Annotated in this window: 99 protein-coding genes, 1 tRNA gene, 1 rRNA gene and 2 pseudogenes (1 of these 103 cut by a window edge); 33 read left to right on the top strand and 70 right to left on the bottom strand. The window is 71.3% G+C overall.

Translation table 11 applies throughout. The annotated features are described in order from the left end of the window. Positions 1 to 1164: the 3' portion of an exo-beta-N-acetylmuramidase NamZ family protein gene (locus ACWD4J_RS06170; RefSeq protein ID WP_451394118.1), read on the top strand. The gene continues 138 nt to the left of window position 1, outside the view; the window shows 1164 of its 1302 coding nt (coding positions 139-1302); its start codon lies off the left edge, out of view; the stop codon is at positions 1162 to 1164. Between the two features lie 132 nt (positions 1165 to 1296). On the opposite strand, the gene ACWD4J_RS06165 is transcribed toward ACWD4J_RS06170, so the two are convergent. Further along, positions 1297 to 4185 carry a penicillin acylase family protein gene (locus ACWD4J_RS06165; RefSeq protein ID WP_451394117.1) on the bottom strand — a complete coding sequence of 963 codons (2889 nt, stop codon included), beginning with the start codon at positions 4183 to 4185 and terminating at the stop codon, positions 1297 to 1299. Between the two features lie 315 nt (positions 4186 to 4500). On the opposite strand from ACWD4J_RS06165, the gene ACWD4J_RS06160 reads away from it, so the two are divergent. Then, positions 4501 to 5103 carry a hypothetical protein gene (locus ACWD4J_RS06160; protein WP_451394116.1) on the top strand — a complete coding sequence of 201 codons (603 nt, stop codon included), beginning with the start codon at positions 4501 to 4503 and terminating at the stop codon, positions 5101 to 5103. Between the two features lie 84 nt (positions 5104 to 5187). Here ACWD4J_RS06160 and ACWD4J_RS06155 read toward each other — a convergent pair whose 3' ends face one another. Next, positions 5188 to 5730: a hypothetical protein gene (locus ACWD4J_RS06155; protein ID WP_451394115.1), complete on the bottom strand. Its 543-nt coding sequence runs from the start codon at positions 5728 to 5730 to the stop codon at positions 5188 to 5190. A gap of 87 nt (positions 5731 to 5817) precedes the next feature. Here ACWD4J_RS06155 and ACWD4J_RS06150 point away from each other — a divergent pair, with 87 nt between their 5' ends. Next, positions 5818 to 6534, top strand: a complete 717-nt coding sequence (locus ACWD4J_RS06150; protein WP_451394360.1) for a 3-keto-5-aminohexanoate cleavage protein — start codon at positions 5818 to 5820, stop codon at positions 6532 to 6534. A 312-nt stretch (positions 6535 to 6846) separates the two neighbouring features. Here ACWD4J_RS06150 and soxR read toward each other — a convergent pair whose 3' ends face one another. Then, positions 6847 to 7377, bottom strand: coding sequence for a redox-sensitive transcriptional activator SoxR (gene soxR, locus ACWD4J_RS06145; RefSeq protein ID WP_451394114.1), 531 nt, complete (start codon positions 7375 to 7377; stop codon positions 6847 to 6849). A gap of 108 nt (positions 7378 to 7485) precedes the next feature. Between soxR and ACWD4J_RS06140 the strand changes: the two genes are divergently transcribed. Then, complete coding sequence (locus ACWD4J_RS06140) at positions 7486 to 7947, top strand: MaoC family dehydratase (protein WP_451394113.1); 462 nt, start codon at positions 7486 to 7488, stop codon at positions 7945 to 7947. Between the two features lie 108 nt (positions 7948 to 8055). Here the strand turns inward: ACWD4J_RS06140 and ACWD4J_RS06135 are convergent, their stop codons facing one another. The 4 genes and pseudogenes from ACWD4J_RS06135 to ACWD4J_RS06120 all read right to left on the bottom strand — a co-directional run. Then, positions 8056 to 8682, bottom strand: coding sequence for a TetR/AcrR family transcriptional regulator (locus tag ACWD4J_RS06135; RefSeq protein WP_451394112.1), 627 nt, complete (start codon positions 8680 to 8682; stop codon positions 8056 to 8058). 109 nt (positions 8683 to 8791) lie between these two features. After that, complete coding sequence (locus tag ACWD4J_RS06130; RefSeq protein WP_451394111.1) at positions 8792 to 9079, bottom strand: YiaA/YiaB family inner membrane protein; 288 nt, start codon at positions 9077 to 9079, stop codon at positions 8792 to 8794. Between the two features lie 87 nt (positions 9080 to 9166). Continuing rightward, positions 9167 to 9448, bottom strand: a complete 282-nt coding sequence (locus tag ACWD4J_RS06125; protein WP_451394359.1) for an acyl-CoA dehydrogenase family protein — start codon at positions 9446 to 9448, stop codon at positions 9167 to 9169. Next, a pseudogene (locus ACWD4J_RS06120) lies at positions 9428 to 9580 on the bottom strand (acyl-CoA dehydrogenase family protein); the annotation flags it as partial. The gene ACWD4J_RS06125 and the pseudogene ACWD4J_RS06120, both read right to left, overlap by 21 nt. Positions 9581 to 9633: 53 nt before the next feature. Here ACWD4J_RS06120 and ACWD4J_RS06115 point away from each other — a divergent pair. From ACWD4J_RS06115 to ACWD4J_RS06105, 3 genes are all read left to right on the top strand, one after another. Then, positions 9634 to 10284, top strand: a complete 651-nt coding sequence (locus tag ACWD4J_RS06115) for a TetR/AcrR family transcriptional regulator (RefSeq protein WP_451394110.1) — start codon at positions 9634 to 9636, stop codon at positions 10282 to 10284. Between the two features lie 81 nt (positions 10285 to 10365). Then, positions 10366 to 11085 carry an ArsR/SmtB family transcription factor gene (locus tag ACWD4J_RS06110; RefSeq protein ID WP_451394109.1) on the top strand — a complete coding sequence of 240 codons (720 nt, stop codon included), beginning with the start codon at positions 10366 to 10368 and terminating at the stop codon, positions 11083 to 11085. 190 nt (positions 11086 to 11275) lie between these two features. After that, on the top strand, positions 11276 to 12256 hold the full coding sequence (locus ACWD4J_RS06105) for a DMT family transporter (protein WP_451394108.1): 981 nt from the start codon (positions 11276 to 11278) through the stop codon (positions 12254 to 12256). Here the strand turns inward: ACWD4J_RS06105 and ACWD4J_RS06100 are convergent. The 7 genes from ACWD4J_RS06100 to ACWD4J_RS06070 form a co-directional block, all read right to left on the bottom strand. After that, positions 12253 to 13335, bottom strand: a complete 1083-nt coding sequence (locus ACWD4J_RS06100) for a Zn-dependent alcohol dehydrogenase (RefSeq protein WP_451394107.1) — start codon at positions 13333 to 13335, stop codon at positions 12253 to 12255. The genes ACWD4J_RS06105 and ACWD4J_RS06100 overlap by 4 nt on opposite strands. A 23-nt stretch (positions 13336 to 13358) precedes the next feature. After that, positions 13359 to 14747 carry an aldehyde dehydrogenase family protein gene (locus ACWD4J_RS06095; protein WP_451394106.1) on the bottom strand — a complete coding sequence of 463 codons (1389 nt, stop codon included), beginning with the start codon at positions 14745 to 14747 and terminating at the stop codon, positions 13359 to 13361. A 288-nt stretch (positions 14748 to 15035) separates the two neighbouring features. Then, on the bottom strand, positions 15036 to 16409 hold the full coding sequence (locus tag ACWD4J_RS06090) for an ABC transporter ATP-binding protein (protein ID WP_451394105.1): 1374 nt from the start codon (positions 16407 to 16409) through the stop codon (positions 15036 to 15038). A 245-nt stretch (positions 16410 to 16654) separates the two neighbouring features. Then, positions 16655 to 17953 (bottom strand): MFS transporter, encoded by a 1299-nt coding sequence (locus ACWD4J_RS06085; protein ID WP_451394104.1) that lies wholly within the window; start codon positions 17951 to 17953, stop codon positions 16655 to 16657. A gap of 3 nt (positions 17954 to 17956) precedes the next feature. Beyond that, positions 17957 to 19375, bottom strand: coding sequence for a CitMHS family transporter (locus ACWD4J_RS06080; RefSeq protein WP_451394103.1), 1419 nt, complete (start codon positions 19373 to 19375; stop codon positions 17957 to 17959). Positions 19376 to 19499: 124 nt separating this feature from the next. Continuing rightward, positions 19500 to 21755 carry a molybdopterin oxidoreductase family protein gene (locus tag ACWD4J_RS06075; RefSeq protein WP_451394102.1) on the bottom strand — a complete coding sequence of 752 codons (2256 nt, stop codon included), beginning with the start codon at positions 21753 to 21755 and terminating at the stop codon, positions 19500 to 19502. 192 nt (positions 21756 to 21947) lie between these two features. After that, positions 21948 to 22571, bottom strand: coding sequence for a TetR family transcriptional regulator (locus ACWD4J_RS06070; protein WP_451394101.1), 624 nt, complete (start codon positions 22569 to 22571; stop codon positions 21948 to 21950). A 197-nt stretch (positions 22572 to 22768) separates the two neighbouring features. On the opposite strand from ACWD4J_RS06070, the gene hmgA reads away from it, so the two are divergent. The 3 genes from hmgA to ACWD4J_RS06055 all read left to right on the top strand — a co-directional run bounded on the left by hmgA (position 22769) and on the right by ACWD4J_RS06055 (position 26171). Next, the gene (hmgA, locus tag ACWD4J_RS06065; RefSeq protein ID WP_451394100.1) at positions 22769 to 24109 is read left to right on the top strand and encodes a homogentisate 1,2-dioxygenase; all 1341 of its coding nucleotides are present in this window, start codon (positions 22769 to 22771) and stop codon (positions 24107 to 24109) included. Between the two features lie 70 nt (positions 24110 to 24179). Beyond that, positions 24180 to 24929 carry a GntR family transcriptional regulator gene (locus ACWD4J_RS06060; protein WP_451394099.1) on the top strand — a complete coding sequence of 250 codons (750 nt, stop codon included), beginning with the start codon at positions 24180 to 24182 and terminating at the stop codon, positions 24927 to 24929. A gap of 12 nt (positions 24930 to 24941) precedes the next feature. Then, a complete protein-coding gene (locus ACWD4J_RS06055; protein WP_451394098.1) occupies positions 24942 to 26171 on the top strand; it encodes a type ISP restriction/modification enzyme in 1230 nt (409 codons plus the stop codon). 109 nt (positions 26172 to 26280) lie between these two features. On the opposite strand, the gene ACWD4J_RS06050 is transcribed toward ACWD4J_RS06055, so the two are convergent. The 3 genes from ACWD4J_RS06050 to ACWD4J_RS06040 all read right to left on the bottom strand — a co-directional run bounded on the left by ACWD4J_RS06050 (position 26281) and on the right by ACWD4J_RS06040 (position 29142). Then, positions 26281 to 28011 carry an amidohydrolase gene (locus ACWD4J_RS06050; protein WP_451394097.1) on the bottom strand — a complete coding sequence of 577 codons (1731 nt, stop codon included), beginning with the start codon at positions 28009 to 28011 and terminating at the stop codon, positions 26281 to 26283. 307 nt (positions 28012 to 28318) lie between these two features. Continuing rightward, the gene (locus ACWD4J_RS06045; protein WP_451394096.1) at positions 28319 to 28591 is read right to left on the bottom strand and encodes a hypothetical protein; all 273 of its coding nucleotides are present in this window, start codon (positions 28589 to 28591) and stop codon (positions 28319 to 28321) included. Between the two features lie 128 nt (positions 28592 to 28719). After that, positions 28720 to 29142, bottom strand: coding sequence for an anti-sigma factor (locus ACWD4J_RS06040; protein WP_451394095.1), 423 nt, complete (start codon positions 29140 to 29142; stop codon positions 28720 to 28722). A gap of 135 nt (positions 29143 to 29277) precedes the next feature. Between ACWD4J_RS06040 and ACWD4J_RS06035 the strand changes: the two genes are divergently transcribed. Then, positions 29278 to 31008 (top strand): serine/threonine-protein kinase, encoded by a 1731-nt coding sequence (locus ACWD4J_RS06035; RefSeq protein ID WP_451394094.1) that lies wholly within the window; start codon positions 29278 to 29280, stop codon positions 31006 to 31008. Here the strand turns inward: ACWD4J_RS06035 and ACWD4J_RS06030 are convergent. Beyond that, positions 30992 to 31801: an SGNH/GDSL hydrolase family protein gene (locus ACWD4J_RS06030; RefSeq protein WP_451394093.1), complete on the bottom strand. Its 810-nt coding sequence runs from the start codon at positions 31799 to 31801 to the stop codon at positions 30992 to 30994. The two genes, ACWD4J_RS06035 and ACWD4J_RS06030, sit on opposite strands and share 17 nt — an antisense overlap. Before the next feature lie 302 nt (positions 31802 to 32103). On the opposite strand from ACWD4J_RS06030, the gene ACWD4J_RS06025 reads away from it, so the two are divergent. The 6 genes from ACWD4J_RS06025 to ACWD4J_RS06000 all read left to right on the top strand — a co-directional run bounded on the left by ACWD4J_RS06025 (position 32104) and on the right by ACWD4J_RS06000 (position 41328). Continuing rightward, positions 32104 to 33315 (top strand): S8 family peptidase, encoded by a 1212-nt coding sequence (locus ACWD4J_RS06025; RefSeq protein ID WP_451394092.1) that lies wholly within the window; start codon positions 32104 to 32106, stop codon positions 33313 to 33315. A 268-nt stretch (positions 33316 to 33583) separates the two neighbouring features. After that, entirely contained in the window at positions 33584 to 33937 is a 354-nt protein-coding gene (locus tag ACWD4J_RS06020; protein ID WP_451394091.1) for a hypothetical protein, read from the top strand. A 502-nt stretch (positions 33938 to 34439) separates the two neighbouring features. Continuing rightward, positions 34440 to 35354: a glycosyltransferase family 2 protein gene (locus ACWD4J_RS06015; protein ID WP_451394090.1), complete on the top strand. Its 915-nt coding sequence runs from the start codon at positions 34440 to 34442 to the stop codon at positions 35352 to 35354. Further along, complete coding sequence (locus tag ACWD4J_RS06010; protein ID WP_451394089.1) at positions 35351 to 36418, top strand: glycosyltransferase; 1068 nt, start codon at positions 35351 to 35353, stop codon at positions 36416 to 36418. Before ACWD4J_RS06015 ends, ACWD4J_RS06010 begins: the two co-directional genes overlap by 4 nt. A gap of 151 nt (positions 36419 to 36569) precedes the next feature. Then, positions 36570 to 37367: a polysaccharide deacetylase family protein gene (locus tag ACWD4J_RS06005; RefSeq protein ID WP_451394088.1), complete on the top strand. Its 798-nt coding sequence runs from the start codon at positions 36570 to 36572 to the stop codon at positions 37365 to 37367. Next, positions 37360 to 41328, top strand: a complete 3969-nt coding sequence (locus tag ACWD4J_RS06000) for a lipopolysaccharide biosynthesis protein (RefSeq protein ID WP_451394087.1) — start codon at positions 37360 to 37362, stop codon at positions 41326 to 41328. The genes ACWD4J_RS06005 and ACWD4J_RS06000 overlap by 8 nt, the downstream gene beginning before the upstream one ends. Before the next feature lie 93 nt (positions 41329 to 41421). Here ACWD4J_RS06000 and ACWD4J_RS05995 read toward each other — a convergent pair whose 3' ends face one another. Further along, positions 41422 to 42846, bottom strand: a complete 1425-nt coding sequence (locus ACWD4J_RS05995) for a GH39 family glycosyl hydrolase (RefSeq protein ID WP_451394086.1) — start codon at positions 42844 to 42846, stop codon at positions 41422 to 41424. 178 nt (positions 42847 to 43024) lie between these two features. Here ACWD4J_RS05995 and ACWD4J_RS05990 point away from each other — a divergent pair, with 178 nt between their 5' ends. After that, entirely contained in the window at positions 43025 to 44134 is a 1110-nt protein-coding gene (locus tag ACWD4J_RS05990; RefSeq protein WP_451394085.1) for a DUF5925 domain-containing protein, read from the top strand. A gap of 121 nt (positions 44135 to 44255) precedes the next feature. Here ACWD4J_RS05990 and ACWD4J_RS05985 read toward each other — a convergent pair whose 3' ends face one another. After that, positions 44256 to 44636, bottom strand: a complete 381-nt coding sequence (locus ACWD4J_RS05985) for a GntR family transcriptional regulator (RefSeq protein ID WP_451394084.1) — start codon at positions 44634 to 44636, stop codon at positions 44256 to 44258. A 70-nt stretch (positions 44637 to 44706) separates the two neighbouring features. On the opposite strand from ACWD4J_RS05985, the gene ACWD4J_RS05980 reads away from it, so the two are divergent. Beyond that, positions 44707 to 45627 (top strand): GNAT family N-acetyltransferase, encoded by a 921-nt coding sequence (locus tag ACWD4J_RS05980; RefSeq protein ID WP_451394083.1) that lies wholly within the window; start codon positions 44707 to 44709, stop codon positions 45625 to 45627. After that, complete coding sequence (locus ACWD4J_RS05975; RefSeq protein WP_451394082.1) at positions 45608 to 46123, top strand: DUF402 domain-containing protein; 516 nt, start codon at positions 45608 to 45610, stop codon at positions 46121 to 46123. The genes ACWD4J_RS05980 and ACWD4J_RS05975 overlap by 20 nt, the downstream gene beginning before the upstream one ends. On the opposite strand, the gene ACWD4J_RS05970 is transcribed toward ACWD4J_RS05975, so the two are convergent. Further along, positions 46110 to 47240, bottom strand: coding sequence for a methyltransferase domain-containing protein (locus tag ACWD4J_RS05970; RefSeq protein ID WP_451394081.1), 1131 nt, complete (start codon positions 47238 to 47240; stop codon positions 46110 to 46112). The two genes, ACWD4J_RS05975 and ACWD4J_RS05970, sit on opposite strands and share 14 nt — an antisense overlap. 117 nt (positions 47241 to 47357) lie before the next feature. Between ACWD4J_RS05970 and ACWD4J_RS05965 the strand changes: the two genes are divergently transcribed. Further along, entirely contained in the window at positions 47358 to 47498 is a 141-nt protein-coding gene (locus ACWD4J_RS05965; RefSeq protein ID WP_451394080.1) for a hypothetical protein, read from the top strand. A 37-nt stretch (positions 47499 to 47535) separates the two neighbouring features. On the opposite strand, the gene ACWD4J_RS05960 is transcribed toward ACWD4J_RS05965, so the two are convergent. The 4 genes and pseudogenes from ACWD4J_RS05960 to ACWD4J_RS05945 all read right to left on the bottom strand — a co-directional run. Beyond that, the gene (locus ACWD4J_RS05960; RefSeq protein WP_451394079.1) at positions 47536 to 48456 is read right to left on the bottom strand and encodes an RNA polymerase sigma factor; all 921 of its coding nucleotides are present in this window, start codon (positions 48454 to 48456) and stop codon (positions 47536 to 47538) included. Between the two features lie 49 nt (positions 48457 to 48505). Beyond that, entirely contained in the window at positions 48506 to 49375 is an 870-nt protein-coding gene (locus ACWD4J_RS05955; RefSeq protein WP_451394078.1) for a haloalkane dehalogenase, read from the bottom strand. A gap of 131 nt (positions 49376 to 49506) precedes the next feature. Further along, positions 49507 to 49983 carry a GNAT family N-acetyltransferase gene (locus ACWD4J_RS05950; protein WP_451394077.1) on the bottom strand — a complete coding sequence of 159 codons (477 nt, stop codon included), beginning with the start codon at positions 49981 to 49983 and terminating at the stop codon, positions 49507 to 49509. A gap of 20 nt (positions 49984 to 50003) precedes the next feature. After that, a pseudogene (locus ACWD4J_RS05945) lies at positions 50004 to 50453 on the bottom strand (tripartite tricarboxylate transporter substrate binding protein); the annotation flags it as partial. Positions 50454 to 50606: 153 nt separating this feature from the next. Here ACWD4J_RS05945 and ACWD4J_RS05940 point away from each other — a divergent pair. Beyond that, positions 50607 to 51293 (top strand): response regulator, encoded by a 687-nt coding sequence (locus ACWD4J_RS05940; protein WP_451394076.1) that lies wholly within the window; start codon positions 50607 to 50609, stop codon positions 51291 to 51293. A gap of 57 nt (positions 51294 to 51350) precedes the next feature. Here the strand turns inward: ACWD4J_RS05940 and ACWD4J_RS05935 are convergent, their stop codons facing one another. Both ACWD4J_RS05935 and ACWD4J_RS05930 read right to left on the bottom strand, forming a co-directional pair. Continuing rightward, the gene (locus tag ACWD4J_RS05935; protein ID WP_451394075.1) at positions 51351 to 52226 is read right to left on the bottom strand and encodes an esterase/lipase family protein; all 876 of its coding nucleotides are present in this window, start codon (positions 52224 to 52226) and stop codon (positions 51351 to 51353) included. 225 nt (positions 52227 to 52451) lie between these two features. After that, the gene (locus tag ACWD4J_RS05930; RefSeq protein WP_451394074.1) at positions 52452 to 52898 is read right to left on the bottom strand and encodes a MarR family winged helix-turn-helix transcriptional regulator; all 447 of its coding nucleotides are present in this window, start codon (positions 52896 to 52898) and stop codon (positions 52452 to 52454) included. Between the two features lie 117 nt (positions 52899 to 53015). Here ACWD4J_RS05930 and ACWD4J_RS05925 point away from each other — a divergent pair, with 117 nt between their 5' ends. Then, positions 53016 to 53390, top strand: a complete 375-nt coding sequence (locus ACWD4J_RS05925) for a cupin domain-containing protein (RefSeq protein WP_451394073.1) — start codon at positions 53016 to 53018, stop codon at positions 53388 to 53390. Between the two features lie 12 nt (positions 53391 to 53402). Here the strand turns inward: ACWD4J_RS05925 and ACWD4J_RS05920 are convergent, their stop codons facing one another. The 8 genes from ACWD4J_RS05920 to ACWD4J_RS05885 form a co-directional block, all read right to left on the bottom strand. Next, a complete protein-coding gene (locus tag ACWD4J_RS05920; RefSeq protein ID WP_451394072.1) occupies positions 53403 to 54377 on the bottom strand; it encodes a DNA polymerase Y family protein in 975 nt (324 codons plus the stop codon). Further along, complete coding sequence (locus tag ACWD4J_RS05915; RefSeq protein ID WP_451394071.1) at positions 54374 to 57928, bottom strand: DNA polymerase III subunit alpha; 3555 nt, start codon at positions 57926 to 57928, stop codon at positions 54374 to 54376. The genes ACWD4J_RS05920 and ACWD4J_RS05915 overlap by 4 nt, the downstream gene beginning before the upstream one ends. Before the next feature lie 285 nt (positions 57929 to 58213). Further along, positions 58214 to 59116: a trypsin-like serine protease gene (locus ACWD4J_RS05910; RefSeq protein WP_451394070.1), complete on the bottom strand. Its 903-nt coding sequence runs from the start codon at positions 59114 to 59116 to the stop codon at positions 58214 to 58216. Between the two features lie 436 nt (positions 59117 to 59552). Further along, positions 59553 to 60155: a GTP-binding protein gene (locus ACWD4J_RS05905; RefSeq protein WP_451394069.1), complete on the bottom strand. Its 603-nt coding sequence runs from the start codon at positions 60153 to 60155 to the stop codon at positions 59553 to 59555. Beyond that, positions 60139 to 60522 (bottom strand): DUF742 domain-containing protein, encoded by a 384-nt coding sequence (locus ACWD4J_RS05900; protein ID WP_451394068.1) that lies wholly within the window; start codon positions 60520 to 60522, stop codon positions 60139 to 60141. Before ACWD4J_RS05900 ends, ACWD4J_RS05905 begins: the two co-directional genes overlap by 17 nt. Then, positions 60519 to 60947 carry a roadblock/LC7 domain-containing protein gene (locus tag ACWD4J_RS05895; protein WP_067270475.1) on the bottom strand — a complete coding sequence of 143 codons (429 nt, stop codon included), beginning with the start codon at positions 60945 to 60947 and terminating at the stop codon, positions 60519 to 60521. The genes ACWD4J_RS05900 and ACWD4J_RS05895 overlap by 4 nt, the downstream gene beginning before the upstream one ends. Further along, positions 60944 to 63487, bottom strand: coding sequence for a nitrate- and nitrite sensing domain-containing protein (locus tag ACWD4J_RS05890; RefSeq protein WP_451394067.1), 2544 nt, complete (start codon positions 63485 to 63487; stop codon positions 60944 to 60946). Before ACWD4J_RS05890 ends, ACWD4J_RS05895 begins: the two co-directional genes overlap by 4 nt. Positions 63488 to 63675: 188 nt before the next feature. After that, positions 63676 to 64836 (bottom strand): DUF5685 family protein, encoded by a 1161-nt coding sequence (locus ACWD4J_RS05885; protein WP_451394066.1) that lies wholly within the window; start codon positions 64834 to 64836, stop codon positions 63676 to 63678. 289 nt (positions 64837 to 65125) lie between these two features. On the opposite strand from ACWD4J_RS05885, the gene ACWD4J_RS05880 reads away from it, so the two are divergent. After that, a complete protein-coding gene (locus ACWD4J_RS05880) occupies positions 65126 to 65569 on the top strand; it encodes a cell division protein SepF (protein WP_451394065.1) in 444 nt (147 codons plus the stop codon). 162 nt (positions 65570 to 65731) lie between these two features. On the opposite strand, the gene ACWD4J_RS05875 is transcribed toward ACWD4J_RS05880, so the two are convergent. Beyond that, positions 65732 to 67531 carry an MFS transporter gene (locus ACWD4J_RS05875; RefSeq protein ID WP_451394064.1) on the bottom strand — a complete coding sequence of 600 codons (1800 nt, stop codon included), beginning with the start codon at positions 67529 to 67531 and terminating at the stop codon, positions 65732 to 65734. 572 nt (positions 67532 to 68103) lie between these two features. Between ACWD4J_RS05875 and ACWD4J_RS05870 the strand changes: the two genes are divergently transcribed. Then, complete coding sequence (locus ACWD4J_RS05870; protein ID WP_451394063.1) at positions 68104 to 69129, top strand: phosphatase PAP2 family protein; 1026 nt, start codon at positions 68104 to 68106, stop codon at positions 69127 to 69129. A gap of 112 nt (positions 69130 to 69241) precedes the next feature. Here the strand turns inward: ACWD4J_RS05870 and ACWD4J_RS05865 are convergent, their stop codons facing one another. The 5 genes from ACWD4J_RS05865 to ACWD4J_RS05845 form a co-directional block, all read right to left on the bottom strand. Then, positions 69242 to 69457: an I78 family peptidase inhibitor gene (locus tag ACWD4J_RS05865; RefSeq protein WP_451394062.1), complete on the bottom strand. Its 216-nt coding sequence runs from the start codon at positions 69455 to 69457 to the stop codon at positions 69242 to 69244. Positions 69458 to 69892: 435 nt separating this feature from the next. Further along, positions 69893 to 70897: a helix-turn-helix transcriptional regulator gene (locus ACWD4J_RS05860; protein WP_451394061.1), complete on the bottom strand. Its 1005-nt coding sequence runs from the start codon at positions 70895 to 70897 to the stop codon at positions 69893 to 69895. A 48-nt stretch (positions 70898 to 70945) separates the two neighbouring features. Beyond that, positions 70946 to 71812, bottom strand: coding sequence for a hypothetical protein (locus ACWD4J_RS05855; protein WP_451394060.1), 867 nt, complete (start codon positions 71810 to 71812; stop codon positions 70946 to 70948). Positions 71813 to 71861: 49 nt separating this feature from the next. Further along, positions 71862 to 73130 carry a glycosyltransferase family 4 protein gene (locus tag ACWD4J_RS05850; RefSeq protein WP_451394059.1) on the bottom strand — a complete coding sequence of 423 codons (1269 nt, stop codon included), beginning with the start codon at positions 73128 to 73130 and terminating at the stop codon, positions 71862 to 71864. 314 nt (positions 73131 to 73444) lie between these two features. Then, the gene (locus ACWD4J_RS05845) at positions 73445 to 74026 is read right to left on the bottom strand and encodes a transglycosylase family protein (RefSeq protein ID WP_451394058.1); all 582 of its coding nucleotides are present in this window, start codon (positions 74024 to 74026) and stop codon (positions 73445 to 73447) included. Between the two features lie 332 nt (positions 74027 to 74358). On the opposite strand from ACWD4J_RS05845, the gene ACWD4J_RS05840 reads away from it, so the two are divergent. The 3 genes from ACWD4J_RS05840 to ACWD4J_RS05830 all read left to right on the top strand — a co-directional run bounded on the left by ACWD4J_RS05840 (position 74359) and on the right by ACWD4J_RS05830 (position 75932). Next, a tRNA-OTHER gene (locus ACWD4J_RS05840) sits at positions 74359 to 74479 on the top strand. Positions 74480 to 74589: 110 nt separating this feature from the next. Further along, complete coding sequence (locus tag ACWD4J_RS05835; RefSeq protein ID WP_451394057.1) at positions 74590 to 75369, top strand: hypothetical protein; 780 nt, start codon at positions 74590 to 74592, stop codon at positions 75367 to 75369. Between the two features lie 212 nt (positions 75370 to 75581). Further along, positions 75582 to 75932: a hypothetical protein gene (locus tag ACWD4J_RS05830; protein ID WP_451394056.1), complete on the top strand. Its 351-nt coding sequence runs from the start codon at positions 75582 to 75584 to the stop codon at positions 75930 to 75932. A gap of 63 nt (positions 75933 to 75995) precedes the next feature. On the opposite strand, the gene der is transcribed toward ACWD4J_RS05830, so the two are convergent. The 5 genes from der to aroH form a co-directional block, all read right to left on the bottom strand. Further along, a complete protein-coding gene (der, locus tag ACWD4J_RS05825) occupies positions 75996 to 77468 on the bottom strand; it encodes a ribosome biogenesis GTPase Der (RefSeq protein ID WP_451394055.1) in 1473 nt (490 codons plus the stop codon). Positions 77469 to 77528: 60 nt separating this feature from the next. After that, on the bottom strand, positions 77529 to 78239 hold the full coding sequence (locus ACWD4J_RS05820) for a lysophospholipid acyltransferase family protein (protein WP_451394054.1): 711 nt from the start codon (positions 78237 to 78239) through the stop codon (positions 77529 to 77531). Then, the gene (gene cmk / locus ACWD4J_RS05815; RefSeq protein ID WP_451394053.1) at positions 78197 to 78898 is read right to left on the bottom strand and encodes a (d)CMP kinase; all 702 of its coding nucleotides are present in this window, start codon (positions 78896 to 78898) and stop codon (positions 78197 to 78199) included. Before cmk ends, ACWD4J_RS05820 begins: the two co-directional genes overlap by 43 nt. Before the next feature lie 155 nt (positions 78899 to 79053). Next, entirely contained in the window at positions 79054 to 80139 is a 1086-nt protein-coding gene (locus ACWD4J_RS05810; protein WP_451394052.1) for a prephenate dehydrogenase, read from the bottom strand. Then, on the bottom strand, positions 80136 to 80498 hold the full coding sequence (aroH, locus tag ACWD4J_RS05805; protein ID WP_451394051.1) for a chorismate mutase: 363 nt from the start codon (positions 80496 to 80498) through the stop codon (positions 80136 to 80138). The genes ACWD4J_RS05810 and aroH overlap by 4 nt, the downstream gene beginning before the upstream one ends. Before the next feature lie 189 nt (positions 80499 to 80687). Here aroH and ACWD4J_RS05800 point away from each other — a divergent pair, with 189 nt between their 5' ends. Further along, positions 80688 to 81434 (top strand): nucleotidyltransferase domain-containing protein, encoded by a 747-nt coding sequence (locus ACWD4J_RS05800; RefSeq protein ID WP_451394050.1) that lies wholly within the window; start codon positions 80688 to 80690, stop codon positions 81432 to 81434. A gap of 7 nt (positions 81435 to 81441) precedes the next feature. On the opposite strand, the gene ACWD4J_RS05795 is transcribed toward ACWD4J_RS05800, so the two are convergent. The 11 genes from ACWD4J_RS05795 to ACWD4J_RS05745 all read right to left on the bottom strand — a co-directional run bounded on the left by ACWD4J_RS05795 (position 81442) and on the right by ACWD4J_RS05745 (position 94802). Continuing rightward, the gene (locus tag ACWD4J_RS05795) at positions 81442 to 82479 is read right to left on the bottom strand and encodes an ADP-ribosylglycohydrolase family protein (RefSeq protein ID WP_451394049.1); all 1038 of its coding nucleotides are present in this window, start codon (positions 82477 to 82479) and stop codon (positions 81442 to 81444) included. Next, on the bottom strand, positions 82476 to 83189 hold the full coding sequence (locus ACWD4J_RS05790; RefSeq protein WP_451394358.1) for an NUDIX hydrolase: 714 nt from the start codon (positions 83187 to 83189) through the stop codon (positions 82476 to 82478). The genes ACWD4J_RS05795 and ACWD4J_RS05790 overlap by 4 nt, the downstream gene beginning before the upstream one ends. 129 nt (positions 83190 to 83318) lie before the next feature. Next, entirely contained in the window at positions 83319 to 84371 is a 1053-nt protein-coding gene (locus tag ACWD4J_RS05785; RefSeq protein WP_451394048.1) for a pseudouridine synthase, read from the bottom strand. Then, positions 84371 to 85033: an SMC-Scp complex subunit ScpB gene (gene scpB / locus ACWD4J_RS05780; RefSeq protein WP_451394047.1), complete on the bottom strand. Its 663-nt coding sequence runs from the start codon at positions 85031 to 85033 to the stop codon at positions 84371 to 84373. Before scpB ends, ACWD4J_RS05785 begins: the two co-directional genes overlap by 1 nt. Beyond that, positions 85030 to 86154: a segregation and condensation protein A gene (locus tag ACWD4J_RS05775; RefSeq protein ID WP_451394046.1), complete on the bottom strand. Its 1125-nt coding sequence runs from the start codon at positions 86152 to 86154 to the stop codon at positions 85030 to 85032. Before ACWD4J_RS05775 ends, scpB begins: the two co-directional genes overlap by 4 nt. 85 nt (positions 86155 to 86239) lie before the next feature. Next, positions 86240 to 86881, bottom strand: a complete 642-nt coding sequence (locus ACWD4J_RS05770; protein ID WP_451394045.1) for a hypothetical protein — start codon at positions 86879 to 86881, stop codon at positions 86240 to 86242. Beyond that, entirely contained in the window at positions 86866 to 87993 is a 1128-nt protein-coding gene (locus ACWD4J_RS05765; protein ID WP_451394044.1) for a ParA family protein, read from the bottom strand. The genes ACWD4J_RS05770 and ACWD4J_RS05765 overlap by 16 nt, the downstream gene beginning before the upstream one ends. A 365-nt stretch (positions 87994 to 88358) precedes the next feature. Continuing rightward, the gene (gene ald / locus ACWD4J_RS05760; protein WP_451394043.1) at positions 88359 to 89474 is read right to left on the bottom strand and encodes an alanine dehydrogenase; all 1116 of its coding nucleotides are present in this window, start codon (positions 89472 to 89474) and stop codon (positions 88359 to 88361) included. Between the two features lie 221 nt (positions 89475 to 89695). Continuing rightward, positions 89696 to 91933 (bottom strand): tetratricopeptide repeat protein, encoded by a 2238-nt coding sequence (locus tag ACWD4J_RS05755; RefSeq protein WP_451394042.1) that lies wholly within the window; start codon positions 91931 to 91933, stop codon positions 89696 to 89698. 430 nt (positions 91934 to 92363) lie between these two features. Beyond that, complete coding sequence (locus ACWD4J_RS05750) at positions 92364 to 92990, bottom strand: NUDIX domain-containing protein (protein ID WP_451394041.1); 627 nt, start codon at positions 92988 to 92990, stop codon at positions 92364 to 92366. 129 nt (positions 92991 to 93119) lie between these two features. Then, entirely contained in the window at positions 93120 to 94802 is a 1683-nt protein-coding gene (locus ACWD4J_RS05745; protein ID WP_451394040.1) for a CTP synthase, read from the bottom strand. A 487-nt stretch (positions 94803 to 95289) separates the two neighbouring features. On the opposite strand from ACWD4J_RS05745, the gene ACWD4J_RS05740 reads away from it, so the two are divergent. After that, complete coding sequence (locus ACWD4J_RS05740; protein ID WP_451394039.1) at positions 95290 to 97053, top strand: glycoside hydrolase family 15 protein; 1764 nt, start codon at positions 95290 to 95292, stop codon at positions 97051 to 97053. A 108-nt stretch (positions 97054 to 97161) separates the two neighbouring features. Continuing rightward, positions 97162 to 98901 carry a PucR family transcriptional regulator gene (locus ACWD4J_RS05735; protein ID WP_451394038.1) on the top strand — a complete coding sequence of 580 codons (1740 nt, stop codon included), beginning with the start codon at positions 97162 to 97164 and terminating at the stop codon, positions 98899 to 98901. Positions 98902 to 98938: 37 nt separating this feature from the next. Here ACWD4J_RS05735 and ACWD4J_RS05730 read toward each other — a convergent pair whose 3' ends face one another. The 6 genes from ACWD4J_RS05730 to ACWD4J_RS05705 form a co-directional block, all read right to left on the bottom strand. Then, positions 98939 to 100075 carry a glycosyltransferase family 4 protein gene (locus ACWD4J_RS05730; protein ID WP_451394037.1) on the bottom strand — a complete coding sequence of 379 codons (1137 nt, stop codon included), beginning with the start codon at positions 100073 to 100075 and terminating at the stop codon, positions 98939 to 98941. Positions 100076 to 100290: 215 nt separating this feature from the next. Then, the gene (locus ACWD4J_RS05725; protein WP_451394036.1) at positions 100291 to 101100 is read right to left on the bottom strand and encodes a hypothetical protein; all 810 of its coding nucleotides are present in this window, start codon (positions 101098 to 101100) and stop codon (positions 100291 to 100293) included. A 47-nt stretch (positions 101101 to 101147) separates the two neighbouring features. Further along, entirely contained in the window at positions 101148 to 102875 is a 1728-nt protein-coding gene (gene recN / locus ACWD4J_RS05720) for a DNA repair protein RecN (RefSeq protein WP_451394357.1), read from the bottom strand. 248 nt (positions 102876 to 103123) lie between these two features. Further along, entirely contained in the window at positions 103124 to 104026 is a 903-nt protein-coding gene (locus tag ACWD4J_RS05715) for an NAD kinase (RefSeq protein ID WP_451394035.1), read from the bottom strand. Continuing rightward, the gene (locus tag ACWD4J_RS05710; protein WP_451394034.1) at positions 104023 to 104838 is read right to left on the bottom strand and encodes a TlyA family RNA methyltransferase; all 816 of its coding nucleotides are present in this window, start codon (positions 104836 to 104838) and stop codon (positions 104023 to 104025) included. The genes ACWD4J_RS05715 and ACWD4J_RS05710 overlap by 4 nt, the downstream gene beginning before the upstream one ends. Positions 104839 to 104845: 7 nt before the next feature. Further along, complete coding sequence (locus ACWD4J_RS05705; RefSeq protein WP_451394033.1) at positions 104846 to 105265, bottom strand: hypothetical protein; 420 nt, start codon at positions 105263 to 105265, stop codon at positions 104846 to 104848. A gap of 42 nt (positions 105266 to 105307) precedes the next feature. Between ACWD4J_RS05705 and ACWD4J_RS05700 the strand changes: the two genes are divergently transcribed. Beyond that, positions 105308 to 105655, top strand: a complete 348-nt coding sequence (locus ACWD4J_RS05700) for a sterol-binding protein (protein WP_451394032.1) — start codon at positions 105308 to 105310, stop codon at positions 105653 to 105655. On the opposite strand, the gene ACWD4J_RS05695 is transcribed toward ACWD4J_RS05700, so the two are convergent. From ACWD4J_RS05695 to ACWD4J_RS05680, 4 genes are all read right to left on the bottom strand, one after another. Beyond that, a complete protein-coding gene (locus tag ACWD4J_RS05695) occupies positions 105639 to 106538 on the bottom strand; it encodes an ABC transporter ATP-binding protein (protein WP_451394031.1) in 900 nt (299 codons plus the stop codon). The two genes, ACWD4J_RS05700 and ACWD4J_RS05695, sit on opposite strands and share 17 nt — an antisense overlap. Next, positions 106535 to 107569: a FecCD family ABC transporter permease gene (locus ACWD4J_RS05690; RefSeq protein WP_451394356.1), complete on the bottom strand. Its 1035-nt coding sequence runs from the start codon at positions 107567 to 107569 to the stop codon at positions 106535 to 106537. The genes ACWD4J_RS05695 and ACWD4J_RS05690 overlap by 4 nt, the downstream gene beginning before the upstream one ends. Before the next feature lie 59 nt (positions 107570 to 107628). After that, complete coding sequence (locus ACWD4J_RS05685) at positions 107629 to 108672, bottom strand: FecCD family ABC transporter permease (RefSeq protein WP_451394030.1); 1044 nt, start codon at positions 108670 to 108672, stop codon at positions 107629 to 107631. Between the two features lie 95 nt (positions 108673 to 108767). After that, complete coding sequence (locus tag ACWD4J_RS05680; protein WP_451394029.1) at positions 108768 to 109805, bottom strand: HAD hydrolase-like protein; 1038 nt, start codon at positions 109803 to 109805, stop codon at positions 108768 to 108770. A 72-nt stretch (positions 109806 to 109877) separates the two neighbouring features. Between ACWD4J_RS05680 and ACWD4J_RS05675 the strand changes: the two genes are divergently transcribed. Further along, entirely contained in the window at positions 109878 to 111245 is a 1368-nt protein-coding gene (locus ACWD4J_RS05675; RefSeq protein ID WP_451394028.1) for a DUF1015 family protein, read from the top strand. Between the two features lie 82 nt (positions 111246 to 111327). On the opposite strand, the gene ACWD4J_RS05670 is transcribed toward ACWD4J_RS05675, so the two are convergent. The 3 genes from ACWD4J_RS05670 to rrf form a co-directional block, all read right to left on the bottom strand. Beyond that, positions 111328 to 112194, bottom strand: a complete 867-nt coding sequence (locus ACWD4J_RS05670) for a hypothetical protein (protein ID WP_451394355.1) — start codon at positions 112192 to 112194, stop codon at positions 111328 to 111330. After that, positions 112086 to 113471 (bottom strand): hypothetical protein, encoded by a 1386-nt coding sequence (locus ACWD4J_RS05665; RefSeq protein WP_451394354.1) that lies wholly within the window; start codon positions 113469 to 113471, stop codon positions 112086 to 112088. The genes ACWD4J_RS05670 and ACWD4J_RS05665 overlap by 109 nt, the downstream gene beginning before the upstream one ends. A gap of 5 nt (positions 113472 to 113476) precedes the next feature. Then, positions 113477 to 113593: ribosomal RNA gene (gene rrf, locus ACWD4J_RS05660) — 5S ribosomal RNA — on the bottom strand. Positions 113594 to 113803 lie beyond the last annotated feature (210 nt).

Here is a 113803-nt window from a genome sequence, read left to right as displayed (position 1 = left end):
CGGCTGCGCACCGGCTTCGAACGGCTGGCCGCGGACGGTTACGCACTGCTCGACGGACAGCGCGTCGGCATCGTGACCAACCCGACCGGGGTCACCCGGGGCGGCGCCGGGAGCGGCGGCGTACGCCACATCGTCGATGTGATGCACGAGGACGAACGCGTCGGCCTGGCAGCCGTCTTCGGGCCCGAACACGGATTCCGCGGCACTGCGCAGGCAGGCGGCTCGGAGGGCCGGTACGACGACCCGGCGACCGGGCTCCCGGTGTACGACACGTATCTGAAGAGCGGTCAGCCGCTGGCCGACGTCTTCACCGCGTCCGGTGTGGACACGGTCGTCTTCGACATCCAGGACGTGGGCGCGCGCTTCTACACCTACATCTGGACCCTCTACGACTGCATGGAGGCCGCGCAGCTCGCGGGCAAGCGGTTCGTGGTCCTGGACCGTCCGAACCCGGTGACGGGCCGCAGCGCCGAAGGGCCGGTTCTGCACAGGGAGTTCGCGACGTTCGTCGGGCGGCAGCCGATCTCGCAGGCGCACGGGATGACCGTCACGGAGCTCGCGCGCCTGTTCAACGGCGAGTTCCTGGCGAGTCCGGTACCGCTGGAGACCGTACTGATGACCGGCTGGAAGCGCACGGAGTTCTACGACACCTCGGGGCTGCCCTGGGTCCCGCCGAGCCCCAACATGCCGACGCCCGACACCGCGCTCGTCTACTCGGGGACCTGCCTCTTCGAGGGCACGAACCTCTCCGAAGGACGGGGCACCACCCGCCCCTTCGAACTGCTCGGCGCCGAGGGCGTCGACCGCCGCTGGGCCGAGGCCGCGAACGCCCTCGAACTGCCGGGCGTCGACTTCCGCGAGGCGTACTTCGCACCCACCTTCTCCAAGTTCCAGGGCAAGACGGTCGGCGGCGTGCAGATCCATGTGCGGGACCGCGCGGCGTACGACCCGGTGCGTACCGGCATCGCGCTGCTGATCACCGCGAAGCAGGTGTGGAGCGGCTTCGCCTGGCGCTCCGACAACTGGATCGACAAGCTGACGGGCAGTACGCAGGTCCGGTCGATGATCGACGCGGGGGCGAGCGCGGACGAGGTGGTCGCGGCCTGGCAGGGCGAGCTGGAGGCGTTCCGCCGGGTGCGTGAGGAGTATCTGCTCTACCGCTGACCTGCGTCGACGCCCCGCTGAGCATGAGCATGAGCATGAGCGTCTCAAAGCCCGAGACCGGTGAGCCCATCGGTGCAGGAGAACGGGCGGCGGGTCGCCGATCGGGGACCCGCCGCCCTGCCGTCGTGCGCATCACCTGTGCGAGGGGAACTCCACGACCTGCTGGTACGTCGGCCGGTTCTGCCACTGGATCGCCCGGTGCTTGATGCCGCCGAGAGGCCGGTGGATGATCGCGTCCGAGCACCACTGGTCGCCCGCGTCGCAGGTGTCGTCGCCGGGATAGACCTCGGTGGCGGGCTCGGCGGCGGCCTGCGCGAGCGTGTCGGCCAGGACGTCCCGGCACGCGTCGAGTGAGCCGTCGCCGCAGTACGCGCGGCCGAGCGCCCCCTCCACGGGCTCCCCGAGGACCTTCCGCAGGTCCTTGTCGACGTTGCCCCACCAGCCGTACTGGAAGGAGGAGCCCGCGTGCCCGCCCGTGGGACCGTGGCCGGCCGACGGCGACTCGTCGACGGTGAGCTGCGCGGTCAGCGCGTCCCACAGGTCGTCGCCCAGCCCCGGCTTGAACTCGGCCTCCACCAGCAGCGGCCACCAGGCGTCCATGATCCTGACCGCGTCGGTGTGGGCGTACGTGTGCGAGCCCGCCGAGGTCTCCTTGCGCTGCGCTCCCGCGGCCTGCCAGGACTCCAGTTGCTGCACCGCCTTGGCCAGCGCGGGATCGCTGACCGGCTGGGAACGCAGCACCTTCAGCAGCTCGGGCAGCACCTGTTCGCCCCGCAGATCGGTGACCGCCGCGTCGGCCATCGCCCGGGTGAGCGAGGCCCGGGTGACGCCGCCCTTCTCGACGAGCTTCTGCACACGTCCGTCGAGGAGATCGCCGCGCTGTACGGCGCCCAGGCTGAAGTTGGCGGAGCTGTAGTCCTTGGCCTGCTTGTTGTTCCAGGAGATGTAGTAGTCCTGGTCGATGGAGCCCGGGTGCTGGTCGGGCGGCGTGTACGCGGCGGTGTTGTCCACCGGGTCGAAGTCCCGCCATTCGTACGCCTTCTCGGCCTTCACCGGGAACGACGGATCGACGTTCGCCGCGCGCACCGGGTTCGCGCCGCTGTTGTAGTACGCGATGTCACGCGAGTCGGCGTAGAACCAGTTGAAGGCGTAGCTGATGTGCTGCACCGCCTGCTGGAAGGTCTTGGCGTCCGTCACGAAGGACGGGTCGTTCAGCATCTGGAAGCCGATGATGGAGTCGGCTTCGTGGCGGTAGGTGGAGCGCAGCGAGGTGTAGGCGACGGGCTTGCCGTCCACCGTGGCGCGGTGCGTGACGATGCCGTAGTTCGTACGGAAGACCTGCATCCGGTACGAGCCGGCCGCCGTGGAGTCGGCCACGGTCGGCTTCCAGGAGTTGCGCTTCTCCAGCTTCTCCATGGGGGTGCAGGTGCCGCGGTAGAGGTAGTACGCGGACTGCTTGGTGGGGGTGGAGCCGTCCGGTTCGCAGAGCTCGACGGCGTAGGTGTCGGTGATGTCCTGCAACGCCGAGGTGGCCGACCATGCGTAGTCCTGGCCGCGGCCCAGCTGGACGTACATGCCGACGCCCGCGAACGAGACGCCGTGCGCACTGATGCCGGGTCCCTGGAGCTCTTGCATCATCAGCAGCTGCGGCGCGAAGTAGCCGGTCTGCGGGCCGAAGACGGCCACGGGGTGGCCGCTGGCTGTGTGCTCGCCGGAGACGAGGAGGGCGTTGGACATGCCGTTCCTGCTCGCTCCCCCGGAGAAGAGGCCGGCGGGCAGCACACCGTTGTCGAAGACGCCCTGGAGGGACTTGAGGCGGCCGCTCACCTTCACGGGGGCCTTCACAGGGGCCGTGACGCTCTGGGCGCTCTCGGTGCTCCGGACACCTGTGGCGCTCGTCGCCGCCGAGCCCTCGCGGTCGTACACCAGCTGCTCGGGCTCGACCGATCCGGGGTCGGGCAGGGCCGTGCCGCGCGGGTTGTCGGGCTTGGTGGCGTACGGGAAGCTGCTGCCGTCGTGGATGGTCAGCACCGTCTCCGGGTCGTTGCGCTGCCGGAAGGACTCCCAGACCTTGGTGCCCTCCTCGACGCCGTACTTCTGCTGTGCCGTGAGCAGGGAGAGCGCGGCCTCGACCTCGCCCCCGCCGCCGCCTCCGAAGAGGCCGCCGACGACCGAGGCGAGCGCGATCATGTCGGTGATCTTGAAGGGCTCGATCTCGCCGACGTTGGTGATCGCGTCGATCTTTCCGGTCAGGACGTACTCGCCGGGGAAGTACCGGCCGTTCTTCGCCTGTTCGCGATAGGCGTTGAGACCGTCGATGTAGGCCTGCGCGTCGGCCATGGCCTGTTCGCCGCGCGCCCCTGAGGCGTCACGCAGGTAGTCGACCTGCTTCTGCAGGTCCTCCTCGGTGTACGGCGCCTGCGGCCAGAACTCCTGCTCGAGGCCCTGGTTGGCGAGTGCGCCGCCCGCGAACGAGCTGAGCTCGCCGCGCCCGATGTGCCGGAACAGGTCGATGAGCCACAGCCGGTCCTGCCCGGCGGCATAGCCGGCGCCGAACTCGGTTCCGTAGCGGGTGGTTCCCTTGATGTGCGGGACACCGTACTTCTTGTCGCGGGTGATCGTCACGTCGTCGCGGGGACGGGTGACGGAGGCGACCTGATCGTCGGGGACGCCGAACGAGGCGTCGTTGAAGTACTGGTTGAGGGTGTCGTCGGTGAGAGTGGGGTACCCGGAGGAGAGCGCGTCGTAGGGGCCCAACTGGTCGTCGGCGTGCGCCGGCTGCGTGCCCAGCAGCTGGTTGGCGAGGATCTCGGCGAGCGTGGCACTGCCGTTCGCACCGGGCGGCAGGATGTCGGAGCACTGGCCCTCGCAGTAGTCGGCAGCGACCGCCTCCGCCGCGGACGCTGCCGAAACGGGGGCCAACAGGCCGCCGGTGAAGACGAATACGGCTGTGACGGCCAGTGAGCCCGCGGATCTGCGCAGGCATCTGACGCGGTTGCGATGGGGGATACGCCGTGGCATTCCTGCTCCTCCCGACGATGGTGAGCCGGAGGTTACCGCCGGTACAGCGACGATTGAAGATGAACATGCGTCAAGTTTTCCGAATCGCCACAGGGCCGGATCGCCGACGGCCCGGAGTGCGTACGGCCGGCCTGATGCGACCGGGGGGACCCCTCGTTGACGGTCTCTTGACGGCCTGTCCGGGACCCTCGAAGGCAACTGGTGAATGTCATCCGGATTCGGATGGAGCCGAATCGCGTGTCGATACGTCTATTCGGCGACGTCCGTACGACGACGCCGAATCAGCCGGAGTACATGTGACGGAGGTGCAGAGCGATGGCCGGATTCCGGAGTCTCGCGAGACAGGTGCGTGACCCTCGCAACGACCTGGCACTACGGCGGTACTCCCTGCGCAAGTGCCTTGAGCGGTTCGCCCCTTACGGCCACCGGGCCACCTGGGACCATCTCTGCTCCCGGGCGGGCTTCGGACAGGAGGACCGCTCACCCGATCCGGCGCGGCTGGTGGCCGCGCTCGACGAACTCGAGGAGGCACGGGCCGTCTGGCTCGCCTACGAGGCCCAGTTCGCCGATCGGCGCAGGAGGGAGAAGCACGACGGACTGCGCAGGCCGGGCAGCGTGGACGACTGGCACCGGCTCACCTGGGGCGGCTTCGGCGTCGCGTGGTGCGACGATCCCCGCGTCCATCCCGCCGGGCCGCTGGCCGACACGCTGCGCCGGCTGATAGCGGCCCTGGAGCGTGAGCCGGGAGACGCGTGCCCGGTGTGCTCGGACTCGCGTCTCGCCTGGAAACACGATCTGGCCCATGAGCCGTCGTCGGGTCCGGTCTGCACGGGCTGCGGGATAGTGGTGCCGCGGCCCGTTCTGACGTCCGCGGCCCTGGCGGAGGCGAGACGAGCGCGGATGCTGGTGTCGGTCTGAGCACGACGGGGGTGCGACATCCAGGCCGCACCCCCGTGCGCCACACGGCGGACCGTTTCTCCGAAGTGGCGGACCGTTTCTGCGCTACGGAGTGATCACATCCGTGTGGATGGCGAGCTTGAACTCGGCCAGGAGCAGCGGCGTGGCCACCTTCCTGTCCCCCGCGCCGCGCGCCGAGACCTTCAGCCCCAGCGGCGTGCCCTTGTGGACGAATATCTGCCACATGTAGGTGCGGTACTGGCCGCCCCGGGTGGCGGCACCGTCGTTCGTGGCGGTCGAGTCGTAGCCCGTCGACGCGCCGAGCGGATCGCGCACGAACCGCGCCCGGTACTCGGTGGGCCCGGCGGCCGCGTCCCAGAAGACCATCGCGGACAGCACGCCCCAGCCATCGTGGCTGGGCCATATCAGTCCGGAGCTGGGGTCGGGGAACGCGGACTTCTTGTCGCCCTTCTTGTCGCCCTTCTTGTCGCCGTCGTTGCTCGGGTCGTGCATCTTCCACGGGTCGTACGACTCGGCGTCCGTCGCGTAGGGGAAGCGCACCAGGTGGTAGCCGTCGCTGTCGTACGAGATCTTCTGCTGGCCACTGCGTTCTGCTTCCCACTTGAGTGAGCAGATGGCGAGGCTCATGGGTGACTCCTCCTCGGTGCCCGGTCCTCGGTGTCGGTGGGGACCGGGTTGTCAGTGGCGGCTGGCACCATCGGTGGCATGGACTTCGTGCTCCAGGTGTGTCTCAACGGCCCGCGCGGTGCGGGCGATGGTGCGGCCGTGCCGGTTTCTCCGGGGGCGATGGCCGAGTCCGCGGCGGAGGCCGTCGCGGTCGGCGCCCAGGATGTACACGTACATCCCAAGTCCCCCTGTGGTCAGGACACTCTGTCGCCGCGCGCGGTTGCGGCGACGCTGGAAGCGATACGTTCCGCCGTCCGCGTCCCGGTCGGCGTGACGACGGGCGCGTGGGCCGAGCCGGACCCTCGGGCACGGGCCGCGCGCATCCGCGAGTGGACGGTGCTGCCCGACCACGCCTCGGTCAACTGGCATGAGCCGGACGCCGAGGAGGTCGCGGCGGCCCTTCTGGAGCGGGGTGTGGGTGTGGAGGCCGGGCTGTGGTCGGGCACGGACGGCCCGGCGCGGTTCGTCGCGTCGCCCCTCGCGCCGCGGGTCCTGCGAGTCCTGGCCGAGGTCGTGGATCCGGATGCGGAGACCGCCGAGGACACCGCCCGGAAACTGCTCGACGCGATCGGCACGGCCCACGGCCGCCCGGTGCTGCTGCACGGTGAAGAGGGCGGCGCCTGGCCGGTGTTGCGGCTGGCCCGGCGGCTGGGGCTGGCCACCCGGATCGGCCTGGAGGACACGCTGGTCCTGCCGGACGGGCAGCGGGCCGGGTCCAACGCCGCGTTGGTCGCCGCGGCGCTGGGGGTGGAGGCGGGGCCGTGACAGCGAGTGGGTTCGGCCGGCGGCCCTCATCGACGGTCCCGGACGTGCCAGACGTAAATCGCTGGCTGTACGGATGCGCCGCCGGGACAGTAGGGGCTGCGAAACACGGCTGAGATCCCGGGGCTTGGCAACCGGGGCCATGGGAGGCGAGCCAGGAGTTCGCCAAGTGCTCCGCCCTGCCGCACAGGGGACGGCAGGGCGGGTTCTCGGGGGACGGGGGGTGGCGCGCGGAGGGGGCGCGCCACCCCCCCGACGCCGTCCTTGCCGCCCGCGGACGCACTCACCCCCGGCCTGGCCTTCGTGCCCTTCGTGTCATCGGCAGGTGGCTTCAGCGTCTTCGGACTCCGGCTCACCAGAACCCGGAGTCCCGCCCTGCTTCCCGGTACGGCCGCGTTCGGGAAGCAGGCGTGAGCCGGTCAGCCGCTCGCCGAAGACGTCGTCCGGGTTGGAGAGCACACACGTCTCCAGGGACAGGCAGCCGCAGCCGATGCAGTCGGTCAGGTGGTCGCGCAGGCGGCCGAGCTGCCTGATGCGCTCGTCGAGTACGGACCGCCAGGCCTCGGACAGGCGGGCCCAGTCCTCGCGGTTGGGCGTGCGCTCCTCGGGAAGTTCGGCGAGCGCCTCGCGGATCGTCGCGAGCGGGATGCCGACCCGCTGGGCGGCGCGGACGAACGCGACGCGGCGCAGCGCGTCGCGCTGGTAGCGGCGCTGGTTGCCCGCAGTGCGGCGACTGCTGATCAGGCCCTTGGACTCGTAGAAGTGCAGCGCCGAGACAGCGGCGCCGCTACGGGCCGACAGCTGGCCGACCGTGAGCTCGTGGATCTTCTCCGGAATCTGCGGCACCTTTCGAACCCTACCGGGCCCCGCTCCCCCCTCCTCGTTGACATATGCACCTATCCCAACCATGCTGAGCAAGCGCTTAGAAATCGATGCCCGGGAGGGTCAGGGACAATGGCAGAGCCGAGGATCTTCACGTCCGCCGACGAGCTGACGGCAGCTGTGGGCGAGCAGCTTGGCCACAGCGACTGGCTGGAGGTCGACCAGAAGCGGATCGACCTGTTCGCGGAGGCCACGGGCGACCACCAGTGGATCCATGTCGATCCCGAGAAGGCCGCCGCCGGCCCCTTCGGCACGACCATCGCCCACGGCTACCTCACCCTGTCGCTGCTGCCTGCGCTGGTCCCGCAGGTCATCCAGGTCGAGGGGATGAAGATGGGCATCAACTACGGCACGAACAAGGTGCGCTTCCCCGCCCCCGTGCCGGTCGGCTCGCGACTGCGCGCCACGGCCGTTCTCACGGAGGTCACCGAGGCGGGCGGCGGCGTGCAGGTGACCACGGCCGTCACCGTCGAGCGCGAGGGCGGCGACAAGCCGGTGTGCGTGGCGGAGTCGGTGTCTCGCTACTACTTCTGAAGCGCTATTCCTGAAGCGCTACTTCTGCACCACTTCTGAAGCGCTGCTTCTGAGCCGCGTCACACACACCGGGGAGCCGGGGGCACCGGCCACCGCCCCCGGCGGGGCTCACCGCTTCGCCCCCACCATCCGCAGTACGAGATCGGCGTAAAGCGCGCCGACCTCGTCGGGCGTCTGCCGCCCCGCCGCGTTGAACCAGCGTGCGACATCGATGCAGAGCGACAGCACCGCAACGGTGGTGCCCCGCACATCGGGCACGTCGAACTCCCCCGCCTGCACACCGTCGTTGATGATCGCGCGCACCACCTCGTCCGTCCTGCGGCGCAGGGCGACGATCTCCGCGCGCGCGTCGGGGCCGAGCGCGTCCAGTTCGTACTGGACCACACGCGCGGTGGTGTGCTGCGAGGCGTGCCAGCGGACGAAGGACCGCACGGCGTCGGAGAGCCGCTCCGCGGCGGTGGCCTCGTTGGCGGACGCCGTCTGCAGGATTTCCAGTGCCTTCTCGTGGCCGATCCTGCTGATGCGGTGCAGCAGCTCTTCCTTGGTCTTGTAGTGGATGTAGAGCGCGGCCGGGCTCATGCCGGCGCGGCCTGCGATGTCGCGGGTCGTCGTCGCGTGGTAGCCGCGCTCGGCGAACGCCTCGACGGCGGCGACGAGCAGCCGCCGGGCCGCATCCGGGGTGACCTCACCCCACGGCTCGTTCTCGGCCTCGTCCGTCTGCGCCGCCGCACCCATCGCTCGCCCCTTCCACCTGTCGCCTGCCACCATCCTCGACGAAAAGGGCCCTGCGGACCGCGTCCGAAGTGGCAGGACGCCCCACGATACCGGAATGCTGAGCGGGCGCTTAGAGCTTCTCGAAGGGGTCGTGCTCGGCGAGGAGCTTCTCGAGCCGGGCCTGGTCGACCCGGCTCACCAGCTGTCCGGCCTCCTGCCGGTCCCGGATCACCTTGGCCAGCGTGAACGCCGACGTGACCAGATAGAGGACGGCGATACCCAGGAAGCCGCGCACCCAAGCGTCGGCGTGCAGATTGAAGATCCCCACGGCCGTCGCCGCCAGGGCGACGGCGAAGGAGGCGACTGCCTGACCGTAGAACGCCGCGGTGCTCTGCTGCTTGACGGGTGTCTCACTCATGCGGTCAGGGTCGCGTCCCCCGGCCGGGGCCACATCCGCGCGGATACTCAGCCGCGTACTCACATGACAGGCGTACGCACCTGACGGTCAGAAAGCCGACACACCCGTCAGCGCGCGGCCGATCACCAGCTTCTGTATCCGGCTCGTGCCCTCGTAGAGCGTCATGACGCGCGCGTCGCGCAGCAGCTTCCCGACCGGGTACTCGTCGATGTAGCCATAGCCGCCGAAGACCTGGAGGGCGTTGTTGGCGGCGCGTACCGCGGCCTCCGAGGCGAACAGCTTGGCCTTGGAGGACTCGGTGGCGAAGGGCTGCCCGCGGTCGATCCCCACGGTGGTCTTCGCGACCAGGCCGAGCGAGACGGAGACGATGCCGCGCACCGAGGAGTCGCCGCGGCCGAGCTCCTCCGTCACCAGGCAGTACGCGAGGTGGTCGCCGCCGGAGCCGCCGTACTCCTCGTCGACGGTCAGGCCCAGGAAGCCGACCTCGCCGAGCGGTCGGATCCCACTTTAACTATCACTGCTAGTTTCTGTTCGGCAGCCCTACTATGTGCCGCATGGCCCGACCGCGCAAGCCCCTGCTGAGCACCGACCGCATCGTCGAGACGGCGCGTGCCCTGGTGGACGCCGAGGGCCTCGCGGCCGTGTCGACACGGCGCCTCGCCGCCGAGCTCGGGGTGAGCGGACCGTCGCTCTACAACCACTTCCGCACGAAGGACGAGATCCTCGAGGCGGTCGCCGACTCGGTCGGCGCACAGGTCGACCTGTCGATGTTCGACGACGGCCGGGACTGGCGTACGGCGCTGCACGACTGGGCCGTGTCCTACCGTGCGGCCATCACCGACCACCCGAACATCGTGCCGGTCCTCGCCCGGGGACCCGGCCGCCGCCCGGCGGGGCTGCGCCTCGCGGACGCGGTGTTCGGCGCGATGGTCGCCGCCGGCTGGCCACCGGCGCAGGCGACGTCGATCGGTGCCCTGATGCGGTACTTCGTCATGGGTTCCGCGCTGGGCTCCTTCGCCGGAGGCTTCGTCGGCGACGAGTCGGCGTACGACCCGTCCGACTATCCGCACCTCGGCCAGGCGCATCTGCTCGCCGATCGCCAGCAGAAGATCGACGAGCGCGCCTTCGAGACGGGGCTGCGGGCGCTGCTGGACGGCCTGGCGATCCAGTACGAGCAGCTGGCGTCCGCGACGCCGGCGTCGTGAGCCGCCGGCCGTCACCCACTGCGTCCGAGGGCCGCAGATGCTTCGGTCCGCGCCGAACATTCCCTGCCGCATGCTGGACCCATGACCCCCACAAGACCGTCGAGGGATTCCGCCGCACCGCAGCTCGCGGCGCTCGCCGGGCTGTTCGCCGACGAGACGCGCGCCGCCTGCCTGCTCGCCCTGCTCGACGGGCGGGCGTGGACCGCCGGTGAACTGGCACGCTGCGCGGGCGTGGCGGCGTCCACCGCGAGCGAGCACATCGGGAAGCTGGTCGCCGGCGGGCTGCTCGCCGAGGAGCGGCAGGGCCGGCACCGCTATGTGCGGCTGGCCGACGACCGGGTGGCGCAGCTGGTGGAGGACCTGGCGGCGCATGCCGCACCACGCGTCGAGCGGCCGCGGACACTGCGGCAGTCGAGCGCCGGCTCCGCGATGGCGCGCGGGCGCACCTGCTACGACCATCTCGCGGGGCGCCTCGGCATCGCGATCACGGACGCACTGACCGGGCGCGGCCTGCTGCGCCAGGACGCCGGGTTCGCCCTGACCGACGCGGGGCTGCGCTGGTTCGACGGCCTCGGGGTCCGCCTCGAACGCACGGGCCGCCGCCCGCTGGCCCGCGGCTGCCTGGACTGGACGGAACGCAGGCCGCACCTCGCGGGCGTCGCGGGCGCGGCGCTGTGCCGCCACGCGCTGGACACCGGCTGGTGCGTACGGATCGGCTCGGAGCGGGCGGTGAAGGTCACCGACAGCGGCGCACGAGCACTGACCGATCTGCTGGGCATCGACTCCGCTGCGTTGCAGTGACCGGCACCCGGAATATTGCGGTGACCGCCGAACTGTGCGGCCCCTAGCCTCGAGGCATGACGGACTCCGGCCCGACCGGACGCTCGCCGGAACGCGGCGGCAGCCAGGTGACAGGGGAGCGGAGACCACATCAGCACGGCGTCCGGAAACCGCGAGCCATCGCGCCCTGCCCGTCCCTAGCCTCAGGAGCATGATGTTTTCTCCCCCGACCGCACGGCGCCCTGAACTCCTCGCCGCAGGCGCGGCGACGGTGACCGTGGTGCTGTGGGCCTCCGCCTTCGTGTCGATCCGCAGCGCCGGGGCCGCGTACTCTCCGGGGGCGCTGGCCCTCGGGCGGCTGCTGGCCGGGGCGCTGACGCTGGGCGTCATCTGTCTCGTACGGAGAGAGGGGTGGCCGCCGCGGGCGGCCTGGCCGGGGATCGGCGCCTCGGGACTGCTGTGGTTCGGCCTGTACATGGTGGTACTCAACTGGGGCGAGCAGCTGGTCGACGCGGGTACGGCGGCCCTGCTGGTGAACATCGGCCCGATCCTCGTCGCGGTGCTCGGATGGCGGTTGCTGGGCGACCCGCTGCCGCCGCGCCTGCTCGCGGGGATGGCGGTGTCGTTCGCGGGTGCCGTCGCCGTCGGGCTCTCCATGTCGGGCGACGGCGATTCGTCCGTCCTCGGGGTCGCGCTGTGCGTGCTCGCGGCGATCGGCTATGCGAGCGGCGTCGTGGGCCAGAAGCCCGCTCTGGGAAGCGCCACCGCACTGCAGGTCACGACGTTCGGATGTCTGGTCGGTGCCGTCGTGTGTCTGCCGTTCGCGGGGCAACTGGTGCATGACGCGGCCCGGGCGCCCGCGTCGGCGACTCTCAACATGCTCTATCTGGGTGTGTTCCCGACCGCGCTGGCCTTCACGACTTGGGCGTACGCCCTGGCCCGTACAACCGCGAGCCGGATGGGCGCGACCACGTACGCCGTGCCCGCGCTGGTCGTCCTGATGTCCTGGATCGCGCTCGACGAGGTGCCGGGGCTGCTGACGCTGGGCGGCGGGGTGCTGTGCCTCGCGGGGGTCGCCGTGTCGCGCTCGCGCCCGCGGGTACGGCAGGCCACGGCTCACCCGGCTCCGGGCAAGGCCGCAGCAGCGGCCGAGCCGGCACCGGAACCGGAACCGGAACCGAAGCGGTCCTAGAAGACGACCAGCGCCCGGCCGCCCTTGCCCGCGAGCATGTTGTCGAACGCCGCCGGGATGCCGTCGAGGGCGATGTGCTCGGTCACAAGCGCACCGAGGTCGAGACGCCCGGACCGGACGTGCTCCGCGAGCACAGGCAGGTCGTCGGCCGGGTTGGAGTTGCCGTAGACGCAGCCGGACAGAGTGCGGCCCCAGTGGAAGATCTCCAGGGCGTTGAACGAGACCTGCTGGTCCTTGCCGCCGATGCCGACGACCGTGGTGCGGCCGCCGCGCCGCGTGGACTCCCATGCGGTACGGATCGTCACGGCCCGGCCGACGCACTCCACCGCGACGTCCACGCCCTGCTTGCCGGTGAGCGAGCGGATCTCGCGGGCGGTGTTCTCGGAGGCGACGACGAAGTCCGTGGCGCCCGCCCGGCGAGCCAGCTCCTCCTTCTCCGGCGACACATCCACGGCCACGATCTTCGAGGCACCCGCGATCCGGGCGGCCTGGAGCGTGGCCAGGCCCACCCCGCCGACGCCGAAGACCGCCACGGACTCGCCCTCGCGGACCCGCGCCGAGTGGTGGACGGCCCCGTACCCGGTGAGGACGGCGCAGCCGAGCAGGGCCGCGTCGGTGAGCGGCACTCCGTCCGGCGCGGGCAGCACGCAGCCGGCCGCGACGACGGTCTCCTCGGCGAACGCGGCGACGTTCAGGCCCGGGTAGAGGTCGGCGCCGTCGTGGGCCCTCTTCGCGTGCACGTCTCCCGCGCCGGTCAGCGCGTTGGCGCAGAGCCACACCTCGCCGAGCGAACATGCATGGCAACTGCCGCAGGACGGCGCCCAGTTGAGGACGACGCCGTCGCCGGGAGCGACGTGCGTGACGCCCTCGCCGACGGCGACGACCGTGCCCGCGCCCTCATGGCCGAGCACGGCGGGTACGGGCACCCGCAGGCGGCCGTTGGACAGCGACAGGTCGGAGTGGCAGACCCCGGCGGCGGCGAGGCGCACCCGCACCCGGCCGGGTCCGGGGTCGGGCAGCTCGATCTCGGTGATCTCCAAGGGAGAGCCGATGGCAGGCAGGACGGCGGCGCGGACCATGGTGAGCGGACGCTCCTTGGAACTCAGAACTGAAGGGACTTGGTCTGGAGGTACTCGGCCAGGCCGTGCGTACCGAACTCACGCCCGACGCCCGACTGCTTGTATCCCCCGAAGGGTGCAAGCGGGTTGAAGCGGCCGCCGTTGATGTCGACCTGCCCGGTGTCCATACGCCGGGCGAAGGCCACCGCCTCCGCGTCGTCGCCCGCCCAGACGGCGCCCGCGAGGCCGTACACGGTGCCGTTGGCGATACGCAGCGCGTCGTCCGCGTCCTCGTACTTCAGGATCGACAGGACCGGGCCGAAGATCTCCTCCTGCGCGATGGTCATGTCAGGGGTGACGTCGGCGAACACGGTCGGACGGACGAAGTAGCCCTGCTCGCGGGGGGCTTCGGAGCCGCCCGCGACGAGCCGCGCGCCCTCCGCGACGCCCTTGTCGATATAGCCGCGCACGCGGTCGTGCTGCTTGGCGTTGACCAAGGGGCCGATGCGGTCGCCGTACTTGGCGGCGGCCTCCGCGGCGAGCTGCACCGCCTCGTCGTACTGGTCGCGGTGGACGAGCATGCGGGTCCAGGCGCTGCAGGTCTGGCCGGAGTTGGACATGACGTTGGCGACGCCGACGCCGACCGCCTTGGCGAGGTCGGCGCTGGGCAGGATGACGTTGGCCGACTTGCCGCCGAGCTCCAGCGCGACACGTTTGACGGCCGCCCCGGCCACCGCGCCGATCTGCCTGCCGACGGCGGTGGACCCCGTGAAGGACACCAGGTCGACGCCCTCGTGCTCGGCGAGCGCCTGGCCCGCGACCGGACCGATCCCCGTGACCAGGTTGAACACGCCCGCGGGCACACCCGCTTCATCCACCGCCTCGGCGAAGAGCTGCGCGGTCAGCGGGGTGTCCTCGGCGGGCTTGAGAACGACGGTGCAGCCTGCCGCGAGGGCGGGTGCCACCTTGGCGACGATCTGGTGCAGCGGGTAGTTCCAGGGGGTGATCGCGCCGACGACTCCCACCGGTTCCAGGTAGACGGTGGAGTTGCCGGCCTTCTCCTCGAAGTCGTACGACGCGGCCAGCTCGGCGTACGACCCGGCGACCGTGATCGGCAGGGCCGTGTGGACCTTCTGCGAGAACGGCAGCGGCGAGCCGAGCTCGGCGGTGACGGTCTCGGCGATCTCGTCCTTGCGGGCCACGAGGGCGGCGCGCAGTGCGGCGATACGGGCGGCGCGTTCGGCGGGCGGGGTCGCGGCCCAGGCGGGGAGCGCGGCGCGAGCGGCGCGCACCGCGGCGTCCACGTCCTCGGCCGTGCCGGCCGGGACGTGGGCGATGACCTGCTCGTCGACGGGGTTCACGACCGGGATCGTGCCGGGGCCTGCGGCGGGCCGCCATGCTCCGTCGATGTACAGGGCGTCGTGGGCCTTCATCTGCGTTCCTCCCGGGCCGCCGTTCGTCGTCCGGCGCCTAAACTAGCGCCGTTAGTTTTTCGGCGCCAGGGGGCTCAGGCCGTACGCGATGACACTGTACGTCGTGGGTTGTGCCCACCCTCCCCCATTGCCTTGAGGGCATGGGAGGTACCCCCATCGCCTGGGGGCACCTCCCAGCGGTAGCTGGGGGAGGAACGCCTGCCCACAACGGTGGGGGCGGCGGACCCGCCACCGGCCGGAGGCGCCCCCGTCGCCCCCCCAGACAAAGCCGCGCAGCGCGCACCCCGTTCAGACATCCAGCCCCGGCAACACAGAAGGCGCCGGACAGATCCGCCGCCCCTCCACGTCGAAGACGTACAGATGCGCGAGATCGACGAGCAACGGCACCTGCGCCCCCCGGCGCAGCTGGACATCCGGACTCGTGCGCACGACCAGGTCACCCGTACCGGCGGGAGGTCCGCCGGCGGCCCCCTGCGGCTCGCGGGCAAAGGGCTCCGGCTCGTCCACGGCCACCACCGGCCCCATCACGCGGTCCGACGCAGAGCCGGTCGCCCGGGAAATCGCCGGCTCCATCCACCGGCTCAGCACCCCGACCCCGGGCGCCCTGCGCCGCCGCCGCGGGGCGGACGCGGGCCGGGGCGCCTCGAGGTCGGCCACCACGGCGGGCCGGGAACCGGTGTTGAAGTGGACCAGCGCCTCATGACCCTGGTACTCCATGTGCTCGACGAGCCCGCTGATGGGCACCTCACCGGGCCGCGCCTCGGCAGGGGTCGCGATCCGCACCGCCTCGGAGCGCAGACCGACGACGATCCGCCGCCCCTGCTGGATCCGCAGCAACTGGTGGTCGGCGCTGAGCGGTTCGGGCAGCGGCAGCCGCTGCCGCCGCAGGTCGATCGACATACGGCCGTCGAGCGGTGCGTGAACCGTGGCCTCGAGCAGATTGATGCGCGGAGTGCCGATGAACGCCGCCACGAAGATGTTCTCGGGGACGGCGTAGACGTCGCGCGGCGTGCTCACCTGCTGCAGGACACCGCCTCGCATGATCGCGACGCGGTCGCCGAGCGACATGGCTTCGGCCTGGTCGTGCGTCACATAGACCGTGGTGACGCCCAACTCCCTGGTGAGCCGGGCGATTTCGGCCCGCAGATGGTTGCGGAGCTTGGCGTCGAGGTTGGACAGGGGCTCGTCCATCAGGAAGCACGAGGGCCGCCGGCTGACGGCCCGGCCCATCGCGACCCGCTGCCGTTCGCCGCCGGAGAGCTGGCTGGGGTAGCGGTCGAGAATGTCTTCGATGCCCAGCATGCGCGCGGTCGCCTCGACGCGCGGACGGGGATCCGCGCTCGAGTTCTCCATGCGCAGCGGGAAGCCGATGTTGTCACGGTTCGTCATGCCCGGATACAGGGCGAAGTTCTGGAAGACCATGGCCATGTCACGTTCGCCGGGCGCCACGTCGTCGACGGGTTCGCCGTCCAGCAGCAGTTCGCCCTCGGTGATCTCCTCGAGGCCGGCGATCATGCGCAGTACGGTCGACTTTCCGCAGCCCGAGGGTCCGAGTAGGACCAGGAACTCCCCCGGCGAGATGTCGAGCGTGAAACGGTCGACGGCCCGTACGTTGCGGCCGTACGTCTTTGTAACGTTGCGAAGTGATATGGCGCGAGTCATCGGGTCCCGCCCAGGTATTCGAGATGCGGCTGCGACTTAAGTGCTTGGGTACCCCACGAGTGAACGTGTGGTGCCGGAACGTTAGCCGGTTACTCACCGAGAGGGAACGACTGCGGCACGAACAGGCCCATGAGCAGGCCGCAGTTGGGGACAGAACACCCAACACGAGCAACGCCGACCGCGAGCAAGGGCCGGGGGTCGCCCCTGGCGCCCCCTCGCCCGCGCGCCACTCACCACATGCGCACTCACCGAGTCCGGCTCGTGGCCCCCTCGGCCGGCTCACCGTGCGGCGCCGACCGGACGTCCGCAGGGGCCGGGCCTCCTTTCCGCAGCCCCAGCCCGGACGCCACCACCAGCAGCGCACCGAGCATCACGAACGGCGCCGCCGTCCCGGCGACTCCCGCGACAAGGCCGGCGGCCGCGGGCGCGGCGACCTGGCCGAGCCGGTTGCCGGTGAGCCGCAGGGCGAGGGCGGTCGAGCGGGCGTCATCGGGGGCGGCCTGGACAACCGTCGTCATGGACAGCGGCTGCCCGACGCCGAGGCAGAAGCCGAGCACGGCGAGCATGACGGCGAGCGCCCAGACCTGCACGGGCAACGCCATGCCCGCGCACATCAGGCCACCGACCAGACATGTCACGGCGAGCAGCATGGCCCGGCCGAGCAGCCGCAGCATGGGGGGCAGTACCAGACGGCACGCGATCGTCGCCGCGGCACGCAGGCTGAGCAGCAGGCCGATCACGGACGGCGCGATGCCCCGGTGTTCGCCGACGACGGGCAGATACGCGGTGAGGATGTCGGTCGCCGAGAGCACGGCGAGGCTGATGAAGATGCCTGCGGGCACACCGCGCGTGCGCAGGATGCGGTGCACGGGAACGCGCCGGCCCTCAGCCTTGCGCGAGCCCGGCGGCGTACGCCGCTCGATACGCCACAACGAGGTGAGCGACACCGCGGCCACCACGGCCGCGACGACCAGCGCGAGGGCGCTGGTGTGCGCCATCGCGCCCCCATGCCCGGAGGCCACGCCGCCGTGTCCGGAGGCCGCACCGTCCTGGCCGGACACCACATATCCGGCGGCGATGGGCCCGACGAGCTGGCCGAGCGAGGCGCCGATGGTGAAGTGCCCGAAATTGCGGTCCTGTTCGGCTGGGGCGGACTGCCTCGCGACGATCGACTGGGCGCCGATGACGAAGCAGAGATGGCCGAGACCCATCACGCCGCTCCAGGCCGCCATGGCGAGCAGCGAGCCCGCCGCACCGCTGAGCGCGCAGCCGCCGGCGATCAGGACGACACCGACGGGCAGCAGGGGCGCGCACCGGCCGTGGTCGGTCCTGCGCCCGAGCGGTACGGCGGCGAACAGCGGAAGGAGCGCGTACACACCGGCGATGACACCGATCGCGCGTTCGTCCGCGCCCAGCGCAAGGGCCCGGTAGGAGACGGCGGGCCGCGCCATCGACACCGCCCCCTGCGCGAAGGCGAAGGCGATGACGAGGCGGAGCAGCCAGCCGCGGTTCCCACCGGACCTGCGTATATCAGTGACGGGCATGGATCAGATGATGCCGAACAGGATTCCGGCGCCGAGCACCACCAGCGAGGTGAGAGCGGCCCACTTCACCACGAAGCGGGTGTGGTCGCCGAATTCGACCTTGGCCATGCCGACGAGGACGTACACGGCGGGCACCAGCGGGCTCGACATGTGCAGCGGCTGGCCGACGAGCGAGGCCCGCGCGATCTCCAGCGAGGTGACGCCGTGGGCGGCGCCGGCCTCCGCGAGGACGGGCAGCACACCGAAGTAGAAGCCGTCGTTGGACATGAAGTACGTGAGCGGCAGGCTCAGAATGCCGGTGACGAGCGCCATGTGCGGGCCCATCGCGTCCGGGATGACGCCGACGAGCCACTTGGCCATGTGGTCGACCATGCCGGTGCCCTGGAGGACGCCGGTGAAGACGGCGGCGGCGAATACCATGCCGGCGACGTTGAGGACGTTGTCGGCGTGGGCGGCGATCCGGGCCTTCTGGTCCTTCATGTGCGGGAAGTTGACGGTGAGGGCGAGGGCGGCGCCGAGCATGAACAGCACCGGGATCGGCAGCCACTCCATGATCATGGCGGTGAGCAGCACCACGGTCAGCGCCGCGTTGAACCAGTACAGCTTCGGGCGCAGCGTCGCACGGTCCGGGTCGAGGCCCTGGAACCCGTCGTCGTCGGCGTCTGCCGTAGCGTCCGCGTCGGTGCCCGAGCCCGCACCGCCGGTGGTCTTGCCGGCAGTCGCCTTCCCGTCGCCCGAGCCGCCCGCACCGGCGGCGACGAGCACCGTCTCCGACTGCTCCTCCTCCAGCACCTCGTCGAGCGTGAGAACGCCGAGCCGCTTGCGCTCGCGCAGACCGAGGACGTACGCGAGGACGAGCACGAAGAGCAGGCCGACCGCGAGCGCCGGGATCATCGGGACGAAGATGTCGCCCGCGTCGAGCTTGAGCGCGGTGGCGGCGCGGGCCGTCGGGCCACCCCACGGCAGGGTGTTCATGACGCCGTTGGCGGTGGCGGCGACACCGGTCATCACGACCAGGCTCATCTTCAGGCGCTTGTACAGCGGGTACATGGCCGAGACGGTGATCATGAAGGTGGTCGAGCCGTCGCCGTCGAGCGAGACGATCGCCGCGAGCACGGCCGTACCGATGACGATGCGCAGGGGGTCCGCCTTGCAGAAGCGGAGGATGCCCCGGACGATCGGGTCGAAGAGGCCGACGTCGATCATCACGCCGAAGTAGACGATGGCGAACATCAGCATCGCGGCGGTGGGCGCGAGGTTGCCCACCCCTTCGATGACGTAGTCGCCGAGCTTCGCTCCCTTTCCGACGAACACACAGAACAGTGCGGGGATCAGAACCAGCGCCGCTATCGGCGACGTCTTCTTCATCATGATCAGGACCAGGAAGGTCGCGATCATGGCGAAGCCGAGAATGGTCAGCATGAGTGGGACACCTAACGTTCGCCCTTGAACACCCCGCGGGGGGCCGGGGGTGGCACGACGTTAGGTCGGGCAACTTCGCATTAACAAGACTTTGACATGCGAGCAATAAGCGCAAAATTCCAGGTCAGGCGGTTGGTGTGACACCGACGGGGATTCCGTTGAGCACGGCGTTGCCGGACAGCGGGTCCAGTCGGGTGCCGTCGAGGAGCTGGTTGACGTTGACGCCGGGGTCGGTCGCGGCGGCCCGCAGCCGGGTGCCGGGGCGGTCGTGGCCCCAGCCGTGCGGAAGGCTGACGACGCCGGGGCGCACCGCGTCGGTGATCTCCACGGGAGCGGTCACCTCTCCCCCGGCGCCCTTGACGCGCGCGTGCGCACCATCGGCGAGGCCGAGCCGCGCCGCGTCGTCGGGGTGGACGTGCAGGGTGCAGCGGTTGGAACCGCCGGTGAGGGCAGGGACGTTGTGCAGCCAGCTGTTGTTGGAGCGCAGATGGCGCCGGCCGACGAGGACGAGCTCCGCGGGGCGCTCGGCGAGGCTCTTCCTCAGCCGGAGCAGGTCGTCGGCGATCGGCGCAGGCAGCAGTTCGATACGGCCGCTGCGGGTCTTGAGCGGCCCCGGGAGGCGCGGCTGGAGCGGCCCGAGGTCGATGCCGTGCGGATGGGCGAGCAGCCGGTCCAGCGTGAGTCCGCCGGGGTCGGCGCCGAACCCTTCGCCGTACGGGCCGAGGCGCAGCATCATGTCCAGCCGCCGCTCGGGGCCGTTCTCGCCGGTGAGCTGTGCGGCGAGTTCCTTCGGGTCGCGGCCGTGGACCGGCGAGTGCGGCTCGGTGACGGCCGTGCCGAGGGTCCGGTCGATGACCATGGTGTCGACGGCGCCCGGTTCCGCACCGTGCATGCCCCCGGCCGCGAGCACCAGCCGGGCGTGAATCTCCGTCTCGGCCATCCGGCCGGGTGCGAGCGGTACGGCGGGCCGGGTGTAGCGGACCTGGTTGTGCACGGCGAACGCGTTGAACGCGAAGTCGTGGTGCGCGCTCTGCGCGGGCGGCGGCGGGGGCAGTACGACGTGCGCGTGCCGGGAGGTCTCGTTCAGATACGGGTCGACGCTGACCATGAAGTCGAGGGATGCGAGGGCCTTGTCGAGGCGGTCGCCGTCGGGCGCGGAGAGGACGGGATTGGCGGCGATGGCGACGACGGCGCGGACCGGGCCGCCGTCCGCCTCTCCGGAACCGCCCGGCGTGTCGATCTCCTCCGCCAGTGCCGCGAGCGGCAGCTCTCCCTTGGCCTCGGGGTACCCGCTCACCCGGCTGCGCCAGCGGCCGAGCGCGAACCCCCTGCCGGGGCCGGCGGGGCGCGGTGCCCGGTCGGTGGCGGCGAGCGGGAAGAGGGCACCGCCGGGCCGGTCCAGGTTGCCGGTGAGGATGTTCAGGACGTCGACCAGCCAGCTGCCGAGGGTCCCGAAGGCGACGGTGCAGGTGCCGATGCGGCCGTAGACGGCGGCGGCCCTGGCGGCGGCGAGTTCGCGGGCCATGGCACGGATGTCCTCGGCGGGCACGTCGCAGGCGGCGGCGACGGCGTCGGGGGTGAACTCCCGTACGACATCGGCGACTTCCTCGACGCCCTGCACGTGGTCCGCAAGCGCGCCGAGATCGGCCAGGCGCTCCTCGAAGAGGACGTGCACCATGGCCGCCAGCAGCAGGGCGTCCGTGCCGGGCCGGATGGGGACGTGCCGGTCGGCGAGCCTCGCGGTGCGCGTGCGCCGCGGGTCGATCACCGTGAGCGTGCCGCCTCGCGCGCGCAGCGCCTTGAGCCTGCCCGGGAAGTCTGGTGCGGTGCACAGGCTGCCGTTGGACTCGAAGGGGTTGGCGCCGATGAGCAGCAGATGGTCGGTGCGATCCAGATCGGGCACGGGTATCGCGAGCGCGTCGCCGTACAGCAGTCCGCTGGAGACGTGCTTGGGCATCTGGTCGACGGTGCTGGCCGTGAAGATGTTGCGGGTGCCGATCGCGCCGATCAGCACCTGCGGGTAGAGGCCGCCGGCCATGGTGTGCACGTTGGGATTGCCGAGGACGACGGCCACGCTGTTCGGCCCGTGTGTCTCGATGAGCGGCCGCAGCCCGGCGGCGACGGCGTCGAACGCCTCCTCCCAGCTCGCCTCCTGAAGCCTGCCGTCCTTGCGTACGAGCGGCGTGCGCAGCCGGTCGGGGTCGCCGTCGACCGCCCCGAAGGAGGCGCCCTTGGGACAGACGAACCCCCGGCTGAAGACGTCGTCCCGGTCGCCGCGGGCCCCGGTCACCCGCTCGCCGTCGGGGGTCTCCTCGACGGTGAGGACGAGACCGCAGGTCGCTTCGCAGAGCGGGCAGATGCGCAGGGCGGTACGGGACACGAGTCCTCCCCGGGGCGGCGGCGGTGGCGCGCGGGATCGGTGGCACACGAGCGGCGATCTGCGGGGTGGGTGCGGACGCCGCGGGCAGAGGCGAGCATACCGACCGGTATGCACGGAAGGCGATGCCTGGCCGTGAACAAATCCGGAAACGGGGCGCGAACAGCGCCGCACCTGGGGCGGGGGCCGCCGGAGTCAGTCGAAGGTCCGCGCCAGATAGGCCCGCAGCAGTTCCCGCGTCTCCTCGATGACCCGTTCGTCGCCGCGTCCCGGCGGGCCCAGCCGGAAGGCGAGCTGGACCAGGGCGTCGGCCGACTCGACGGCCACCAGGAAGGTGCGACGCAGAGCCTCGTCCGGGGCGCGGCCCAGATGCGCGGCGAGCAGGTCCGCGAGGCGGTCGGCGACGAGGTGGTTGGGTTCGCCGCCCCGCGTGCCGACCGGGATCTGATTGCCGAAGTCGACGAGCGAGAAGCCAGGGGTGGTCCGCTTCATGGCGAGGTACTCGTCGAGTACGGCGTCCATGGCCGAGCGCCAGTCGCCTGCGGGGATGGCCGTCAGCCGCTCGGTGATCCGCTCCGCGTAGTGCTCCAGGTTCCGCTGGGCCAGCGCGTCGGCCATGGCGCGCTTGTTGGAGAAGAAGCGGTAGACGGAGCCGATGGGCACGCCCGCGCGTTCCGCCACCGCGCGCGTACTCAGGTCGTCGTAGCCGACCTCGTCGAGCAGCTCGGCGCAGGCGTCGAGGATCCGGGTCAGCCGCTCGGCACTGCGCCGCTGAACAGGTGCACGACGAAGCGAGGTGGGAAGAGACACGGGCTTCATGATGCCCTTTCCGTACGGGTTTTCGTGCCCCTACGACGAACTCTGCCCGCCCGAGGACACCTGCCCGCGCCACGCCGACGGCTCTTGCGCGGCACCTCGCCCAATCCTATGGTCAAGCATAGAAATCAACAGATCCTGACAGCGTACGCAGAACCAAGCCCACCGACCGCATGGGCGGGCGGGCCGAGGGAGCCGAGATGAGCGGGGACGACGCCAGGAAGACCGCCGAGGGCCTGACCTGTCTCTCGGGCTTCGGCAACGAGCACAGCTCGGAGGCCGTGCCGGGCGCGCTGCCGCTCGGCCGCAACGCACCGCAGCGCGCTCCGCTCGGGCTGTACGCGGAACAGCTGAGCGGCAGCGCGTTCACCGAGCCGCGGGCGCACAACCGCCGCTCATGGCTGTACCGCATCCGCCCGTCGGCCGCGCACCCCGCCTTCGTACGCGTCGGCAACGGCTCCATCCGCACGGCACCGTTCACGGAGACGGTCCCCGACCCCAACCGGCTGCGCTGGGACCCGCTGCCGGAGCCGCCCACCGGCACGGACTTCGTCGCGGGCCTGTGGACGCTCGGTGGCAACGGCGACGCCACCCAGCGCACGGGCATGGCCGTGCATCTCTACCGCGCCGACTCCTCCATGCGCCGGGTGTTCAGCGACGCCGACGGCGAGCTGCTGATCGTCCCGGAGCGCGGCGGGCTGCTGCTGCGCACCGAGTTCGGCCTGCTGGGCGCCGAGCCGGGCGAGGTGGCGCTGATCCCGCGCGGGGTGCGCTTCCGCGTGGAACTCCTCGACGACTCCGCCCGCGGTTATGTCTGCGAGAACTACGGAGCGCCCTTCCGCCTCCCCGACCTCGGCCCGATCGGCGCCAACGGTCTCGCGAACCCGAGGGACTTCCGCGCGCCGACCGCCGCGTACGAGGACGTCGAGGGCCCGGTGGAGGTGGTGAACAAGTTCTGCGGGAACCTCTGGTCGGCCACGTACGACCACTCGCCGCTGGATGTCGTCGCCTGGCACGGCAACCATGTGCCGTACATCTACGACCTGCGACTGTTTAATGTCCTCGGCACCATCAGCTACGACCACCCGGACCCGTCGATCTTCACGGTGCTCACATCGCCGTCGGACACCCCGGGCCTCGCCGGCGTCGACTTCGTGGTCTTCGCACCGCGCTGGCTGGTGGGCGAGGACACCTTCCGGCCGCCGTACTTCCACCGCAATGTGATGAGCGAGTACATGGGCCTGATCGAGGGCGCGTACGACGCCAAGACCTCAGGTCCGGGCGGCTTCGTGCCGGGCGGCGGCTCGCTGCACAACATGATGTCGGCGCACGGCCCCGACCGTGAGACGTTCGAGCGGGCGAGCGCGGCCGAGCTCGAGCCGCAGAAGATCGACGACGGTCTTGCGTTCATGTTCGAGACGCGCTGGCCGGTGACGCTCACCGCACAGGCGGCGGAGGCGGACCACCTGCAGCACCGTTACGACGACGTGTGGCAGGGTCTCGAGCGGCATTTCACCGAGGGCAGCCCACCAACCCTTTGAATCGCCGACGAAGGGTAGAGCTGGATAGAGCCCCTTACAGAGCCCTTCAGGAACCGATGTCGGAGATACCGTGACCGCTTTTGCCCCGGACTCGATCGTCCTGAACCGCAAACTTCCGTTGTGGTACCAGGTGTCGCAGTCGCTAAGGGCATCAATACTGGGCCGGACAGAGGACGCCCCGCTCCGCCTCCCCACCGAGGAGCAGCTCGCCGGTCACTACGGCGTGAGCGTGCTGACCATGCGCCAGGCGCTCAAGGAGCTCGAGGACGAGGGCCTGATCAGCAGGCACCGGCGGCGCGGCACCTTCATAGAGCCGACGGCGCAGCGCGCCGCGCCCGTACGGCTGCTGGGCTCCGTGGACGCGATCGTCGCCCAGCAGTCGGGCATGACCACCCGGCTCCTCGGCCACGGCGCCGCACCGGTCCCGCCTGACCTCGCCGAACACTTCCCGGGCGGCGCGGACGTGATGACGTACCACCGCCTGCGCAGCGACGAGCAGACGGGCGAGCCCACCAACCACGCGCGCAACTACGTACGTCCCGACATCGCCGCACGCGTCGACCCCGCCGATCTGGAGCGCTGGCCGATGACGAAGATCCTCCGCGACGTGGTGAGCGTCCGGATCAGCCGGATCACCGACACCGTGGAGGCCCGCCTGGCGGACCCGGAGACCGCCCGGCTGCTCCAGGTGCCGCTGCTCAGCCCGATCCTGCACTACACGGGCATCAGCTACGACGAGCACGGCCGCGCCCTGGACGTGGCCCGCATCCACTACCGGGGCGACCGGTTCTCCTTCACGGTCACCCTCGACGCCGACTGACCACGACGTACGATGCCGAGCGTGACGCACGACGACGCTCCGCTGCTCGCGGACCTCATGCCGTGGTCCGTCGCCCCCCTGCGGCTGGGCCGCGCCTGGCCCATGGCGCCGGACGCCCCGTCCCTGAAGGCCCGTTGGAACACCTTCGTACGGGCCGAGGGAGCCGCCCGCGAGGCGCTGCTGGAGCCGACGCGGGCCCGCACCCTGGGCACCGCCGTGGCGCAGCTGCCCGGACACCCGGGCGGCACCGGGCGGCTGGCCCGCGAGGAGGGGCCCTGCTCCGAGCCGGTACGCGTCCTGCACGGCCCGTTCGACGAGCAGTGGCTCATACCGGACCACAGGCTGATCGACTCGGCGCGCCCGGAGCTGTGGCGGGTCGCCGACGACCACCAGCTGTTCGCCGTCGAACAGGGGCATGTCCCGGACGCCTCCGGGCCCGCGCTGCTGGCCACGGCTCTGCTGCCCGACGGCCGCTCCCCCGCAGGCCGCCCCGGCCGCATCCGTCCGCTGTACCGCCGTCCCAGAGGGCTCGAACCGAACCTCGCGCCGGGCCTGCTCGACCATCTCGCGCGCCGCCTCGGCAACCGTCCCGAACCGGCCGACGTCCTGGCCTGGACGCTGGCCGTCGCACAACCGGCCCCTTCAGGATGCCGGGTCCCGCTGACCGCCGACCCCGGCGTCTGGGCGCACGGCACCGGCCTCGGCCACCGCATGCTGTGGCTGATGCTGCGCGGCGCCATCAAGGACGGCCGTGTCGCACACGGCACCGGCGAGCGGCCCAAACTCCCCGGCGGCCGCCGCCCCTACGTCCGCGCCCCGCTTCCCGCCCGACCCGCCGAGCTGCTCTACGACCGCGACGAGGAGGCCCTGCACATCGGCGAGGGCCGCATCGCCCCCGTACCTGCCGAGGCCTGGGACTTCCACGTCAGCGGCGCGCGCGTCCTGGAGCTGTGGTTCGGGCGGAGGGCCGCACAGCCCGAACCGGGCACGCTGGAGGCGATCCGGCCCACCGCATGGCCCCAGTCCTGGACGTCGGAGCTCCTCGAACTCATCACCGTGCTCGCGCTCCTCGCCGAACTCCGGCCCCAGCAGGCCGAACTGGCCGACGCGCTGGACTCGTCCATCACGTCGGCCGAGCTGCACCGCTCAGGCGTACTCCCCGTGCCCGCCACGGCCCGGCAGCCCGCATCGGTACTGGACCATCTCGAGGAGGGCCCGGAGGGGCAGTTCGCGCTGCTCTGACCCTTCCCGTGCCGCCCGCCGCCCGCCGCCATGCGCCGGGCGCGCCTCGCACGCCTCAAGCAGTGGGCGAGGGCGGTGGGCAGCCCCCTCGTACGGCCCTCTCGTACGGCTACTTCTGAGCGGCCAGCTCCGGGCCGAGCGAGGCGAACTTCTCCTGGGACACGACCCGCTTGGGCGGCCACGTGATGTTCTCCGGCGGCCACGACTGGCCGGTCTTGCTCAGGAACCACGCCGGCGGCTCGTACATCGGCGGTTCGTAGCCGTCGGGCAGGGCCGTCTTCCACTCGACGCCCTTGGTGCGCTCCGCGAACTCGTCCTTGATCGCCTTCAGCCGCTCCGGCTGGGTGATGAGGTCGACGGCGGTCGCGGCCAGGTACTGGGCGGCGGCGAGCACGGCGGCCTGGCCGGGCGCGGCGGCCGCGCATGCGGCGGTGGACCACGTGTGCATCTTGGTACCGATCGGGGCGAGGGCGGCGCCCATCGACACGGTCGGCACGTTCCAGCTGATGTCGGCGACGTCCGTCGAACCGCCACCCAGGAAGACGGGGTTGGGTGGTGTCAGGTCGGCGATCGTGTCGTGCATGCCCTTCGTCGCCAGGCCCAGCGACTCCTGCAGCTCCTTGGCCAGCTGGTGTGCCTCGTCGCTGAACTCCGGCGGTCCGATCTGGCGCATGTTCTCGTGGAGCAGCTCCGCGAAGGACTTGGACGGCAGCTGGTTCCAGCAGGAGGAGGTGATGCGGTGCTGCACCCTGGTCTGGCTCGCCTTGGCCGCCGCCTCGGAGACGGCGATCACCTTGTCGAGGAGCACCTGCACGCGGGCGGGGCTGCCTTCGCGCACGTAGTACGAGATCTCGGCTATCTCGGGGGTGACGTTCGGTATGTCGCCGCCGTTGTTGATCACCCAGTGGAGCCGGCCCGAGGGGGCGAGGTTCTCCTCGCGGAGGAACTCGGACATGGTCGCCATCATCACGGCCGCGTCGAGCGCGCTCTTGTTGCCGAGCGGGGTGCCGCCGTGGCCGGCCACACCGAGGAAGGTGAAGGTCACGGCGGTCATGGCGTTGCTGGTGCCCCAGCCGGTGGCGTTGGCGGTCGACGGGTGCCAGTCGAGGAAGGCGTCGAGGCCGTCGTACACGCCCTTGCTGACCGCGTACGTCTTGCCGATCAGCGCCTCCTCGGCGGTGGAGCCGAAGAACTTCACCGTCACGGGCAGCTTGTGCTTCGCGGCCGCCTGCGCGACCGCGGCCGCTGCGGCTGCCGCCGCGGTGCCCAGTGCGCTGTGGCCGCAGCCGTGGCCGGGTCCGTAGCTGGGCGCGAAGGGGTCGTGGATGTACTCGCGCGGATCGTGGTGTCCGACGCCCTTGTTCTGCGAGAGGCCGGGCAGCGCGTCGTACTCGCCGCTGAACCCGAGGACCGGGCCGCCCTTGCCGCCCGAGTACGTGGCGGTGAACGCGGTCGGGAAGCCCGCCGTGCCGAACTCGACATCGAATCCGGCCTTCTTCAGGAACTCGGCCTCGGCGATCGAGGACTTCCACTCGCGGAGGCTGAGCTCGGCGTTCTCCCAGATCTCGGCGTTCAGCCCGGTGATACGGGCGCTGTTGGCCTTGATCCAGTCGAGCGCAGCGGACTTGGCCGGGCTGTCCTCGGCGAGGCCTTCGGGCGCCTGGTACTCGGCGGGGCTGATGTCGTCCGCGGCGGCGGCCATCGCCGGGTCGGCCTCGGCGGCCATCACGGCCGTGGTCACTCCGGCAGCTCCGAGCATCTGCATGATGCGGCGCCGGCTCAGGGCCGGGCCGCCGACGGGCTGGGCCTCGTGCTCATGATGATCGTGCAGGTCACACACGCGCGCGCCTCCGGGTGAGGTGAGTGTAATGGCCAAACGATCAGCCACCCTGGCCTCACCACATTGCTGCGTCAACAGCGCCGCATGACAAAGGTGTTACGCGCGGGAGGTCGGGGACACGTCCCGGATGGTCACGGCACTGGGGACGGTGCCGTGGGAGAGCCCGTACTCGCGCGGGCGAACACACCGGGAGCGCTGCCGCATGCCGTGGGGATGACGGACGCGGAGATCGCAGCGGAGCGCCGGAAGGTGTGTCCGCCTGAAGCGCGGAACGTATCTGCGGCCGGAAGCTGCTGACGGCGTGCTGTCAGTGGCCGCCGAACAGCGAACGCCGCAGGCGTCGCAGCGGTGCGAACAGCGAGAGACGGCGGACGCGCGCCCCCCTGCCACTGCGGTCCTGCGCGGTATTCCGTGTGGTTATCTCGCGCATCAGCGACGTCGCCTCGGCCGTCTCGCGCTGCGGGACGGCGGGGCCGCCCAGCACCGAGAGATGGCGGTCGAGACGCGCACTGGTCGCGCTGCTCCCGCACGTGATCGCAGGGACACGCGCCCTGCTGCGCGCCACTGTTATCTGCTCCATGACACTCCCCACGCGTCAACCCACCCATACGGCGGGCACCCGGCCCGGGCAGGTTAACCCTATCGCCCCGCCGGGACACCCGTGTATCCCGGTCATTGGATTCACTTCCCCCATAAGGGGGTTGGAAGTCACTCTCCGAATCCAATTGATTCCAGGGCGAGTTGGACAAGGGGGGTGCTGGTGGGCCGGGGTGAGCCGCCCGCGGGCCCGGCGGTGACGGCAAGTGAAGTCGCCGCGATGTTCAAGCCGGCGACGACTTTCGGCGTGTCGCCGTCGAGCAGGCCCAGAGAGCGGGGCGAACCGGACTTCTCCGCGGCCCACAGCTGGTGGACCAGGTCGCCAGGCGGAGCGCCCAGGCCCGTGACGGTGACCACCGCCCGGTGTTGCGACGCGGAGGCGACGACATCGATGGCGCGGCCCTGCGCGTCCTGCTGTCCGGTGGACCACGCGTCCGGCGCTGCCAGAACGTGGGCGATCTCACTCGCGGCGGCCCGCTCCCGATCGGAGCCACGCGCACGTGGCTGCTGCCATGTCGCCTCCGCCCACGGCACCTCCTGAGGTGTCGTGTACGGCGCTCAGCACCCCCGTGGTCGCTGCCGGCTGCGGATTGGCGCTGAAGGGGGCGGCAACAGCGCTCGGTTGAGCTACTTTTGTGGAGAATCGCACCGCGCGAATGGGGGGCACCCGTGAGTGCAGAGCCGGGCATCGACGGGGTGGGCGGGCCGCGGCTGATCGCGGGCCGCTACCGCCTTCTCGCAACGCTGGGCGAGGGCGGCATGGGCACGGTGTGGCGGGCCCGTGACGAGGTCCTGGGCCGCGAGGTCGCGGTCAAGGAGGTGCGCGCCCCCGCGGGGCTCCCGGCGAGCGACGTGGAGCGGCTGTACGCCCGGCTCGAGCGCGAGGCCTGGGCTGCTGCCCGTATCCCGCACCGCAACGTCGTGACGGTCTACGACGTGGCGACCGAAGAGGGCCGCCCCTGGATCGTGATGGAACTCGTCCGCGGGCTCTCTTTCTCCGACGTACTGGAGGCGGAGGGCCCCATGTCCCCGCGGCGCGCCGCACAGGTGGGCGCCGAGGTGCTGGCCGCCCTGCGCGCCGCCCACGAGGCGGGAGTGCTGCACCGCGACGTGAAGCCCGGCAACGTACTGATCGCGAACGACGGGCGCGTCGTGCTGACCGACTTCGGCATCGCGACGGTGGAGGGCAGCTCGGCGCTCACGATGACCGGGGAGGTCATCGGGTCGCCCGAGTTCCTGGCCCCGGAGCGGGCGCTCGGGCGGCGGCCCGGGCCGGAGTCCGACCTGTGGTCGCTCGGCGTGCTGCTGTACGCGGCGGTGGAGGGCGTTTCGCCGTTCCGGCAGGACACCCCGCTGAGCACGCTGCGGGCGGTCGTGGACGAGGAGTTGCCGCCGCCGCGCCGCGCGGGGCCGCTGGCGCCCGTCATCGAGGGGCTGCTGCGCAAGGATCCGGCGGAGCGCACCTCCGCGGGCGACGCCGAGCGCGATCTGCGGACCGTGGGCGCGGGCGGCACCCCGCGCGCGGGGGCGACGCCGTCGTCCTCGCTGTCTTCCCTGCCGACGGCCACGGTGCTCCGGCAGCCCGGTCCGGCGCCCACTCCACCGCGCCCCGTCCCGGCTCCCACCGGGTCGTCCTCGTACGCCGCATCACCCGCGGGCCCCGCGGCGACGACCGCGACGGTGCCGGCGCACCCGCGGCGCACCGTCGCGGTGCTGGTCGCGGGCATGGTCACCCTCGCCCTGGCGCTCGCAGGGCTCACCTACGCACTGCTCGACCAGGGCGGCTTTGGGGGCGACTCGGGGAACGGCAGCACCACGGCCGGAGGCAGCACAGGAGGAAACGACGGCGGCACCGGGGGCAATGGCGGTGACAGCAGCACGGACAGCGGCGGCCCCACGGGGGGCAGCGACTCCGCCAGCCCGAGCAGCGGCTACCCGAACGGAGGCTCCACCGACGGCGGATCCACGACCGGCGGCCACGGTGGTACGACGACCCCGCCGACCCAGTCCGTGAAGGTCACCGTCGCAGCCGTCCGCGACAGCTACACCGGCACCTGCCCGCCGCCGGAGGCCGAGGCGCCCGCGTTCACGGCCACGTTCACGGTGGGTCAGGTCCCGGCGGAGGTCGGCTACCGCTGGGTCACCAAGAGCGGCGATTCGTCCGACCCGGGCTGGAAGACACTGTCGTTCCCCTCCGGCGGCGGAAGGACCAAGCAGGTCAACCACGTCGAGCTGACGTACGAATCGGACGGGACGTACCACAACGAGATCAGCGTGGAGGTCCGCAGTCCGGTGGAGACGCAGTCCAACTCCGTGGCGTTCTCGGTGACCTGCCAGACGGAGGCCCCGACGGACGGGGCCTCCTACACACCCGACGCCGCGATCAGGCCACGGCGCTGAACACGGGCAGGTAACCGCTGGACTGCCCGGTGGCCGTCGGGTGGTACGACTCGCCGATATTGACCCAGTTGACGCTGTGCAGCCACGAACTGCCCGAGCAGATCTCGTGGCCGGCGAACGTCGTGTTGGCGTCGCCGAAGGTGAATCCGTGATCGGCGGCCCGCTCGGCGATCACGCCGTTCAGATGGTCGGCGGCGTTGTTTATGGCGGACCGCTCGGTCTCGGAGAGGCCCGTCACGCAGGAGCCGCCCAGTTTGTAGAAGCGCGGATAGCCGAGCACCACGACGTGGGCGGCCGGGGCCCTGCCGCGGATGGCCGTGTAGACGTTGTCGAGGTTGCCGGGCAGCGTCGAGTCCATGTACGCCTCCGCTTGCGCGATGGCCGCGAGGCACGCGCTCTCGGACTGGAGCACACAGGTCGTCATGACGTCTGAGAACCCGGCGTCGTTGCCGCCGACGCTGATGCTGACGAGGCCGGTACCGGAGCCGAGCGGGCCGAGCTGGTTCGCCACGACATCACTCGTACGAGCTCCGGAGCAGGCGGTGAAGGAGAACGTGGAGGGTGAATGGGCGGCTGCCCAGAGGACGGGGTACGCGCGCGTGCTGCGTTTGCAGGAGCCGCTGGAGCTGTCGTAGCTGCCGGCTCCGACACCGGAGGAGTAGGAGTCGCCGAGGGCCACATAGCCGGTGGCCGCCGCCAGTTGGGACGCGTTCGCCGTCGCGGCCCCGGTGAGGGTGCAGACGACGGCGAGGAATAACGAGGCAACATATGCCGCGGATCGGGAACGTCTCATGAAACCTCCCTTAGCAGGATCTCTGCCTCAACCGTCATAGCACGCCCCATAATTGCTGGGTAGTGCTCATGACAAGAACTTTCGGCGCAGATCCCCGCGCAGCTGACGCTTTTTCAGTTTCACTCTCATGTCAGGGATATGACATTCGCTCAAGACCCTTGATCTACGCCCGTAGAGACGCCACGCTTGCTGATCGCCCGAGAACGGAAAGCCAAGTTCCCGGGCGCGTGTGCGATCCCGCACACCACCCCCACAGTTGCGCGTCGCCGGGCGCGCACCGCCTAGAGGAGGACTCCCTCGTTATGGCACAGCAGCGCAGCAAGAAGAGGATCCGGATCGCCGCCGCGATCTCCGTCGCCACCGCCGCCACCCTGGTCGGCGCAGTGACCGCTCTCCCCGCCCAGGCCGCCCCGGCCGAGGGCACCGTGCTCGCCGCCGGATCACCGGACGCGATCTCGGGCAGCTACATCGTCACGCTGAAGAAGAGCGCAGGCGTCAAGGCCGCCTCGGCCACGGGCAAGGGCCTGATATCGGAGTACGGCGGCACGGTGAAGAAGACCTTCCGCACCGCGCTCAACGGCTATGCGGCCAGCCTCTCGGAGACCGAGGCGAAGAGACTCGCCGCCGACCCGGCGGTGGCCTCGGTCGAGCAGAACCAGCGTGTGCACATCGACGCCACGCAGAGCAGCGCCCCCTGGGGCCTGGACCGCATCGACCAGGCGGCCCTCCCGCTGTCCGGCACGTACACCTACCCGGACACGGCGGGCGCGGGCGTCACGGCGTACGTCATCGACACCGGCGTACGGATCACGCACTCGCAGATCAGCGGCCGGGCCTCGTACGGATACGACGCCGTCGACGGCGACACCACCGCCTCCGACGGCAACGGCCACGGCACTCATGTGGCCACCACCATCGCGGGCTCCACGTACGGCGTGGCCAAGGCCGCGAAGATCGTGGCCGTCCGGGTGCTCGACGACTCCGGCTCCGGCACCACCGCGGGCGTCATCGCGGGCATCGACTGGGTGACCGCGAACCACAGCGGCCCCTCGGTCGCCAACATGTCGCTGGGCGGCGGCGCCAGCACGGCGCTGGACACGGCGGTGTCGAACTCCATCGCGAGCGGTGTGACCTATGCGGTGGCGGCCGGCAACAACGGCGCCAACGCCTCCTCCTACTCGCCCGCCCGTGTCGCCGCCGCCATCACCGTGGGCGCCACCAGCAGCACGGACGCCAAGGCCAGCTGGTCCAACTACGGCTCCCGGCTCGACCTCTTCGCTCCCGGCGTCTCCATCACGGCCGGCTGGAACACCAGCGACACGGCGACCAACACGATCTCGGGCACCTCGATGGCCACCCCGCACGTCGCGGGCGCAGCGGCCGTCTACCTGGCGGGACACCCCTCCGCCACGCCCGCGACGGTCGCCTCGGCCCTCGTGAACGGCGCCACCAGCGGTGTGGTCACCAGCGCGGGCAGCGGCTCGCCGAACAAGCTGCTCAGGATCGTCGAGTAACCCCAACTGAGGTCAGCTGTAGGTGAGTTACTCGTGTTCCCCGGAGACGCGCCATGGCCTCCGGGGAACATCTGCTCACAGTTACCGCGTCTTGACGCACCCGGGGGGACTGCGCGACATTGAAGCCCGGCATCCGGCGCTTCGGGGGGCAAAGTCGCCAATGCAGACCATCGGTAACAAGGCATCACCATCAGGCTCCACGGGGGTCCCCCCTGCTCGAGCAGAGTCGAGAGCATGGGGAAGGTCGCGGCAGCGCCGGGGGAGAGATGTGCTGCCGTTGCTCGCGGGCGCGGCGGTCGCCGTCGGAGGGGTCGGCGCGGCTCTCGCACTCATCGACGTGGACGCGCCACTGCGCGGCCCGTTCACGCTCTTCTTCCTTCTCGCGGCGCCCGCAGGCGCCATCGGGGCCGCTCTGCGCGGCCTGGAACCGGCGGGCCGCGTCCTCGCGTCGTCAGCAGGGGCCATCGCGGTCAACATGCTCGTGGCCCAGGCGATGCTCGCCCTGCACAGCTGGTCGGTCCGCGGCGGGATCGTGGCCGTCGCGGCGCTCAGCTCCCTGATCTTCCTGCTGGTGCTGGTACGGCTGCTGCGTGGCCGCCCGACGAGAAGGCCGGCTTCCTGACGTGCGCATCGGCGCATGCCATCTCAAACGGATCGGGAAATTCCACTCAAGAAACCGATCAAGAAGCCGATCAGGAAGCCGAGCAGTAACGGGAATTCGGAATTCCGGAATCCAGATGAATTTGCGAAAACTGGGGATGAAAACAACGAAAGCGTGAGACCTGGTTCCAGGTCTTGCCATACGGTGTCAATCGTCAATACCGTCATACATCCACCCGCATCGGCCCATCTACCAAGCGGCTCCAGGGGAGGGCTCAGGACCGCAGATGGTTCCCGGCGCGGGGCGCGGTAGGGGGGTGCCGTGTTCGGTGACCAGTGACCACCGGTCTGCCGGGACGCGGGCCGCGCGACCGACCTTGCCCGTCGGCCAGCTTCATCAGCTCACTCGGCCTGCACGAAGATCGATTTCGGCATGGCCGTAAGTGAGAACCCCCCTTTCGAACCGGGCACAGAGCCGGACCGCCCAGGGGCGGGCGGTCCACCGGACGAGAGGGAACAGACTCATGAGTGCTTTTCTGCGCCCGGTGATACCGGGCGAAGATCCTCTGACCAAGCCGTCCACGAACGGCAGTACTGCCGAAACGGCGACGGCGAGAATTCCGAGGCAGTACCGCCCGGTGTCCTCGCATCTCGCGATCGCACCGCCGGTGAGTGTGGTGATCCCCGCCATGAACGAGGCGGAGAATCTCCCGCACGTCTTCAAGACCCTTCCCGAATGGATCCACGAAGTCGTCCTGGTCGACGGCAATTCCACGGACGACACGGTCGAGGTCGCCCGTGAACTGTGGCCGGACGTCAAGGTCGTCAAGCAGCTCGGCAAGGGCAAGGGCGACGCCCTGATCAGCGGATTCGAGGCGTGCACCGGCGACATCATCGTGATGGTCGACGCGGACGGCTCGGCCGACGGCCAGGAGATCGTGAGCTACGTCTCCGCGCTGGTGTCCGGCGCCGACTTCGCCAAGGGCTCGCGGTTCGCCAACGGCGGCGGCACGGACGACATGACGCCGATCCGCAAGCTCGGCAACCGTGTGCTGTGCGCCGTGGTCAACGCCAAGTTCGGCGCCCGCTACACCGACCTGTGCTACGGCTACAACGCGTTCTGGCGGCACTGCCTCGACGAGATCGACCTCGACTGCACCGGCTTCGAGGTCGAGACCCTGATGAACATCCGGGTGGTCAAGGCCGGGCTCAAGGTGCAGGAGATCCCCAGCCACGAGTATCTGCGGATCCACGGCGCGAGCAATCTGCGTGCCGTACGGGACGGACTGCGCGTGCTCAAGGTGATCCTCAAGGAGCGTTCCAACCGGCGTGCGCTGCAGCGCCGTGCGCACGCGCTGCGGCTCAAGGCCAGGGTCGGCACCGCGGGCGGTACGGGGATCGACTCGGGGTTCAACTCCGTCCGGGGTGAGGCGTCTTGAGCGCACCTGACCTTCAGCAGGGCGGGGGCCGGGAGCACGGTGGCGCGGAGAGCCGCGCCGCCGTCCTCCCCACCGTCTCCGTCGTCATCTGCGTCTACACCGAGGACCGCTGGGAGGACATCCTCGCGGCGGTCGCCTCGGTACGGGCGCAGTCGCTGCCGGCGCTGGAGACGCTGCTGGTGGTGGACCACAACCAGCCGCTGCTCGAACGCCTGACGAAGGAGTACAAGGAGACCGACGGGGTCCGTGTTCTGGCGAACGCGGGCCCCCGCGGGCTGTCCGCCGGCCGCAACACCGGCATCGCGGCCTCCAGCGGCGAGATCATCGCGTTCCTCGACGACGACGCCGTCGCGGAGCGCGACTGGCTGCGCCACTTCGCGGCCGGATACGAGGACCCGCGCGTCATGGCGGTCGGCGGCCGCACCATGCCCGTCTGGGCGTCCGGCCGCCGGCCCGCGTGGTTCCCCGAGGAGTTCGACTGGGTCGTCGGCTGCACGTACAGGGGGCTGCCGCCGGGCCGGGTCCCGGTGCGCAACGTGCTGGGCGGGAACGCCTCGTTCCGGCGGACGGCGTTCGACGCGGCGGGCGGCTTCGCCACCGGCATCGGCCGCGACGGCGACAAGCGGCCGCTGGGCTGTGAGGAGACCGAGCTGTGCATCCGGCTCAGCCGCGCCAGGCCTGACGCGATCCTGCTGATCGACGACCGGGCGGTGATCCACCACCGAGTTCCGGCGGGCCGCGAGCAGTTCCGCTACTTCCGGACCCGTACGTACGCCGAGGGCCTGTCCAAGGCCCTGGTGGCCCGGAGTGTCGGCGCCGGCAAGGGACTCGAGTCGGAGCGCCGCTACAGCACGCGCGTCCTGCCCGCGGGGGTCGCCCGCGGTCTGCGCGACGCGCTGCTGGCCCGACCGGGTGGAGCGGGCCGCGCGGGCGCCATCGTGGCCGGAGTGGCGGCCGCGGCCGGTGGGTACGTACTCGGGAGCGTCCGTGCGCGCAGGGGTGGCGCCACATTCTCCGTGGCGGAGATCGGGGGGAGCACGGACGGCGAGGGGGCGGAGCTATGAGCAGGGGATCCGTGCCGGGCTGTGCGTACCAGGGGAGCGCATGGCAGGAGCGCGGGAGCGCATTGGGGGCGCATCGCGCCGTAGGGGGTGCGACTGCGTACGCCCTGAACACACGCGGCGCAGAACGGCACAGGCACGGGGGTGGTCCTGCATGAACACCCCCGTGCCCATCCTCATGTACCACTCCGTCGCGCACGCGCCCAACGACGCCACCCGGGCGCTGTCCGTGGCGCCCCAGGCGTTCGCCGAGCACATGGCGCTGATCGGGGACAGCGGGTTCACGCCGGTCACCACGGCGGAGCTGGCGGACGCCTGGCGGTCCGGGAAGGCGCTGCCGGAGCGCCCCGTGCTGATCACCTTCGACGACGGCTACGAAGGCGTGCACCGGCATGCGCTGCCCGTTCTCGCCGAACACGGCTTCGCGGCCACCGTGTTCGTCTCGACGGGCTGGCTGCGCGGGGCGCACGACACCGGAGGCGCTCTGGACACCATGCTCGACTGGGACCAGGTGCGCGAACTCGCCGAGAGCGGCGTGGAGATCGGCGGCCACAGCCACACGCATCCGCAGCTGGACCAGATCCCGGACGACGCGCTCCGGTCCGAGCTGCTGCGCTGCAAGGAGATCGTGGCCGAGGAGCTCGGCACCCGGCCCTCCTCGTTCGCGTATCCGTACGGCTATTCGAGCCGCCGTGTGCGCCGGGCGGTGCGCGAGGCCGGGTTCGCGCAGTCCCTCGCGGTCGGCAACACCCTGGCGCGGCGCCGCCAGGGTCCGTACGCACTGCAGCGCGTGACAGTGCGCCGCAGCACCGGAATCGACGAGTTCGCGCGGCTGGTCGAAGGCCGCGCCATCGCCCGCACGTTCGCCAGGGACCACGTCCTCACCAAGGGGTACGCCGTGGTCCGAAGAGCCCGACAGGCCAGCCGGAAGGCAGCACGTACCCGTGTCTGACACGACGACCACAGCCCAGGTCGACACCTCCGCGACTCCCCCGGCCGAGGCGCAGCCCACGGCCGGCCGCAGGCTGCGCCTGCCCGGACGGGGCAAGGGCTCCGGCGGCAACCCGCTGTTCCGCAACGCCTATGCGCTGATGCTCAACACCGGGATCAGCGCGGTCCTCGGCCTCGGCTTCTGGCTGGCCGCCGCGCGCTACTACTCGGAGGACGCGGTCGGCCAGGGCTCCGCGGCGATCGCCGCGATGAAGCTGCTGGCCGGGCTCACCGCGGTGACGCTCACGGGCGCTCTGGCCCGCTTCATCCCGGTGGCGGGCCACACCACGGGGCGCCTCATCTTCCGGACGTACGCGGGCAGTTCGGCGGTCGTGGCGGTCGCGGCCGTCGTCTTCCTGCTGACCCTCGACATGTGGGGGCCCTCGTACCGGTTCCTGCACGGCACCGTCAACGGCCTCGGGTTCATCGCGGCCGTCGTCGCCTGGTCGCTGCTGACGCTGCAGGACGGGGTGCTGACCGGGCTGCGCAGCGCGCTCTGGGTGCCCGTCGGGAACACGGTGTTCTCCGCCGTGAAGCTGGGGCTGCTGGTCGCGTTCGCCGTGGCCATCCCCACCACAGGCGTCTTCGTGTCGTGGGTGGCCGCGATCGCGGCGTCCGTGGTGCCGCTCGGCTGGCTGGTGTTCCGCCGTCTCGTGCCACGCCATGTGAAGGCGACCGAGGACCACGCCCGGCCGCCGTCGCTGCGCGAGCTGGGCCGGTTCCTGGCGGGCGACTACACGGGCTCACTGTTCTCGCTCGCCGTGGTCTATCTGGTCCCGGTGATCATCGCGTCGCAGGTCAGCTCGGCCGAGAACGCGTACTTCTACATCACCACCACGATCGGCGGCACCGTCAATCTGCTCGCCATCAACATGGGTGCGTCCCTGACCGTCGAGGGCTCCCACGACCCGGCGCAGCTCGCCGCGAACACTCGTGCGGCACTGCGCCGCATGGCGCGGATCATGCTGCCGGTGACCGGCGTGCTCTTCGTCGCCGCGCCGTTCGTGCTGCGGGTGTTCGGCCAGGGATACGCGGACGCGGCGACCCCGCTGCTGCGCTGGTTCGCCGTCGGTGCGGTGCTGCGGGTCGTCATGGAGACGTACTTCGCGGTGCTGCGCGCCCAGAGCCGTACGTCCGGACTCGCCTATCTGCAGGGCCTGCTGTGCGTCCTGGTGCTGGGGCTGACGCTGCTGCTGCTCCCGCGGATGGGCCTGACCGGTGCGGGTGTCGCGGAGATCTCCAGCCTTGCGGTGATCGTGGCGATCGCCGCGCCCAAGCTGTACCGGATCGTCAGGACCGCACCGGCCGGACCGCCCGCCGGCGCGTCCGGGGCCCCGGACGGCGACCTGGCGGATCTCGGCACGCCCGACGCGGCTGAGCTGCCGCACGACGAGAAGACGAGTCACGGGCCGGCCTGGGCGCTGCGCGACTCCCTCGAATCGGACACCCTGGCGCTCGGCGTCCAGCTCAACCTGGACCACCAGGAGCGCAGACCGGACGTGCGGCCGGGGCCGACGTGGGCTTCGGGACCGCCGCTGGCACTGCCCGGGCCGCGGACCGAGGCACATGCGAAGGCCGCTGCCGCGGGCGATCCGGGCGGCGGTCAGGACAGGGTCCCCACACCGGAGAGCACCGACTCCGCGGACGAGGGCCCTCAGGCGGAGAGTTCGGGGGGCTCTATGACGGCGAGTTCGGAGAGCTCGCGTACGGAGACGTCGCGCACCGCTGAGGCCTCGCAGGCGCCGCCGTCCCTGAAGGCCTCAGGGAATGGTCCCGCACAGGACGGGCCCCGGGCAGACGACCCGCGCAAGGAGGAGCCGGCTGAGCAGCCGGCCGCGCCAGATGCCTCGGGGGCTCCCACCCGAGGGGCCTCCGTGCAGGAGGCCGCCCCGCGAACAGCACGGCACGCGCGCGTGACGCCCGGTGTCGTCATCCTGGCCATGCTGCTGGTCAGCGCGCTCGGACTGTACTGGGTGCCCGCGGCGGCCCTGGACGACCGCGCTCTCGACCGCATGGGCGGGCTCGGGCTGATCTCCGTCCTGCCCCACACCACGCTCCTCGGCGCAGGGCTGCTGGTCGTCGTCTTCGCCTCGCTGCTGTGGGCCAACCGGCAGCACCGGGTGCTGCTGCTGGTCACGCTGCTCGCCACCGTGGTGTCGCTGCACGCGCTGCCCGCGGTCATCGAGACCGAGCCGCGCTTCGCGACGGCCTGGCAGCACCTCGGCTTCATGGACTACATCGACAGGACGGGCTCCGCCGTGCCCGACCTGGACGCACGCTGGAGCTGGCCCGGCTTCTTCGCTGCCGCCACCTTCATCGCCAAGGCGTGCGGCGTCACGGACATGACCGAGGTCATCCGCTGGTGGCCGCTCACCATGCAGCTGCTCTACCTCGCGCCGATCTTCCTGCTCATGCGGTCGATGCGGGCGGGCTGGCGCGCCAAGTGGGCCGGCGCCTGGATCTTCGTGCTGAGCGGCTGGGTCGGCCAGGACTACTTCTCCCCGCAGGGCTTCACCTACCTGCTCTACCTCGTCTTCGTCGCCGTACTGCTGGTGTGGTTCCGCGCCCCGCGCGTGCTGTGGACGAGGCGGCGTCCGGGCGAGCTGGAGGTCGAGCCGACCAACCGCCGCCAGCGTGCCGTGCTGCTGCTCATCCTGATCGGCCTGTTCGCGGCGACCGTCCCCGCCCACCAGCTCACGCCCTTCGTGATGCTGGGCGTCCTCGCGGTGCTGGTGCTGGTGGGCCGCAGCGAGCTGCGCGGGCTGCCGATGCTCTTCGCGGTGCTCGTCGCCGTATGGGTGGGCTTCTTCGCCGAACCGTACTGGTCGGGCCACTTCGACGAGCTGTTCGGCGGGGTCGGCGGCGTCGGCAGCAATGTGTCCTCGTCCGTGTCCGGCCGCATCCGGGGCGGCAGCTCCACCCACCAGTTGGTGCTGTACGCGCGCGTGGCGCTCGCCGGCGGTGTGATGGCGTTCGCGTGCTGGGGCTGGTGGCGCCGCCGCGACGCCAAGTACCGCGAGCGGTCGCTGCTCGTGCTCACCTTCGTGCCGTTCCTCGGCTTCGGCATGCAGTCGTACGGCGGCGAGATGGCTCTGCGCGTCTTCATGTTCGCCCTGCCCGGCGCGGCGCTGCTCGCCGGTCTCGCACTGTTCCCGCGTGCGGGTGTCACCGCGGAGGAACGGGACCGCGACCGCGTCAGCCTGGCTCCGCTGGCCTTCCTCATGGCGGGCCTGGTGCTGATGGGCGGCTTCCTCGTCGCCCGCTGGGGCAACGAGCCCTTCGAGCGCATCAGGACGGGCGAGGTCGCGGCCATGGAGTATGTGTACGCCCACGACGACCCGACGGTCCGCCTGCTGTGGCTGAGCAACGACACTGCGGAGAACGTCACGCCCGCCATGCCGTGGGGCGCCCGCGACATGGAGAAGGTGCAGTACGTCCCGACGCTCGCACCGTCCGATCCGGTGCTGGTGTCCGGCCTGGTGAAGTCGCTCAAGGACGCCGGCCCGAACTCGTATCTGATGGTCAACGAGAGCCAGGTCGTCTATCTCCAGATGGACGTGGGCTATTCAAACACCTGGGAGACGCGACTCATCCGGAATCTGGACCAGCGGCCGGAGCTCAAGAAGGTCTTCGCCAACGACGACGCGACCGTCTACACGTTGAGCAGGCAGCCGGACGGCAAGCCGGCGAAGGCCGATCCGGGCCCGATCGGTCCGCAGGTGACATGGACGCCCTGGTCGGTGGTGGGCGCGCTGGCGGCGCTGGCGCTGATACTGCTGCTGGCGACGCGCGAGGTGGTACGGGTCGCGGTGGCGCCGAGCGTGCGGCAGCTGCGCTGGCTGCAGAGCAGTTTCTGGTTCTCGCTGCCGCTGCTGGCGGTGCTGGTGGCCTCGCTGGTGCAGCGGTTCATGACGATGGCGTAGGACGCCTGGGGCAGCCGGGTGGGGGTACGCGAAGGGGTCCAGGAAGCGCGAGGCTTCCTGGACCCCTTGCCGTAATGGCCGATGCACTGTGGCTCAGCGCCCCAGCCACTTCACCTCGTAGGCCGCCATGTCGAACCGCTTGCCGTCGACCTTTGCGCTGATCTGCCGGTCCAGGGTGTTCACCACGAGGACCGCCTTGTCGTCGGCCAGCACCCGCACATTGGGCACGTCGTCGGCGGCGATGGACACCTTCTCGTACGTCGTGCCGGGCGGGAACTCCTTGGCGAACCGGGAGAGCAGGCCGAACATCGGCAGTGCGGTGCCGCCGTCGGACAGTTGGGTGTTGCGCCAGAGGCAGCCCGGGCAGGCGGCGCCGTTCTTCTTCTGCGGGTTCCAGTAGAAGGCGGAGGTGGCGCCGCCGCGGGCCATCGCGATCAGGCCCGCGGCGTGGACGGCGATCCGGTGCGGCTCGGACCAGCCGTCGCGTTCGTCATCGTCGTCGCCCGGCTCGACGTAGTACTCGGCCCACCACAGGGGCAGGTCGCCGGTCTGCTGCCGCACCCAGCGGCTGACGGCGGTCAGCTTGTCGGTGGCCTTGAACTCGTCCGGAAGCAGCTCGTCGTCGGCCGTGTAGCTGGAGCCGTCGACGACGACGAAGTCGGCGCCCGCCTTGTGCTTGTTCCAGTAGTCGAAGGCGTCGAGGATGCGCTGGTCCGCGGCGCCCCAGTCGCCCTTGAGCGCGGTCGACGCGTACTCCTTCTGGCGGGGGTCGACGCTGTCCATCACCAGGTAGGGGCCGCCGACCAGGATGTCCTTGTCGACCTTCTTGAGCGCCTTGTAGACGAGGTTGTAGAGCTCGGTGTACCCCTCGTAGTCCCAGCGCCGCTCCGAGTTGTTCCAGAAGCCCTTGAACTCGTTCCAGACGATGAAGTGCCGTACGTCCGGATAGCGCCTGGCGACGGTCGCGGCGAGATTCGCGAAGTCCTTGTAGTGGGCGCGGTCGGGTGCCGTCTCGAGGGCCTGCTGGCTCCAGTCCGTGTTGCCGGCGCCGGACTTGCCGCCCTTCATCCAGTCGGGGGCGCAGCAGAGCGTGACGACGGGGGTGCCGCCGGTGGCGCGGATGAAGTCGAGCCGCCGGTCCATCTCGTCGAAGTCGTAACGCCCCTTGGACGGCTCGGGACTGCCCGCGCCCCAGCCCATGATGTGCTGGATCTGCGGCATCGGCTGCTGGGAGAGCAGCTTCTCGGCTCGCTGGACGGCGGGTGCCTCGCCCTCGTCGGCGCTGTACTGGGTGTGGGTGAAGCCCCAGCCCACCTCCGGCTCCGCTTTCCCGGACGGGACTGCGGGGGTGCCGTGCACCTTGTCGCCGTCGGCGGTGGTTCCGGTGGTGCTGCCGCGGCCCTCTCCGGGCAGTGTGCTGATCAGAGTCAGCACCAGGGCCAGAGCGGCCGCACCGACGCCGAGCAGTGCGGTGAGTCGCCACCGCCGCGCCCCCGAATTCCACCCATGACGTCCCATCAGGGGCAAGAGTAATGGCGTGTGCCGGGCGGTGGCATCGATTCCGCTGCCACAGCTCGGTAACGGGGTGCACGGGACTCGCTACGGACCAGATGTGCACGCGCGCGGCGAGACGGGGTGCGCGGCTCGCTGCGGAAACCGGATGCATGGGGCGCCTGGGTGGCGGATCATGTTCGGCATGTCTGCGAACCCACACGACGCTCTGCCGATCCGGCTCAACGTCGACGACAGCGACTCCCCGTCGGACGTCGTCGACGCGCTGTTCCTCGGCCGCTTCGCGACGGGCGAGCAGCCTTTCTCGCACAGCGTGAACATCGACCGGGTGCGGTCGGGTGCCACGCTGCTGCCCGGCGGCGCCACGGTGCTGCGCGGCGCCCGCGACGACGACCGCAGCGCGACGCTCGCCGAGGGCGACGGCTGGACGCTGCTGATCTCGCGGTGGAACCGCGGCGCGGACGTCACCGTGACGGCGACCAGCGCGGACCTGGCGGAGAAGATCCTCAAGCAGGCCACGGACGGCGCGCACGACGAGCCGGAACCCCAGCCGGACAACGTCACGATGGGCTTCTGGTACGTGTCGCCGCGGCGCGGCCCGCACCGTACGACCCGGCAGATCACGGCCGGTACGTGGGAGGAGGTGCGGCCCAACTACACCGCGCCGGTCGCCGACGCCATGGACCGGCTGATGAAGACCACGCCGGAGGACATCGCGGGCCGGCTGCTCCTGCTGCACGGCCCGCCGGGCACCGGCAAGACGTCGGCGCTGCGCACGCTGGCGCGCTCGTGGCGCGACTGGTGCCAGGTGGACTGCGTCCTGGACCCCGAGCGTCTGTTCTCGGACGTCGGCTACCTGATGGACATCGCCATCGGTGAGGACGACGGCACGGCGAAGGGCCGCTGGCGGCTGCTCCTCCTCGAGGACTGCGACGAACTGATCCGCGGCGAGGCCAAGCACACGGCGGGGCAGGCGCTGTCGCGCCTGCTCAACCTCACGGACGGGCTGCTCGGCCAGGGCCGCAACGTCCTGGTCGGCGTCACCACCAACGAGGACCTGGAGCGGCTCCACCCGGCGGTCGTCCGCCCCGGCCGCTGCCTGGCCCGCATCGAGGTCGGCCCCCTGACCCGCCCCGAGGCGGTCAACTGGCTCGGCCCGGACGCCCCGGACCTGGAATCCGGCATCGGCCGCGACGGCGCGACGCTCGCGGAGCTCTACGCACTGCGGCGCGGCACGACACCGGCGTCGGTTCCGGATCAGCGTGCCGGCGCGGATGCCGGGCTTTACCTGTAGCGCCGGGGCGCCGAATTTCAGCCCGTCTGGGGGCACCTCCCGGACGAAGTCTGGGGGGAGTTCGAGGACGAGGCGGCGAAGCCGCCGATACGGGGGTCCAGGGGCGGAGCCCCCTGGAGGGTCACCCCGAGTCCCCGTAAGCCGCGCGCAGCGCATCCCGTGCCGCCTCGAGTGCCGCGGCCTCCGTGAGGCCGAGGCGCTGGACACGCTCGGCGTACGCCTGCGCCGCGGCGGCGGCGCCCTTCGACGCGGCGTCCCCCGCGGCGGCGACGAACGTGCCGTGGCGGCCGCGGGTCTCGATCACCCCGTCCGACTCCAGCGCGCGGTACGCCTTGGCCACCGTGTTGGCGGCGAGCCCCAGGTCCTCCGCGAGCCCTCGTACCGTCGGCAGCTTGTAGCCCACCGGCAGCGCCCCCGAGCGGGCCTGCTCCGAGATCTGTGCGCGCAGTTGCTCGTAGGGCGCGGTCGCGGCGCCCGGGTCGATGTCGATCTTCAAGGTCACGTGCCGATTGTCCCGCACGGCACGGTAATTCGGAGGCGAGCACGACGTCGTACGCGTACCGTGCGGCCCCATGACCGTGAGTGTCCGCGCCTTCCGCCCCGAAGACGCCGAAGGCTTTGCACGTGTGCGGCGCGCCGCCCTGCCGTTCATGCTGTCCTCGGCCGAGTCCGTCGCCTTCGACGTGGCGCATGCCCATCCCGACGCCCACTACCGGCCGCTGGTCGCCGAGGAGGACGGCGAGATCATCGGCACGGCGCAGCTGGGCGTCGCCTACGACAGCCCGGAGCCCGGGCAGGGTTACGCCAATGTGTACGTGCATCCGGAGCGGCTCCGCCGCGGCGCGGGTTCGCGGATCGTGCGCGGGGCGGAGGAGTTCCTGGCCGGGCACGGCGTCACGACGCTCTACAGCTGGGTCCTGGACGCGCCCGGCAACCGCGCCTTCGCCGAGAAGCACGGCTACCGCGCGAGCCGGTCGGCCCACTTCCTCCGCCTGGATCTCGCAGGGGGCACCCTGCCACCGCTCCAGCGGCCCCCGGCGGGTGTCGAACTCCGCACCGCCGCGGACTTCGCGGACGACCCGCACCCCCTGTTCGAGCTGGACGCGGAGACGGTAGAGGACGAGCCCAGCGACATCGACACGGAGTTCACGGACTACGAGCACTGGCTGACCGAGACCTGGGGCCATCCGCTGCTGGACCGCGAACTGACCACGGTGGCCGTGGTGGACGGCCGCCCCGCGGCGTTCAGCCTGGCCCGTACGGACGGCACCTCCAGGTACGCGACCGGCATGACGGGAACGGCCCGCTCCTACCGCGGCCGGGGCCTGGCCAAGCTCGCCAAGAACGACTCCCTGCACCGTGCCCGCGCCGCCGGCTGCACGGAGGCCTTCACCGGCAACGACACCGGGAACGGCCCCATGCTGGCCATCAACAAGTGGTTCGGCTACGAGGTCTGCGCAACGGAGGTCCGGTATGTCCGCGAACTGGGCTGACGTCTCGGACGGCATCGACAGCGTCGATGTGGTACTGGTCAAGTCCGGCCGCACGAAGATCCGTTACCCGGCCCGGCTCATCCACGACGACGGCACCCGCGTCACCGTCCGGGCCCCTTGGGCGGGCGCGGGCGTCCGCGACTTCGGCTTCGTGCGCTTCGAGCCGGGTGACATCTTCAGCGAGCACTACTGGCGCGACCGCTGGTACTCCGTGAAGGAGGTCCGGGCCGCGGACGGCACCCTGAAGGGCTGGTACTGCGACGTGGCCCGGCCCGCCGTCCTGTCGGGCCGCGAGCTGGTCGTGGAGGACCTGGACCTCGACCTGTGGGTGTCCGGCGACCGCGCGACGGTGCTGCGGCTGGACGAGGACGAGTTCGCCGCGAGCGGCCTGGCCGAGTCGGACCCGGCCGCCGCGGCCGCCGCCCGCCGGGCCCTGGACGAACTCGAGCGTCTGGCACGCGGGGAGGGTCTCGAGGGCCTGCTCAGGTCTCCCTGAGAACCTTCACGCGGCTCGCCCCTCCCGGCTCGTACGCAACGGCGTCACCGTCCTCGTGCCAGTGCAGAACGAAGCGCTGACCGGCGCGATACGCCTCGAGGCCCGCACGGCAGTACGCCACCATGTCGTCGGGGAGCGCGGACAGCGGGTGCCAGCCGATTCCGGAGCACTTGTCCGGCTCCCTGTTCACCGGCTCGCCGCCCGCTCCGTACTGCGCCTCGAAGAACCAGCCGATACGCGGCTGCCCGCCCGGCCCACGGTGCTGCATGACGAGCGCGACGCGCAGGTCGTCCGGCGCGAGGTCGAGGCCGATCTCCTCGCGGGCCTCGCGGATCATGGCGGCGCGGACGTCCTCGCCGTCCTCGACGTGGCCGGACGGTCCGTTCAGCAGGCCGTCCGCGTACCCCGTGCCTGCGCGGCGGGCGAGCAGCACCTCGTCGCCGCGGCGGAGGATCAGATGGACGTCGACGACCTCGGTGTGGCGGGCCCACGGCCGGGGAGCCGGGAACGTGGCCACCACCGCATACCGCTCGTCGTGCACCGCCCGGCCCCACAGGCGGGCGTCCCCCGACAGCCGCTCGGTGTGGAGGCGGGCGGTGAGCGGGGCGAGCAGCTCCACGAGGCGGCGGGCGGGGATGCCGACCGGGGACGTCTCGCCCCAGACGCCCTCGACCAGGACGAGCCGGCCTCCTGGCCTGAGCAGCCCGCGCCAGTGGCGCAGGACCGCCTCGGGGTCGGGCAGCGTCCACAGCACATGGCGCACCAGCACCACGTCGAACCTGCGGTCGCCCACCGGGGGCGCCGCCGCATCGCCGACCAGGATCTCCGCGTCGTGTCCCGCGAGCTTGGCCCGGGCGCGCTCGGCCATGCGAGGCGACAGGTCGACGCCCGTGACCTGGTGCCCCTGTTCGGCGGCGAGCAGCGAGAGGCTGCCTGTGCCGCACCCGAGGTCCAGGATGTGAGATCTCGCCGAGGGGAGCCACTCTTTCATCCGCGCCGCCCAGGCGTCCCGCACGGCGGGGTCCCGCAGGCCGTGATCCGGATAGTCGTCGAAGGTGGCGGCCTCGGCGTCCCAGTCGACGCCGTCCGATTCGATGCTCCCCTGGTGAACAGTCATGCCGCCCAGCGTGACACCCGCCACTGACAACCGGCCTCCGATGCGTCACTCTCCCTCAACCAGGTCTGCCTCACCTCCGCACCCCTGCGGAAACCGGCGGACCACAAGGAGGCAGCCATGCGCCGCGTGACCGTGCAGAAGCCCCTGGGAAAGACCACCATCGACCGCCGCCGCGCGCGGGAAGAGGCCGACGACCGGCCCCGCGAGCGCCCCGAGGTCCGCAAGGACATCCAGCAGACCTGGTGGCCCGAGGACTGACCGGAAGCCGGCCGCCCCTCACCCCAGCAGCGGGAACTCACCCCAGCAGCGGGAACCGCCCGGACTGCAGCAGTGCCAGTACGGCATCGGTTCTGGCCTGCGGAGCGGCGTAGTCGGGGTGTGCGCGCAGCACGGCGGCGGCGTCGTGCAGGCGGTGCATCTGCGCGGCGGCCGCGGTCACACCGCGGCCGCCCGGGGTGACGGGATGGGTGGCCAGCGCCGGCCGCCGCGGGTCGACGCGGCCGCTCGCGACCGCCGTTTCCACCCGCCGGGCGCAGCGGCAGAACGCCTTCGGGTCGACGATCCCGCACGTCGACCCCATGAACGCGCGGATCCGCTGCCGGGCGCGCTCGAGGCGCTTGCGGTACGCGGCCGGGGTGACGTCGAGGATCCACGCGGCGTCGGGCGACGGCAGCTCGAAGACCTCACCGAGCACGAAGGCGACCCGCTCCCCGCGCTCCAGGCACTGCAGCATCGCCTGCGAGCAGCTGAGCCGTACTTCGTGGACCAGCAGTTCGGCCTCGGGACCCGCGTAGTCGGCCGCCGCGAGCCCGTCGGCCAGGTTCTCGCGGAACTCCTCCAGGCTGAGCTGCTTCGCCTCCTGCGGGGTGCTGCGGCGCAGATTGAGCAGGTAGTTGACGCCGACCCGGTACGCCCATGTGAGGAGCCTCGCCTCGGCGCGCCAGGTGGCGAGCCGGGTGATGACCCGGATCAGGATCTCCTGGGTCGCGTCCTCCGCGTCCGCCGGCCGCCACACCATCCGCAGGGCCAGCCGGTAGAGCGGGTCCTGGAGGAGGTGGACCACCTCCTCCAGGGCCGCCTTGTCGCCGTCGACCGCACGCGCCACCAGCTTCTGTTCGCTGTCCAAGGCCGCTTCACGTTCGCTGTCCAGAGCCGCTTCGCGTTCGCTGCCGGCGGCCTCGGCGTCTTCACCGCCCACGGCTTCTTCGCTGCTCACAGCTTTCCCTTCGCTGCTCATGGCGCCTTCGTCCCTCACCGCTGCATCGTCACTGCGTCGTCAACTCGTGTCGCCGCAGCCAGCGGGCGACTGCGGATCCGATGGCGTCCGGCTGGTCCTCCGGGGCGTGGTGCCCGCCCGGTCCGACCGACTCGATCTCCACGCTCGCGAAGGTGTCCTTGACCCACGCGGCCATCTCGGGTGACCCCATTCCCACGCCGGACTCGACGGTCATCACGAGCTTCGGCACCTCGGGAGTGTCCGCCATCCAGCGGCCGTAGGCGAGCATGCGCTCGTGCACGTCGGCCGGTTCACCGTCGAAGGGGATCTCGCGCGGCCACGCCAGGAGCGGCTTGCGCGAGGCCGGGTCGGGATACGGCGCGCGGTAGACGTCGTGGTCCTCGGCCGCGAGCCCGCTGGTCACCCCGAAGGGAAGGTTGAACTCGATGAACATGTTGTTCTCGAGGATCTTCACCTCCCCCTCCGGGGAGCGGAACGACCGGAACAACTCGGCGCCCTGCGGCGGCATCTCCTCCCAGCGCAGCGGCCGCAGAAACGTCTCGATCACCGCCACACCCCGCACCCGCCCCGGATGCCGGGCGGCCCAGTCCATGCCCAGCGCCCCGCCCCAGTCATGACCGACGATCACGACCTCCTCCAGACCGAGCGCGTCGAACCAGGCGTCCAGATAACGGACATGGTCGACGAAACGGTAGCCGATGTCGGGCTTCCCGGACTCGCCCATCCCGATCAGATCCGGCGCCAGGCAGCGCGCCTGGCCGGCCACGTGCGGGATGACGTTCCGCCACAGGTACGACGACGTGGGGTTCCCGTGCAGAAACACCACGGGCACGTCCCCCGCGCCGGCCTCGAGGTAGGCCATGAACGAATCGCCGACCTCGGCACTCTTCTTGATCACTGTGCCCTCCCATGTGAACCGCGTCTGCTTTCACTTGGTTGGACACAGCCGCCCCGGCCCCTGTGACATCCGGCCGAAAGATTTTTCTCCGAAACCCTGGCACCGACGGCCGACCGAGGCGGCCGAGGCCCTCAGGCCAGCCTCTTGCGGTAGTGAATGCGGTCGTACGGCCCGTCGACACGCCGCTCGACGACCTCGTATCCGTACCGCGGGTAGATCTTCTGGTTCTCCCACATCATCGCGTTCGTGTAGAGCCTGACCTCGGACAGTCCCAGCGCACGCGCGCGTGCGTCGACGAAGGCCAGCAGGCGGCGGCCCACGCCCTGCCCGTGCGCGTCAGGATGCACCGCGATGCTGTCCAGGAACAGGTGGCCGGCCTCCGGGACGACGACCACGAGGCCCGTCACAGGATCGCCGGCGACGAACACCAGGCCCGCGGCGACATTCGCCGCATGGTCCGCCTCCATCGGCTGGGGTACGACGCCGATGCGTTCGATGTAGTGGTGGTACGCCGCGTCCGTGACCGCCTTCACGGCGGTCACGTCGGCGGCGGTGGCCGGGCGGATCCGCAGCACGCCCGGGTCGAGCCGGGTGTCGTCGTCCGTCATGCCGCCACAGTACGGCCCCGCGCCTCGATGAGCTGCTCGATGGTCCGGTACGGGGAGTCCTTGGCGACCACGACGACGTCCTGCTCCTCGGTGAGCCGGGCGATCGGTGTGGTGTCGGCGAGCGTCTTCGGCGCGTGGTTGGAGCGCGCGGCTCCTACGACGCCGAGGCCCATGGACGTGGCGAGCCGGCCGTTGCCGTGCTCGCCGACGAGCCGGGTGAGGCCGACGGTACCGCCGGCGCCGGGCAGGTTGAAGACCTCGATGTTGTGGGTGAGCCCGGCGTCCTCGGCGTTCTTGGCGGCGGTGCGGGCCGTGATGTCGTAGCCGCCGCCGGGCGTGTTGGGGACCATGAAGCGCAGGCCGGGGATCTGTGTGCCGGTCTCGGCGCCGCTGCCGGTCGTGAGCAGCGGCGGTCCGGCGAGCACGAGCACCGCGGCCCCGAGCAGGGCGAGCGGAGTGCGCAGCCGCATGTGCCACCACCTGTCGGTACGTCGGATCGGTACGGGAAGGCTTGCGGGGGGGTGTGAGGTGGCCCACATGTTGCCTGCGCGTTAACGAGCTGTCTCTCTTCCGCAAGCAAGGAACGTTGTGGTTCTTGTGGTCGGCCCCATAGCCTGCGGTGAGTGACGAAGGTGCTGGTGGTGGACGACGACTTCATGGTCGCCAAGCTGCACAGCCGGTATGTGTCCGCGACGGACGGGTTCACGGTCGTCGGCGTCGCGCACAGCGGCGCGGAGGCACTGCGTGCGGTGCGGCGGCTGAGCCCTGACCTCGTACTCCTGGACGTCTATCTGCCCGACATGGACGGGATCGGTGTGCTGCGCGAGCTGCGCGCCGCCGAGGAGCGCGATCCCGAACGGGCGGCGGTGGACGTCCTGTTCATCACGGCGGCGCGGGATGCGGAGATCGTGCGGGCCGCATTGCGCGCCGGGGCGCTGCACTATCTGCTCAAGCCGTTCGACCAGGCGGCGCTCCAGGAGCAGTTGCGGCACGTGGCGGCGTTGCGGGCCCGCCTGGACCGGCTCGACGAGGCGCGCCAGGAGGATGTCGACCAGATCTTCGGTGCCCGCCCGCCCGGCTCCCGCGAGCTGCCGAAGGGACTCGCGGCGCACACCGCCGAGCTCGTCGAACGCACGCTGCGCGCCCACCCGGACGGCCTCTCCGCCTCGGAGTGCGCCCGCGCGGGCAGCCTGTCCCGGGTCAGCGCCCGCCGCTATCTCGAGTACTTCGCGGACACGGGCCGGGCGCAGGTGACGCTCAAGTACGGAAGGACGGGGCGGCCCGAGCGGCGTTATCGGTGGGTGGGCTGAGGCCGTCGGGCACGCGTCCCGGCGATGGGGGTGTGCCCGACGGCAGTGGTGCGCCGCTCAGCTGAGGGCGGAGGCGCAGGTGGTCGGGGTGGCGTGCGCGGGGTCGAGCGCGTTCGCCACCTCGTGGAAGGCGACGCGGTCCAGGAGCCCGATCGCCAGATGCTCGGACAGATCGGCGGAACACAGGTCCTGCACGACGACGTTGCGCACGTCCGGCCCGTCCAGGAACTGCGCGCGGTACGGCGTCGCCACCTCGTCGTACTTGGTGGCGATGACGGTGTAGCGGACGCCGGGAACCGTGTCGCCGCCCTCGTTGAGCTTGGTCAGGAAGGCGGATCCGACGATCTGGTCGGCGAGTCCGGGAGTGGCCGCGGAGAGCAGGCCCTCCGCGCCCGGGAAGTACGGCAGGAGGTTGGTGAGTCCCGACAGGGTGGTGCCGTGGTTGTCGGGGGCGATGCCGACGAGCGCGTTCACCTTGGCGGCGCCGCCGAGGAACTTGAGGTAGTACCGGGGCATCATCCCGCCCTGGGAGTGCCCGACCAGGTCAGCCTTCGCCGCACCGGTCGATGCGAGCACCTTGTCGACAAAGGTATCCAGCTGCCCGGCCGACACGTCGATGGGACCGAGGCCGTTGAAGAGCGGCACGCCGGGCAGCTGCCCGTAGTCGAGGGAGTAGACGCAGTACCCGCGGTCGACCAGGTAGGGCGCGAGGGCCAGCCAGTTGTCGACGGAGTTCCCGAAGGTTCCGTGGACGAGGACGACAGGCCGCGGGTGCGCGGCGGACGGCTTGCAGGAGTAGTCGTTCCAGCCGCTGCTCGGGGCCTGGGCCTGTGCGGTGGCGGCTGGGCCCGCTACGGCGAGGGCGGCGGTGAGCAGCAGGGCTGCGGTCAGGGATCTGAACGTACGCTTCCGGGGACGCTTCGAGGGCAGCATCGGGCGATCTCCTTGCGGCTCAAGGGAGTTGCGATGATTGTTCGCGCTGCGGCCCGGGCCACAAGAAGGTGGCGCACCTAGCAAATTACGGGCGAGTAACCCAGCCGTGAAGTGGTACGACGGTAAAAACCTGAATCGCCGTCAGCCACTCGCTCACCATGGACCCGCCATCGGCTCCCCTGGGCTCGCCCTGGACTCGACGGCCCTCGCCGCCCCGTCCCGGCGTCACCATGTGGGCCTGATCGGCCCCCGCGGCGCGAGGCGCAGCAAGTCGTCGCGAAGCGCCCGGGCTTTCCGCTCGCCGAGCAGCTCCACCCACGGACGCACGGCCTCCGCCGCGGCTTCGTCCGCGGCACGAGTGCAGGACCAGCCCAGTTCGGTGAGCACGACCAGCCGGGCGCGCGCGTCACCGGGGTGCGGCTCACGCCGCGTGTATCCCTTGCGTACGAGCTCGTCCACGAGCTGACTTGCGGCCTGCTTGGTGACGCCGAGGTGCTCCGCCAGTTCGGTGACGGTCGCGCCGCCCGGGGCCATCCGCGCGAAGGCGAAGCCGTGCGCGGGACGCACCCCCTCGAAGCCGCGCGCGACGACGCCGTCATGGATGCGCTGGGTCAGCTCGCCCGCGACTGCGAGGAGAGCGGTGGACAGGGCCATGGCTTCGGAGTTCTGCACGGAGGCATTGAAACACCTTGACGCACTTGGTCAAGCAGCTTGACTATATGGTCAAGCTGCTTGACCATCTCAAGTCGCCCACTTCAGCCTGCTCGACCACTTCACCGGAGGTCCGCCATGCCCGTCATCCGCACCGCCGACGCCGAGACCATGGAAATCCACGGCACCCGCTTCATCTCGTACGCACGGCCCGCCCTGGGCAGCAAGGAGTTGTGCGGCTGGCGCGGCGAGATCCCCGCCGGGGTCTCGTCCCCCGTGCACACCGTCACCCGCGAGGAGCTCTTCCATCTGCTCAGCGGCGAGGTGGAGATCACTCTCGACGGACACACCGAGCCGCTCGCGCCCGGAGACACCGCCGTCATCAACGCGGGCGTCCCGGTGCAGATCCACAACCGCACCGCCGAGACCGCCGTCGCATGGGTCACCACGAGCGTGGGCATGGCAGCGGACCTGGCGGACGGCACGCACCTCACCCCGCCGTGGGCCAACTGACGCACGAGGCGCCTACGCCGCCAGCGCCCCCGGGATGACCGCGCCAGGACCGAACCGGGCGCGGGCCCGGTCCGCGGCCGCCTCGAGCCGGCGGGCCTTGTCGTCCGCCGGATCGAAGCTGAGCTGGTGGGCGGTGCCTTCGGCCGGGCCCAGGCCCTCGGCGCGCAGCGCGACGGCGCGCACCCGGGCCCGCTGCAGGCCGAGCGCCTCGTACATCCGGTACGCGGTGTCGGTGAGCGCGGACGAGTGGGCGGTCGGCTCGGGGAGCGTCCGGCTGCGCGTGGTCGTCGAGCGGTCCGCGTAGCGCACGGTCAGGGCCAGCGCGCGGCACACCTGCTTCTCGGCGCGCAGCCGGGCGCCCAGCTCCTCGGTGATGGAGAGCAGGGCGCGCCGGTGCTGGAACGGGTCCAGTTCGTCGCGCGGGAAGGTCCGTTCGGAGGCCAGCGAGCGAGCTGCGGCGTTCGGGACGACGCGACTCCGGTCGACGCCGTGTGCCTTCTCGTGCAGCTCACGCCCGGCGCGGGCGCCGACGAGCCGCTGCACGGTGGACAGGGGTGCGGCGGCGAGCCTGCCGATGGAGTCGAGCCCGTACGAGCCGAGGGTGCGGGCGGTCGCCGCGCCGACCCCGGGGAGTGCCATGACCGGCTTGTCGGCGAGGAACTCCGCGATGGCGTCCGGGTCCTCGGGCACGACCCGGGTCACCCCCGGCGCGGCGTCGCGTGCGGCCATCCGCGCCAGCATCGGCCCGGGCCCGGCCCCGATCGCGCAGTCGACGCTGTACAGGGCGAGCGCCCGTACCCGTATCACTGCTGCCAGCTCGACCGCGTCCCGCCCGAAGTACCGCACCGCTCCGCCCAGATCCGCGAGTGCCGCGTCGGGCGGGGCCGCCTCGACGACGGGGGTGAACTCTCCGAGCAGCGTGAGGAGCCCCGGCAGGACGGCCTCGCCCGCCGACGGCAGCTGGAAACGCAGACAGAGGATGGTCATCCCGCACTCCCTGGACTCTGGTGCCACAACTTCCGTCCGCTCGCCGGGCCTTCGCCCGCCGGACGCAGATCCGCCCACGGATGCATCTCGTATCCGGTGGGCATCCGGATGCGGCGGCCGTCCGTACCGCCCGCACGGCCGCCGCCTTCCGCCTCTCCCCCGTCGCCCCCGCCGCCCTCACCGGGCTCTTCCGGTGACGGCGACGACGCCATCGCCGGCTCGGCCAGACGCTGCGCCACCGCGTCGAGGCCGCCATCGCGGCGCAGCTCCAGCAGGTCGGCGAGGTTCCAGACGGCGGAGCCGACCACGCTGAGGCTGCGGGGGCCGCGGCGCTGCACGACTCCGCGTACGAGCAGCAGCCAGGAGTGGAAGACCGTGTGCGCGCACGCGGCGTGGGCGTCGTCGAAGAAGGCGAGGTCGACCAGGCCCGTGCCGTCGTCGAGGGTGGTGAAGATGACCCGCTTGCCGGAGCGGATCGGCGGCGTCTGGGTGGCCGCCTTCGCCCCCGCGACCAGGACCGTCTCACCGTGCCTGGCCGTGCGCAGCCGGCGTGCCGTGACCACGCCCAGCTCGTCCAGGAACTCCTGGTAGTCGCCCATGAGATGGCGCGACGCGTCCATGCCGAGGACGCCGAGCTCGGCGCTGAGCCGCTCCGCGGCGCCCAGGTCGGGCAGCCCGGCCGGGGCGGTCCTGCGCCCGCCGGCGAGAGGCAGCTGAGAGGTACCGGAAGCGTGCGCGCCGCGGTGCAGCTCCGACAGGTGCAGCTGCAGGTCCCGGCGGTTGGCGCCGAACGCGTCCAGCGCACCCACCTGTGCGAGCCGTCCAGCGACCGGCCTGCTGGGCCTCGCCCGCTCCCAGAAATCGAGCAGCGAGGAGTACGGCTGCCCGTCGGCGATCCGCTGCGCCTCGGCCTTGCTGATGCCGTGCACGTCGGAGAGGGCGAGCCGGAGCCCCCAGCGGCCGCGGGCACCGTCGCCCCCGCCGCCCTCAGAACCCCCAGCACCCCCAGAACCGGACACCAGTTCGATCCGATGATCGACCCCGGACCGGTTCACGTCCAGCGGCAGGATCGGCACCCCCTGCCGCCGCGCGTCCGCGAGCAGCAGCCGCTTCGGGTACATCCCGGGGTCATGGGTGAGCAACCCCGCGTAGAACGCAGCCGGATGATGGGCCTTCAGCCACGCCGACTGGTACGTGGGCACGGCGAAGGCGACCGCATGCGCCTTGCAGAAGCCGTACGAACCGAAGGCCTCGATGATCTCCCAGGTCCGGGCGATCGTCTCGGCGTCGTACCCCTTCGCCGCCGCCTCCTGCGCGAACCAGGCCCGGATCCTCCCCTGCGACTCGGGGTCGGACAGACCGCGGCGCACCTGGTCCGCCTCGTCGCGCCCGCACCCGGTCATGATGCTGACGATCTCGATGATCTGCTCGTGGAAGACCACGACCCCGTAGGTCTCCTTGAGCGGCTCCTCCAGGTCCGGGTGCGGATAGCGGACCGGCGCACGGCCGTGCCGCGCCGCGATGAACGGCCGCACCATGTCGGCCGCGACCGGGCCCGGCCGGAAGAGCGATATGTCGACGACGAGGTCGTGGAAGGTCTCCGGCTGCAGCCGCCCGATCAGGTCCCGCTGGCCCGGCGACTCGATCTGGAAGCAGCCCAGCGTCTCGGTGGAGCGGATGAGTCGATACGTCGATGGATCGCCCTCCGGCACGGCGTCGATGTCGAGCCGGGCCCCCGTCACCCGTTCGACCTCGGCGACCGCGTGCGCCATCGCCGACTGCATCCGCACGCCCAGCACATCGAGCTTGAGCAGCCCGAGGTCCTCGACGTCGTCCTTGTCGAACTGCGACATCGGGAAGCCCTCGCCGCTGGTCGGCATGGTGGGCGTACGGGAGAGCAGCGAGGCGTCGGAGAGCAGCACCCCGCACGGGTGCATGGCGACCCCGCGCGGCAGCGCGTCGAGCGCCTCGGCCAGCTCCCACAGGCGTCCGTACTTGTCCTTCTCCCCCGCCAGCTCGCGCAGCTCGGGCAGCTCCTCCATCGCCGCGCGGGCGTCGCGTGCACGGATGTGCGGGAAGGACTTGGCGATCCGGTCGATGTCCGCCGGGTCCATGGACAGGGCGGCGCCCACGTCGCGGATGGCGTGCCGTACCCGGTAGGTCTCGGGCATGGCGACGGTCGCGACCCGCTCGGTGCCGAACCGGTCGATGATCGCGCGGTAGACCTCGAGCCGTCGTGCGGACTCCACGTCGATGTCGATGTCGGGCAGTGCGATCCGCCGCTTGGACAGGAAGCGCTCCATCAGCAGGTTCTGCTCCACCGGGTCGGCGTGCGCGATGCCGAGCAGGTGGTTGACGAGCGATCCGGCGCCCGAGCCGCGCGCGGCCACCCGGATGCCCATCCTCCGGACGTCGTCGACGACCCCGGCCACCGTGAGGAAGTACGTGGCGAAGTGGTGGTGGGCGATGATGTCCAGCTCGTGGTGCATCCGCTCCCAGTACACGCGGGCGTCGGGGCGGCGGTCGTAGCCGCGCAGCACCATGCCCGCGGCCGCGCGCGACGCCAGGACGCGCTGCGCGGTGCGGCGCCCCGCGCCGACGAGCTGCGGCTCGGGGAAGTGGACGGACCCGATGCCGAGATCGTCCCCGGGGTCGACGAGGCACTCGGCGGCGGTGGCCTGTGTCTGTTCGAACAGGCGGTACGCGGTGTCGCGGCGGTAGCCCGCGGCCTCGACGACCCGCTCGGCGATGCGCAGCATGTCGTCGGCGCCCTTGAGCCAGCGCTCGCCGCCGTCCAGCTCCTTGCGGGGGTCGATGGGGACGAGGCGGCGGGCCGCGTCGAGGACGTCGGCGACCGGGCCGAGACCCGGATCGACATAGCGGACGTCGTTGCTCAGCACGGGGCGGATGCCCTGCTCGGCGGCGAAGCCGACGGTGCGGGCGGCGAGCCGGAGCGAGCCGGGGCCCGCACCCTGCCGGCCGTGGTGGACGGCCTCCAGGCGCAGCGCGTCGCCGTAGATCTCACGCCAGGACCCGAGCAGCACGGCGGCCCGGTCCGGTCGGCCCGCGGCGAGCGCGAGCCCCACGTCGGATGCGGGCCCGAGCAGCACGGTCAGGCCCTCGCCGTGGTTCTCCTGCCACGGCAGGACCGGGCGGTCCTCGGGGATGCGGCGGCCCTCGGCGTTGTGGGCGACGGTGATCAGACGGCACAGGGCGGCCCAGCCGCGGGCGCCGTCCCGGGCGAGGTAGGTGACGCGCGGTGTCGACTCGTCGATGAAGGCACCCCCGCGCACGGGGGTGCGCGTGTGGGCGCGCCCCTGCGGGCGCGGTGCGGGTGCGGCGACCGCGAGCTCCGCACCGAACAGCGGCCGCACCCCCGCCTGCGCGCACGCCTTGGCGAAGCGGACGGTGCCCGCCACGGTGTCCCGGTCGGTGAGCGCGAGGGCGTCCATGCCCCGCTCGGCGGCGCGCTCGGCCAGCCGCTCCGGGTGCGAGGCTCCGTACCGCACGGAGAACCCCGAAACGGTGTGCAGATGCGTGAACCCTGGCACACGCACCTCCTGATCACACCTGCTCTCGCCACCCCCAGCTCCACCATAGACCATTTTCGAACAGACGTACGAGATCGCCGCGCGCGGTCCCGGCTCGGGACACGCGAAAGGACCGGCCCGCCACGACGGCGGGCCGGCCGCGACCGCCTGAGCCGGTTCGACAACGGCGAGCCCCCGCACGGCGGATACGTGCGGGGGCTCTCCTGCTGCTGGCTGCAGGTCTTCCGGTGGTGCTTGTGGTGCCGTGGTGCGCGCGCGTGCGATACGTGTCGCCGGTGCGCGGGGTCAGTAGACGCTGACCCCGTATGCGCTCAGCGCCTCGGTGACGGGCTGGAAGAAGGTCGTGCCGCCGGAAGTGCAGTCACCGCTGCCGCCGGAGGTCAGACCGTACGCGACACCGCCGCTGGAGTAGAGCGGGCCGCCGGAGTCGCCGGGCTCGGCGCAGACCGTGGTCTGGATCAGGCCGTAGACGATGTCGCCGCCGCCGTAGTTGACGGTGGCGTTGAGGGCGGTGACGCGGCCGCTGTGGGTGCCGGTGGTGGAGCCGCGGCGGTAGACGGTGGCGCCGACGCTCGGGGTGGCGGCGCTGGTGATGTCCACACTGCCGACGGTGCCCGACTTGGCGACCGAGCTGTTGGTGTACCGCACGATGCCGTAGTCGTTGCCCGGGAAGCTGGAGCCCGCGGTGGTGCCGAGCGTCGTGGTGTGCGAGGAGTTGGACCACCACGTGCCGGCGCCGTCGGTGCAGTGGCCGGCGGTCAGGAAGTAGTAGGTGCTGCCGCTGCGCACATTGAAGCCGAGGGAACAGCGCCAGCTACTCGCATAGACTGCGTCGCCGCCGGAGATCAGCTTGTTGAACCTGCCCGGGGTGCGCTTGATCTGGATGGCGCCGGCGGTGCTGCCCGCCGTCTCCTTGATCTTCGCGATCTCCGTCTTGGAGACCGAGCTGTCGACGGTGACGACAAGCCGCTTCGTCGTCCGGTCGACCGCCCAGGCCGTGCCGGGCACGTCTGCCCTGAGCACGGAGTCGCTCGCCTTGGTCAGCTGGGACGCGCTGTAGGTCTGCACTTCGCCCGCGTTCGCGGTGGGTACGGCGAAAGCGGCCACGGCCACGAGTCCGCCGGCCACGGCGATCAGCCGGGTCCGTCTCGCGATACCGCTGCGGGGGGTGGTGCGCTTGATCCTCACTGGTCGTTCCTCCCGAGGGGAAGTCGGGGGCCCCTGTGGGGTCGGGGCCCGTGAGGCGCAGCCAAAGAGCCCGGCTGTTCCGGATTCCGGACAAGCCGTGCCCCTGACAAGCGCTGCTCGGGAGTATTCGACGCGAGGACTGCCCGGCACAAGGGCGCCTTTCGGCCGTCTGTGCATATACGACAACCGGCCCCGGTGGCTATGCGTACGTGCAACACGCCACCGGGGCTTGGTCATCGGCAACAGTTCTGACGTACAGACGGCCGAAAGGGTTCCCGCCCGAACGGATTCCGCCCGAAAGAGGGACGTTGCCTGAATGGGCGTCACTCGTCCGGGGTCGGCGCGGTCTTCGGTGCACCGGCCCGAGGAGGGACACGCCCGCGCCCACAGCGGAGCGGCAGTGGCGGGACGGAACCCTGCACACCGCCCGGCGCGGCTACCGCGTCAGCACCGCCGTGCGCCCCGCGCGGCGCGCCGTGCGAGCCCCGATGACCTGGTCCATCAGTGCGGCCAGCACATCGCGCACGGAGGATCTGACCCGGGCGTCGCACGCCAGCACCGGCACGTCGTCGCCCAGGCCGAGGGCCTCGCGGACCTCGTCGAGCTCGAAGCACTGCGCCCCCTCGAACAGGTTGACCGCCAGGACGAACGGAGCTCCCTGCGCCTCGAAGTAGTCCAGCGCCGGGAAGCAGTCCTCGATCCGCCGGGTGTCCACGAGGACCACCGTGCCGAGCGCCCCTTCCACCAGGTCGTCCCAGAGGAAGGAGAACCGGTCCTGGCCGGGGGTGCCGAACAGGTACAGCGCGATCGACGGGTCGAGCGTGATCCGCCCGAAGTCGAGCGCGACGGTCGTGGTGGTCTTGGACTCGACCCCGTCGAGCGAGTCCACGCCCACCGACACCTGTGTGATGGCCGCTTCCGTGTCCAACGGCTCGATCTCCGACACGGCACCGATGAAGGTCGTCTTGCCGACCCCGAGCCCCCCGCTGACCACGATCTTCACCGCAAGCGGAGCGGTCTTGTCAGAGCGACCGGACATGGTCCCTGATCCTCTCGAGCGTGTGGAGCGGCAGCTCCGATGGTTGCCGGCACGTCAGTCGCCCCAGCACGACGAGGTCGGCGACGAGCACCTTCGCGACACCGAGCGGTACGCCGACCCCCGCGGCCACCTGCGCCACCGTCGTGGGCTGCTCGCACAGCGCGACGATCCTCGCCCGTACGTCGTCCGGGGGCACCCCCACCCGCTCGAAGCCGAGCGGCGCCGTCTCGTCGGACACCTCGACGGCGACGACCAGGGTCTCCAGGCGGATATCCGCCTGTGCGGGTTCGACACGACCACCGGTGATGATGAACGGCCGTACGAACGTGGTGTCCTCGTCGGACGATCCCCTGCCTGCCCCGCTCACCGTGGCAGCGCCTGGCGTAGGTCCACGATGAGCGCCGGAGTGAGCAGGTCGCCGGCGCGCTCCGCCAGCACGGCCATCTCGTAGCCGACGAGGCCGAGTTCGCCGCTGCTGTCGGCGAGGACGCCGAGGCAGCTGCCGTCCCGGATCGCGGAGACGAGCAGAAAGCCCCGGCCCATCTCGATCATGATCAGCTTCACCCCGTCGAAGGTGTAACGGCGCGATGCGCTGCGGGCCAGGCTCGACAGGCCCGACACGATCGCGGCGAGATGGTCGGCCTCGGTGCGTCCCAGGCCGTCCGAGACGGCGATCAGGAGACCGTCGGACGAGACGGCGACGGCGTCGCGCACTCCGTCGGTGTTGCGGACGAAGTTGGCGAGCAGCCAGTTGAAGGTCTTCGAGTCGTTGTGCACGTCGACAGTGGTCACTTGTCCCGGCCTTTCCCGACGCCGGCCCCGGCACCCTTGTCCGTCTGCTCGGCCTTCTCCACCTGCTCCGGCTCAGCCGGAGTACTCCCCTGCCGTTGCTTCCGGTCCTGCCGCCCCGCCTTCTCCTGATCGCGCTCCTTCTCGACGCTGATCCCGCCCCGCATATGGGCGCTGCGCAGCGACGTGAGCATCCCGGAGACCTCCTCGGGGCTGCGGTCGGGCGCCGGCCCGGACAGCGCCGGGCGGCTCGGCCGGTCGCTCTCGCTGACGGCGTCGGCGATGGCGCTGCGCCGCGGCCGCTTGACGAGCCCGTTGCGGGTACGGGCGGCGGAGGGGCCGCGGGCGGCAGAAGCAGCCGAGCCCGCCTGCTGCCCGGCTGCCGCTCGCGGAGTCGGCTCCCCCGGCTCCCCGGTCCCCCCGGCTGCCCCGGCTGCCCCGACCGAGACGAGCTGTCCGGTGTGCTCCGCGGCGACGGCGACGGCGACGGATCCGGCGGACTCCACGGCGGCGGCCGCGGCGTCGGACTCGGCACGTGGGGCGGGCAGCGCCGGCAGCGTCTCCGCGGCCTCGGCGGCCGGGGCCGCCACGGCGGCGGACTGCCGGGTGCCGGCCTCCGTGAGCAGGCTGGTGGGGATCAGCACCCGGGCGACGACGCCCTCGGCCGGCCCCTCCCCGAGACGCACCTCGATGCCGCGTTTGCGGGCGAGGGCCCCGACCACGAAGTGGCCGAGGAACCGGGTCGGTTCGGCCATGAAGCTGGCCGTGCCGGAGAGACGTACGTTCGCCTCGGCGAGCGCCTGGGGTGCCATGCCGAGACCGTGGTCGACGATGGCGATGAGATAGCCCGCGCTCGTACCCCGTCCCTCGATCTCGACCTCGGAGGCGGGAGGCGAGAAGCTGAGCGCGTTCTCGACGAGCTCGGCGAGCAGGTGGGCGACCTCGGCCACCACGGATCCGGTGATCTGCGCGGGCTCGATCCTGCGCAGGGTCACCCGGCGGTACTCCTCGACCTCGGAGAGCGCGGCGCGCAGCACGTCGGTGACGGACTGCGGTGTGGACCACGACCGAGGGCTGGACTCCCCGGCGAGCACGAGCAGGCTCTCGGCGTTGCGGCGCATACGGGTGGCCAGGTGGTCCAGTTCGAAGAGGTTGGCGAGCGTCGCGGGGTCGGCGTCCTCGTGCTCCAGCTTGTTGATGAAGCTGATCTGTCGGCGCACCAGGTTCTGGTTGCGGCGGCCGAGGCTGACCAGCGAGTCCGTGGCGTTGCGGCGCAGCACGGCCTGCTCGGTCGCGAGGTCGAAGGCGGCGCGCTGCACCCGGTCGAAGGCCTCGGCGACCTCGCGCACCTCGGCACCCGCCTGTTCGGGCACAGCCAGCCGCGCGGGCGGCTCCGGCTCGTCGCCGGGGCCGGCCTGGATCCGGGCGACGGCCGCCGGCAGCCGCTCGCGGGCGATGTCACGGGCCTGCTCGGCGAGACTGCCCAGCGGAGCGGAGACGGACCGTACGCAGTCCAGCGCCAGGGCACCGAGCACAGCCGTGGCGGCGAGGGCGAGCAGCATGAAGAGCAGCAGGTCGCGCTGCGCCTCACCGCTGAGTTGCCCGGCCCGCTCCTCGACGTCGGCGCCGAGGGAGACCTGCACCTCGCGCAGCCCGTTGATGGTCGAGGTCATGCTGTTCCACCAGGCCATCGGCGGGACGCCGGAGTCCGTGAGATGACCACCGCCGCGCACCGCCACCGTCTCGTACGACAGCGCGCGTTCGGCGTCCGGCGTGCTGAGAGCCGCCGCGAGCCGCCGTTCCTGGGCGGTGGTCGCCGTGTGCGGGAAGGCGTCGAGGGCGGCGAGCCGTCCGGCGCGGATCTCCATGAACCGGCTGTAGTCGTCGTCGCGGAAGTGTCCGGCGCGCACCGAGCCGAGCACGATGGCGCGCTCCTCGCCCGTGAACTCCTTGGCGTTGCCGAGCGTTTGAAGTGCCTGGTAGGAGGCGCGCAGCCGGGTGTCGTGGACGTCGTCGAGGCCCATTCCGAGCCGGTCCAGGACGGTGATGGTGGTGGTGAAGTAGTCGAAGGTGCTCTTGACCCGGCCCGAGCCGTCGTCGGCGTTCTCGCGGATGCGGGCGAGCCCGGCGAGCCGGCCCAGCGACTCCCGCACGGACTCGGCCGCGCCGGTGTCCTTGCCGGCCAGCGCCCTGTCGAGCGCGTCGCGCGCCCTGTCGGTCGCCTTGCGCTGGGCGGGCAGCTTGGCGCGGAACTGGCGTACGCCGCCGACATAGCCGGTGGTGAGTCCGCGCTCCTTCTGCAGCTCGTGGACGAGGCCCTGCAGGGTGATCTCCAGCCGGGCGTTCTGTGCTGTGTCCTTGGCGTTGCGGTAGTCGGAGATCTGCCGGCCGGCCATCGTGCCGAGCAGGGCCAGCAGGATGGCCAGGGAGAGGACGAGGATCCTGAGGAGCCGGGTGCGGATGGTGCGGGAGGTTTTGCGGACCGGCCCGCCGCGGGCGCCGGGAACGCGCCCGCCTGCGGGAGTCGCTGTGACGTCTTCCACTGAAGTGCCTTACAAAGATGGTCAGTTGACGGAGAACAGAAGTGGTTCTGCGCTCGACCAACGAGACCCATCGGCACGAGTTACCGGATCATGTGTTTGTTTTACTGCCTGGAAACAAGCCCCTGGAAGCCCACAGCTGGGTGGGCGGCGACGGAGGCGCCGTATACGACATCTGACGGGCCGTCCGGTCAGCTGCAGCCGCAGTCACAGTCGCAGCAGTCACAACCGTCGCAGCAGTTACCGCAGCAGTCACAGCAATCGCAGCAGTCGCTGCAGTCACCGCAATCGCACTGACTGCAGAGCCCGTCCTTACGCTCCCGGGTCCAGGGGTCCTCGTACGTACCGCAGCACAGCTGGCACGTGCAGGCCAGTCCCGCCCACACCAGGCACCCGGTGATCAGTCCGCGCCGGCGCGGAGGCTCGGGTGGAGCCGGCGGTCCGCCCGGACCGCCGGGGGCGTACGGTCCGTGTGCCCCTGCCCGGTGCGAGCAACTGCTCGCACCGAAGGCCCGGTCCACGGAGAGCCGCAGCTCATGAGCGAGCAGCACATGCGCCAGCCGGCCCTCCGCGAAGTCGACCTCGCGCAGCGCGAGCCGTATGCCGTGCAGGGCGTCGTCGGCGAGGCGTCGCGCCTCGGCCAGGTCCGTACCGGTGGCGGTCAGCGGGTTCCAGGCCCCCGACACAGCGTCGGCCTCCCTGTCCTCGACGGCGTCCAGCAGATGCGCGAGCCGGCCGAAGAGGCGGCCGGCCTCGGCAAGCGGTTCGGCGTTGCCCGGCCGGCCTGCCAGGAGGGCCGTGTGCGCGAAGGCCGCGGCGGTCGCCGTCTCGGTCGGTTCGGTGATCGCCAACAAGGACGTACCCGACCCGGCGAGCGCCTCGATCCCGGTCTGCCGGTCGACGGCGCCGACGAGGACCGCCGTGTCGAAACCGACATCGGCGCCGATGCGCTGTCCGGCCCGCCCCCAGTTCGCGGCGACGCGCTGCGCTGCGGCCGCCATCGGCCTCCGAGCCAGCAGTCCGTCCCCGTCGGCGACGTGGTCGCGCATCTTGGCCGATGCGAGCACGAGCGAGACGGCCGCGGCGAGACGGGCACCCTCACCCTGGGCGACGGAGGCGGTACGCATGCCGCGCAGCGGACAAGGGCCTGCCGTTCGCCGCCATCCGGTGGTGCGCTCGGCCTGAGCCTCCGTCAGCACCGAAACAAGGAGCCCATCGTAATTGGTGACAACCCTGGCGAACTGCCCGTGGTCACCGCGCAGCGCGAGACACAGCCCGCACAGATGCGCCATCCACTGGGTCTTCAGTCCCTCACCGAGACGATGTGCGCAGGGCCTGACTATGCCGAACACGACGGTCCCCCCGTGAGCCGTTCCGAGCCGAGTCCGCCGCAGCCTATCGAAGGCGCCGTTCACCCGGACGCTCCGACGTCACCCATACGCCGAGAAGAATATTATTTCACTCTCAGTCAGCAGCCCTGCACAGCAGGACCCTTGGGAATCAAGGTCACCAACAGGTCTGCTGTGCACCAGAACCGTCACGAAAGACCCGCGCGGCGACTATCCCCTTGGCGTCAAGTCCGCATCATGGACGACCATAGGGGTGCGGCACACAGAAAGACCGCTGTGAGAGGAGGCGTCCATGGGATCGGTGCGCAAGGCGAGTGCCTGGCTTGGCCTCGTCGACGACAACAATGACGAGCGTTACTACGACGGCTATGACGACGACTCGGCCGAGGGCCACGAGACCGGTGACGTCTGGGTGACCGATCCTCGCGTGAAGGTGGCGACGGAGGAGGCCGAGGAGACGGGCCGCCGGATCGGCACGATCACGCCGGACAGTTTCCGCGACGCGCGCACCATCGGCGAGCTGTACCGGGAAGGGGTCCCGGTCATCGTCAACCTCACGGCCATGGAAGCCGCCGACGCCAAGCGGATCGTGGACTTCGCGGCCGGGCTGATCTTCGGCCTGCGCGGCTCGATCGACCGCGTCGCACACCGTGTCTTCCTGCTCACGCCCGCGCACACGCAGATCGTCAGCGAGGCGATGGGCCGCCCGGAGGATGGTTTCTTCAACCAGAGCTGAGGCAAGGCACGCTTGCCGTGCCTTGCCTTCGGTCTCTCCGGCGCCGCGATCGGCCAGCCGCGTACGCGTCCAGACCGGCCACCGGCAGGTGGCGAACCGCCCACCGGCCGGCCGCCGCGTACGAGCCCCAAGTACCACCGACAGTCGGCGCACCAAGCAGACCTACGCGCCGACCCGCCCGGCCCCCGCCGCGTCCTGCGGCGCCGCCACATTCCGGACCGCCGTACTGCGAGGCGCAGCTTCACGGGGCGCCGCTTCGCGGGACACCACGTCACGAGGCACCGCGTGGAGGGGCCCTGAACGACGCGCACCCTCACTACGTGGAGCGGCGGCCCCCAAGGGCTCCGCACCACCGGACGCCGACTCCCGACGCGGCACATCACCAGGCAAGGCCGCCGGAGGCACCCCGCACTCCATGACCCGCGGCAGCCGCAGCGCCATCACCGCACCGAGAAGCAGCAGCCCCGCGCTGACCAGCAGCGTCACATGGAGGCCATGCACAAAAGAGGTGCGCGCCGCCTCGCGCAGAGCCGGGCCCGCGGCACCGCCGAGGCGCCCGGACACTTCGTACGCCTCCCCGAGCGAGTGGCTCGCGGCGCGGCCCGCGGCGACCGGAACACCCGGAACCGCAGAGAGCCCGGGCGCATACGCGGCGTTCATCACGCTGCCGAGCAGCGCGATACCGATCCCGGCGCCCAGCTGGTACGACGTCTCGCCGATCGCGGCCGCCCCGCCCGCCTGCTCCTGCGGTGCCTCGCTGAGCATGGACTCGTAGGCGCCGAACAGCGTCGTCTCCAGGCCGAAGCCGAGCAGGACGAAGCCTGCGAGCAGCAGCCCGGGGTTGTCGTGGCCGCCCATCGCGGTGAGAGTGAGCACGGCCGCCGCGGTGAGGACGAAGCCGCAAGCGACCATCCTGCGCGGCCCGAAGCGGTGCAGCAGCTTCGAGCCCGCGAGGCCCGCGGCCATCGCGGCGACGGTGAGCGGCAGCAGCCGCAGCCCCGTCTGAAGCGGTGAGAGTCCGAGGACGAGCTGCAGATACTGCGCGGCGATCAGCTCGAGCCCGACGAGGGCGAGCATCGCGAGGACGATGCAGCCGACGGACGTGGAGAACGCGGGCCGGGCGAACATCTTCAGGTCGACGAGCGGGTGGGCCCGCCGCCGCTGTCTGCGGACGAACCCGACGAGCAGCGCGGCACCCACCAGGAGCGGCAGCACGGTCAGCGGGCTGATCAGTGGCTCGCCGCCGCCCGCGCGCTTCACGCCGAACACGACGCCGAAGAGGCCGACCGCGGCCATCAGCGCGCCGGCCACGTCCCACGGTCCGTCGCGGTCGCCGGTGGACTCCGGCAGCAGCCAGCGGCCGACGGGCAGGCTGACGAGCATCAGCGGGATGTTGACGAGGAAGACCGAGCCCCACCAGAAGTGCTCGAGGAGGAACCCGCCGAGCAGCGGTCCGACGGCGGCGCCCACGGCGGCCACCGCGCTCCAGATGCCGATCGCGAGGGCTCTCTCGCGGCGGTCGGGGAAGACCTGGCGGAGGATCGACAGCGTGGCCGGCATGATCATGGCTCCGCCGACGCCGAGCAGCGCGCGGGCCCCTATGAGGATCTCCGCGGTGTGGGCCAGCGCTGCCGCCGCGGAGGCCACACCGAACAGCGCGTACCCGAGAAGAAGGACGCGGCGGCGGCCGACCCGGTCGCCGAGCGTGCCGAAGAGGATCAGCAGCGAGGCGCAGACGAGCGGATAGACGTCGACTATCCACAGCAGTTCTATGGCACCGGGTCTCAGGTCCTCGGCCACGGCGGGGACCGCGACGTGCAGCACGGTCGCGTCGAGGGCGACCAGCAGCAGGCTGACGCAGAGGACGACGAGGACCAGCCAGCGGTTGGTGTCCTGCGCCCGGTGGTGATGTCGGGGGGCGCCCGCGGGACCGCGCGCAGCGGCCGTGGTCGTCCCGGACATGGCGTACCTCCCAGATGTTCCCTCGCGTTCGGCGGGCCTGCGGGTGGGGGACGGATCCCGCAGCTGCGGCGCGGGATGAGCGGCTCCCGGGCCCCGGCTACACAACACGAGTGAGCCGCCAGCGTACGCGAGATCCCGCCCCCGGCACGTGGCGGACCTCTCATGGATGCACAGACGACGTGTGGCGTACGCCACTTCTCCATCTGTGCATCACGCCCCCGGCGACGGCGCGGTTCCGCTGAGTGTCGATAATCGACCCGTGCACGGTCCTGCCCCGCGCTCTCGCCGCGCCGGATGAGGACGGGGCGCGAGCGTGCCGCGCGGAGCCGGGCCGGGCCCCGCGCCCCATGGTGAGCGTCCGGGAAATTCGCCGCCAGCACACGGTGAACGGAATTCGGCCCGTCACAAAACTGCCGGAGCACAGCCCTTGGCGGAATTGAAGGAGAAACGCCGGGCGGGTTCCCCAAATGCACTGAATAAAGCCCTCGTTGAGAGCAATCCCACATCACATCGTCATCACAAAAGCGAGGATTCGACCAGGTCGGCACCTCACTCGCTGTAACGTCGATTGGGTGCGTACCGAACAAAACCTGACCCGCGTGGACCGGGTCTTCGCCCGGCTGGACCGGGAACCGGAACGGCCGGCCCATCTCGACATGCCGCAGATGAGCCGGCACCGGGTCGTGCTGTTCGGGCTGACCCTGGCCTTCTACGCCGCCATCGTGTGGGCCGTGGTGACCACGTCGTGGCTGGTCCGGTTCGACTGGCAGGTCATGTTCTTCCGCCCGTACCAGCAGTGGCCGGAAGTCCACGCCTTCCTCGACTACTACGTGGTCCTGGGTCAGCGCGGCCCGACCGCCGTCATGGTCGCGGCCTGGCTGGGCTGGCGTTCCTGGCGGCAGCACACGCTGCGCCCGCTGCTGACGCTCGGCGCGTCACTGCTGCTGCTCAATGTGACGGTGGGCGCCGCCAAGCTCGGCATGGGCAGACTCGGCCCGCACTACGCGACGGTGATCGGCTCCAACGAGATGTGGCGCGGCGGCGATATATTTCCTTCAGGCCACACCGCGAACGCCGTCGTGACCTGGGGAATCCTCGCCTACCTGGCCTCGACGCCACGGGCCAGGCGCTGGCTGTCGGCCGTCTCGGCCGTGATCGCCCTCGGCGTCGGACTGACCACCGTCTACCTCGGTACGCACTGGCTGAGCGACGTCCTGCTCGGCTGGGCCGCGGGTCTGCTGATCCTGCTGGCGCTGCCCTGGTTCGAGCCGCTGATCAGCCGGGCCGAGGCCTGGATCTTCGCTCTGCGGGACGCCTGGCGCAGCCGCCGGGCCGGCACGACGGCGCCCGTACCCGCCCCGGTCGGCGCCCCGACCCTGGTCACACAGCGTCCCCAGCCGGAGCAGGAGACGCCGGTCCGCGATCCGGTCGGTGCCCCGCGGATCGGCGCCCCGCGCGGCCCTGCGTACCTGGCGCCCGGACCGCACACCGCCCGGTCGGAGCGCACTCCGGTCACTCCGGTGGGCAGCCGCCGGCCCCCGCACCCGGACCGGACGGCGCGCGGCTCGAGCCCGGCCCGCCCGTTGACGGGAAACTGACAGACAGCGGCGGGGTTCCGGTACGCACACCCGCTCCCCGCACCACGAAGGCCCCGGCTCCCGCCCTTTCGGGCAGGTCCGGGGCCTTCGCCGTGCCTGCGGCGGTGGGGGGTCAGCCCTTCCAGCAGCGGGTCACCGTGCCGTTCGTGACCTCGAAGTTGAGACGTCCCGGGCGGTACTCCATGGTGATGATCGCGCCCGGCGGCAACGACCTCACCGTGGTCCAGCCGCGCGTACGGGCATGCCGCTCGGCGGACTCGGCGTCGAGGCCCACGTACGACTCGGGGCTGTCCTGGGGCTCTGCGGGCGGTTTGGGAATGGGTGCCATGCCCGCCACGTTAGGCGGCCCGGAGCCCCGGCGAAAGACCGGTCAGGACCACTCGGTTCCCCGGACCACCGGGTTCGGCGGCCGAACACCGCCAGTCCCCTGCTGTCACACTTCTGTCACAGGATCACGACGGGCGATTACGCGAACTCCCTTACGCACAGCGGCGAATCCGAGTTGCCCCGGGCTCGCCTCCGGCCTTCCCTCCCGGCATAATCCCGGGGCCCTGCCTCATACGAAAATAGGCCGCCGGGAAAAGCCGTCGAGAACATCGGAAGCGACCCGCTCCCTTTTCCGTGTCAGGTGCTCATCAGAAGCATTGACCGCTCACGGGAAATGCGCGTCCGCCAATCGGAACCGCGCACGCGCCGGTCCCGGACCACTCCCGCCGGACCGCGGACGCTCCTGGACGGAAGGCCGACATCGGCGATCCCGGGGCTACGGCCGTTCCCTGGAGCGGGCCCCGTCCTGCCCGCCACCCCGACGCTGAAGGGCCCGGTCGAGGCGGTCACGGACCGTCCTGATGTGGCCGGTGAGCTCGGCCGGTTCGACGACCTCGAAGTCGCAGCCCAGCATCATCACGTGGACCACCATCACATCGAGGCTCGCGGCCCCGGTGCGCAGCAGGCAGGTGCCCTCGCTCTCGGGCTCCAGCACCCCGGCCGAGGGTGAGATCCGGGACCTTGCCGCCTCGACCGGTACGAGCAGTCTGATGACGGCTTGCGCGGCGTACGCGCGTATGGAGACCCCCTGGGAGACGTAGGCGGCGAGGTCGGCGGCGGGCGGGGTGCGGGGCTCGAACCGCGGCCCGTGGGGCGGCTTGGGCGTGATGCGGTCGACGCGGAAGGTCCGCCAGTCGTCGCGGTCCAGGTCCCAGGCCACCAGGTACCAGAGGCGCTCGGTGCACACCAGGCGGTGCGGTTCGACGGTGCGCCGGGACCAGGAGCCGCCGTGGTCGCGGTACTCGAAGCGCAGCCGCTCGGAGTCGCGGCAGACGGCCGCCAGTTCGGTGAGGAGCGAAGGGTCCACGCCCGAGGCGACCGGGCCGCGCAGCATGGGCACGGTGAAGGCGTTGAGGGCGCCCACACGGCGGCGCAGTCGGCTGGGCAGCACCTGTTCGAGCTTGGCCAGGGCGCGTACGGAGATCTCGCCGATGCCCTCGACGCCGTGACCGGCGGCGCTGCGCAGGCCCACCGCGACGGCCACGGCCTCGTCGTCGTCGAGCAGCAGCGGCGGCAGTTCGGCGCCCGCGCCGAGCTGATAGCCGCCGCCGCTGCCGCGGCTGGCGTTGACGGGATACCCGAGTTCCCGCAGCCGGTCCACGTCCCGGCGGACGGTGCGGGGCGTGACACCGAGGCGCTCGGCCAGGTCGGCGCCGGACCATTCGCGGTGCGTCTGCAGAAGGGAGAGCAGACGCAGCAGTCGTGCCGAGGTCTCCAGCATGGGTCCGAGTCTGCCAGCCCTTGCGGACAGATACTGTCCGCAAGAGTCTCAGCTCTCCCCCTCCGGTCCGGCCGCCCGCACGTGCACCGACAGATCGTTGTCCAGCGTGTAGTAGGGGCCGGTCTCGACCGGTCCGTACTCCGTCTCCATGCGCACGAACGGGTAGGTGAAGATCGCCTTCTTGTCCGGCACGTCGTCCAGCAACCGCGCGATCCGTATGCGCGGCCCGTTCTCACCGGCCGGGCGCAGCCACAGGTTCCACCGGCCTGGGCGGGTGGCGGCCAGCAGCCCGTAGCGGAGGACGACTGTGAAGTCCGATTCTCCGACGGTGACTTGGCACCGCTGGACATGGTCGGGCTCCATGCGCGGGACCGCCTCCGCACAGGCGTCCGCGGTGAGCGCGGTGCCGTACACGCGGCCCCGGATGTCGATCGACGCCTCGTTGATGAGGATCTCGCCCGCCTCGGCGTGCGGTGAGCGAAGCCAGCTGCGCACGGTGAGGTTGCCGTGCTTGGTCGCGTAGGGGATGCGTACGGAGATCTGCTCGCCGGTGCCGTCCGGGACACGGTCGACGAGCGAGCGCAGGTCGTTGACGCCGGGCGCCAGGCGCTGCGGCTCCTCGCCCGCCTGCTGTGCGTAGACGTCCCAGCGGCCCTCCGCCAGCCCGACGCTGCTCGGCAGGGCCGCCCGCAGCCGGCCGTCCGCCGCCGGGGTCAGCGGCAGCCGCACCTCCTCGGCGGGGTGGCCGGAGTCCCGGCGGCGCAGCACCAGATGGGCCGGTCCCGGCGTGCCGGGGTCGCTGATGTCGAAGGTCAGTCCGCCCGCGGAGTCGGCCAGGCAGTCGACGCGGTCCACAGTGACGTCGTCCGCCTCGGAGTGCCGGTCCCCGGCGGGGGTGCGTGCCAGGGTGGTCATACGACGTGCCCTCTCTTCGGTGCCTCAGTGGTGATCGGGGCCGTGCAGGTCATGCCGGGCGCCCCTTGCTCAGCGCCGCACGTCCGGCGTCCCGGACGGCGTACGCACCACCGAGCAGTGCGCCGCGGGCACGGTGCAGTGAGCCGCGCATCCGGCCATCCGTGCCGCCGCCGCCGCGTGCGACGAGCGCCGAGAACAGCTCCTCATAGCGCTCGGCGATCCGGGCCGGCTCGAAGCGCTGCGAGTCCTCGAGTGCGGCGTGGGCCATCTGCTGCCGCAGTGCGTCGTTGTTGATCAGTTCGAGGAGACCTTCGGCGATGGCGTCGGCGTTGCCGGCCTCGACGAGCCGTCCGTCCACTCCGTCGGCGATGATCTCGCCGGGCCCGTGCGGGCAGTCCGTGGAGACCACGGGCAGGCCGCAGCGCATCGCCTCGACGATGGTCATACCGAAGGACTCGAGGCTGGAGGTGACGGCGGCGATGGAGCCCTTGGCCCACTCCGGCTCGATGGGTGTGGCGGGACCCATCAGATAGACGTGGTTGTAGAGACCGAGTTCGTCTATCAGGGCCCGCAGCGCCTTCTTCTCCTTGCCGCCGCCGTAGATCCTGAGGCGCCAGTCGGGCCGCTGGGCGCGCACCTTGCCGAAGGCCCTGATCAGCAGGTCGTAGCGTTTCACCGGGACGAGCCGGCCGGCCGCGACGACCCACTTGTGCGAGCCGTCGGCGGGCTCTATGCCGGGCTCGGGCACGGGGTTGGGCACGGCCTGGATGCGCACTCCGGGCAGCCGCATCTTCCTGCGGTACGCACCGGCGTCCGCCTCCGTGGTCGTGGTCAGCGCGTCGAGCCGCGGGTACACCCCGCGCAGCTGGGTGCGCAGGGCCGTCGAGTGGCTGTCGAGCGTGAGGTGTTCCTGACCCACCCGGACGGGACCGCGCCTGGTCTCCAGGGCGAGGTGCACGTTCAGTCCGGGACGGGTGCCGACGACCACGTCGGACTCGAGCGTGGCGAGATGACCGGCGATGCGCCGGTCGGTGAGGGCGCTGTACTGCTCGTAGCGGCCCTCCGCACGCGGAAAGGTGCGCGCCGGACGCGCATGCTCGGGGTCGTCGCCGTCGTACCCCGGGGAGTCCTCGCGAAGGTCGACGAGATGACGGACACGGACGCCCTCCCCCGGTGTGAAGACCGGCTCGTCGCGGTTACGGAAGACGGAGACGATCTCCACGTCGTGCTGCTGAGCGAGTGCACCCGCGAGGTTGTACGTCGTCCGGATCGTCCCTCCGATTCCGTAGGCGTTGTGAATCAGGAAAGAGATGTGCATAAGGCCCCGTATCCCATGCTTCCTCGCGGACAGTCCCCCTCGTCCGCCTACCTCAGGGTTAGACCCGGGGTGCAGTGCATGGGTTGGGCATCATCATCATCTTGCGCCCGAACAGTTGCACCATCGGTAGCCGGATCGGGGAACCATTCGGCGACTTCTCGCATACGTGCTGGTGAAGCCCAACTCAACAGCAAGGCAAGGCACTTGTGCCGATCGCGGCGATACGAAGTGCACTTGGGTCGATCGCGGCGAAACGGCCCCGCCGGGCCGGAGGGCCAGGCGGGGCCACGCGCGCGTGCGTCCACGCAAAGGGCTCAGAGGTCGAGCTTCTGGCCCGGCAGGATCAGGTTCGGATCGTCGCCGATGACCGACTTGTTGGCGGCGTAGACCGCGCGCCAGGACTTGCCGTGCTTCGCGGCGATGGAGCTCAGCGTGTCCCCGCGCCTTACGGTGTAGTCCCCGCGGCCGGAGCCCCGGTCCGTGTGGCCGGAGGAGCGAGCCGGCGTCTTCGACGGCTGCTTCGAGGGGGCTGCCTCGGTGGTGATGGGGGCCGACGCCGCGGGCGCGCCGCCCGTCGCCCCTGCACGCGCCGAACAGGTGGGCCAGGCGCCCCACCCCTGCGCCTGCTGGACCTTCGTGGCGACAGCGATCTGCTGCGCCTTCGACGCCTTGTCGGCGGTGGCCGCATAGGCGGTACCGCCGTACGCGCGCCAGGTGCCGGCGGAGAACTGCAGTCCGCCGTAGTAACCGTTGCCGGTGTTGATGTTCCAGTTCCCGCCGCTCTCGCACTGGGCGATGCGGTCCCACACTCCGCTGTCCGCTGCCTGGGCGGTGCCTGTGGCGGCGGTGAGCAGTGCCAGCGGGGCGAGCAGGGCGGCCCCGGCGAGTACTGCCATCGTGCGAGTGGACTCGGGACGTGCGGACATGAAGATCCCTCTCTGCGGACCCGGGCTCCCCCAAGGCGTTGCGGCGGCCCGGCGCATACGGCGCCGGGCTGTGCCGCGCCGCCCCGTCCGCCGGCGGCTGTACTGCGATCTGGCTGGTGTGGCCGGCGGACGTACCCGAGCGGTGCTCGATGCACACGGCGGAGGAATCTAGGCAGCGGTTCGCCCCGACATCAACCAACTCCTTGTCTTTCGAGGTCAGTTGCGCATTACCGGCGGTATCAACGATATTCAGCCACCCACTTCATTCGCTGATTTCCGGATTTGTCGACCACTTTCCATGAGGGCCTGTGACTCACTTCACCGGTCCAACTCCGCTGTGACTCCGGGCACTTGGCATGGAGTGATCGATTCCGGCCATAACGTCACGCTGCGCTGCCGACGGTTCGATTCCGTTCAGGTCCGGGCGTGACTCCGGCCACAGATCGTCCGTTGTTCCTTCATGAGCCGGGAACCGCCCGGCCAAGCCGGGAAGCGCCCGGTGTCCGGACCAAGCGAATTCCGAGGAGCCACCCGTGCCGCGCATGCTCGACGTCAGCGACGACGTACGCGCCGAGATCGGCGACGAAGAAGCCAACCGGCTGCTCGCCGGAGAGAACACCCCGGGCGGTTACGACTGCACGTCCTGCCGCACCCCGGGCAACTCGGAGCAGGAGCGCACCAGCACCGTCCTGTTCGTCGGCGAAGAGACCGCCGTACTCGCCTTCGCCCACGCCACCTGTCTGGCATCGCAGGTCGTCCAGGTCAGCGAGGAGCAACTGCAGGGCGCCGTGCGCTCGATCGCCACCGGCGACGAGCACCCCGGCCCCCACTCCGCGGCCGAACCGGCCGTCCTGGGCGTGACCAGCGGCCTGGTCCTCATCGAGGGAGAGCTCCACCCGGCGCTCGTCGTCGAGCCGACCGGCCCCATCGCCCGGCCCGGCACGACGGGAGGCGGCGACGACTTCCTGCCGCTGCTGATCGAGCAGGGCTTCATGCCGGTCTCCGACGTGAACTCCATGCCGCCCGTGCAGCACGGCTGGTCGGTGCTGCTCGCCATGGGACAGCTGCACGCCGTGCTCCAGCCGGGCACCGGCGGCGGCTCCCCCGTCGCCTGGTGGCAGGCGCACCAGCCGCTCCAGGTCACGGACGGCTGGCGGACGGCGGCCAACAAGCTCCAGCAGGTGCTGGTCTTCGCGGCGCCCGTGGGCACGATCGGCCGACAGCCCCGCGAGGACCTGATGCGTGAGGCTCTGGACCGGGCAGCGACCACCGGCCGACTGGTCGCGGCCGCGATGCCGCTAGCGGGCACCTGACGACTGTGCCGGTCCTATCCCAGTTCTCACCCGAAAGGCAGTATCTGTCCGGCTAGGGAGTCGTTGGCACATACGTGCACACTTACGACCCCTCCCGCCAGCCGTATCAGAACAGCATCCCGTCCCTGCTTCCCCGTGCTCTCAACTTCGTCGGAGCACGGGAGGCCCCAGCCCCGCAGGGCGATGGGGGCACCTCCCATGCCTTTCAGGCAATGGGGGAGATCGGCCACTCGGCCACGCCGATCTACGACGCGCTGTACGCCGAGTACCGCAGGTCCTTCAGGACACTGCCGGGCGACCGGAGCGGCGAGGAGGACCTGGTGTTCACCGGTTTCGGGGCGGGGCCGGGCGCGGGGCGCCATGACACCCGGCACGGCAGCGGCCACGCCGGGCACGGCTTCCACGGTCAGCACCGCGCGCCCCGCGGGGATGCGCGCCATGACTCGGGCCCCGGTCATGGCGCAGCCCCGGCAACCGGCGTCTGGCAAGCAGTCGGGCGGCGGCACGGCTTCGGGAGTCACTTCCCGGCCGCGCTGCCGCCCGCTCCGCGCAGAGAACGCTGACCTCGCTTCGGCGCCCGCTCGACTTCTACGGCCGGTTCGTTCCGGCCGTTTTTTTCGTTCCGCCTACTTCTTCCGGCCGCGCTTCTCCCGCACCCGCACAGAGATGTGGATCGGCGTCCCCTCGAACCCGAACTCCTCACGCAGCCGGCGCTCCACGAAGCGCCGGTAGCCGGCCTCGATGAAGCCGGAGGCGAAGAGCACGAACCGCGGCGGCTTGGTCCCGGCCTGCGTACCGAACAGGATGCGCGGCTGCTTGCCGCCGCGGATCGGGTGCGGGTGGGAGGCGACCAGCTCGCCGAGAAAGGCGTTCAGCCGGCCCGTCGGAACGCGGGTCTCCCAGCCCTCGAGGGCCGTCTCGATCGCCGGGACGAGCTTCTCCATGTGACGGCCGGTGCGCGCCGAGACGTTGACCCGCGGCGCCCAGGCGACCTGCCCGAGCTCCGTCTCGATCTCCCGCTCCAGGTAGTAGCGGCGCTCCTCGTCGAGGGTGTCCCACTTGTTGTACGCGAGGACGAGCGCGCGGCCCGCCTCGACGGCCATCGTGACGATGCGCTGGTCCTGGACGCTGATGGTGTCGGTCGCGTCGATGAGGACGACGGCGACCTCGGCCTTCTCGACGGCGGCGGCGGTGCGCAGCGAGGCGTAGTAGTCGGCGCCCTGCTGGAGGTGGACGCGCTTGCGGATGCCCGCTGTGTCCACGAACTTCCAGGTCTTGCCGCCGAGTTCGATCATCTCGTCGACCGGGTCGCGGGTGGTGCCCGCGAGCTCGTTGACGACCACGCGCTCCTCGCCCGCGACCTTGTTGAGCAGCGAGGACTTGCCGACGTTCGGGCGGCCGATGAGCGCGATGCGGCGGGGGCCGCCGACCGCCGTGCCGAAGGTCTGGGCCGGGGCCTCGGGCAGCACCTCGAGGACGCGGTCCAGCATGTCGCCGGTGCCCCGGCCGTGCAGGGCCGAGACCGCGTACGGCTCGCCGAGGCCCAGGGACCACAGGTAGGCCGCGTCGGCCTCGCCGCTCGGTCCGTCGACCTTGTTGGCGCACAGCACGACGGGCTTGCCCGCCTTGCGCAGCAGCCGTACGACGGCCTCGTCGGTGTCGGTGGCGCCGACCTTGGAGTCGACGACGAACACGACCGCGTCGGCGGCCTCGATCGCGTACTCGGCCTGGGCGGCCACGGAGGCGTCGATGCCGAGGACGTCCTGCTCCCAGCCGCCGGTGTCGACGACCTTGAAGCGGCGGCCCGCCCACTCGGCCTCGTACGTCACACGGTCGCGCGTGACGCCCGGCCGGTCCTCGACGACGGCCTCGCGGCGGCCGATGATGCGGTTCACCAGAGTCGACTTGCCGACGTTCGGGCGGCCGATGACGGCGAGGACCGGCAGCGGGCCGTGCCCGGCAGCCTCGATCGCGCCCTCGACATCCTCGATGTCGAAGCCCTCTTCCGCGGCGAGCTCCATGAACTCCGCGTACTCGGCGTCGCCAAGCGCCCCGTGCTCGTGCTCCGCCGAGCCCTCGGGCTGGATCTGGTCGTTCATGAAGTCCGTACCTCGTCGTTCATCGTGGTGATCGGTGGACCGCCAGGGGCGGTCCACTACTCAAAGTGTCGCTGAGCGTCCGGTCAGACGCCTGGCGTTTTCCAGGTGCGCGGTGAGCTGTCCCTGGATGCGCACGGTCGCCTCGTCGAGCGCCTTGCGCGTACGCCGCCCGCTGCCGTCGCCCGCCTCGAACGGGTCGCCGAAGACGACGTCGACGCGGCTGCGCAGCGGAGGCAGCCCCCCTATCAACCGTCCACGGCGCTCGGCGCTTCCCAGGACGGCGACCGGCACGACCGGTGCCCCGCTGCGCACCGCGAAGTACGCAAGGCCGGCCCGCAGCGAGGCGAAGTCGCCGTCGCCCCGGGTGCCCTCGGGGAAGATGCCGAGGACGCCGCCGCTCGCCAGGACCCCGAGGGCGTCCGTGATCGCGGTGCGGTCGGCGCTCGTGCGGTCCACCTTCAGCTGGCCGATTCCGCGCAGGAACGGGTCGAGCGGGCCGACGAACGCCTCTTTCTTGATCAGAAAGTGCGTGGGCCGGGGCGCGACGCCCATGACCATCGGGCCGTCGATGTTGTGGCTGTGGTTCACGGCCAGGATCGCCGGGCCGGTCGCGGGGACCTTCCAGGCGCCCAGGACGCGCGGCTTCCACAGGCCGTACATGAGTCCTACGCCGATACGGCGCCCGACCTCGGCGCCCCGCCGGGACGCCGTGGCGCTCTCCGCCGCGGTCACTTCCCGGCCCGCTTCTCCTCGACGAGCGTGACGACGCACTCGATGACCTGCTGCAGCGTGAGGTCGGAGGTGTCCACCTCGATCGCGTCGTCGGCCTTGGCGAGCGGCGAGGTCTTGCGGCTGGAGTCGGCCGCGTCCCGCTTGATCAGCGCTGCCTTGGTGGCGGCGAGGTCGGCGGCCTCCTTGCCCTTGAGCTCGCCGTTGCGGCGGGCGGCCCGCGCCTCGGCGGAGGCGGTGAGGAAGACCTTGAGGTCCGCGTCGGGCAGCACGGTCGTGCCGATGTCGCGGCCCTCGACGACGATGCCGTTCTCGGCCGCCGCGGCGATGGACCTCTGCAGCTCGGTGATGCGGGCGCGCACCTCCGGGACCGCGCTGACCGCACTGACCTTGGAGGTGACCTCCTGGGTGCGGATGGGGCCGGCGACGTCGGTGCCGTCGACGATGATCGTCGGCGCGGACGGATCCGTACCCGAGATGATCTCGGGCTTGCCGGCCGCGGCGGCTATCGCATCGGCGTCGGCGATGTCGATCCCGTTGTTCACCATCCACCAGGTGATCGCCCGGTACTGGGCGCCGGTGTCCAGATAGCTGAGGCCGAGCTGCGCGGCGACGGCTTTGGAGGTGCTCGACTTGCCCGTGCCGGAGGGACCGTCGATGGCTACGATCACGGCCTGGGCAGTCCGGGCGGCGGTTTCCACGGCGAAGGACACCTTCCTGATACGGGGTGGTGGGCTGGCACGGGACACGATCGCGCCCCGCACAAGGTTACTGTCTCCCCGGACCTCGCATTACGGACCGCCCTGGGAGCCGGACGCACCCCACCGCTGTGGGCCGCCAGGCCGAAGCGAGCCGGCTACTGCCGGATCGCCCACCCCCGCTCCCGCAGCGCAGCGGTAAGCACCGGCGCCGCCTTCGGCTCCACCATCAGCTCCACCAGCCCCGCCTGCTGTCCCGTCGCGTGCTCGATCCGCACGTCCTCGATGTTGACCCCTGCCATCCCCGCGTCCGCGAAGATGCGGGCCAGCTGGCCCGGCTGGTCGTTGATGAGGACGACGACGCTCTCGTACGCGGCCGGGGCTGCGCCGTGCTTGCCGGGGATGCGGATCTGGCCGCTGTTGCCGCGGCGCAGCACCTGCTCGATGCCCGTGACGCCCTCGCGGCGCTTGGCCTCGTCCGAGGACTGGAGTGCGCGCAGGGCCTGCACCGTGTCGTCGAGGTCGGCGGCGACGTCGGCGAGCACGTCGGCGACCGGCCCGGGGTTCGCCGACAGGATGTCGATCCACATCCGCGGGTCGGAGGCCGCGATACGCGTGACGTCGCGGATGCCCTGACCGCACAGGCGCACCGCGGTCTCCTCGGCGTGCTCCAGGCGGGCCGCGACCATGCCGGACACCAGATGGGGCATGTGCGAGACGAGCGCCACGGCGCGGTCGTGGGCGTCGGCGTCCATGACCACGGGGACGGCGCGGCACAGCGCGACGAGCTCCAGGGCGAGGTTGAGCACCTCGGTGTCGGTCTCGCGGGTCGGCGTGAGGACCCACGGGCGCCCCTCGAAGAGGTCGGCGGTGGCGGCGAGCGGCCCTGACTTCTCACGGCCGGACATGGGGTGCGTACCGATGTACGCGGACAGGTCCAGGCCGAGCGCCTCCAGGTCGCGGCGCGGGCCGCCCTTGACGCTGGCCACGTCGAGGTAGCCGTGGGCCACGCCCCTGCGCATCGCGTCGGCGAGCGTCGCGGCGACGTGCGCGGGCGGTACGGCCACGATCGCGAGGTCGACGGGACCCTCGGGCGCCTCGTCCGTGCCGGCGCGCAGCGCTGCGGCGGTGCGGGCCTGCTCCGGGTCGTGGTCGGCGAGGTGGACGGTGACGCCGCGGCCCGCGAGCGCGAGGGCGGCGGAGGTGCCGATCAGGCCGGTTCCGATGACGAGGGCGGTTCTCACTGGGCGATGTCCTTGCGGAGTGCGGCCGCGGCGCCGAGGTAGACGTGCGCGATCTCGGACCGGGGCTTGTCGGACTCGATGTGTGCGAGGACACGGACAACGCGGGGCATGGCCCCCTCGATGTCGAGTTCCTGCGCGCAGATCAGCGGCACGTCCACGATGCCCAGCTTGCGGGCGGCGGCCGCCGGGAAGTCGCTGTGCAGATCGGGGGTGGCCGTGAACCAGATGCTGATCAGGTCGTCGGCGGTCAGTCCGTTCCGGTTCAGGATGGCGGTGAGCAGCTCGCTGACCTGCTCGTCCATGTGCCCGGCCTCGTCCCGCTCGAGTTGGACGGCGCCCCGGACCGCTCGTACCGCCACGGTGTTGCTCCTTGCTCGCGTACGTACTGCCTGCCTGCTGCATGCGTCTGCATGTCTGTGCCGCCAGCCTAGTCAGCGGCGCACGCGCGCGTGCGCGGCGCCCGCGTGCCGAGACGGGCGCCGCGCGGATGATCACCTGTGCGGAAAATTCGATCCGCCTCGGGCGCCCGCGCGCGTACGCTCCCCCGCATGCTCCCCGAGGACCTCGTACTCCACCACACGGTCTACGCCTGTGTGACGGGCTCGCGCGCCTTCGGCCTGGCCACGGACGGCAGCGACACCGACCGCCGTGGTGTCTTCCTGGCGCCGACGCGGCTGTTCTGGCGTTTCGAGAAGCCGCCTGCCCACGTCGACGGCCCGGCGGAGGAGCAGTTCTCGTGGGAACTGGAGCGTTTCTGCGAGCTGGCGCTGCGCGCCAACCCGAACATCCTGGAGTGCCTGCACTCCCCGCTCGTCGAGTACGCGGACGAGACGGGCCGCGAGCTCCTGGCCCTCCGTGGCGCGTTCCTGTCCCGCCGGGCCCACGAGACGTTCACCGGCTACGCCCTCGGCCAGCGCAGAAAGCTGGAGGCGGACGTACGACAGCACGGCGCGCCCCGCTGGAAGCACGCCATGCATCTGCTCCGGCTGCTGGCGAGCTGCCGGGACCTCCTGCGCACCGGCGAGCTGACGATCGATGTCGGCGACCAGCGCGGGCCGCTGCTCGCGGTGAAGCGCGGCGAGATCCCCTGGCCGGAGGTCGAGTCACGCATGGCCCGCCTGGCCGCCGAGGCGGACGAGGCGGCCGCCCGGAGCCCGCTCCCGCCGGAGCCGGACAAGGCCCGGGTGGAGGACTTCCTGGTCCGGGTCCGCCGTGCGTCAGCACGGGAGGCGGACCCGGCCGACGAGTACGACCAGGGCGTCGCACGCGACCGGGGCCTCCTGCGCCGGCACTGATCGGTCGTCACGCGTCCCAGAGCGCCCCCAGTGTCACCAGCTCGCTGCCGTACTCGATCCGCTCGGCCCATTCCCGGGGCCAGGCCTCGGCGCCCAGGTGCGCGCCCGCGAACGCCCCCGCGAGGCAGGCGATCGAGTCGGAGTCCCCGGACGTGCAGGCGGCCCGGCGCAGTGCGGTGACCGGCTCGTCGACGAAGAGCAGGAAGCACAGCAGGCCGGTGGCGAGCGCCTCTTCGGCGATCCAGCCCGCTCCGGTGGCCAGGCACGGGTCGGTCTCGGGCGAGGGGTCGCGCAGCGCGTGCTGGAGGCGTTCCAGGGCCGCCAGACACTCGTCCCAGCCGCGTGCGATGAAGTGTTCGGGGCTGGGGTCCTGGCTCCGGGTCCACAGCCCGCCGAGCCAGCGCTCGTGGTAGCGGTTGCGGTTGTCGTACGCGTACGAACGCAGCAGCCCGACGAGGCCCGTCGGCTCGGCGCCCTGCGCCAGCAGCCGTACGGCGTGCGCGGTGAGGTCGGACGCGGCGAGCGCTGTGGGGTGGCCGTGGGTGAGGGCCGACTGCAACTGGGCGGCGCCCGCGCGCTGTTCGTCGCTGAGCCCCCGTATCAGCCCGAGAGGAGCGACCCGCATGTTGGCGCCGCAGCCCTTGGAGTGGATCTGGCTGGCCTCCTGCCAGATCCGGCCCTCCGCCTCCAGCAGACTGCAGGCGGCCAGGCACGTGTTGCCCGGGGCGCGGTTGTTCTCGGGCGACCGGTACCACTTCACGAACTCCTCGCGTACCGGCCGCTCCATCTGCTGCGGAGCGAGCGGCCCGCGGTCCATCGCGGTGCGCAGGCCGCGCCCGAGCGCCAGCGTCATCTGGGTGTCGTCGGTGACGATCGCCGGCTTCGGGAGTTTCATCCCACGCCACGGGCCGCACTTGGCAAGGATCGACGGTACGTCGTTGAACTCCGTCGGGAAACCGAGGGCGTCCCCGAGAGCGAGTCCGATGAGGGACCCGGTCGCGGCGCGCTTCACATCGGTCCTCCGTGCCGCAGTCGTCGAGGTCATGAAGGCCGTCCTTCCGGTCGCAGAAGCGGGGGGTGCAGGGTGGTGGCGGTGCCGGCACGGTGGAGCGCGGCGGGTTTGCCGCGGCCTCCGGTCAGCCGTGCGGCACCGGGGACCGGCTCCACGAAGCCGGGTGTGGCAAGAACCTTGCGCCGGAAGTTGGGGCGGTCGAGCTCGGTGCCCCAGACCGTCTCGTAGATCTGCTGCAGCTCCCCGAGCGTGAACTCGGGCGGGCAGAACGACGTGGCGAGGCAGGTGTACTCGAGCTTGGCGCCGACGCGGTCACGGGCGTCGGCGAGGATCCGGTCGTGGTCGAAGGCGAGCGGCCCGGACTTGCTGTAGGGCACCCATCGTGCCTGTGCGGCGTCGCCGCCGCCGCGGGGCTCCGGCACGTCGGGGACGAGCGCGGCGTACGCGACGGAGACGACGCGCATCCGCGGGTCGCGGCCGGGTTCGCTGTATGTGCGCAGCTGCTCCAGGTGGAGCCCGGACACGTCCGCGAGCCCGGTCTCCTCGGCGAGCTCGCGCCGGGCGGCCGTCTCGGCGGACTCATGAGGCAGGACGAAGCCGCCCGGCAGCGCCCAGCAGCCCGCGTACGGGTCCTGCCCGCGCTCGACGAGCAGCACCTGGAGTTCGCCCGCGCGGACGGTGAAGACGGCGAGGTCGACGGTGACGGCGAAGGGTTCGAAGGCGTGCTTGTCGTAGCCCCGCATCATCCGCCCACCCCCTTAATAGTCGTAACGACTATAAACAGCGGGAGTGTGCGGGCACAAGAAGGCGGCCGGTTCCCGTCACCACGGGAACCGGCCGCCATATGACCGGGTGACCTACAGGGTGGAGACCTACAGGTCGACTTCCTTCATCAGCATTCCGACCTCGGTGTTCGACAGCCGCCGCAGCCAGCCCGACTTCTGGTCGCCCAGCGCGATGGGCCCGAAGGCGACGCGTACCAGCTTGTCGACCGGGAACCCCGCCTCGGCGAGCATGCGGCGCACGATGTGCTTGCGGCCCTCGTGGAGGGTCACCTCGACCAGGTAGTTCTTGCCGGTCTGCTCGACGACGCGGAAGTGGTCCGCGCGCGCGTACCCGTCCTCCAGCTGGATGCCGTCCTTCAGCTGCTTGCCCAGATCGCGCGGGATCGGGCCGACGATGTGCGCGAGGTAGGTCTTCTTCACGCCGTACTTCGGGTGGGTCAGCCGGTGGGCCAGCTCACCGTGGTTGGTGAGCAGGATGACGCCCTCGGTCTCGGTGTCGAGCCGCCCGACGTGGAAGAGGCGCGTCTCGCGGTTGGTGACGTAGTCCCCGAGGCACTGGCGCCCCTCCGGGTCCTCCATCGTGGAGACCACGCCCGCCGGCTTGTTCAGCGAGAAGAACTGGTACGACTGCGTGGCCACGGTCAGCCCGTCGACCTTGATCTCGTCCTTCTCCGGGTCGACGCGCAGGCCCTGCTCGAGGACGATCTCGCCGTTGACCTCGACGCGCGCCTGCTCGATCAGCTCCTCGCACGCACGCCGCGAGCCGTAACCGGCGCGGGCGAGGACCTTCTGCAGCCGCTCGCCCTCCTGCTCGGCGCCCGGGAAGGTCTTGGGCAGCTTGATGTCCTTCTTGCCCGCGTACCGCTCGCGGTTGCGCTCCTCGGCACGGGTCTCGTACTCGCGGGAGCGCGCCGGAGCCGTACGGCCGCCGCCCTGCTGGGACTGCTTGGGGCCGCCCTTGGCGCCACCGCGGGCCGCGGCGCCGCGGCCCTTCTTGGGCTCCTCGCCGCCGGAACCGCCGACGTTGTAGCGGCGCTCCTCGGGACGGGGGCGGCCCGCGCGCTTCTGCTTGTCGTCGCGCTCGTTACCGGCCCCCCGGTAGTTGCCGCGTCCGCTGCTGTTCCTGCCGCTGCTTCGCATCAAAGTTCCGTCGTCGTCGTGTCGCGTACGTCTGAATCCGGATCCGGTGCATCCGGATCGAATGACGGAACCCCTTCCAGCGTCTCGGCCTCGATCGCCTCTGCCTCCGGGAGGAAGGGCGCGAGCTCCGGGAGCTCGTCCAGGCCGCGCAGGCCCATCCGCTCCAGAAAGTAGTTCGTCGTCCTGTACAGGATCGCACCTGTTTCGGGTTCCGCGCCCGCCTCCTCGACCAGACCGCGCTGGAGGAGGGTCCGCATCACGCCGTCACAGTTCACGCCGCGCACCGCGGAGACCCGGGAACGGCTGACCGGCTGGCGGTACGCGACGACGGCGAGCGTCTCCAGCGCGGCCTGAGTGAGCCGCGCCTGCTGGCCGTCCAGGACGAAGCCCTCGACGGCCGGCGCGTACTCGGGGCGCGTGTAGAACCGCCAGCCGCCCGCGACAAGCCGCAGCTCGAAGCCTCGGCCCTGCACGGTGTACTCGTCGGCGAGCTCGCGCAGCGCGTCGGCGACGGCCCGCCGCGGCCGCTCCAGGATCTTGGCCAGGTGCTCCTCGGTCGCGGGCTCGTCGACGACCATGAGGACGGCCTCGAGGGCGGGCTTGAGCTCGAGGTCCGCGACGGTACGCAGTCCGGCCGGGCTCTCGGTCGTCTCCTCGCTCACGCCTTCTCCTCCTCGTCCTCGGCTTCGCCGCCCTGTGTCTTCCCGTCGTCCTTGGCTTCCTCGGGCGGGCGGTCGAACTCGTCCGTCACCCTCGGCTGCTCGTCGCCGTCCCCACCGGTCCAGCGCACCAGCAGCTCGCCGAGGGCCGTCTCCTGGTCCAGCGCCACGGCCTTCTCCCGGTACAGCTCCAGCAGGGCCAGGAAGCGGGCCACGACGGTGAGTGTGTCGTCGGTGTCCTCCACGAGCGTGCGGAAGCTGGCCTCGCCGAGCTCCCGCAGCCGCGCCACGACGATCCCGGCCTGCTCCTGCACGCTCACCAGCGGCGCGTGGATGTGGTCGACGTACACCTGCGGCTTGGGCTTCGGCTGCATCGCCTTCACGGCGAGCTTGGCGAAGCCCTCGGCACCGATGGTGATGACGACCTCGGGCAGCAGCTCGGCGTGGTGCGGTTCGAGGCCGACGGTACGCGGGTAGCGCCGCGCCTCGTCGTCGAGCCGCCCGCTGAAGATGTCCGCGATCTGCTTGTACGCGCGGTACTGCAGCAGACGCGCGAAGAGCAGGTCACGGGCCTCGAGCAGCGCGAGGTCGGCCTCGTCCTCGACCTCCGCCGTGGGCAGCAGCCGCGCCGCCTTCAGATCCAGGAGTGTGGCCGCCACGACGAGGAACTCGGTCGTCTGGTCGAGATCCCAGTCCGGCCCCATGGCCCGGATGTGCGCCATGAACTCATCGGTCACCTTGGACAGCGCGACCTCGGTGACATCGAGCTTGTGCTTGGCGATCAACTGCAGAAGCAGATCAAAGGGCCCTTCAAAGTTCGCCAGCCGAACTTTGAACTTCCCGTCCGACGGCTCACTGACGGACGCCGCAGGGGTGTCGGCGGGCGCCGCCTCAAGGTTGTGGGCAGGCGTTCCGCTGGGCGGAACGGGTGGGCACAACCCACCACGGTCCGCACCGGCCCCAGGAACCTCGGCCACGGCCGGACTCTCCGCCGAAGGCGGTTCAGCAGCCTCCGCAGGAGGCACCGGCGGCGCCTCGGCCGGCGCCACCCCCGGCCCCCGCCCCAAAACCCGCCTCCGGGCAGCCCGAGCCGACGGAACAGAGTCGTCAGAGGTCGGCGGCATCACGATCCAGGGCAGAGAGTACGCAGCGTACGAAGGAGGCACGGGCGCAGGCCCGCATACGAACCCGCAGGCTACCGCCTACCCCCTACCGCCCCCGAAGCCGCCGCACAAGAATGCTGGCGTCCCCCCGCGACTCGAGATCCGCGAGGACGACGGCGACAGCCTCCCGCACGATCCGCCCGCGGTCCACCGCCAGCCCGTGCTCCCCGCGCAGCACGAGCCGCGCATGCTCGAGGTCCATCAGTTCCTCGGCGGACACGTACACCGTGATCTTCTCGTCGTGGCGCTCGCGCCCACTGGGCCTGCGCGCGGCCGCCCGGCTGCGCCGCCGCGCGGCACCGGATGCGGCAGACTCCGCAGATCCGCCCGCCGACTGCCCCCCGGCCCCCGCAGCCGCGGAAGCGGACCCCTCCTTCAGCGCCCGGCGGCCCCCCGTCGCCCGCTCGCTCTCCGCCGCAGCCGAGCGGCTGCGGGACTCGCCCGCCTCGGACTCGATGTCCGCGGCGGCATGCTCGGCGCTCTCGCGGCCGTCGCCGCCCCGCGCCGTCGCACCCGCCGACTGCGACTGCGCGTCCTCCGCGGCGGCAGCGGCGTCGCTCTCGCCCGCCGGAGCGGGCACCCTGGCCTCGCCGTTGACCGGGCGCCTCGGGGTGGACGCCTGGAGCGCCATTCCCCCGGTCGTACGGAACAGTTCGTCGGCCCCCGGCAGACTCACTCGGCGTGACACCGGGCGAGCACCTCCCTGGCGAGCTGGCGGTAGGCGGCGGCACCGACGGAGTTGGAGGCGTACGTGGTGATCGGCTCACCGGCGACGGTGGTCTCCGGGAAGCGGACCGTGCGGCCGATGACCGTGTGGTAGACGTGATCGTCGAACGCCTCGACGACCCGCGCGAGGACCTCACGGCTGTGCACGGTCCGGGAGTCGTACATCGTGGCGAGGATGCCGTCGAGCTCGAGCTCCGGGTTGAGCCGCTCCTGGACCTTCTCGATGGTCTCGGTGAGCAGCGCGACACCGCGCAGCGCGAAGAACTCGCACTCGAGCGGCACGATCACCTTGTGGGCCGCGGTCAGCGCGTTGACGGTCAGCAGGCCGAGCGAGGGCTGGCAGTCGATCACGATGTAGTCGTAGTCGGCCATGAGCGGCTTCAGGGCGCGCTGGAGCGTCGACTCCCGCGCGACCTCGCTCACCAGCTGCACCTCGGCGGCCGAGAGGTCGATGTTGCTGGGCAGCAGGTCCATGTTCGGGACGGCGGTCTTCAGGAGGACCTCGTCGGCGGACATCCCCCGCTCCATGAGCAGGTTGTAGACCGTGAGGTCGAGCTCCATCGGGTTCACGCCGAGGCCCACGGACAGCGCGCCCTGCGGGTCGAAGTCGACGAGCAGCACCCGGCGCCCGTACTCGGCGAGCGCGGCGCCCAGGTTGATGGTCGACGTCGTCTTGCCGACGCCGCCCTTCTGGTTGCACATCGCGATGATCTTCGCGGGACCGTGGTCGGTCAGCGGGCCCGGGATCGGGAAGTAGGGCAGCGGGCGGCCGGTCGGGCCGATGCGCTCGCGGCGCTGGCGCGCGGCGTCGGGCGCGAGCGTGGCCGCGTACTCGGGGTCGGGCTCGTATTCGGCGTCCGGGTCGTAGAAGTGCCCGTCGGGCAGTTCGTCGTAGTCGGCGAAGTGGTTGCGGACCTCGCCGTTTCCGTTGCCGGCCATGGCGTTCACGTGATGGCCATCCATGCTCTGGTGTGCTGTCTGAGTCATCCGGGGACTCTGGTGGGCTGCGAAGGTACGGACAGCGACGGAGCCGACAGCCTCGAGCCCCGTGGGCCCTGGGCCCTGCGCAGGCATTCCTGGTTGACCACCCCCGGGAGTAAATGTCGACTCATTCACAAGTCGTCTTACCTCCTTGGTGACCAGGAAACTTCTAGATAGGTCAGCGTGGCACCATGCCGACGATTGGCGACTCTATGGCGTGTCACCGGTCCGCAGCAACACAATCCACCGGACCCGGCCCGATGTGTCGGCAACCGAACACCCCTCTGTCAAGGGCGTACAGCAGTCACTGGCCGTGTTTCGCGGGTGTACGAATCGGTTGAACCGCTACGTTCGAGGCAAGTTGAGCGAGTCTCGCAAAGTGAGCCGACACACATCCGGCCGGACCTTGTCGGGCAAGGTCCGGCCGGGTGAGCGGTGTTGACGTAGGCCGTTGACGGTCAGCCGAGCAGGGACTCGAGTTCGACGTGGTCCAGGCCGTGCGCCTCGGCCACCTCGCGGTAAACCACCTTGCCGTCATGCGTGTTGAGGCCCTTGGCCAGCGCCGCGTCACGGCGCAGCGCCTCGACCCAGCCGCGGTTCGCGAGCTCCACGATGTACGGGAGGGTGGCGTTGGTCAGCGCGTACGTCGAGGTGTTCGGGACGGCGCCGGGCATGTTGGCGACGCAGTAGAAGACCGAGTTGTGCACGCGGAAGGTCGGCTCGGCGTGCGTGGTGGCACGCGAGTCCTCGAAGCAGCCGCCCTGGTCGATCGCGATGTCGACAAGGACACTTCCCGGCTTCATCCGCGAGACGAGCTCGTTGGTGACCAGCTTCGGCGCCTTGGCACCCGGGATGAGCACGGCACCGATGACGAGGTCGGCGTCGAGGCATGCCTTCTCGAGCTCGAAGGCGTTGGAGACGACGGTCTGGATCTTCGTACCGAAGACCTTGTCGGCCTCCTTGAGCTTGTTGATGTCCCTGTCGAGCAGGGTCACGTGGAAGCCCATGCCGACGGCGATCTGCGCGGCGTTCCAGCCGGAGACACCGCCGCCGATGACGACGGCCTTCGCGGCCGGCACACCCGGGACGCCGCCCGGCAGCACACCGCGGCCGCCGTTCGCGGCCATCAGGTGGTAGGCGCCGACCTGCGGGGCGAGGCGCCCGGCGACCTCGGACATCGGGGCGAGCAGCGGCAGCGCGCGGCTGGGCAGCTCGACGGTCTCGTACGCGATCGCGGTGGTGCCCGATTCGAGAAGCGCGTCGGTGCACTCCTTGGACGCGGCGAGGTGCAGGTAGGTGAAGAGCGTCTGGTCCTTGCGGAGGCGGTGGTACTCCTCCGCGATGGGCTCCTTGACCTTGAGCACCAGGTCGGCCACGGCCCAGACCTCGTCCGCCGTCTCCAGGATCTGCGCCCCGGCGGCCACGTACTCGTCGTCCGGGATCGAGGAGCCGACACCGGCGTTCCGCTCGACGACGACCTGGTGGCCGTTGCGCACGAGCTCATGCACACCGGCCGGGGTGATGGCCACGCGGAACTCGTTGTTCTTGACCTCGCGGGGGATGCCGACCTTCATCGTCGATCACGGTCCTTGGCTCTGGGATGTTTCGGGCAATGCAACACATACCCGTATACACAGGGGTGCATCGGGAGACACCGCAAAAGTAGGCGGCGGAGCCAGTCTAATGAAGGATTTCCGACTGTCTAGCCTTTCAATGCATCAATCTCTCGCAGATGTACTACGGATTTCGTAGGTGTTAGAGGTCTGCGCCATTGATACCCAGGTCCGTCGGGCGCTCAGCCCGTCGTCCTGCAGGCCTCCTGCCCCGCCTCCAGCTCGTCCTCCGTGCCCACCGAGGCGTCCGCGCCTGCCGAGGCGTCCGCGTCCGACGGGCCCTGCCCGGCGGCCCGCTCCACGCGCCCCGGACCGTCGCCGTCCGTCCTGGCCTCGTGCCGTCCGGGGCCCTGCTGCCGCTCCGGGCCGTTCCCCTGGATCTCCGGCCCCAGCATCCGCTCGGCCACGCCCCGGTGCATCCGTGCCGCGGCGGGGTCCCCGAGCCGCTCCAGCGTGTCGGCGAGCCGGAGCTGCAGCGCGCCCTGCAGCCGTCGATCGCGCGCGTGCCGCGCCCGCTCCACGGCCTCGTGGCAGGTACGCAGCGACTCCTCCGGCCGCCCCGCGTACTCCTGCACCCGCGCCATCTCGCTCAACGCCCGTGCCAGCGCGGGCACATCGCCCGCCCTGCGGTACGCGGCGACCGCCGAACGCCAGTTGCGCAGCCCCTCGCGGTAGCGGCCCGCGTAGGTGTGCACAGTGCCGAGGCGCCCGTACAGCCGGGCCGCGTCGCCGCGCTCGCCGTTGGTGAGCCGCTGCGCCAGGGCGCGCCCGTACCAGTCGGCGGCCCGCTGCCAGTCCCCGAGCTGCTGGTAGGCGCCCCCTACGGATTCCATCGCGCGGCCGGTCGCATACGGGTCGTTCGCCTGCCGTCCGGCGTCCAGGGCCGCCCTGTAGCGGGCCAGCGCCTGCTGCGTACGGCCCGTCCGGGCGTCGAGGTCCGCGAGGTTCAGCAGCGCCGCGGCCTGCTCGCGGTGGAGGTCCCGGCGCTCGGCGACATCGAGTACGAGCCCGTGGATGCCGTACAGCTCGGGGGCGGCCGCCTCCGTGCCGCGGTGTGCGACGAGTGCCCGCACGAGGGCCGCCATCAGCCGCCGGGCAAGCGTGTCCAGCTCGCCGTCGGCGACCGCGAGCCGGGCCGCGGCCAGCAGCGCGGGCTGCCGGACCCGCAGCCACTCGGCGGCGGCAGCGGGGCTCGGGAAACGCAGAGCACGGGGCAGTCCGGCGAGCTTCTTGCGGGCGGGCGAGCCCTCGGGTTCGGTGGTGGCGCGGCAGGACTGCAGCAGCCGTACGGTCCGCTCCAGCATGCGGGCGCGGGCCAGCTGCACCTCGCCGGGGCGGTCCAGCGACTCGGTCAGCTCCCGCAGCAGCGGCATCAGACAGCCGGGCACCTCGTACTGCGGCAGCCGCGAGGTGACGGGCCGGACCAGCCCGAGTTCGGCGAACTCGTCCAGCCTCGCCTGGGCCGTGGAGACCGAGCAGCCGGCGAGCGCGGACGCGGTGTGCGGGTCGACGAGGCCGGCGGGCGCGAGCGACAGCAGCCGAAGGGTCCGCGCGGCGACCGACGGGAGCGCCACGTACGCGTGCTGGAAGACCCGCTCCAGCGCGGGACCTTCCTCGGTCTCGCTGCACAGCCATTTGGCCAGGTCGGCGACCGACGCCTGGGGGCGGGCCGCGAGCCAGCCGCCGGCGAGGAGCAGCGCCGCGGGCTGCCCGCCGCACTGCTCGACGAGGGTCTCCGCGGCGTGCGGGTCGCAGGTGATACGGACCGATCCCGTGAACCGGCCGAGGAGTTCGACCGCGGACTTGATGTCGAGGCCACCGACCGTGCAGGGCCGTACGTCGGGGATCCCGGTCAACGGCCCGCCGGAGACCGCGACGACGAGGCAGTCGGGGTTGTCCGGCAGCAGCGCGTCGACCTGCTCGGCATCCGCGGCGTCATCAAGGAGCAACAGCACGCGGCGGTCGGCGAAGGCCTCGCGCAGCGCCTCGGTGAGGTCGTCCTCCGCGGCTCCGGGCGGGGCGGGCAGGTCGAGGACGTCGAGGAGTTCGCGGGCCGTACGCCCGGTGGGCACCGCAAGTCCGCCCGGCTCGGTCAACCTGGCCCGCAGCACACCGTCCGGGTAACGGCCCGCGACCTGCCGTACCAGCTCTTCGGCGAGCGCCGTGCGGCCGGAGCCGGGCTTTCCGGCGATCAGCAGCACGCGGGCGCGGGGCGCCTTGCGCCCCGCGATGGTGTCGAGCCCGGCGCGCTCGATGTCCGCACGGAGTTCTTTCAACTCCCTTGTGCGACCAAGGAACTGACTGCTCGTCGGAACTTCAGGAGAATACGCGGGATGCTCCCCAGGAGCGGACCCGGCAGCCGACTGCCGCCCTTCCCCCGGCACTTCCGCGCCGTCGGTGTCCACCGCCTGATCCGCCACGGGCCACGCTCCCGTCAAACTGCGCACACGATCCCGCCGGGACTTTCGGTCGGGGCGTTTCCCGAGGGTAGTTCACGCTCTGCAACGATCCCCTGGGAGCACGACGGGTACGTCCCTCGATCGGATCAACCGATCGTCGGATCGGCGGTCGTTCGCTCGACGGAATGGTCGCCGCCAGGCCGCCGACGGCCTCGCACACGAGGCCGGCCGCAGTGCCCCCTCGACCGGCAGGCGCCATGCGGCCGAAGGGGACGTGCCGGGATGTGCGCCCGCTGGGGGTACTTCCCAGGCCCTTAAGGCACTGGGGGAGTACATCCCGGCGCGACCCCGACCCACCCACCGGCCGGAGGCGAACCGGAGCGGACCCGCAGACGCGCACGACAGAACCACCCACCGGCAGGTGGCGAACCCTGAGCGAACCCGCAGACGCTCAGGCCTCGAAAGGCCGGGCAGGCCACGGCGCCTCGGCCGGACGCAGGCTGTCCAGACCGTCGCCGTTCAGCGCCGCGGTGAGCGAAAGGGCGCCCACGACCAGGCAGTTGTTGTGCAGCTCTCCGGCGAGGACGCCACGTACCAGCTCGTCGAGCGGCACACGGGCCAGCTCCATGTCGGCCTCCTCGTCCTCGACCTCGAAGCGGTCGCCGTCGGCCTCGGACAGCTCGCGGGCGAGGAAGATGCGGACGGCCTCGTCGCAGCCGCCGGGCGTCGTGTAGACGTCCACCAGCACGCGCCAGTCCTCGGCCTTGACGTGCGCCTCCTCGTAGAGCTCGCGCTGCGCGGCGTGCAGGGGGTTCTCGCCGGGTACGTCGAGGAGCCCGGCGGGGATCTCCCAGAGCCTCTGCCGCACCGGGTGCCGGTACTGGCGCAGGACGACGACGCGGTTCTGCTCGTCGAGGGCGAGAACGGCCACGGATCCGGGGTGGACCTGGTAGTCGCGGCGGACGACCGTTCCGTCGGGCATGACGACGTCGTCGGTGCGGACGGAGGTCTTGTTGCCGACGAAGGGGGTGTCCGTCGCCCGGATCTCCCACTCCTCGGCGGTGTCCTTGATCGTCATGTCGACCTGCCCTCCTCGACGCGCACGGCCAAACAGCACGCGCAACACACAGAACAAATACCGAACAAATACAGAAACCGGGGCACGTCGCCCGAAAGCGCGTACCCCGGCAACCGTATCGCCCCTGTGTTACTTCCCGGTCTTGCCCGTCTTGCGGGCGGCCTTCTGCCGCTCGACGGCCGCCTTGACGAGGCCGGCGAAGAGCGGGTGCGGCCGGGTCGGACGCGAGCGCAGCTCGGGGTGCGCCTGGGTCGCGACCAGGTACGGGTGGACGTCGCGCGGGTACTCGACGTACTCGACGAGCTTGCCGTCCGGCGAGGTGCCGGAGAACTGCAGGCCGGCCTTCTTCTCCAGCTCCGCGCGGTAGGCGTTGTTCACCTCGTAGCGGTGGCGGTGGCGCTCCTCGACGTACTCCTTGCCGCCGTACACCTCGCGCACGATCGAGCCCTCGGCGAGCTTCGCCGGGTACATGCCGAGGCGCATGGTGCCGCCCATGTCGCCCTCACCGGCGACGATGTCGAGCTGCTCGGCCATGGTGGAGATCACCGGGTGGGCGGTGGCGGCGTCGAACTCGGTGGAGTTGGCGTCGGGGATGTCCGCGAGGTTGCGCGCGGCCTCGATCACGATGCACTGCAGGCCCAGGCAGAGGCCGAGCAGCGGGATCTTGTTCTCGCGGGCGTACTTGATCGCGCCGACCTTGCCGCTCACACCGCGGTCGCCGAAGCCACCGGGAACGCAGATCGCGTCGACGTCGGAGAGCTGCTCGGCGGCGCCCGCCGGGGTCTTGCAGTCGTCCGAGGTGACCCACTTGATCTTCACGCGGGTCTTGTTGGCGAAACCGCCTGCGCGCAGCGCCTCGGTGACCGACAGATAGGCGTCGGGCAGGTCGATGTACTTGCCGACGAGCGCGAGGGACACCTCGTGCTCGGGCTTGTGGACGCGGTCGAGCAGGTCGTCCCAGGTCGACCAGTCGACGTCGCGGAACGGCAGGTCGAGCTTGCGCACGACGTAGGCGTCCAGGCCCTCGGTGTGCAGCACCTTCGGGATGTCGTAGATCGACTTGGCGTCGACGCAGGCCACGACGGCGGTCTCGTCGACGTCGCACATCAGCGAGATCTTGCGCTTGATGGAGGTGGGCACGTCACGGTCGGCGCGCAGCACGATGGCGTCCGGCTGGATACCGATGTTGCGCAGGGCCGCGACGGAGTGCTGGGTCGGCTTGGTCTTCAGCTCGCCGGACGGGCCGATGTAGGGCAGCAGCGAGATGTGCACGACGAAGACGTTGTCCCGGCCGACCTCGTGGCGGACCTGGCGGACGGTCTCCAGGAACGGCAGCGACTCGATGTCGCCGACCGTGCCGCCGACCTCGGTGATCACGACGTCGACGTCGTCCGTGGCCATACGGCGGATGCGGTGCTTGATCTCGTTGGTGATGTGCGGAATGACCTGCACGGTGTCGCCCAGGTACTCGCCGCGCCGCTCCTTGGCGATCACGGTCGAGTAGACCTGACCGGTGGTGACGTTCGCGGACCCGTCGAGGTCGACGTCGAGGAAGCGCTCGTAGTGACCGATGTCCAGGTCGGTCTCGGCGCCGTCGTTGGTGACGAACACCTCACCGTGCTGGAAGGGGTTCATCGTGCCGGGGTCGACGTTGATGTACGGGTCGAGCTTCTGCATCGTGACCCGCAGACCACGCGCCTTGAGCAGCGCGCCCAGGCTGGAGGCGGTCAGGCCCTTGCCGAGGGAGGAGGCGACGCCCCCGGTGACGAAAATGTGCTTGGTCGTCGAGGGTGACGAGGATCGATTCGGCATGGCCAAGACGGAACTCCCGTGGTCGCGGTCTGAATTGCGTGCCGGCTTGCTCGGATTCCGGGAGATCGGAATTCCGGGGTGCCGTCGCTGCGGTTCGGGGGTCTCGCAACGCCGGAGAATGCCCACCGGTCCACGGGCTACCAGGGTATCAGCGGCGAGGCGTGGCCGCTCCCGGCCACGCTCCGCACACGGCTCGCACACACTTCGCCACGGACGTCACCCCGCGCCCACTCTTTCGGCGCATTACTGTTGACGGCTGCGGCACGCGCAGACCTACGGTGCGTCGTATCCTGCTCGGACATTCGCTGCCGAGTCAGCCCGGCAAACGGCACCACCCCAGCCCGTCTCCCGGAACAAGAACTCGTCAGTTCCTTCTTGAAGATCGTTCCCCTTCACCGCACAGCAAGCGCCCCCTGAGGGCGCAATGGCCGTTTGACTGGAGACGTACGTGGCCGGGCGCATCGAGGATTACGCACTAATCGGAGACATGCAGACCGCCGCCCTGGTCTGCCGGGACGGCACGGTCGACTGGCTGTGCCTGCCCCGCTTCGATTCGCATGCCATCTTCGCGGGCCTGCTCGGCACGGAGGAACACGGCTTCTGGCGTCTCGGACCGGCGTACGCGGCAGGTGCGGAGCCGCCGACCGCGAACCGCCGGACCTATCGCGGCGACTCCCTGATCCTCGAATCCGAGTGGGAGACGCCCCGCGGCACGGTCCGTGTGATTGATTTCATGCCGCCCCGTGACGGCGCACCTCAGCTGATCCGCATCGTCGAGGGCGTCACCGGCCGCGTTCAGATGCGCTCGGCCCTGCGTATGCGTTTCTCGTACGGGCGCATCACACCGTGGGTGCACAAGATCGGCGACCGTACGGTGGCCGTCGCCGGCCCGGACTCGGTGTGGTTCGACACCCCCGTGGAGACGTACGGCAAGGACCTCACCACGTACTCGGACTTCACGGTGGCCCCCGGCGAGCGCCTCGCCTTCACCATCTCCTGGCAGCCCTCGCACAAGGAGCCGCCGTCCCTGCCGGAGCCCGAGCAGTCGCTCGAGGCGACCGAGGAGTTCTGGAAGGAGTGGGTGGGGCACTGCACGTACCACGGCCCCTACCGTGAGGCGGTCATCCGCTCCCTGATCACCCTCAAGGCCCTGACGTACGCCCCGACCGGCGGCATCGTCGCGGCGCCGACGACCTCCCTCCCGGAGCACATCGGTGGCGTCCGCAACTGGGACTACCGCTACACCTGGCTGCGCGACGCGGCCATCACCCTGTCCTCGCTGCTGCGCACGGGCTACCGCGAGGAGGCCCGCGCCTGGCGCGAGTGGCTGCTGCGCGCGGTCGCGGGCGACCCCGAGAACCTGCAGATCATGTACGGCATCGCGGGCGAGCGGGAGCTCGGCGAGGCGGAGCTCGACTGGCTGCCGGGATACGAGAACTCCGGCCCGGTCCGGGTCGGCAACGGCGCCGCGAACCAGCTGCAGCTCGACGTCTACGGCGAGGTCACCGAGGCCCTGCACCTGGCCCATATGACGGGCCTGTCCCGCAACGACTACGCGTCCCTGCTGCAGCTCAAGCTGATCCACTACCTCGAGGACCACTGGGACGAGCCGGACGAGGGCATCTGGGAGGTGCGCGGCCCGCGCCGCCACTTCGTGCACTCCAAGGTGATGGCCTGGGTCGCGGTCGACCGCACCATCAAGCTCATCGAGTCCGGCGACGTGGACGGCCCGGTGGACAAGTGGCGCGAGCTGCGCGACGACATCCACCGCGACGTGTGCGAGAAGGGCTACGACAAGGAGCGCAACACCTTCACCCAGTCCTACGGCTCTCAGGAGCTCGACGCCTCGCTCCTGCTGATCCCCCAGATGGGCTTCCTGCCTCCTGACGACAAGCGGGTCATCGGCACCATCGAGGCCATCCAGCGCGAGCTGTCGACTCCCGACGGCTTCATCCTGCGCTACCCCACTGCGGGCGACGACGCGGGCGTGGACGGCCTGGCGGGCGACGAGGGCGCCTTCCTCGCCTGCTCCTTCTGGATGGCGGACGACCTGGCGATGATCGGCCGCGTGGACGAGGCCCGCCGCCTCTTCGAGAAGCTGCTGTCCCTGCGCAACGACCTGGGCCTGCTGGCGGAGGAGTGGGATCCGAAGCTGCAGCGGCAGGTGGGGAACTTCCCGCAGGCGTTCAGCCACGTGCCGTTGATCGACACGGCGCTGCGGCTCACGGCTTCGGGGGCTTACGGAGGCTGACCGGGCAGGGGTGCGCGCACGGTGGCCGAGGCCCCGTGCGCGCCGGCACCGTCGCGCGTGACGAGGGGCAGATGTCGCCGGCTCACAGGCCCGGGTAACGTCCGGACGATGGAGACGCAGGGCGGTATCACCGTGCAGCGGGCACTCGAGCTGCCGGGGCTGCGCAGCGGGCTTCCGGAGGTCCTCGCCGGGGCCGACCGGCTGCAGCGCACCGTCCGCTGGGTGCATGCGGGCGAGGCACCCAACATCGCCTCGCTGCTCAAGGGCGGCGAGCTGCTGCTGACGACGGGGCTCGGGCTCGGCAGCCGCCCCGCCGAACAGCGGGCCTTCGTACGGGGGCTCGCCGAGCGCGGCATCGCGGCACTCGTCGTCGAACTCGGGCCGCGCTTCCCACGTCTGCCCGCGGCCATGGTCGAGACCGCGCGGACGGTCGGTCTGCCCTTGGTGCAGCTGCACCGCGAGGTGCCGTTCGTGGCCGTCACGGAGGAGGTGCACACCGAGATCGTCAACGGCCACTACGCGCTGCTGCAGCGGGCCGAGGAGGTGCACCGGCGGTGCACCGAGGCGCTGCTGGGCGGCGGCGGGGTTCCCCAGGTGCTGAGCATTCTGGCGGACTTCAGCGGCAACCCGGTGTTCCTGGAGACGCCGGACGGGCAGCTCCTGTACGCCGCCGGGGCCGGGCCCGCGGGGACGGATCCGCTGCAGGTGTGGGACGGGCTGCGGGGCGGCCGGGCGGCTCGCGAGGCCGCCAGGGAACAGGGGCCGCCCGCCAGTGCCGTGATCGTGGATGTGCCGGGGGGCGGGCCGGGCGGAGGAGGTCCGGCCGGCAGCGGTCCGGGGTCCGGCCCCGGCAACGGCGGCCCGCGCGGCGGCCCCGCGAGCGGACCCGGCGGCGGGCACGGGCCGACGGGCGCGGTGCGGGCCCGCCTGGTGATGCTCGCGGTCGCGGGCCCGGCCGAGCCCGTCCACCGCATGGCGGCGGAGCGGGCGGCGGGCATCCTCGCCGTCGTCCTGATGCAGGCCCGCCAGGAGGAGGAGCTGGCCGCGCGCGGCCGCGGCGACTTCCTCACCGACCTCGCGGAGGGCCGTATCGCCGCCGAGGACGCTCCGGCGCAGGCCCGGGTGCTGGGTTTCAAGCCCGGCGAGGCGCCGCTGCTGCCGGTCGTGATGCGCTTCCCCGACGGACCCGCCGGGCTCGCGCCGGGCGGCGGCTGGGCCGTCCTGGCCCGTGCCGTCGCGGAGGAGCTGGCGTCGGTGGGCGTGCCGGTGCTGCTGGGCGTACGCCCGGTCGAGGGGCGTGTGCCGCTGCTGCTGGCGCTGCGCTCCGAGTCCGAGCGCACGGCCGTCGCGGACCGGGTCGCGGCGGCGCTGCGGGCCGGTGTGGAACGCGCGGGCATGCAGCGGGCCGGCGGGCAGCCGCCGGTCGTGGTGGTCGGCGTCGCGGGCGGCTGGGCGGCCGCGTCGGCGGGGATGCGGCATGCCGCCGAGACGGCGACGGCGGCGCAGGGCCTGCCCGACCGGCCGTGGTACGACGCACAGCGCCTGGACATCGATCTTCTGCTGTGGCGCCTGCGCGACCACCCGGACCTCGCGGCCTTCGTCGACCGCGCGATCGGCCCGCTGCGCGACCACGACCGCCGCTCGAAGCCGCCGCTTCTGCCGACACTGGAGACGTATCTGGCCCACGCGGGCCGCAAGGCGGAGACGGCCCGCGAACTGCACCTCAACCGGCAGACCCTCTACAACCGCCTGGCCCGCATCGGCGAGCTCCTCGGCACGGACCTGGACGACCCGCAGACGGTGCTCGCCCTGAGCCTCGCGCTGCGGGCGCGGAGATACGCGCCGTGATCGCGGTCGGCTCGGACTTTTCGCCGGCCGGCGCGCGCTACACCGTCAGCGTCCCCGTCAACTCGTCGTAGACGCTCAGGACTTGAGCGACCGTCTCGTCCTCCGTCGGCCAGGTGGCCGCCTGGGCCTCGCCCAGTTCCCTGAGCTGATCCCTGCGCTCGGGGTCGGCGAGCAGGCGTACGACCGTCTCGGCGAGCGCCTCCGGGTCGCCGGGCGGGATGAGTTCCGCCGCGTTCCCGACCAGATCGGGCACGCCGCCCACGGCCGTCGCGACGAGCGGCACGCGCGCGTGAAGCGCCTCCTGCGCGAGGACGGAGCGTGCCTCCCAAGGGCTGGGCAGCAGCGCGACGTCGGCGGCCGCGAGCAGTTCGGGTACGTCGTCGCGTCGGCCGAGAATGCGTACGGGCAGCCCCTCGTCCTCGATACGGCGTTGAAGCGCACCTCGCAACGGCCCCTCTCCGGCGACGACCACGAGCGGTACGGGGTCGAGGTGCCGCCACGCGCGCGTGGCGTCCAGCAGCGTCTCGTAGCCACGGTGCGGTTCGAGGGCGCCGACGGCCATGAGCAACGGGCGTTCGATGGCGCCCAGTTCGGCACGTGCCTTGTGCAGCGGCCGATCGGCGTCGTCGTCCGCGCCCGCCGGGCTTCCGGCCCGGGGCGGCACGGGGAACGCGACGGCCGCGAGCCGCGCGTCACGCGCACCCCGGCGGCGGGCCCGGTCGACCAGATCCGACGAGGTGCCGAGCACGACCGAGGCGGACCTGGCGACCCGGCGCTCGAGCAGGCGCAGCAGGTGGGCGCGCGCGCCCTCTGCGTGCGTGCGTGTGTGCCAGGTGACGACGAGCGGGGTGCGGCGGCCGCTGAGGGCGAGTGCGGCACGGACGGCCGCGTTCAGTCCGTGCGCGTGCACCAGATCGGCATCCGCGCAGGCCAGGCGCAGCGCGGCCACGGACGCCGGGTCGCTGCGGCGCGGCACGGGGATGTGCTGGGCGCCCGCCTCCCGGAAGCCCAGCCCTCGGGCGACCTCGGCGGGGGCGCAGACGGTGACCCGTACGCCCCGGGCGACGAGGCCGGCGGCCAGCGAGCGGACATGGACGCTGCTGCCCCCGCTGCCCCCGCCGAGCACCTGCACGGTGCGCAGCGGTGAGTGGCCCTGCGGTGTGTGGCTGCTCACTGTGGCCGGGCTCCTGGGGCGGCGTAGGACGGTAATGAAGGGTCGTACCGCCTGGGTGGCGGGGCGTGATGGGTTGACGTACAGCCTCAAGGATGCCAGCCCGTACGGACGTTCCGGCACCGGCCGATGACCACCACCGTGTCGGAGCGGGCAACACACCACTATCAGATCACCCAATTGGGCGACCCCATGGCCGTTTTCGTCTGAAAACCGAATCAGCCCACCACCGTCGGCGCCCTGCCGACCTGCCGCGCAACCTCGCTCACCTTGTCGCCGTACACCGCCGCCGCAACGAGCCCGGCCGCGTGCGCCATGAGGCCCGCGCGCCCGTTGCCCGCGACGATCGCGGCGCCCAAGGCCGCGCCCAGTGCGTGCGCACCGGCGTCGCCGATCATCGTGCGCTCGGCGACGTCGTCGGGGAGCACGGCGGCGGCCGCCCCGACGGACGCCGCGGACAGCACCCCGGCCGACCCTCTCCGCAGCACCCCGGCCGACCCTCTCCGCAGCAGTCCGGGTGCGCCCAGGGCGAGCACCGCGGCAGCAGCTCTTCCCGGCCGTACGTCCACGAGATTGACGAAGTGTGCGGTGCCGGCGATCACCACGCCCGCCAGAAGCCTGTCCAGGGGACGCTCCTTGAGCAGCGCCCCGGCGGCGAGCCCGGCCGCCGAGATGCCGAACAGCTTCACCGCACCGCTGGTCACCTCGCCGTCGCGCAGCGCGGACAGATGCGCACGGAACCCGCGCCGGGGGTCACCGGCACCGGCGACGTCGTCGTACGCCCCGCACGCCCCGGCCGCCAGCACGGCCAACGCGGCGGCACCGCGCGTACGGGCAGGCAGCACGCCGACAGCGGCCCCCGCGACGACGGCGGGCCCGGCCCCCAGATGCACGGTGCGCCCGGCGTGGTTCGTACGCTCCCAGCGCGCGGCGCCGCCGGGCGACCGGCGCCGCAACTCCCCAGCCACAGCGCGGGTGATCCCCGCGGAAAGCCCGAACGCGGCAGCCCTGCTGAACTTTCCGATCATGCCCGCCACCTTACGGAGACGGCTCGGCCGCCCGGACGACGGGCCGACTAGCCGTCCGCGCGCGCCGCCGCCAGCAGCTCCTCCGCATGCGCCCGTGCCGTCTCGGAGTCCTCCTGACCGGCCAGCATGCGCGAGAGTTCGCGGACGCGCTCCTCGCCCTCGAGGACCTTGACCCCGGACCGGGTCACGGAACCGTCGTTGGTCTTCTCCACGAGCAACTGGCGGTCGGCGAACGCTGCCACCTGGGGCAGATGCGTGACGACGACGACCTGGGCGGACTTGGCGAGCTTGGCGAGCCGGCGGCCGATCTCGACCGCCGCCTTGCCGCCGACGCCGGCGTCGACCTCGTCGAAGAGGTACGTCGGCACGGGATCGGTGCCCGCGAAGACCACCTCGACCGCGAGCATCACACGCGACAGCTCACCGCCCGACGCTCCCTTGGCGATGGGCCGCGGTGGCGCCCCCGGGTGCGGAGCGAGCAGCAGTTCGACCTCGTCGACGCCCGAGGGCCCGTACGCGACCGTCCGCCCGCCTACCTCGACCCCGTCGCCGTCCTCGGCCACCTCGGTCTGCCGGATGTCGAGCGTCACGCGCGCGTGCGGCATCGCGAGCGAGGCGAGCTCGGCGGTGACCGCGGCGCCGAACCGCTCGGCGGCCTCCGCACGTGCCTCCGTCAACGCCTCGGCAAGCCCGGCCAGTTCGTCACGCAGGGCGTCCCGCTCCGCCGTCAGCTCACCGATCCGCTCGTCGTCGCCGTCGAGTTCGGTGAGCCGGGCGGCGCTCTGCTCGGCCCAGACGAGCACGGCGTCGATGTTCTCGCCGTACTTGCGCGTCAGCTGGTTGAGCGCGGCCCGCCGCTCCTCGACCGCGGCCAGCCGCAACGGGTCGGCGTCGAGGTCGTCGGCGTACCCGGCGAGCTCCCCCGCCACATCGCCCAGCAGGATCCCGATCTCGCCGATCCGCTCGGCGAGCCCGGCGAGGGCGGGGTCGTGGGACCGTACGGCGTCCAGCGCCCGGTGCGCGCCCGCTACGAGCGTCGCCGCGTCCACGCCCTCCGGGTCCTCGGGATTGCCCGCGAGCGCGGCGTGCGCGGCCGCGGCGGCGGAGGCGAGGGCCTCCGCGTGGCCCAGCCGCTCCGCCTCGGCGGCCAGCTCGGCGTCCTCGCCCGCGCGCGGCTCGACGGCCGCGATCTCGTCGAGGCCGAAGCGCAGCATGTCGGCTTCCTGCGCACGCTCCCGCGCGCGCGTGGTGATCTCGTCGAGCTCCACCGTGACGGCACGCAGCCGGCGGTACGCCGCCGTGTACTTGGCGAGCGGCACGGCGACCGCGTCACCCGCGTACCGGTCGAGGGCCTGCCGCTGCCGGGACAGCTTGAGCAGCCCCTGCTGGTCGGTCTGGCCGTGCACGGCGACGAGCTCGTCGGCGAGCTCGGACAGCACCCCCACGGGCACGGAACGCCCGCCCAGATGCGCCCGCGACCGTCCCTCCGCGGAGACGGTACGGCTGATCAGCAACGCACCGTCGTCAAGCTCGGCACCCGCCTCCTCAGCGCGTACGAGAGCAGACGATTCCGCGGGTACGGTGATCCGCCCCTCGACGACTGCCGACTTGGCACCGATCCGCACGAGCGCCGGGTCGGCGCGCCCGCCCAGCAGCAGGCCGAGGCTGGTGACCACCATTGTCTTGCCCGCACCGGTCTCGCCCGTCACGGCGGTGAAACCGGGCGACAGCTCGACGACAGCGTCGTCGATGACTCCGAGCGACCGTATCCGCATCTCCTCCAACACGGACAAGACCTTACGAGGTCGGGGCCCACCTGTGCGACGGCCCCCGCCTCCCTTCCGAGAACCCGCAGGTACCGAAGCCCTACATCACCCGCTGGAGGGGCCCCACCGCTGTGGGCAGGCGTTCCGCAGGGCTGGGGGCACCTCCCAGCGGTAGCTGGGGGAGGGTGGGCACAGCCCACGACGGCGGGCGCCCCGAAAAGTAGAGCCCCCAGGAAGACGCGAGCCCGCCCGCAGGGCTAATGCGGCGCCCCCCGCCACCCCGAAACCGGCAACGCGAACTTCGCAACCAACCGGTCCGTGAACGACGCATGATGCAGCCGAGCCAACCGCACCGGCACCGCCCCCCGGCTCACCACAACCCGCGCCCCCGGCGGAAGCTCCAGCGTCCGCCGCCCGTCACACCACAACACCCCGTGCGGGGTGTGCGGCTGCACCTCCACGGCCAGCACCGAATCCGGCGAGGTCACCAACGGCTTCGCGAACAAAGCATGCGCACTGATCGGCACCATCAGCAGCGCCTCCACCTCCGGCCACACCACGGGCCCGCCGGCCGAGAACGCGTACGCCGTCGACCCGGTGGGCGTGGCGCACACGATGCCGTCGCAGCCGAAACCCGTCACCGGCCGCCCGTCGATCTCGAGGACGACCTCGAGCATCCGCTCCGCCGACATCTTCTGCACGGCGGCCTCGTTGAGCGCCCAGTCGGTGTGCACGACGTCGCCGTTGCTGTGCACGACGACATCGACGGTCATGCGCTCCTCGACCTCGTACTCCTTCGTCACCACTCGGTCGACCACCTTCTCCAGGTCGTCCCGCTCGGCCTCCGCGAGGAAGCCGACACGGCCGAGGTTGACGCCGAGCATCGGCACGCCCGAGGCGCGGGCGAACTCGGCACCGCGCAGCAGCGTCCCGTCGCCCCCGAGCACGATCAGCAGTTCACAGCCGTCGAGCGCCTCGGGCGTGGCCTCCGGCACCAGCTCGACGGAGGACGGCAGCGGCAGATCGGCGGCCTCCGCCTCCAGGACACGCACGCCCAGGCCGCAGCGCTGCAGCCCTTTCACGACGAGTTCCGCGCTGCGGATGGCCGCAGGCCGCCCCGTGTGGGCGAGCAGGAACACCGTACGTCCGGTCTCGGTCACCTCGGCCCCTCCGCAACTGCTCGGTCGACATCGGCCGGGTCGAGATCGGGCGCCCCGGCGCGCAGCCACAGAAAGTACTCGACGTTCCCCGAAGGACCCGGCAGCGGGCTCGCCGTGACGCCCCGCACGCCGAGCCCCAGTTTCGCCGCCTGCCGCGCCACCCCGCGTACCGCCTCGGCCCGCAGCTCAGGGCTGCGTACGACGCCGCCGCTGCCCAGCCGCTCCTTGCCGACCTCGAACTGCGGCTTGACCATCAGCACCAGGTCCGCATCGGGCGCGGCGCACCGCACCAGCGCGGGCAGCACCAGGCCGAGCGGGATGAAGGACAGATCTCCGACCACCAGGTCCACGGGCTCTCCATCGATCGTGTCCAGCGTCAACTCGCGCACGTTCGTACGGTCCTTGACGACGACGCGTTCATCGCTCTGGAGTGACCAGGCCAGTTGTCCGTAGCCGACGTCGACGGCGACGACCTGTACCGCACCGGCCCTCAGCAGGACGTCCGTGAAGCCGCCCGTCGACGCGCCGGCGTCCAGTGCCCGCCGTCCCTCCACCTCCAGGCCGAGCGGTACGAAGGCCTTCAGCGCGCCCGCGAGCTTGTGGCCGCCGCGCGAGACGTAGTCGGGGTCGCTGTCGTCCTTGGCGACGACGATGGCCGCGGCGGTCTCCACCTGCGTGGCGGACTTGGTCGCGGTGTTGCCGCCGACCGTCACGCGCCCGGCGGCGATCAGCTGGCTCGCGTGCTCGCGCGAGCGGGCGAGCTTGCGGCGGACCAGCTCGGCGTCGAGGCGGCGGCGTGCGACTCCTGCCACGTTCGGTTCAGCTCCTGTTTCCGTAGGAATTTCCGTACGACGTCGGGGGTCCCGGCGGCCCCGAGGATCCGCGCGGCCCCTGCGGACCGGGCGGCCCAGGTGTGCCAGGGCGTGCGTCGAGCGCGGTCAGCGCGTCGCGCAGCCCGCGATGTACATCCTCGTACACCTCGAGGTGCCCGTCCGTGGCGAGGTGGTCGGCGTCGGCCAGCCGCTCGAGCTGCGCATCGATGTCGGCGTCGCCGGTGGGGGTGCGGGACACGCCGAGGAGGGCGGGACCGGCCGGCTCGTAGGCCTCCGTGCTCTCAGCAGTCCTCGCCTCAGCCTCATCGGCCTCATGAGTCACGTGGGCACCAGGCCCGACCGCCTCCTGGGCCTCGCTGGCCTCTCTGGGCTCGTACACCCCGGGCCCCGGCACTGAGTCGTTCATGCCCTGACGCTACCGCGAAGCGCTGGGGTACCGTCGATCGCGATGGCCACGAAAGAGGAGTGCCTCAGCGCGCTCGAGAAGCTCTCCGACAACATGGCGGGTGCCGACGGCTCCGTACGCAAGGCTGCGGAGCTGGACCGCTCGCTGAGCTGCCATATCCCCGATCTCGACATCACGTTCACCGGCCGCCTCGTGGGCGGCCGGATCGAGGTGCTGGACACGCTGCAGGGCCCTCCGCCCGAGAAGGCTCAGATCCGGCTCGCCATGGCCGGCGACGACCTGGTCGCCCTCGTCAACGGCGAGCTCAACTTCGCGAAGGCGTGGGGTTCGGGCAGGGTGAGGCTGGAGGCAGGGCTGTTCGACCTGTTCCGCCTCAGGAGCCTGCTGTAACCGCACCACTGCCAGCAGTGGCCGCGCGCCGCTTCCGTGCCGCCGGCACCATCAGGGGCGTGCCGGTCTCCGGGTCGTCGATGACCTGACACCGCATCCCGAACACTTGCTCGATGAGCTCCGCCGTCACGATGTCGGACGGCGCGCCCTCCGCAATCACCTCGCCACCGCGCAGAGCGATGAGGTGGGTGGCGTACCGGGCCGCGTGGTTGAGGTCGTGCAGCACCGCGACCAGCGTCCGCCCCTGCTCCTCGTGGAGTTCGGCACAGAGGTCGAGTACGTCGATCTGGTGCTGGATGTCCAGGTATGTCGTCGGCTCGTCGAGGAGCAGCAGAGGCGTCTGCTGGGCGAGGGCCATGGCGATCCAGACGCGCTGCCGCTGACCGCCGGAAAGTTCGTCGACATAGCGATCCGCCAGATCGGCGACACCGGTCGACTCCATCGACTCACGCACGATCCGCTCGTCGTCGGACGACCACTGACGCAGCAGGCCCTGATGCGGATAGCGCCCGCGCGCCACCAGGTCGCCGACCGTGATCCCGTCCGGCGCGATCGACGACTGCGGCAGCAGCCCGAGCGTACGGGCCACCTTCTTGGCGGGCATGGACTGGATGACCTGCCCGTCGAGCAGCACCCGTCCATGCGCCGGCTTGAGCATCCGTGACAGCGCCCGCAACAGCGTGGACTTGCCGCAGGCGTTGGGCCCCACGATGACGGTGAACGAGTTGTCGGGTATCTCGACCGACAGCTTCTCCGCGATGACGCGCTGGTCGTAGCCGAGGGTGACGTCGTCGGCGATGAGCCGGTTCACTGAGGCACTCCTAGAGGTGGTCTTCGAGTCGGTGGGCCGGGGTGCGGGCCGCCCGGACGGCGGCCTGGTCATACCCGTCCCGCCTTCCGCTCCGTGACGAGCAGCCACAGCAGATAGCCGCCGCCTAGCACACCGGTCACCACGCCGACGGGCAGCTGGTCCGCGCCGAACGCCCGCTGCGAGGCCCAGTCCGCGACGATCAGCAGGGCGGCACCCATGCACATCGCGGGCACCAGGTTGGGGCCGGGCGAGCGCGTCAGCCGCCTCGCGAGCTGCGGCGCGGTGAGCGCGACGAAGCCGACAGGCCCCGCGGCGGCGGTCGCGACCGCGGTGAGCAGCACCGCGGACAGCATGAGCAGCATGCGCGTACGTTCGACACGTACCCCGAGCGCGTACGCGACGTCGTCGCCCATCTCCAGCATGCGCAGCGGCCGGGCGTTGGCGAGCACGAGCGGCACGAGGACGGCGCACAGCCCGAGCAGCGGCCAGACCTGTTCCCAGCCACGCCCGTTGAGGGAACCGGTCATCCACACGACGGCCCGGGCCGCGTCGACGAGGTCGGCCTTCGTGAGCAGATAGCCGTTGACGGCCGTGACGACGGCTGACACGCCTATGCCGACCAGGACCAACCGATAGCCGTGCACACCCCGCTTCCAGGCGAGCACATAGATGGCAAGACCGGTCACGAGACCGCCGGCGAGCGAGCCCCCGGCGACCTGGAGCGCGCTGCCCTTGAACAGGACGATGACGATGAGCGCTCCGGCGGCCGACCCCTGTCCGAGGCCGAGCACGTCCGGACTGCCCAGCGGGTTGCGGGAGATGGACTGGAACAGCGCTCCGCCGAGTCCGAGCGCGGCACCCACGAGCAGTCCGACGAGGACGCGCGGCAGCCGCAGTTCGTTGACGATGAACTCCTGTCCGGCGTTGCCGTTCCCCATGAGCGTACGGATCACGTCGGACGCGGGTATGGGGAAGTCGCCGGTGCCGATGAGCACGACGCTCGCCAGGAGCGCGGCCGCGATCAGCAGTACGACGACCGTGAGCGCCCGGACATCCAGCCGGACGGAGAGCCCGCCACGGGTGCGCACGGCCCGGATGCGCAGCGACCGGCCGCTGTTGGGTGCCGCGCTGCCTGTTGCTGCGGTCTGGCTTCGTGTGGACTTCACAGCTGCGCCGTCCTCCGCCGTCGTACGAGATAGATGAAGACCGGGCCGCCGATGACCGCGGTGACGATGCCGACCTGGAGTTCGGCGGGCCGGGCGACGATCCGGCCGATCACGTCGGCGCCGAGGAGCAGCACGGGAGAGAGGACGGCCGCGTACGGCAGGATCCACCGCAGGTCGGGCCCGGTGAAGGAGCGCACAACGTGCGGCACCATCAGCCCGACGAACGCGATCGGCCCGCAGGCGGCGGTAGCGGCCCCGCACAGCAACGTCGCGGCGACCATGGACAGCGCGCGAGTGCGGGTCAGATGCGCGCCCAGTGCCCGGGCGGTGTCGTCACCCATGGCCACGGCGTTGAGCGGCCGGGCGAGGCCCAGCGCCAGCACGGAGCCCACGGCCAGGAACGGCAGGACCTGCATGATGGTCGTGTTGGTCGCCGAGCCCAGAGAACCGACCGTCCAGAAGCGCATCTTGCCCAGCGCCGCACTGTCCATGATCATGACGGCCTGCAGATAACCGTTGAGCGCCGCGGTGAGCGCGGTGCCGGCGAGCGCGAGCCGGACGGGCGTGGCGCCGCGGCTGCCGCCCAGCGCGTAGACCAGCACGCCGACGATCGCGGCCCCGGCGAAGGCGAACCACACATAGCCGGTCAGTGAGGTGACGCCGAAGAAGGTGATGGCGGTGACGACGGCGGCAGAGGCCCCCGCATTGATGCCCAGCAGCCCGGGATCGGCGAGCGGGTTGCGGGTGAGCGCCTGCAGGACGGCCCCGGCCAGACCCAGCGCCGCCCCGACGAGCAGACCCAGCACCGTACGCGACAGCCGCTCGCGGACGACGACGTCGCTGTACGTCCCCGAGTCCTCGAACAGCCCGTGCCACACCTGGTCCACGGGCAGGTGTTTGGCGCCGATCGCGATGCTCGCCACGGCGACGGCCAGCAGCACGCCGAGCGAGACGAGAAGCCCGGCGGCGCGTATCGCCCGGCGGTTGGGGGGCGCGGGGGCGGTCTCCGCGCGCTGTTCGGGAGGACTGTCGACCAACACCCGGTTAGGTTAGCCTACCCTGCTATCCCTCCTCGATCCGCTGCTGTCCTTTCCCAACTCGGCGCTCGCAGCTCAGCCTCCGCAATCGGACGTACTCAGAGCCCGAGCCGCGCCAGCGCCTTCTCTCCGTCCAACCGGCAGGCGCCGTCCCCGGCCGCCGTCCAGGCCGCCGCGCACAGCGCCCGCAGCCCGTCGACCGCGGCACCGCCACCGTCCAGCTCCAGCCGCTCCTCCCGCGCCGTCGCCGTCCAGCCACCGCAGCGGAACCCTCCACCGTCCGCGAGGACCTCCGGCTGCCCGGTGAGCAGGCCCCGCAGATCGGCGTCGACATACGTCGGCCGGTGCTCGGGCACGGCTGCCAGCAGCTGGGCGCCGTCGGTCACCCCGGTCAGCACGAGCAGCGAGTCCACGCCGCCGTTGAACGCGCCCTCGATGTCCGTGTCCAGCCGGTCGCCCACGACGAGCGGCCGCTCGGCCCCGGTCCGCAGGATCGTCTCCCGGTGCATGGGAGGCAGCGGCTTACCGGCCACCTGGGGCACCGCGCCCGTGGCGATCCGGACGACCTCCACCGCCGCTCCGTTGCCCGGCGCGATGCCCCGGGCACTCGGGATCGTGAGATCGGTGTTGGACGCGAACCACGGCACCCCGCGCGCGATCGCGTAACAGGCCTCAGCGAACCGTCCCCAGGGCAGCTCAGGACCGCCGTACCCCTGCACCACCGCCACCGGATCGTCGTCCGCGGACTCCACCGGCTCGAGACCCCGCTCACGCAGAGCGACCCGCAGCCCGTCCCCGCCGACCACCAACACACGTGCGCCCTGCGGAACCTGATCGCTGATGAGCCGGGCCACGGCCTGAGCCGAGGTGATGACGTCCGAAGCCGCCGTCGGAATCCCGAGCTCCGTCAGATGCGCGGCCACGGCGTCCGGCGTACGCAGCGCGTTGTTGGTCACGTACGCCAAATGCATCCCGCCGTCCCGGGCCGTGCCGAGCGACTCGACGGCGTGCGCGATCGCGTGGCCGCCCGCATACACCACGCCATCCAGGTCGAGCAGCGCCGTGTCGTACGCATCGCTCAGCGCCCGCGCGCTTGCCTCGGGCCGCGTCCTGGGGATCGGGACGGTCTGGCTCATTACGCATCGCTCCTCGTTCGATTCCACTCCCCCGATCATCCCGCACAGCACTGACACACATACGATGCAGCAATGGACATTGCAGGCCAGACGGCAGTTTCCGGGACGGGCGGCCTCGACCTGATCCCGTTCCGGGGCGTGCGCTACGTCCCCGAGCGGGTCCGCAGCCTCGCCGCCGTCACCTCACCGCCGTACGACGTCGTCGTCCGGCCCGACGGCCTGCACCACCTCGAGTCCGCCGACCCGCACAACATCGTCCGGCTGATCCTCCCCCAAAACGGCCCGGAGACCCGCAACGAGCAGGCGGCCGACACCCTCGCCCGCTGGCTGTCGGAGGGCATCCTCGCCCCCGACCCCGAGCCCGGCCTGTACGTCTACGAGCAGCGCAGCGGCGACGTGCTGCAACGCGGCGTCATCGGCGCGCTGCGCCTGACGGAGGCGGCGGAGGGCATCGTCCTCCCGCACGAGGAGGTGATGCCGCACATCGTCGCGGACCGCGCGGCCCTGATGCGCGCGACGGCCGCCAATCTGGAGCCGCTGCTGCTGACGTACCGCGGCAACGGCGCCACCGGGGAGGACGCGAAGGCCATCCGGGGGAAGGCCGTCGGAGGGAACAGCGGCACCTCCGCGGTCGTCGAGCGGACAGCCCTGCGCCCGCCGCTGCTCGCCACGACCACCGAGGACGGTGTCAGCCACCGCCTGTGGGCCGTGACGGACCCGGCCGATGTGGACGAGATCCGGTCGGATCTGTCCCGCCACCAGGCAGTGATCGCGGACGGCCACCACCGCTGGGCGACGTACCTGCGTCTGCGTTCCGAGCACCCGTCGCCCGGCCCCTGGGACTTCGGTCTCGTCCTCCTGGTGGACACGGCGCGCTATCCGCTGCGCGTCAGGGCGATCCACCGCCTCCTGCACCGCCTGCCGCTCTCCGAAGCCCTCACCGCCCTCAAGTCGAAGCCGGGCGCCGTCCGCGTGCGCACGGTCGAGGGCCCCTTGTCCTACGCGCTGGACGCCCTGGCCGAAGCCGCGCGTGAAGGCAACGCGTACCTCCTCGCCGGCGAGGGTGCGGGGCCGTCGGCGGGCGGCGGCAGCGGCAGGTTCCATCTCGTCGACCGCCTGTCTCCCGAGCTCATCGCCGCGACGGTGCCACAGGACCGCCCCGAAGCCTGGCGCACCCTCGACGCGACGGTCCTGCACTCCACCCTGCTCGACCACATCTGGCGGATCCCGGACACACCGGAACACATCGCCTACATACACGACACGGCAGCCACGATCGCCAAGGCGGAACGCGACGGCGGAACGGCCGTGCTGATGCACCCGGTCCGCGAAGAGGTCGTACGCGATCTTGCCCGGCAGGGTGTCACCATGCCGCGCAAATCCACGTCCTTCGGACCGAAACCGGCGACGGGGCTGGTGCTGCGCAGCCTGGCGCACTGAGCAGCTCGCACCACCAAGGCTCAACAGCGCGAAGGGCGGGCGGGACCCCTACCGGGATCCCGCCCTCGTGTGCTGCGCTCCGTCAGGCCTGTTCGCCCTTGAGCTGCGCGCCCTCGGCGTCGGCTTCCGGGCCGACCGCCGTCTTCTCGTCGTCCTCGGGCTTCTCGTCGTCCTCGGGCTTCTCGTCGTCCTCGTCAGCCACCGACTCCGCCGAGAGCTCGCCCTGGGGCTCGTCCGAGTCTCCCCGGCCGTCGTACTCGTCCTCGCCCTCGTCGAGGGCATCGACGAACTCGACACCGTCCAGCTCGGCGAGCCGGTCGGACGCGTCCGTGCTGCCGTCCTTATCGGACTCGACGGCCTTCGCGAACCACTCGCGTGCCTCGGACTCACGGCCGACCGCGAGCAGCGCGTCGGCGTACGCGTATCGCAGACGCGCGGTCCAGGGCTGCACGGAGTTGGAGGCCAGCTCGGGGCTCTGCAGCGTGACGATGGCCGCGTCGAGCTGCCCCATGTCGCGCCGGGCGCCCGCCGCGACCAGCCGCATCTCGACCTGGCCGGCCTTGTCGAGCTTGTGCACCTCGGGCGCACCGGCCATGTCGAGCGCCTTCTCGGGCCGCCCGAGACCGCGCTCACAGTCGGCCATCACGGGCCAGAGCTCAACGTGCCCGGTCATCCTGCGCGCTGCCCGGAACTCGGCAAGCGCCTCGCTGTACTTCTGGTTCGCGTACGCGGCGAAGCCGGCGGCCTCGCGTACGGCGGCGACGCGCGAGGCGAGCCGCAGGGCGATCTTCGAGTACGCGTAGGCGCCCTCGGGGTCCTCGTCGATGAGCCGGGCAACCATCACCAGGTTCCTGGCGACGTCGTCGGCAAGCGTCTTGGGCAGGCTCTGCAGCTCCTGCCGTACGTCCTTGTCGATCTCCTCGCCCGTGACGTCCTCGGGGATCGGCAGCCGCTTGATGGGCTCGCGGTCGCGGTCCCTGTCGCGGTCCCGGCCGCGCTCGTCACGGAACCGGCCGCCGCCACGCCGGTCGTCACGGCGGTCGTCGCGTCCGCGGAAGCCACCGGGGCGGCCCCGGCTGTCGTCCCGACGCGGGCCACGTCCGCGGTCGTCACGGCCACGGTCGTCACGGCGGTCGTCGCGTCCGCGGAAGCCGCCTCCGCGGCTGTCGTCACGGCGGCTGTCGTCACGGCGGAACCCGCCGCGGTCACCGCGCTCGCCCCGGTCGCCGTCACGACGGTCATCACGCCGGTCGTCGTGGCGATCGCCGCGACGGAAGCCACCCCGGTCGTCGTCACGCCGGAAACCGCCACGCTCGCCGCGGTCGCCGCGGTCGTCACGGCGGAACCCACCGCGGTCGCCATCACGACGGTCGTCCCGGCGGTCGTCGCGGCGGAAGCCGCCGCGGTCACCGCGGTCGCCCTCGCGACGGTCGTCACGGCGGTCGTCACGACGGAAGCCACCGCGGTCACCGCGGTCGCCCTCGCGACGGTCGTCCCGCCGATCGTCACGACGGAAGCCGCCACGGTCGGCGCGATACCCCTCACGCCGGTCATCGCGGCGGAAGCCCTGACGGTCGCCCTCCCTACGGAACCCGCCGTCACGGTCGTCGCGACGCTCGTCCCGACGCGGCGCACCAGGCCGGTCGTCCCGACGGAGCGCAGGTCGTCCACCACGATCGCGGTCGCGGTCGTCACGTCCGCGATAGCCGCCTCCGCGGCTGTCGTCACGACGGAACCCACCGCGCTCGCCGTCACGCCGATCATCGCGGCGATCATCACGACGGAACCCACCACGGTCGTCATCACGGCGGAACCCACCGCGGTCGTCGTCGCGTCGGAAACCGCCGCGTCGGTCGTCCCTGCGGTCGTCGCGGCGGAACCCAACACGGTCACCGCGGTCGCCCTCACGACGGTCGTCACGGCGATCGCCCCGGCGGTCGTCGCTGCGCTCGCCGAAGCGCCGGCCGCCACGATCGCGATCGTCACGACGGCCGTAGCCACCGCGATCGCTATCTCGACGCTCCCCGCGGTATCCACCGCGGTCACCACTGTCCCGGCGGCGCTGGTCGCGCTCCGGTCGATCGTCGGGAGAGTTGGTGGACATCGGTGGCTCCTGTCTGCGGTACCGCATTCATTCTCGCGCAACCGAGTACTCAGCGCGCGCTTGAGAAAAACAAATAAGGACCTCTGGTCCCAGCATGAACGCTGGGACCAGAGGTCCTCCAAAGATTGTTCGGCGGCGTCCTACTCTCCCACAGGGTCCCCCCTGCAGTACCATCGGCGCTGAAAGGCTTAGCTTCCGGGTTCGGAATGTAACCGGGCGTTTCCCTCACGCTATGACCACCGAAACCCTTTCAGACTCCCCGCGATTAAACGGGGCCTTGAACAGGGCAGCGAACAAGCACACTCTTCAATTAAGTAAGTGAAACTGTTCAGCCAGCACAACTGTTCGTTGTCTGGGAACAACACAGTGGACGCGAGCAACTGAGGACAAGCCCTCGGCCTATTAGTACCAGTCAACTCCACCCATTACTGGGCTTCCATATCTGGCCTATCAA

Source organism: Streptomyces sp. NPDC002577, assembly GCF_053594815.1.
This window is presented reverse-complemented; position numbering and strand designations above follow the sequence as displayed.

Bases quoted from the DNA above. Each gene is read 5' to 3' on its own strand.
- ACWD4J_RS05740 (WP_451394039.1), top strand. From the start codon at position 95,290: ATGCAGACCGCCGCCCTGGTCTGCCGGGACGGCACGGTCGACTGGCTG.
- ACWD4J_RS06110 (WP_451394109.1), top strand. From the start codon at position 10,366: ATGACCCCCACAAGACCGTCGAGGGATTCCGCCGCACCGCAGCTCGCG.
- ACWD4J_RS05950 (WP_451394077.1), bottom strand. From the start codon at position 49,983: ATGACGGACGACGACACCCGGCTCGACCCGGGCGTGCTGCGGATCCGC.
- ACWD4J_RS06105 (WP_451394108.1), top strand. From the start codon at position 11,276: ATGATGTTTTCTCCCCCGACCGCACGGCGCCCTGAACTCCTCGCCGCA.
- ACWD4J_RS06160 (WP_451394116.1), top strand. From the start codon at position 4,501: ATGGCCGGATTCCGGAGTCTCGCGAGACAGGTGCGTGACCCTCGCAAC.
- ACWD4J_RS06135 (WP_451394112.1), bottom strand. From the start codon at position 8,682: ATGGGTGCGGCGGCGCAGACGGACGAGGCCGAGAACGAGCCGTGGGGT.
- ACWD4J_RS06090 (WP_451394105.1), bottom strand. From the start codon at position 16,409: ATGACTCGCGCCATATCACTTCGCAACGTTACAAAGACGTACGGCCGC.
- ACWD4J_RS06045 (WP_451394096.1), bottom strand. From the start codon at position 28,591: ATGGAGCAGATAACAGTGGCGCGCAGCAGGGCGCGTGTCCCTGCGATC.
- ACWD4J_RS06055 (WP_451394098.1), top strand. From the start codon at position 24,942: ATGCCGAGCGTGACGCACGACGACGCTCCGCTGCTCGCGGACCTCATG.
- ACWD4J_RS06155 (WP_451394115.1), bottom strand. From the start codon at position 5,730: ATGAGCCTCGCCATCTGCTCACTCAAGTGGGAAGCAGAACGCAGTGGC.
- ACWD4J_RS05880 (WP_451394065.1), top strand. From the start codon at position 65,126: ATGGGATCGGTGCGCAAGGCGAGTGCCTGGCTTGGCCTCGTCGACGAC.
- ACWD4J_RS05855 (WP_451394060.1), bottom strand. From the start codon at position 71,812: ATGACCACCCTGGCACGCACCCCCGCCGGGGACCGGCACTCCGAGGCG.
- ACWD4J_RS05750 (WP_451394041.1), bottom strand. From the start codon at position 92,990: ATGACGATCAAGGACACCGCCGAGGAGTGGGAGATCCGGGCGACGGAC.
- ACWD4J_RS06100 (WP_451394107.1), bottom strand. From the start codon at position 13,335: ATGGTCCGCGCCGCCGTCCTGCCTGCCATCGGCTCTCCCTTGGAGATC.
- ACWD4J_RS05935 (WP_451394075.1), bottom strand. From the start codon at position 52,226: ATGCTGCCCTCGAAGCGTCCCCGGAAGCGTACGTTCAGATCCCTGACC.
- ACWD4J_RS05995 (WP_451394086.1), bottom strand. From the start codon at position 42,846: ATGGGACGTCATGGGTGGAATTCGGGGGCGCGGCGGTGGCGACTCACC.
- ACWD4J_RS05705 (WP_451394033.1), bottom strand. From the start codon at position 105,265: ATGAACGACTCAGTGCCGGGGCCCGGGGTGTACGAGCCCAGAGAGGCC.
- ACWD4J_RS05790 (WP_451394358.1), bottom strand. From the start codon at position 83,189: ATGCGGGGCTACGACAAGCACGCCTTCGAACCCTTCGCCGTCACCGTC.
- ACWD4J_RS05970 (WP_451394081.1), bottom strand. From the start codon at position 47,240: ATGACTGTTCACCAGGGGAGCATCGAATCGGACGGCGTCGACTGGGAC.
- ACWD4J_RS06095 (WP_451394106.1), bottom strand. From the start codon at position 14,747: ATGAAGGCCCACGACGCCCTGTACATCGACGGAGCATGGCGGCCCGCC.
- ACWD4J_RS05785 (WP_451394048.1), bottom strand. From the start codon at position 84,371: ATGCGAAGCAGCGGCAGGAACAGCAGCGGACGCGGCAACTACCGGGGG.
- ACWD4J_RS05845 (WP_451394058.1), bottom strand. From the start codon at position 74,026: ATGGCAGTACTCGCCGGGGCCGCCCTGCTCGCCCCGCTGGCACTGCTC.
- ACWD4J_RS05990 (WP_451394085.1), top strand. From the start codon at position 43,025: ATGTCTGCGAACCCACACGACGCTCTGCCGATCCGGCTCAACGTCGAC.
- ACWD4J_RS05745 (WP_451394040.1), bottom strand. From the start codon at position 94,802: ATGCCGAATCGATCCTCGTCACCCTCGACGACCAAGCACATTTTCGTC.
- der (WP_451394055.1), bottom strand. From the start codon at position 77,468: ATGAACGACCAGATCCAGCCCGAGGGCTCGGCGGAGCACGAGCACGGG.
- ACWD4J_RS05765 (WP_451394044.1), bottom strand. From the start codon at position 87,993: ATGCCTGCGCAGGGCCCAGGGCCCACGGGGCTCGAGGCTGTCGGCTCC.
- ACWD4J_RS05675 (WP_451394028.1), top strand. From the start codon at position 109,878: ATGGACATTGCAGGCCAGACGGCAGTTTCCGGGACGGGCGGCCTCGAC.
- ACWD4J_RS06165 (WP_451394117.1), bottom strand. From the start codon at position 4,185: ATGCCACGGCGTATCCCCCATCGCAACCGCGTCAGATGCCTGCGCAGA.
- ACWD4J_RS05920 (WP_451394072.1), bottom strand. From the start codon at position 54,377: ATGACCATCCTCTGTCTGCGTTTCCAGCTGCCGTCGGCGGGCGAGGCC.
- ACWD4J_RS06080 (WP_451394103.1), bottom strand. From the start codon at position 19,375: ATGCTGACCATTCTCGGCTTCGCCATGATCGCGACCTTCCTGGTCCTG.
- ACWD4J_RS05865 (WP_451394062.1), bottom strand. From the start codon at position 69,457: ATGGCACCCATTCCCAAACCGCCCGCAGAGCCCCAGGACAGCCCCGAG.
- ACWD4J_RS05680 (WP_451394029.1), bottom strand. From the start codon at position 109,805: ATGAGCCAGACCGTCCCGATCCCCAGGACGCGGCCCGAGGCAAGCGCG.
- ACWD4J_RS05965 (WP_451394080.1), top strand. From the start codon at position 47,358: ATGCGCCGCGTGACCGTGCAGAAGCCCCTGGGAAAGACCACCATCGAC.
- ACWD4J_RS06030 (WP_451394093.1), bottom strand. From the start codon at position 31,801: ATGAGACGTTCCCGATCCGCGGCATATGTTGCCTCGTTATTCCTCGCC.
- ACWD4J_RS05695 (WP_451394031.1), bottom strand. From the start codon at position 106,538: ATGACCAGGCCGCCGTCCGGGCGGCCCGCACCCCGGCCCACCGACTCG.
- ACWD4J_RS06025 (WP_451394092.1), top strand. From the start codon at position 32,104: ATGGCACAGCAGCGCAGCAAGAAGAGGATCCGGATCGCCGCCGCGATC.
- ACWD4J_RS05795 (WP_451394049.1), bottom strand. From the start codon at position 82,479: ATGACCTCGACGACTGCGGCACGGAGGACCGATGTGAAGCGCGCCGCG.
- ACWD4J_RS05875 (WP_451394064.1), bottom strand. From the start codon at position 67,531: ATGTCCGGGACGACCACGGCCGCTGCGCGCGGTCCCGCGGGCGCCCCC.
- ACWD4J_RS05725 (WP_451394036.1), bottom strand. From the start codon at position 101,100: ATGATCGGAAAGTTCAGCAGGGCTGCCGCGTTCGGGCTTTCCGCGGGG.
- ACWD4J_RS05700 (WP_451394032.1), top strand. From the start codon at position 105,308: ATGGCCACGAAAGAGGAGTGCCTCAGCGCGCTCGAGAAGCTCTCCGAC.
- ACWD4J_RS05735 (WP_451394038.1), top strand. From the start codon at position 97,162: ATGGAGACGCAGGGCGGTATCACCGTGCAGCGGGCACTCGAGCTGCCG.
- ACWD4J_RS06005 (WP_451394088.1), top strand. From the start codon at position 36,570: ATGAACACCCCCGTGCCCATCCTCATGTACCACTCCGTCGCGCACGCG.
- ACWD4J_RS06115 (WP_451394110.1), top strand. From the start codon at position 9,634: ATGGCCCGACCGCGCAAGCCCCTGCTGAGCACCGACCGCATCGTCGAG.
- ACWD4J_RS05905 (WP_451394069.1), bottom strand. From the start codon at position 60,155: ATGTCCGGTCGCTCTGACAAGACCGCTCCGCTTGCGGTGAAGATCGTG.
- ACWD4J_RS05830 (WP_451394056.1), top strand. From the start codon at position 75,582: ATGGGGGAGATCGGCCACTCGGCCACGCCGATCTACGACGCGCTGTAC.
- ACWD4J_RS06140 (WP_451394113.1), top strand. From the start codon at position 7,486: ATGGCAGAGCCGAGGATCTTCACGTCCGCCGACGAGCTGACGGCAGCT.
- ACWD4J_RS06130 (WP_451394111.1), bottom strand. From the start codon at position 9,079: ATGAGTGAGACACCCGTCAAGCAGCAGAGCACCGCGGCGTTCTACGGT.
- ACWD4J_RS05925 (WP_451394073.1), top strand. From the start codon at position 53,016: ATGCCCGTCATCCGCACCGCCGACGCCGAGACCATGGAAATCCACGGC.
- recN (WP_451394357.1), bottom strand. From the start codon at position 102,875: ATGCGGATACGGTCGCTCGGAGTCATCGACGACGCTGTCGTCGAGCTG.
- ACWD4J_RS05975 (WP_451394082.1), top strand. From the start codon at position 45,608: ATGTCCGCGAACTGGGCTGACGTCTCGGACGGCATCGACAGCGTCGAT.
- ald (WP_451394043.1), bottom strand. From the start codon at position 89,474: ATGAAGGTCGGCATCCCCCGCGAGGTCAAGAACAACGAGTTCCGCGTG.
- ACWD4J_RS06085 (WP_451394104.1), bottom strand. From the start codon at position 17,953: ATGCCCGTCACTGATATACGCAGGTCCGGTGGGAACCGCGGCTGGCTG.
- ACWD4J_RS05980 (WP_451394083.1), top strand. From the start codon at position 44,707: ATGACCGTGAGTGTCCGCGCCTTCCGCCCCGAAGACGCCGAAGGCTTT.
- ACWD4J_RS06070 (WP_451394101.1), bottom strand. From the start codon at position 22,571: ATGAAGCCCGTGTCTCTTCCCACCTCGCTTCGTCGTGCACCTGTTCAG.
- ACWD4J_RS06015 (WP_451394090.1), top strand. From the start codon at position 34,440: ATGAGTGCTTTTCTGCGCCCGGTGATACCGGGCGAAGATCCTCTGACC.
- ACWD4J_RS05860 (WP_451394061.1), bottom strand. From the start codon at position 70,897: ATGCTGGAGACCTCGGCACGACTGCTGCGTCTGCTCTCCCTTCTGCAG.
- ACWD4J_RS05775 (WP_451394046.1), bottom strand. From the start codon at position 86,154: ATGCCGCCGACCTCTGACGACTCTGTTCCGTCGGCTCGGGCTGCCCGG.
- ACWD4J_RS05850 (WP_451394059.1), bottom strand. From the start codon at position 73,130: ATGCACATCTCTTTCCTGATTCACAACGCCTACGGAATCGGAGGGACG.
- hmgA (WP_451394100.1), top strand. From the start codon at position 22,769: ATGAGCGGGGACGACGCCAGGAAGACCGCCGAGGGCCTGACCTGTCTC.
- ACWD4J_RS05800 (WP_451394050.1), top strand. From the start codon at position 80,688: ATGCTCCCCGAGGACCTCGTACTCCACCACACGGTCTACGCCTGTGTG.